Consider the following 104,708-nt stretch of genomic DNA (forward strand, 5'->3'; position numbering starts at 1 on the left):
CCAGCCAGGGCCGCTCCTCGTGCATGACGACGTCGTGCAGCACGAGGATGCCGGGGTGCTTCACCTGCGCGACCGAGCGCGCCTCGCGCAGCGTCCGCTCCCGCTGCCGCTCGGCGTCGAGCTGCGAGAGCCCGGCGTCGACGTTCAGCTCCTTGACGGCGACGTCCCGCCCGAGCAGCTCGTCCTGCGCCCGCCACACCGTGCCCATGCCGCCGCGCCCGAGCCGCGCCGCGATGCGGTAGCGGCCGGCTATCAGTTCCCCCGTGCTTGCCATGGCCGCATCATACGAACTCCCTTGTCCCGCGCCGAAGTTGGGCCGATCGAGGTCACGGGGGCCTGTCGGATCCGGGGGGAGTGTGAGGGGAGTGTGAACGGCGCGCGACCACGCGGCAGTTGCCTCCGCGCGCCGGTCACATGGAGTGCCTGATCCGCTACGTTGGGTCACTCCAGCGGGGTGTGACGGGACGGCCCGCGCGGTGGAGGGGAACACGCATGACGCGACGACGCATGACCAAGGCGACCAAGGCGCTCGGGGCGTTCGCGGCAGCCGCGGCACTGGCACTCTCCGTGCCCGGCTCGGCGTACGCGGCGGAGGGGGTCCTCGTCATCAACGGCCAGGCCCACGAGAACCCGAGCGGCTGCTATGCCGTCGACTGGTTCCCGAGCTCGGTGGGCAACCACACCGACGCCATCGCCGAGGTCCACGCGGGCCCGGACTGCTCGGGCCCGGTCGAATGGCTCGTCCACCCCGGCGAGACGTACTACACGGAGACCGCCCAGAGCGTCTTCATCCTCTGAGGTCGCCCTCGGTGCCGCGGGCGCAGGGGGCCCGCGGCACCGAGCGGTCACTCAGGGCCGCGGTGGGGACGCTCCGGGCGGGGGGCCGGGGAGCGACACCCGCTGCAGCAGCCCCCACGTGAACTCCGCGACGCAGCGCCGCCGTTCGCCGCCCGCGTCCGGGGCCTCGAACGTGAGGCCCCACCGCGTCGGCGCCGTCCCCTCCATGGGGCGGGCCGGGGCGAAGGCGCGCGCCGCCTCGTCCACCGTGCACGACCACGGAGCGAGGTCGTCGAGCGTGCGCAGCGCCGGCCCCGGCACCCCGGGCGCGCGCACCAGCCACTCATTCCAGACGGCGCCGTTCGGCGCGAGCAGCACCTCGAAGCGCAGATCGGGCCAGAGCGGCACGGGCCACAGCAGTGCCTCGCACTCCAGGTCGCCGATCGGGCGGCGCTCGCTCACCTCGGGGGTGCCGAGGACCGAGCGGTAGCGGGAGGCGGCGCCCCGGGACCGCGGCGCCCGGGTCATCGCCTGCCAGCGGCGGTTGGACTCGCGCATCTCGGCGGTGGACACGCCCAGTTCGTGCCGGGCGCTCTCCACCAGGTCGGGGTTGTGGTCGGCCATCCGGCGCAGCAGGACGAGCTGGAAGTCCAGCGCGGTGAACGGGCCGGGATCGCGGGAGGAACTAGCGGGCATGCACCCCATCGTCGCGCACCGCGAACGCTCCCGGGCGGCGCCCTTCGGGAAGGAAGAGCACCGAGTTCACGTACCGCGGACGTCTCGGCGTGAGGACCCGGCGCACCAGGCCCTGCGACACCACGTACGCCGTAGCGGCCTGGTGCGCCTCCAGGTCGAAGGCGTCCAGCGGCAGCCACGTGTCGTGCGGCAGGACCCAGCCCCGGTAGCCGTGGTGGCCGGTGAGGAGCTCCACGATCGGGGCGATCGGCTGGATGCGGGACTCCAGCTCGATGAAGATCGCCGGGCGGTCGCGGCCGATCAGCTCCTCGGCGCCGCGCAGCACCGGCAGTTCGTTGCCGTCCACGTCGATCTTGACGAAGTGGACGTCCCGCAGGCCGAGCCCGTCCAGGGTCAGACACGGCACGTCGACGGCCGTGTCGTGGATGTCCCTGCGGATCAGCGAGGAGACGCCCCGCTCGCCGCGGTCACCGGACGGCAGCCAGAGCCGCGCCGTGCCGGGCCGGTCCGTCGCCGCGGCCTGGATCACCCGTACGTTGCCCGGGGTGCTGGAGGCCAGCAGCCGCGCCAGGTGCGGCACCGGCTCGACGGTCACCACGCGGTGCGCGCGCGAGGCGAGGCGGCGCGACCACGGCCCGTACCAGCCGCCGACGTCCACGGCGGTGCCGCAGCCCGGCGGGCACAGGTCGCCGAGCCGCGCCAGCTCCGGCTCGAAGCGCGGATACACCAGGCGGGCCAGGGCGGCGATCAGACGGTCGGGGACGTAGGGCGCCACACGGGCGGCGAAAGTCATCCGCGCCCCCTCTCACGGGGAGATGCGCTTGAGGAGCTGCTCGTGCTCGTCCTCCGGGACCTGCTCGCCGGAGGAGGGCAGCAGCTGCGGGATGCCGTCGACGACCGGATAGCGGCGCCGCAGACGGGGGTTGTAGAGCGCCTCCTCCGGTACGAGGGGCTCCTCGGGGGCCAGCAGATGCAGCGGGCCCTTGTCCAGCGGGCAGGCGAGGATCTTCAGCAGCGGGTCGTCGGGGTTCATCCGCTCGTCAACTCCTTGGTGGGGGACGGTGTGTGGGGGGCGCTCGCGTCGTGCTTGGGCATGGCGAGCAGCACGGACACGGCGAGCAGCGTGCCCGCGATCCGCAGCGCCAGGCGGACCGGGTCGTGCGGCAGCGCCTCGCCGAACGCCAGCGTGCCGAGTACCGCCGTGAACAAGGAGGTAACCGTCGTGCACACCGGGACGATCAGGGACGCCCGGCAGCGCTGCAGGGCCGCCTGCGACATGATCAGGCCGAACACGCCCGTGAACAGCAGCAGATACGGATACGGCGAGCGCAGCAGGTCCACGAGCGCGCCGCCGAGGTCCTCGGTGGTCAGATGGCTGGAGACGCCCTTGATCGCCAGCGAGCTCACGCCGTACAGCAGGCCCACCGCGACGCCGTACTCCACGCCCGCCGTCGGCATCCGGTGCCGGTGGCGCGCGCGGCGCTCGGCGGAGCCGTACAGCCAGACACCGGCCGCCAGCGAAGGCAGGCAGACCACGAGGACCAGGGCCACGGGCGCGTGGCGGCTGACGGTGTCGTTCTGCTCGTTCAGCGAAAGGACCACCATGAGCAGCGCCAGCAGGATCGCGCCGACCGCGTACCGCTCGCGGCCCGAGGTCCGCTCGCCGAGCAGGACCGAGGACAGGAGCAGCAGGAGGACCAGGCCCGACACGAAGATGCCCTGCGCCGCGGCGATCGGCAGCGTGCGGTACACCGCGAGCTGCGCGGCGAAGCCCGCCGCGAGCGCCAGCGACCCGCCGATCCACAGCGGGCTGCCGAGCACCTGCCGCAGCAGCCGCGCGGGGCTGCGGACGCTGACCGACGGCATGGCCGTCAACGCCCGCTTCTCCAGGACGAATCCGGTGCTGTAGAGCAGGTTCGCGACCAGCGCCGCGGCCACACCCCACCACATGGGGCTCAAGACCTTCGGGCGTGCAGCAGGAGGATCGAGGCCGCGCCCGGCACGGCGCAGGCCAGCCGGTCCAGGGCGCGCAGCGGGCGTGGCACGCCGTGGAAGGGCGCGCCGGACAGGCGGACGACGTCGAAGCCGGAGGCGGCGACGAACTCCCGCAGGGCGCGGGCCGTGTAGAGGCGCAGATGGCCCACGACCTCCTTGCCGGGGCGGCCGTGGATGCCGCGCAGGCTCACCTCGGAGAAGACAGGCTGCACGCCGGCCAGGAGCAGGCCGCGGTTGTACCAGGCGGCGAGGTTGGGCGTGGAGAGCATCAGGTGCCCTCCTGGCCTGAGGACCCTTCTGAGTTCGTCGAGCGCGCTGTCCGGGTCGACGAGGTGCTCGATGACCTCGCTGAACAGGACGGCGTCGGCCGCGCCGTCCGCGAACGGCAGCCCGCCGTCGGTGAGTTCGCCCCGGACGACGTACGGAAGGCGGGCGTGGGCGCGCTTGAGGGCGTCCTGCGACCAGTCCACGCCGATCACGCGGTGGCCCGCGAGGAGCGGGGCCGCGGTCGCCGCCGCCGTGCCGTCGCCGCAGCCGATGTCCAGGACCGTGGCGGTGCGGGCGGTGGCGGGGCCGAGCGCGGCCGCGAGGATGCGGGCCTGGCGCAGGCTGCGGGCGTCGCCGGACGCGACGGGGACGGACGGGTCCTCGTAGAAGTCCCTGAGTCCCGCCGGACGCTTGGTCGTTGCGGTGGTCACTTGGGCCCCTCGTGGGTTTCGTGGGGTTCGGTGTGCTCCGTCGCATGCAGATAGTGCTCGAACAGGTCGCGCAGATGCGCCCCGTCGCCGTGGCTGAGCAGCGTCTTCGACCAGCGCAGGGCCAGGTGGAGGCGGCCCGCCGTGGACGCCGTGGTCACGGTCAGGCCGCGGGGCAGGCGGGCGGGCGCGGAGAACCACACCGCGTGCGCGCGGCCCGCGTCGCCGAAGTCCAGGGCGTACGGGACGCGGCCGATGTTGCTCAGGAGCGTCGTCGACGTCCAGGGCGCGGCGGCCCTGCGCAGCCCGCGGGTGACGGCCGCGCGGAGCGTGACCGGCAGCACGGGCGCGGTCAACAGCGTTGCCCCGTGGCCCAGTTGGGGCCTTGCCAGGGACTTCAGGGCGCGGGTGCGGTCGGAGGTGCGGCGAAGGAGGTCGCGGGTCGCCTCCGGAGTCCACTCCTCTCGCGTCAACTCCGCTGCCCCGAAAGGCACTTCGACCAGACGTGTGCCGTTGCCGATGGGCATGGTGGCGTCGCGGGGGCGGTCGTCGACGGGCATCGTGATGCGGAAGGGCCGCGGCCGCGCGCCGTGCTCGCGGTTCCAGTGCGCGATCATCAGCGCGGTGGCGACCATGAGCTGGTCGTTCACGGTGAACGGGGAGCCCTTGGGGCGGCGCGGCACGGGCAGCTCCGCCACCAGCATGCCGTTGCCCGGAATGGGGTCTCCCCTGCTCGAACGAAGTTGAGAGCTTGGGGAAGGCTCGGGGGTCCCCCTGGCGACCCGGGCCGGGGGCGACCAGCCGGACGGGGCGTCGGCCGGGGGCGGCTCCGGTGCGCCCTGGTCGGGCGTACGGGTCGGGGGCGCGGCGGGGGAGTTGTCCTTCCCGCCGTACAACTCGGCCGCCGTGGCAAGGACACGGAGACAGGCGGGCCCGTCGAGGGCGGTGTGGTTGATGGTGAGGAAGAGGACACTTCCGCCGCCGTCGCCACGATCCGCCGCCGCGGGCTCGGCCGCCACCACCTCAAGGCGGATCGGCGGCGACGACGTGAGCGGCGGCGCCTCGGCCAGGGCCCGTTCGCGGGCCCGCTTCAGGGCGTCCGGTTCCGGGGCGGGGAACGTCACCACCTCGACGTCCGGGGCCTCGGTCAGCTCCCACTCGTAGCGCCGCCGGTACCAGGGCCCCCGCGCCTCCCGCATCAGGATGCGCGGGTGGCGGCGCAGGGCCTCGCCGAACGCCGCCTTCAGACGCTCCCGGTCGGGGGTGCCCGGCAGGTGCACCTCGATGTGCACGGTCTCCGGTTCCTCCTCCTGGAGGCAGTGCCGGGAGACCTCGTCGACGACGGGGAACGGCACGCGCGCAGGCGGCCTTCCGGGGCCGTCCGCGCGCCGTGCCGGATGTTCCAGTGCGGTCATCGCTGGGTGCCTTCTCCTGTCGTGAACGTCCGCCTGCGGCGGAAGCGGACCGTGCTCCTGCCCGGTGGCGCGGGTTCCGGCTGGGCCGCGGCGGGGCCACGGGCCGAGACGGTCGGGCCCGCGTCGTGGCTCGCGCCGTGACCCGCCTGCGGCGCGGCGCCCGACGGACCGCTCTCACCGTTCTCACCGCGCTTGCGCCGCGGCAACGCAGGCGCCTGCCCGCCCAGGTCGCGGTCCGGGCCGAGCGACAGCGTCGCGGGGTCGGGGGCGGGCCGCGCCGGTGGGTACGGCGGCGGGTTGCCCGAGCCGTCGTCCAACGTAGCCCCGCTGTGCGGCCGTGTCTCCCGCACCGTCACGAGCGCCGCGAACAGGGCGATCAGGGCGAGGAGTTGTGCCGTGTGACCGAACGCCCCCTCGTCCGACCGGATGGACTCGCCGGCACCGGCCGCCGCCGCGATCCCCGCCCCCGCCATCGCCAGGAACGCGATCGGCACGAGGAGCGCGTGGCGGCGCCAGGCCAGCAGCGCGAGGGCCGGGACCAGCAGGGCGAACGGGCCCGCGACGACCGCCGCCACCAGCGTGAGCGCCACCGTGCCGAGGACCGGGCCCGGCGCGGGCGGCGCGGCCTGTACCGCGTCCGGGTTGGGCTCACGGCGCCTGACCAGGACCAGCGCGACCAGCGCGAGGACGCCGACCCCGGCCAGGATCAGCCCGATCTCGTAGATCTGCGACGGCTCGTAGCTCAGCTTGACCGTGCCGCCCTCGCCCTTGGGCACGAGCCAGCCCTGCTGCCAGCCGTCCAGCCGCAGCGGGGTCAGCTCCTTGCCGTTCAGCGTCGCCTTCCAGCCGTCGTTCACGTTCTCGTACGTCGTCAGGTACGAGGCCGCTCCCGAGCCGACCGTCACCTCGCGGCGGTCGCCCAGCCAGTCCTTGATCTCCAGCTCGCGCGAGGCGCTTTCGGGCGCGGCGGGGGTGCCGCGGGTGAGCGAGGCGTCCATGACGGCGAGCGGGCCCGCGTCACCGGTCTCCACGCTGTGCGCGCCCGCGTCGAGCCGCACCGCGGTGTCCTTCGAGCCCTCCTGGCAGAGCGTGATCTCGATCGGGCGCCGGTCGGTGAGGTCCTGGATCCTGCCCTTGGCGCTCGTCTCGTACAGCTCGCCGTCGATCGACATCGTCGGACCCTGGCCGCAGGGCAGCGAGAAGCGGTCCTCGGGATCGGGCTGCGGCGTGCGGTACTTGTCCAGCGCAGGGACGTAGACCTCGGTCAGGCCCACGGGGAGCCGGAGGTCGGCGTCCGCCACCGGGTTGTGGACGGTCAGCGGAGCGGTCTCCGTGATGGTGATGTCCATCTCGTCGGTGGTGATCGGGGCGAAGCGCGCGTTGCCGTTCTCGTCGACGCCCGCGGTCGCCGCGCCGTCCGGCGAGCTGATCTCGATCTTCACCGGGCGGGTGGACAGGCCGCCCGCCGCTGGCAGCACGATCTCGCCCACCGGCTGCTTGCCCGGCCACTTGAGGTGGATCACCGGGCGGTTGTCGGTGCCCGCGATCCAGCCCGTCGTCAGATCGCCGTCCGTGAGGTTGCGCGGCGACAGGCCGATGCCCAGCTTGGCCGTGGAGTCCGCGGTCGCGACGATCTGCTGCTTCTGCTCCGGCGCCACCTTGTAGAGCAGCTCGTCCAGCGCGGCGCCCGGCACGGCCACCGCGCTCGCCTTCACCTCGTACTCGCCGTCGCCCGTCGTCGTGAAGCGGCGGTGCAGCCCGGACTCGGCGTTCACCGGTGAGAGGGCGCTCGGGTCGGAGGAGCGGTGCAGGGAGTAGGTGGTCGCCTGGGCGTCCGTGGTCCTCTCGGCGTCCGTCGGCAGCTGGAGGAGCTTGGTGACGCGTACGTCGGGGATGCTGATCTCCGAGAAGCCCGCGCCCGTCAGGCCGGGCCTGGCCTCCTGGGTGTCCAGAATCGTGATCTTGACCCAACTCGTGGCGCCCGCACGGGCCTTGATCCGCTGCGTCATGCCGTTCGGCTGCAGATCGCTGGTGACGCTGCCCCGCTCCGTCTCCACGCGCACCTTCGTGGGCGCCGACCGCACGCCGTCCTGCGGCAGCGGCGTGACGCGGAAGGAGGCGGGCACCGTCACCTTCGAGTTGAACTCCGCCTTGATCCACTCGCCGTCCGCGGCACCGGCGTCGCCCTCGGCCCAGGCCGTCGCCGGGTCGCCGTCGAAGGCGTTCACCGGGTCGTACTGCGGCAGATGGAACAGCCAGTTGCCGTAGGAGGACGCCGACACCTTCTTGGCGCCGCGCAGCTCCGCCGTCGTCTGGTGCTCGACGCCCTTGGTCGGCAGGATCTGGTGCGGCTTCCTGCCGGGGTCCTGCAGCGCGTCCTCGGCGTTGCGCTCGTCGCGCCCGTACGTGTACGACGTATTGGAGTTGACCAGGCCGAAGCGGGTGTCCGCGCGGCGCAGACCGTCACCGACCGCCTCCAGAGCCGGAGTTCCGACCCCCGGATGGTTGTCGCCCGTCAGGACGGTGGGCCGGTCCCGCATCGCCGGGTCGGCGGAGAGCGGGAGCAGCGACTCGGGGCCGCCGCTGACGACCGCCGTGTTCGACACCGGCTTCAGGCCCGCCTGGCCGGGCCGCTCGGCGCCCTCGCCGGGGGCGTAGATCTCCACCGCGCGCTGGCGCGGATAGAGGCCCTCGACCTGGAGGGGCGTGTCGTTCGGGATCCTCCCGTCGGTCGTCGTCGGACCGAAGCCCGTCACGCGGCGGAAGCCGGACTCCTCCAGGGTGCGCTTCACGGTCGCCGAGGGCACGTGGCCCACCTGATCCGGATCCAGGTCATTGCGTACGACGACGTAGTAGAGCCCCGCACGCGTCAAGTAGTCCCGCAGGCCCCGCACTTCGCCGCCGGTCATCAGCGCCTGCTCCACCGCGTCCATCGCGCGGCGGTTGCCCGGCGTGCCGAACGGCACGTAATCGCGCTGCGCCCACCGCGAGTCGGCGAGCACGTCGAGCGGCTGGTCGATGGGGGAGCCCCAGGTGTAGATGCCGTGCGCGGTCGCGGGAACGACCAGCGCGCGCGAGTCGGGGGAGTACTTCTCCAGCCAGTCGGCCGTCGTCTGCCAGTACGTCGGCAGCTTCTGGAACGAACCCGGCTGCAGGATCGAGCCGTTGAGATACGGCCAGGCAAGGCCCGGAAGCACCAGGACCGCCGCGATCAGCGGCGCGTACCCGCGGCCGCGCACCGGCCGCGCGCCGCGCGCCTGCGCCGCCACGCCCACCAGGTGCATCAGGCCGAAGGCGAGCGCGAGAGCCAGACCCATCTGGAACTTGTAGATGTTGCGGAACGGCACGAGGCCGCCGTTCAGCCAGGACTGGACCGTCTCGTGGAAGGGCGCCCCGAACGCGCCGCCGTACCCGGCCAGCGTGATCAGCACGACCGACAGCACCGTGAGCACCAGCCAGCGCCGCTCCGGCAGATCACGCCGCGCGAGCCCCGCGAGACCGAGCGCCGCGGCCAGCGCGGAGCACACGATCGCCACGACGGCCGTCGCCACCGTCCAGCCCGCCGGCAGCCACGCCTCGCCGAAGTGCAGATACGCGACCCAGTTCCCGGCGCCGCGCAGCGTCTCGGTGGCCGACATCGTGCCGGTCGTGGTGGCCGAATTCTCCACGTACGGAAGGAAGTTCTCGCCGTAGAAGCCGAGCATCAGCAGCGGAATGACCCACCAGGCGGTCGCCAGGATCACGCCCGGCACCCACCAGGTGATCAGCTTCCGCTTGCGCGGGCCGTTCGGCCTGGACAGGAGGTACAGGCCGATCGGCAGCAGCGAGGCCAGCGTCGACGCCGCGTTCACCCCGCCCATGAACGGGATGATCAGCGCCGAACGGCAGGCGGCCAGCCGCGCGCTGATCCGCTCGTTCAGGAGCGGGAGCAGCACCCACGGCAGGACGGCGCCGGGCAGCGCCGCCGCCGACGTCGACCCGACGACCACGGTGAACGTCGGCCACAGCGCGTACACCACCGCGCCGAGCAGCCGGCTCGGACGGCTGCCGATGCCCAGGCGCTCGGCGAGGCGCAGCGCGCCCCAGAAGGCCGCCGCCACGATCAGCGACATCCACAGCCGCTCCGCCAGCCACACCGGCAACTGCACCAGCTTGGCCAGGCCGTAGAACGGCAGCATCGGGAACGCATAGCCGACGTACTGGTCCTGGATCCCGCCGAAGCCGCCCCTGTCGTGCCACAACTGGCCCAGGTCGGAGAGGAACTGCCAGGGGTCGACGGCGACACCGAGCTTGGTGTCGAACGTCATCCGCCCCGGTTTCACCGCGCAGAACAGCACGAACACCACGGCCCAGAACCCCAGCAGCCAGCGCCGCGAGCGCGGCCCCCGCGAGGGTTCAGGGGCATCGGTCGTGGGCCGTACGGCCGCCGGGGGTGGGGCCTGGACCGTGGTCATGGACACCGCCTGAGGATGAGGAGGAGATTCCAGGTCGCGAACTCGCGCACACCCGGCACCTTGGTGATCGCCCCGGCCCAAAACGGCCAGTAGCGCGAACGGGCCGACACGACGGACACGTCGTCGCGGGCCCGCACCTGGCGCAGGGTCGTCCCGACGTGGTGCGCGAAGAGGTTCTCGCCGAGCGTGTGCTTCGCGGCCTTTCCGGTACGTCGTTCATAGCGGGCGCGGCCGCGCTCGGCGCCCAGGTAGTGCCAGGGCGCCCACTCGTGACCGCCCCATGGGGAGAGCCAGTTGGTGAACGAGACGTATATCAGCCCGCCGGGCCTGGTGACCCGGACCATCTCGCTCAGGAACGTCTGGGGATCGTCCACGTGCTCCAGGACGTTCGAGGAGAACGTGACGTCGGCGACGCGGTCCGCCAAGGGCAGCAGATAGCCGTCGGCCACGACCGAGCCGTGCGGGGGCTTGGCCCCGAGCTCGGCCGGGTCGGGCTCGAAGAGGAAGCTCTGCGCCCCGCGCCGCCGGAACTCCTCGGTGAAGTAGCCGCCCCCGCCGCCGATGTCGACGACGATGCGGTCCTTCACCGGTACGTACGCCTCGACCTGGTCGGCGGCGTCCCTGGCGAGGAGGGTGTAGCAGCGCTCGGGCTCGTGCTGCTCGCGCAGGAAGGCCCGGAAGAGGGTGGCGGAACGGCGCAGCGACGGGTCCTTCACACAGACCCCTGGGATATCGGGTCCCCGAGGGGCGCGTGGTGCGCGGCGACCGCCTCCGCGGCCACCGCCTGGAACTGCCGTACGGTGTTGGTCCAGCGGAACTGCGCGGCCCGCTCACCGGCGGCCTTGCCGAGCGCCCTGCGGCGCTCGGCGCTCAGCGCCAGGGTGCACCAGGCGGCGGCGAAGGAGCTCTCGCCCCGCGCCAGAAGGCCGGTCGCGCCGTCCTCGATGGAGTCGCGGACCCCGGGGACGTCGAAGCCGATCGAGGGCGTCGAACGCGTCGCCGCCTCCGTGATGACGAGCCCCCAGCCCTCCACGGCCGACGGATGCAGCAGCATCCAGGCCTCGCAGAGCAGCCGGTGCTTCTCGGCTTCGGAGACATGACCCCTGAACTCGACCCCGGGACCGGCGAGTTGCTCAAGGCGGCTCCGCTCGGGCCCGTCACCCACGATCACGAGCCGGCCGCCCGTGACGGGTCTGACACGTTCCCACAGGCGCAGCAGCAGATCGATCCGCTTGTACTCGACGAGCCGGCCCATCGCGAGGAACAGGGGCTCGTCGGAGCGGGGGTGCAGCGGGCCCGGCTCCTCGACGCCGTTGTGCACGATCCGGATGCGCTCGCGCTCGACGCCGATCGCCCGCAGCGCCGTGGCCGTCGACGGCGAGACGGCCACGAGCAGATTGCCGCGCTGGGCGCCCGAGAGGGCCCAGTGCTCAAGTCTTCGGCCCAGCCGTGCCGCGGGGGCGAGCGCGCCCTGGAAGCGCATCCCCCACAGATCGGTGTGGACGTGGTTGACCAGGCACAGGGTGGGCCCGCGGTGCCACAGCGGCGCCAGGTACGGCATGCCGTTGCAGACCTCGACGAGCAGGTCGCAGTCGCCGACCTGACGCGTGAACGCGGAGCGCGCACGCAGGTAGTGGCCCAGGTCGCCGCCCGCGGACACCACGCGGTAGTCGCGGTACGCGGCAGGGCCTCCGCACAGCAGAGTGACCTGGTGGCCCAGCTTGCTGAGCCCGTCGGCGAGTCGGTCGACGAGGAGTTCGGAGCCGCCCGCGGCCGGATTGCCGAGGTCGCGGTGGGCGAGGAAAACGATCCGGCGCGGCTGTGGGGGAGGCGCAGGAAGCCGCTCCGCGCGCCGTGGGGCGGCCGCGCGCAGCGAGGACGGTACGTGCTGGGGCATGCGTGCTCCAACTCGTCTCAGGGTGCGGAACTGTGGGGGCTGGCTTTGCGGAGGTGCTGTACGGGGGCGGTGCGGGGGCGGTACGAGGACTGTGCTCGGGTGGGGTGGACAGTTTTCGCCGCCCGGAACCGCGCGGCTACTCACCGAAGTGACAATTTCCGGGCTTTCCAGAGCTGACGTCTCATCACATCGTGGTGGGCTGCAGGGCCGTCGGTGACGTATCAGGATTCGGACTGCCCGGCTCCGCCGATTCATCGCGCCGTCCCCGCCCGTTCGCCCCGTCGTCACGACGCCCTCGTACGACGAGCACGATTCCCGCCACCGCGAGTACCCCGCCAAGGACGCCCGCACCGACCGGAAGCGTCTCGCCGACCAGCTCCAGACGGCTGCTGTCGTCCTCGGCGAGCTTGACCTGGGCCTTCTGTGTGGCCGGGGTGAACGCGATCCGCTCGCTGTCGAGCAGCACCGTCGCGTCCTTGTCGGAGCCCGGCGCGCGCAGCGTCTTGCGGGGGCCGATCGCGGCGTAGATGATCCGGCCGGTGCGCTGGTCGGCGACCAGCTCGATGCCGTGGTTGGCGTAGTACTCGTCCGCGATCACCTGGCTCTTCTTCGGCTGCCCCACGAGCCTGCCGGGCACCTGGCGCGTGCCCGTCTTGGTCGCCTTCACGGTGCCGGTGAAGCGGAGTCCCTCGTACCCCTGGATCTTCTTCGTGCCCCGGTAGGTCAACGGCACGGTGGCGCCCAGCGTGCCGTCCCACCAGCGGTAGGACCGCTTCTCCACGTCGAAGGGAAACTTCAGATAGGCCTCGCCCTCGAAGTACGGCTCCTCGCCGCAGCAGTGCACGGGAGCGTTCGTCCGCCGGTCGGTGACCCAGCGCTCCATCGTCCACTGGAGCGAGTCGTGCGGGTCGGCCGCGGGCAGCGACTTGTCCGGGTCGACGGACGTGGACACGTCCCAGACCGCGCGCCCGCTCTCCTCGCTGTCGGCCACGTCGCCGCGCACCTGCCGCGTGATGGTGAGGTCCTGGTCGCGGACCGTCTTGATCTTCTCGGTGTCGAAATAACTCCCCTTGCCCTCGAAGACGGTGGTGGTGTCGATATCGATCGGCGTGCGTTTCGCGCGTGGCTCGACGTACCAGGCCAGCATCGGTGCGAGCACCAGAAGAAACACGCCAAGACCGAGAAGGACCAGCGAGAGCGGAGAAGCCGTGCGGCGCATGGGGGTCACTCCTGGGCTGAGGGCGGGAGAAGTGTTACCGAGCCGTATGGGCCGGGAACCGTAGGCGCACCCTTGACGAGGTGTCAATGCATTGCCGACACTGGGCACTCGCCGGACGGGGCCGGCGTGGACTGTGCGACCAGCGACTTCATGGCGAGAGCCGCTCGACCATGACCAGGGACTGCGTGACCGGGGTGGGGACGACCTCCGACAGAGAGGCTGACCCTCGCAATGCACCGACTGCTCGCCGCATCACTCACCGCCGCCGCCGCGGCGCTCCTCGCCGTGGGCGCGGCGCTCGGCATCGTCGCCCTGCTCAACGCCACGCCCGACCAGCCGAATACACCGCTGGTGCATTACGAGACGCCTGCGCGGGGGCAGTGAGCGATTGTGGCTGTTACTCGTATGCAGGCCTCCGACGCCTGGATGTCGGACGACCGCTTGTCTGAGGGCCAGTTGTCTGAGGACCGGTTGTCCAAGAGTCGCTTGTCTGAGGACCGCTTGTCTGAGGACCGGTTCTCTGAGGGCCAGTTGTCTGATGACTGCACCTCCGGCGACCGCACATCTGATGACCGCATGCCCGACGACCTGACGGCTGGTGACCGGGCGATGTCTGACGACCGGTTGTCCGACGACTGGACCTCCGACGACCGGTCCTCCGACAACCGGTCCTCCGACCACCGCTCCGCCTGGCGCGACGTCCCCCCGCACCAGGTACGCCAGTTCGCCGCCCTCGCCCTGGAGGAGGTCCCCGCGCTCGCGCAGGACATTCTGCGGGAGATCCGCGCCGAGTACCCCGGGCTGCCCGTTGTCCTCGACGACTCGGGCGAGCCGATGGCGTTGATCGGGATCCGCCGTGCCCTGGAGGGGTTCGTCCAGCAGCTGGCGTCGCAGGAGGGGCGGCCGCGCTATCACCTGGAGGTCTTCCAGGAGTTCGGCCGCGGCGAGGGCCTGCACGGCCGCAGCCTCGACTCGCTCCAGGCGATCTACCGCCTCGGGGTGCGCCTCGCCTGGCGCCGCCTCGCCGAGATCGGCCAGCAGATCGAGATCCCGCCACCGGCCATGTACGAACTCGCCGAGTCGGGCTTCGAGTACCTGGACGGGCTCGTCGACCAGTCCGTGCGCGGCTACGCGGAGGCCGCGGCCCGGGAGGCGGGCGAACGGCTTCGGTTGCAGCGGAAGTTGATGGAGCTGCTGCTCTCCGAGCGCCGCCCCGACTCGGGCAGCGGGGGCCCCGCGATGTCGGGGCCGGGATCGGGCTCCTCGTCAGGCTCCGGTTCCGGTTCCGGGTCCGGGGCCCTCGGCAACGGACTCGGCGAGCGCGCCGCCCGGGTCGGCTGGCAGCTGCCCGAACGCGTTGCCGTGGGCGTCCTGTTGCGCCCCGCGAGGGAGGCCGTCGCACCGGCCGTCGGGCAGGGCGTGCTGCTCGACATGGAGGCCGAGCAGCCCCGCATGGTCGTGCCCGACCCCGACGCGGCCGGGCGCCCGGAGCTCCTGCGCCGCGCCATGGCGGGCTGGTCGGGAGCCATCGGCCCGCCCGTGCCGCTCGCGGACGCCGCCAAGTCGCTGCGCTGGGCCGAGGCCGCGGTGCGCCTGATGGAGCGCGGCCTGCTGCCCTCCGGTGAGGTGCTCCACTGCACCGAGCACACCGAGGCGCTGGTGCTCCTGCAGCCCGAGGAGCTCATCGAGGACCTGTCCCGCCGCTGCCTCGCGCCCCTGGAGCACTGCGGCCCCGCCCACGGCCGCCGCCTCGCCGAGACCCTCCTGGCGTGGCTGGAGACCCGCGGCGGCGCCCCCGAGGTGGCCGCCCGCCTCGGGGTGCACCCCCAGACCGTGCGCTACCGCCTCCGTCAGATCAGGGAGCTCTGGGGCGACGAGATAGACGACCCCGACCGCCGCTTCGAGCTGGAACTGGTGCTCAGGGCGCGGCGGTTGAGGGGGCAGCTGGGCAGGGCGTAGCACGGCATCGGACGGTCGGTGTCGGACGGTCAGTAGCACTGCCAGGTGAACAGGGCGCGCTCGAAGCGGAGTTCGGCCAGGTCGGCCGGGCGTATCAGCCAGTACAGGCAGCCCGTGTCGCCCCACATCATGTCCGCCGTGTCGTCCGACTCGAACTGGGCCAGTTGTACCCACTGGCCCATCTCGTCCCCGAGCCGGGGGTCGTGCCAGTCCGTGCCGGGGCCGAGCGCCGCCCGCGCCACCTCCAGTTCGACGGGGCCCTGCACGGACTGCGGGGTGCCGCCGAGCTGGTGCCCCGCCGCGTCGTCGTAGTCCAGCAGGGCGTCGGTGAACTCCTTGGAGCACAGCGGGTGTTCGTACTCCTCAAGGAGTTCGGCCTCCGGCGCGACCACCCGCTGGATCTGCGGATGCGTGGGTTCCGCGACCGTCAGGATCGCGCGCGCGGCGAGCGGCACATGGGGGTAGGGGTCGAGGTCCTCCGGGGTGGTCCGCTCGGTGACGGGCACTCCCGCGGGCACGTGGACGACGCGGGCGCCGTCCCATGTCTCGGGGTCGCCGACGTCCACCAGGGCGTCACCGTCGTCCAGTTGGCCGTCGAAGTAGAAGAAGGCCAGCGTGCCGCTCGTGGGGAACGGCACGTCCAGCGCGTCCGCGGGCAGCGCGGCGCAGTCGACCGAGGCGACGAACGACAGCGGGCCGTACCCCTCCCACACCGGCCACTCCATGTCCGCGGGGAGTCGGGGCTCGCCGCCCAACTGCCCCACCACCGCGTCGTCCCCGCCGGCCCCGGTGAGCCGGATGCCGGGCCGCAGCAGCCCCAGCCACTGCTCGGCCGCGTCGGAGGGAAGGTGGGTGTGGGCAAGGGCGTGCAGCGCGCCCGAGAGGTTCTGCGTCATGCCCTGATCATGCCTCCCGCCACTGACAACGCCCGCCGCGCCGGAGCTTTTGGTTCCGCACACAACTTTCACAGCGGCGGCTTCCGCTGTTACCGGCGGTGCACCTAGCCTCCATGCCTCATGGACTACTGCCACCCGTGCCGCAGGCACCTCAACGGCGCCCTCGCCTGCCCGGGGTGCGGAACCCCGGCCGAAGCCTGCCGGGAGTACGCGCGGTCCGTCGCCGCGCGGGAGGAGCCCGACGGGTACGACGACGCGTACGAGGACGAGTCCCCGCGCACCGGTGGCCGCTCCCGCCGCAGGGAGCGCGGCCGCAGGGCGCACCGCCGCAAGCGCCGCAGGATTCTGCTCGTCACCGCGGGCCTCGCGCTCGCGGCGGGTGGCCTGAGCCTCGCCGAACTGGGTACGGAGGGCCCGTCGGAGGAGCCGACGGCCGCCGCCGCGCCGGACGGCGACGCGGCTCGGACTCCGTCCGCGAAGGCGGCGCAGGCCCCGGAGGACGGCACGGCGACCGCGGACCAGGCGGCCGCGTCGGCCTCCGCGACGCAGGCCAACGGCATGGACGAGGGCGGGAACGAGGACAGCAAGGACAGCAAGGACGGCAAGGACGGCAAGAAGAAGTCGCGCGAGGGTAAGGAGGCGCGGGGGAGCGAAGAGGCGGGCGGCGACGGGGAGTCGGAGGGCGACGGCCCCGACCCGTCGTTCCCCACCGAGTCGGCCCCGCAGGACGACACGCCGGGCCCCTCCCGCCCCACGACACCCCCGCCCGCCTCCGAGAGGCCGGACCCGACGCCGCCCCCGAAGCCGACCCCGACCGAGACGTGCGACCGCTTCCTGTGGTGGTGCACGTAGCACTTCCTGCGGCAGCGCGTACAACGGCGCGGCGCTTCCTGCGGCAGCGCGTACAACGCGCGGCCGGGCCCCGCCCCGAAGGCGTCCCTGCTCCACCCCGCCCCGAAGGCGTCCCTACTCCGCCTCGCCCAGCATTCTCCGCAACAGCCCCCGCAGGGACACCCGCTCCTGGTGCGACAGCTCGGCCAGCGGCTCGCGCGCGAAGTTCAGTGATTCCCGCAGGCTGCGGGCGACCCGGGCGCCCTCGGCCGTGGGCGCCGCCAGCTTCACGCGCCGGTCGGCGGGGTCGGGCCGCCGCTCGACGAGACCGCGCGCCTCCAGGCGGTCGACGATCCCCGTGATGTTCGACGGCTCGCACTTCAGCTTCCGCGCCACGCGCCGCATCGGCATCGGTTCGAGCGAGAGCAGCCCGAGGACACGGGCCTGCGCCCCGGTCAGCGCGTGCTCGGCGGCCGCCTCCTCGTACTCCTCGTGATAGCGCCCCACGACCGTGCCGATGAGCTCGACGACTTCGAGGGTCAGCGGATCGATGCGGCGGGCGGAGTCCGGGTCGGAGCTGCTGCTGGTCATGGCCACCAGGTTACCCATTTACTTGACATTGTTAAATATTGAGGAGCATGGTTGTTTCAGAACCTGAAGCATTTCTGAGGCCGTGCGCGGCACCCGCGCCGGCGAGCACCAGGAGGACGCCCCCTTATGTCCGTCACCCCCGAGCAGCTTCCCTCCGTCAGCCGTGAATGGCACCTCGTGCGGCGCCCGGAAGGCTGGCCGGTCCCGGAGGACTTCGCGCTGCGCGAGGTTCCCGTCACCGCCCCGGCCGAGCAGCACGTCCTGGTCCGCAACCTCCACTTCTCCGTGGACCCGTACATGCGAGGCCGGATGAACGACGTGAAGTCGTACATCCCGCCGTTCCAGCTGGACCACCCCATGGACGGCGGCGCGGTCGGCGAGGTCGTCGCGTCGAACGCCGAGGGCTTCGCGGTGGGCGACCACGTCCTGCACTTCGGCGGCTGGCGCGAGTACGCCACCGTTCCCGCCCGGCAGGCCACCAAGGTGGACCCGCAGGCCGCGCCCCTCTCCGCCTACCTCGGCGTGCTCGGCATGACGGGCCTGACGGCGTACGCGGGACTGCTGGAAGTGGCCTCCTTCAAGGAGGGCGACTCCGTCTTCGTCTCCGGCGCGGCCGGTGCCGTCGGCAGCCAGGTCGGCCAGATCGCGAAGCTGAAGGGCGCCTCGCGCGTCGTCGGCTCCGCGGGCTCGGACGACAAGGTGAAGCTGCTCGTCGAGGAGTACGGCTTCGACGCGGCCTTCAACTACAAGGACGCGAAGCCCGTCGTCGAGCAGCTCAAGGAGGCGGCGCCCGACGGCATCGACGTCTACTTCGACAACGTCGGCGGCGAGCACCTGGAGGCCGCCATCAGCCGCATGAACGTGCACGGCCGCGCCACCATCTGCGGCATGATCGCCGGCTACAACGACACCGAGCCGACCCCCGGCCCGACCAACCTCGCCATGGTCATCGGCAAGCGCCTGCGACTGCAGGGCATGCTCGTGGGCGACCACGAGGCGCTGCAGCCCGAGTTCGTGCGCGAGGTCGGCGCCTGGGTGCGCTCCGGTGAGCTCAAGTACCGCGAGACGGTCGTCGAGGGCGTCGAGAACGGCGTGGATGCCTTCCTCGGCATGCTCCGCGGCGAGAACACGGGAAAGATGATCGTCTCTCTCGGCTGATCGCCCCCATGGACGCACTTCCGGTATCCGATAACCTAATTCCACAAGCCGTGGTTGTGGGCGCGCACCACGTCACATCTCAGGAGGAATCGGCAGTTATGTCCATCCAGAAGATCGACGTCAAGTACACCGCCGTCGCCACCGCCGAGAACGGCCGCGACGGCCGTGTGGCCAGCGACGACGGCAAGCTCGACGTCGTCGTGAACCCCCCGAAGGAGATGGGCGGCAGCGGCGCGGGCACCAACCCGGAGCAGCTCTTCGCGGCCGGCTACAGCGCCTGCTTCCAGGGCGCCCTCGGTGTCGTCGCCCGCAAGGAGAACGCCGACATCTCCGGCTCGACCGTGACCGCCGAGGTCGGCATCGGCCAGAACGAGGCCGGCGGCTTCGGCCTGGAGGTCGCGATCACGGCCTCCATCCCGAACGTGGACGCGGCCACCGCGCAGTCCCTGATCGAGAAGGCCCATCAGGTGTGCCCCTACTCGAACGCCACGCGCGGCAACATCAAGGTCGAGCTCGCGGTCGCCTGACCGGCGGCGTACGCGCGTGAGGGCCGCACCCCGGCGGGGGTGCGGCCCTCCGTCATGTCCCGTGCCGGATCAGCCCGTCGCGAGCGCCGCCTCGTGCACCACCCGCGCGAGCCGCTCGTTCTCCGCCGCGGGTCCGCCGGGGAACGCGAACCGCCGCCGCGCGTACCCGTACGCGAGACCGCTGCGCGGATCGGCGAACGACTGCGAGCCGCCCGCGCCGCTGTGCCCGATGGCGCCCGCGCCGAGGAAGGGGTACCAGGCCTCGGCGGTGGCCTGGAAGCCGACCGCGAACACCTTGTGGACCCCCGCCACCAGGTCGTGCCCGATCGACTGGATCTGCCCGAACTCGGCGAGGGTGTCGGGCTTCAGGAGCGCCTCGCGCCCCTCGATCCCGGTGGTCGCGGCGGCGTACATCCCCGCGAGGCCGCGCGCCGAGGCCACACCGCCCACCGACGCGGGCCCCTTGGCGCGTACGAGGCGGGAGTTGGGCAGCGCCTCCAGGTCGGTGGGGAGCGCGGCGTTGCGGTTGAAGGCGATGGAGTTGAGGGTGTGGGGGCCGGTCGGCTGTGCCGCGAGGAGCGCCTGCTGCTCGGGCGTCGGGGCCATCGGCAGGACCGAGTGGAACCGTCCCTCGTGCTCCTCGGGCAGTCCGAGGAAGAAGTCGAGCCCGAACGGGGCGCGCACCCGCTCCTCGTACAGCTCCTGCAGGGTCCGCCCGGTGGCCCGGAAGACCACCTCGCCGGCGAGCGCCCCGATGGACAGGGCGTGGTAGCCGAAGGCGGCGCCGGGGCGCCAGTACGGGCGCTGCGCGGCCAGGCGCGCGGCGACCGCACGGTCGTCGGCGAGTTCCTCGGGGGAGAAGCCGAAGGCGGCGCCGGATACTCCCGCGCGGTGGGCGAGCAGCTCGCGCAGGGTCACCGCCCCCTTGCCTTCGGCGGCGAACTCCGGCCAGTAGTGGGCGACTTCGCGGTCCAGGTCGAGCACGCCGTCCTGGACGAGCAGGGCGACGACGAGGTGGGCCGCGCCCTTCGTGGACGAGTACACGCCGTACAGTGTGTCGGCGCCGGTGTCGGGCCCCACCCACAGGTCGACGACCTTGCGGCCCTTGACGTACGCGGCCAGCTGTCCCGCGTAGCGGGGCTCCTCGTCGGCGAGGACGGCGGTGAACTCCTCGCGCACCGCCTCGAATCCTTCGGCGACGGTGCCCTGCACCTTGATCTCACGGGTCATGAACGACTACTCCTCGGGGCGCGACGGAAGACGTGGTGGTCCGGTCAACCGCCGCGCCCCGCCCCGGCATTCCCTCCCGGGCGTCAGCCGACGCTCAGCAGCGCCCTTCCGACCTGCGGGAACACTCCCTTGGGGTGGTCGCGAAAGAGCGGCTCGGTGCCGAAGAGGACCACGTCCGTGCGCCCCGCGGTCCCGCTGATCACCGAGGCCCGGCCCGCGGCGGCCGCGGGCCCTCCGCCGCCGTCCTCCGCGGCCCGCCAGTGCCCGGACACCAGCGGGTCGCCCGTGCCGTACCTCTGCTCCACGCGCACCTTCGGACCGAGGCCGGTGAACCACATCGGCGCGTAGACGAAGCTGTGGTCCGGCGCGCCACCGGTGATCGGGCCGCCCGAACCGGTCACCCGCACCACGCCGTTGGCGTCGCCGTTGCCCTCCACGGGCTTGACCGCGAGCAGCTTCGCGTCGGCGTTCAGCGCGGCACCGGTCGCGCCCCGCCCGACCAGACCGCCGCCCCGGGCGAGGAACCGGTCGAGCCCGGCCTTCGCCGCCGCGTTCAGCTCGGCGCGGTCGAGCCCGGCCGACACGAAGAGGACGTCCGCCTTCCTCCAGTCGAAGCCCGCGTTCAGGACGCCGGTCGACACCGGCACCACGTCGAAGTTCATCTCCCGCAGCGCGAACAGCTCACCCGGCGTGACGGCGGCCGCGACCCGCGTGCGGTGCAGCGCGGCGCCGCCCTTGTTCTTCGTCGCGTCGAAGGACACGTCGTACGTCCTGGCCGCGGCGGTCGCGGCACGGCGCGCGGACGACGGCAGGACGGCGTTCCCGTCCCGGTCGCGGCGCGCCGGAACGTCCTGTGCCAGCAGGGAGTTGAGCGCGGCCACCTGGCGCGGGTCGTCGAGGCGCAGGCGCAGGTCGCCGCGCGGCGCCACGTATCCGACGTGCGCGGCCGCGTGCACCGGCCGTGTGCGCACGCCGTCCAGGTCACCGCCCTTGACCGCGTCCACGCTCGCGCCCCACAGACGTCCGAGGCTCCAGCCCGAGATGTCGTACATGGCCGACACCTTGTCGCTGATGTCGCGCCCGTCGGCCAGCATCACATTGGCCAGGCCCCGCTTGGGCTGGTGCATGTCGACGACGTACGAGCCCTTCGCGTACGTACGGCCGCCGAGCCGGAAGGGGTGCTTCGCGCGCTCCACGCGGACGTCGTTGGCGAGCAGATGGTCCACGAGGCGGGCGGCCGCCGTCGCCGACCGCTGACCGCGCCCGCCCTCGGCGCCGTCCGCCGGAATCACGTACGCGCGCGGGAACTCGGTCGTGTAGACGTCCTCGGGACCGATCCCGGGCACGCCCGGCACGGTCTCCTCCGACACCGGCACCTGCGTCGCGCCCGTCGCGCCGCGCCGGAAGACCTCGATCTGGTCGGCGATCACCGACCGGCGGTGCGTGTCGGTGTAGTCGATGCTGGCGCGCATGGCCGCGCCCGCGATGTCCACGTTGATGGCGGCCCTGCGGCGCAGCTCGGCCACCGGCTGGGTCTCGTACTCCTTGTTGTTCACCTGCATCGGGAACTCGATGGTGTGCGTGGCGACCGCGCCGTGGAAGGGCATGTACTGCGGGGTGAAGATCGGCGGCCAGTCGTCCCAGCCCTCCTCCTGGTCGCGGAAGGGGATCACGGCGGGCTTCACGCCGTCCTTCTCCTCGGTGTATCCGAGGCCGTTGACGGCGGCCTCCATGCCGAGGGCGTTGGCGTAGGAGTTCTTCAGGAAGAGGTCGTACTCGTAGTTCTCGCCGTGCGGGGGAGTGGTCGGCTCGATCAGCGTGCCGTTCACGTAGCCGTGCAGGTCGATCATGACCGCGGGCTGCTTGGCGATGGCGATTTCGCGGACCGCGCGGGCCTCGGGCTGTGAGGCGGTGATGAAGTCGCGGTTGAGGTCGAAGCCGTTCGCGTTGGCGCGGGTGCCCGCGATGCGGCCGTCGGGGTTGGTGGTGATGTTGAAGTAGAGGCGGTTGTGCGCGAGGAGGTCCCGGCTCTTCTTGTCCTTGGCCTCGGCGAGCTTCTCGATGAGCCTCAGGGCCGCGTCGGTGCCCTCCCACTCGTTGCCGTGGATGTTGTTGTTGACGAAGACGGGCGTCTTGTACGAGGACTTGATCGCCCCGTCCTTCGCGGCTCCGGCCGGGTCGTTCTCTATTCGCTCCCGCATCCGCGCCTGCCGGGCGGTCTCGCGCGCGGTCTCGGGGGCGGTGACGGTCACGAGGTAGAGCTGGTGCCCGCCGGCGGAGCGACCGGCGATCTCCACGCTCACGCGGTCGCCGACGCGCTGCAGGGCGTTCAGCTTCGGGGCTATGCCGTGGTACGGCGTGAGCCCCAGTTTCATCGACTTGTCGGCCGGATTCTCCGGGGGCGGGTCGAGCCGCTGTTCGCGCGGATATCCGCGGCCCTTGTCGTCGGCGAACTCCGGGGTCCGTGCGTCCGCGAGGGCGCGGTCCGCGGCGTCCCGAGGAGCCTTGGCGGCCCGGTCGGCGCCGAGCGGCGACCCCTCGCGGGTGACCGGGCGGGGCGTCGGGTCCGCGGTCGCGCTGCCCGGGGCGAGCGCGGTGAGGAGCAGCGCGCCCGCCGTGGCGGCAGCGGTGAGCAGAACGGGTCTGGATGGCCGGGACATTGGCCGTGATATGCCCATACGTACCTCCGGGAGATCGGTAAGCGAGGTCTTACCGGTTCAACTCCCGTACAACAAGAGGGCCTTGCGCCCCACCTGTGACAGTCCTGGCACACGACCTCGAACAAACCCCCGGCGACCTGCGGCTAAGGTGTGCCGCATGCGCGATCTCGGTGTGGGCTTCGGTTACTTGATGAAGGGCCAGCGCTGGGTCGCCCAGCACGGCAAGCAGTACGGATGGGGGCTGCTGCCCGGCCTCATCACGCTCGTCCTCTACGCGGCCGCGCTCGTCTCGCTCGCCCTGTGGGGCAGCGATCTCGTCGGCTGGGCCACGCCGTTCGCCGACGACTGGTCCTCGCCCTGGCTCGGCCTCTTCCGCGGCTTCCTGACCGCCCTGCTCTTCGCCCTCGCGCTGCTGCTGTCCGTCGTCACCTTCACCGCGGTGACGCTGCTCATCGGGGAGCCCTTCTACGAGTCGCTGTCCGAGCAGGTCGACATCTCCGAGTGCGGCCACGCCCCCGAGTCGGGCCTTCCGCTCTGGCGCGACCTGTGGATCTCCGCGCGGGACAGCCTGCGCATCGTGGTGCGCGCGGCGCTGTGGGGCGTCCTGCTCTTCGCGCTCGGCTTCATCCCGGTGGTCGGCCAGACCGTGATCCCGGTGGTCGGTTTCTGCGTGACCGGCTTCTTCCTCGTCGAGGAGCTCACCGCGGTCGCGATGCAGCGCCGCGGTGTCCAACTCCGCGAGCGCCTGGCCCTGCTGCGCGGCCGCAAGCGGCTCGCCTGGGGGTTCGGGACGCCGCTCGCCGTCGCCTTCCTGGTGCCGTTCGTCGCCGTGTTCCTGATGCCGGGCGCGGTCGCGGGCGCGACGCTGATGGCACGGGACCTGCTGGGCGAGAACGGCCCGGACGGCGACGGCTCACCTGCCGCCGCCGGAGGTCAGGACGACGAGGCGGCGACCCCGAGGATCCCCCGTACCTGAGCGACGATGTCGAGCCGGTTCCGCACGAACTCGGGATCGGTGACGGCACCCGTCGCCGGATCGGTGTTCCCCGCGCCGAACCGCAGGACGGGCGTGTGCACATGGCCGCCGGGCAGCCTCTCGTGCAGCCCGAGCCGGTCCCGCAGGAGCGTGGCGCGGTAGGCGATCTCGTTCGACAGGTAGTTGCCCCCGCCGCCCTCGCGCGCCGTCGACCCCTCGGTGGGCCCGCCGGGCCTGGCCACGGGCTCACTGCCGCCCGCCGGGATCTCGGTCACCGACGTGTTGTCGTACACGGGGAAGCGGCCGGTCCGCGCGGCCACGATGTCCTTGTACGGGAGGGTCGTCGACGTCCACTGGGGCTGTGTGGCGGGATCGCGCACCGGGACGGTCCCGGCGCGTGAGAGGTTGTCGTTGTCGGGGGAGCCGCCCCGCCAGGCGCCGTTGGTCCGCTCGATGTCGAACTTGCCCACGCGCCCCTGGCTGATGGTGGTGAACAGGTCGACGCGCGGCAGATGCGGCCGCAGCGCCCGCTCCACGGCCCCCTCGGTGAAGTCCTGCCAGCGCACGGGGAAGGTCACCGCCTCGACGCGGGCAGGCCCGTCGGCGGTCCGGATCGTCGTGCCGTCCAGGGCGAGCGCGGCGGCGCCCGACGGGTTGCTGATCCGGACGTCCCGGTCGAGCGTGAACGGGTCGAAGCCGGTCACGAGGATGCGCTTGACGTGCCCCTTGCCGCGCCCGCCGGGGTAGTGGACGGCGTCCTGCCCGCGCGAGGTCCGCTCCAACTCCCCTATGAGCCGCGCCCGCTGCCCGTCGTCGAGCCGGAAGCGGCCGGGCTCCCACTGCCGGAGCTCCCGCGTCATGCCGAGCCGCGCCCAGTACAGCGGCCGGTCGTCGTCCCGGCTGAGATCGCCACCGGCCGGGCCGCGCCCCTGAGCGCGGTCGACGGCCCGCCGCCACAGCGCCTTCCCTTCCCGTACGACGAGACGCCGCGCCTGGCCGTAGGAGTGCGCCCTGTCCAGCGCGCGGGCCAACTCCGGCGCGGCGGAGTCGAATCCGCTGCGCCGCAGGATCTCCTGCGGGGCGGCGCGGTCCAGCCGCAGCTCCTCGGTGGTGGGGGCGGTGCGGCCCGCCGGGGCGGCGGAGGCGGGCGCGGGGGCGGCGAGCCCGGCCAGCAGGGCGGCGACGCCGAGGGCGCCAAGTCGTGAGAGCACGCGAGTCCTTCCGTAACCGGTGGGGTGGCGGAAGTATCGCGGGACGGGAGGGGCGAGCGCTACGGGGTGCCGACCACGGGCCGGGGGCTACGACGCCCTGCGTGTCATCCGGACGCGGGCGGCGGCCGCGAGCAGCGCGCAGCCGACCACCCCGACGACCAGGTCCGTCCACGCGGGCGCGCCGGCCTCCCGCAGCAGGGCGGAGACGCCGAAGCTGGTGTCCCAGCCGGACTCCGTGACGGCGGAGCCGAAGCCCTGCGCGACCAGGATGAAACCGAAGAGCGCCAGCAGGCCCTCGGAGGACTTCTTGGTTTGCGTTGCCATCTGCGTATCTCCCCGAAAGCGGCGCCGTGCGTGGGGCGCCGCTCTTCCGTCGTGGCGCCGTGTGTGCGGCGCCGCCTGTTCCGATGCGGTCGCATCAGATCATGCACGCAGCCGGGTTACGATGCAACCGCATCGAAAACTTCACGCCCCGCCCGACGCTCCTGGAAGGAGCCACCTCACGTGCCCAGACAGGTCGACTACGAGGACCGCCGCAGCCGCATCGCCGAAGCGGTCTGCGCCCTGATCGCCCGCTCCGGGATGGAGTCCGTCAGCCTCCGCGACGTCGCCGCGGAGGCGAAGGTGTCGATGGGCGCCGTCCAGCGCTGCTTCCGCACGAAGGACGAGATGCTGCTCTTCGCCCTGGAGTCCATCTCGCGCCGGGTCGGCGAGCGTGCCAGGGCCCGCATCGAGACCTCGGACTCCCCGCAGTCGGCCGTGACCCTGCTCGACCGCACCCTGTCCGCGCTCGCGTTGGTGGAGGAGGAGGACCGGACGGAGGCACGGGTCTGGGGAGCCTTCGTGGCCCACGCGGCGGTCAGCGACGAACTCGCGGCGGTCCTGCGCGAGACGTACGGGAAGCTGCACGAACTCCTGGTCTGGCTGATCGGCTACGGCAAGGACACGGGCGAACTGCGCCCCGCCCTGGACCCCGCGGCGGAGGCCCACGCCCTGGTGTCCCTGACGGAGGGCCTCACCGCCCAGGTCCTGGTGGGCCACCACACCCCGGAGTCGGCGCGGGGGGTCGTCGAGCGGTACGCGGAGGGGTTGAGGGCGTAATTCGGCCACTGGGGGCGCCGGTCGCCGGGTACGGCCGCGCGAACGGACCACCGACGAGTGAATCGGTTGTTGGGTGTGTGATGTGGATCGGCTGTTGGGCGTGCGGTGCGGATCGGCCGTCGGGTGCGCGGCATGCAAGGGCCGTCGGGTGTGCCGCACCCACCAGCTGTTGCTCGCGTCGCACGGTCTGCCGCCGCTCGCGTCGCACGGTCTGCCGCCGCTCGCGCTGCGCGGTAGGCCGTCGACCGCGTGCCGCGTGCCCCGGCTGTCGGTCCCGCGTCGCGCACCCGCCGCGTGGACCGGCCATCGGCCTCGCGCCCCGTAATTCGGTTGCCGCCTCCGCCCCGCCCCGTGAAGCTCGGCCCATGACCACCATTCCGGCCGTCGCCGCCCTGCCGCTGATCGTGCTCGCCGCGTCTCCGGTGCGGGGCCGGCGACAGACCGGCCGCACGCGGAGGTCGAACGCCGCGCGCCCATGAGCGCGGTCCTGGTCGCGGGGCTTCTCGCCGGGTACGGCATCGCCATGCCCGTCGGCGGCGTGGCGACGTACCTGGTGGCGCTCACCGCGCGCACGTCCCTGCGGACCGGCGCCTGCGCGGCCCTCGGCGTCGCGACCGCCGACGGCCTCTACGCCCTGGTCGCCGCGGTCGGCGGCGCCTCGCTCGGTGGCGTCGTCGAACCGGCCGTCGTGCCGCTGCGCTGGGCCTCGGTCCTGGTGCTGCTCGCCCTCGCGGCGCGCGGGGCCACGGTGGCCGTACGCCAGTACCGCGGACGCGGCACGGCCGCGGGCAGGACCGGCACCCCGCCCGGCCCCGCCCGCGCCTACGCCGCCCTGCTCGGCATCACGCTCCTGAACCCCGCCACGGTGATCTACTTCGCCGCACTCGTCCTCGGCAGCCCCGCCACCGCGTCGCTGACGCACCTGGAGCAAGTGGCCTTCGCCCTGGCCGCGTTCACCGCGTCGGCGAGCTGGCAACTCCTCCTCGCGGGCGGCGGCGCCCTGCTCGGCCGCGCCCTGACGGGCCGAAGGGGCCGCCTGTTCACGGCACTGGCGTCGAGCGCGATCATCACGGGCCTCGCGGTCCATCTCCTCACGTCGGCCTCGTGAGCGGGTTCGGCGCTCCGGCTCGGGCGGCGCCTCGGCCGGTCGGCCTGCCGGCGACGCGTTACGGGGCGCGGGCCACGCCCCGTCACCCCGCCGGACAGGCCGCCCGCAGCGCCCGCAGGAAGGACGTCACCGAGGGCGGCACCGCGCGGCCCCGTGGCGTCGCCGCGTACACCGCGCGCGTCGGGGCGGAGTCGTCGCGCAGCGGGACCAGCGTGATGTCCGGGCGCACCGACTCGGCCGCCAGCGCCGGGACCAGGGCCACGCCGAGCCCCGCGGCGACGTACCCCTGTTTCGCCGTCCACTCCGCGACGACGTGCGCGACGCGCGGCCGGAAGCCGTGGTGGAGTGCCGGGTGCAGCAAGGTGCCCTCGACGCGCGCGCTCCCGGATATCCAGTCCTCGTCGGCGAGTTGGGGCAGCCCGAGGCGGTTCTCGGACGCCAGCGGGTGGGCCGAGGGCAGCGCGACGTACAGCGTCTCGTCGAGCAGGTGATGCAGCTCGTACGCGTCGTCGGGCAGCGCGCCTCCCGTCGTCGAGACCACCGCAAGGTCGAGTTCGCCCTCCGCGAGGCGGGACAGGAGTACGGGCGTGAGCCCCTCCTCCCGGGTGAGGACCACGCCGGGGTGGCGGGCGCGGAACTCCGCCAGCGCCCGCGGCACGAGCCCCGCGTCCGCCGTCGCGAACGCCCCGACCCGCAGCAGCCCTCCCGATCCGTCCCGCAGTGCCGCCAACTCCCGCTCCATGCGCCGCAGTCGGGCCAGCACCTCCTGCGCGTGCGGCACGAGGGCGCGGCCCTGAGCGGTCGGGCTCACCCCGCGCGGAAGGCGGTCGAAGAGCGGGGCTCCGCCGAGTGCCGCCTCCAGCGAGGAGATCTGCCGCGACACGGCGGACTGCGTCCAGCCCAGCTCCCGCGCGGCCACCGTGAACGACCCGTGCCGGGCCACTTCGAGGAAGGTCCGCAGCCAGACGGTCGAGAGGTCGGAGGGAGGGGCGTCCGCCGGGCGTGCGGTGGCTGCCGGTCGCGTGGCGTCCGCCGGACGTGCGGTGGCTGCCGGTCGCGTGGTGTCGGCCGGGTGTGCGGTATGCGGGTTCGGCATGGCTCGCATGCTAGAGACTCGCTTGTCGCATCTCCGGGCCGGGCCTAGCGTCGGGCGCATGGAAAAGATCGCATTCCTCGGCCTCGGCCACATGGGCGAGCCGATGGCCCGTCAACTCCTCGTCGCAGGCCACCCATTGACCGTCTGGAACCGCACCGCGGCGAAGGCCGACCCCCTCGTCGCGGCCGGGGCCGAGGCCGCGGCGAGCCCCGCCGAGGCCGTGCGGGACGCCGGCGTCGTCATCACGATGCTCGCGGGCCCCGACGCCGTACGCGAGGTCGCCGCCGCCCTCGTCCCCGCTCTGCGCCCCGGCGCCCACTGGGTGGAGATGTCGACCGTAGGGCCCGATGTCGTAAGGGAGTTGGGGGAGCGGGTCCCGGCGGGCGTCACCCTCGTCGACGCCCCCGTCATGGGCAGCACCGACAAGGCCGCGACCGGCCGCCTCGGCATCCTCGCGGGCGGCGACGCGTCCGGCGTCGAGCACGTCCTCGCCCGCTTCGGCCCCGTCACCCGCACCGGTGCCCTCGGCTCAGGAGCCGCGCTCAAGCTCGTCGTCAACACGGCGGTCATCGGCGGCGTCGCCCTCGTCGCCGAGGCCATGAAGCTCGCCGACGCCCTCGGCCTGGACGAGGCCACCGCCAGGGCCGCCCTCGCCGAGGGGCCGCTCGCCGGCGCGGTCGCCCGCGCCTTCGCCGCCGACGTGCACTTCGGCAGCGACCTCGCCGTCAAGGACGTCGGCCTGGCCGCAGGCGTGACCCGGCTGCCGGTCATGGAGGCGGTGTCGGGCCACTTCGAGGCGGCCGCCGCCGACCCGGACGTCGTCCACGAGGACATCGCCCGTGCCGTCACCCGCATCCGCGCCCGGCGCGACACCTGACCGGCCCACGAAAACGCGACACCTGACCGACCCGCGAAAAGGAGAGAGCGCCATGCAGGTCACCCTCGGCAACCCCGCCGCCGCCCCCAGGCCCCTCGGCCCCTACTCCCAGGTCGCCCGCGTCCAACTCGCGGACGGCGGAGCCCTGTTGTACCTCTCGGGCCAGATCGCCGAGGGCGGCGACGTCGCCACGCAGTCCCGGGGGATCTTCGAGACCCTCGACGTCCTCCTGAAGGCCCACGGCGCCACGCTCGCCGACGTGATCAACATCCGTACGTTCATGACGGACATCGGCACCCTCGCCGCATACGCCGCCGTACGCGGGGAGTTCCTCACCGGAACCCCGCCCACCAGCACCACCGTCGAGGTCCCGCGGCTCTTCCGCCCGGAGGCGCTAATCGAGGTCGACGTCGTGGCCGCCGTCGGAACCGCGGCCGGACCCCTCCCCGAGTAGCGAGAGGAAGTCCCTGAACGCCCCCGGCATGTCCACCGATTCGGGGTCGAGCAGCCACTGGTACTGCAACCCGTCCATCACGGCCGTCATCAGCGGGGCGGCCGCCTCCGGGGTGAGCCCGCCCGGCAGCCGGTCCCCGTACTCGGCGCGCAGCACCGCCGCGAAGTTCGCCCGCACCGCCTCGTACCGCCCCGTGAAGAAGTCCCGCGCCGGATGGCCGTCCGTGACGCTCTCGCCGAGCAGGGCCGAGAAGGTTTGCACGATGCCGGGGCGCATCGCGTTGTACTCGACCAGCGAGCCGAGCAGATCGAGCCGCCACTCGCCGCGCGGCACCGCGTCCCACTGGTCGCGCGCCTCCAGGACGGCGACCAGCAGGGCGTCCTTGGTGGGGAAGTAGTGCAGCAGGCCCTGCTGGGTGAGCCCGACCCGCTCGGCGACCGCCCCGAGGCTCGCGCCCCGGTATCCGCGCTCGGCGATGACCTCGAACGCCGCCCGGAGGATCTCCGCGCGCCGCTCCTCGCTCCTGGCCCTGGCCGCCATGGCCCGCCCCTTTCCTGAAGTCCCTGCTCGGAGGACCGTACGGCATCCAGGAGTAACGGAAAGGTAACAAAAACTACTGATCTACAGGTGTGAGATGCAGGATGGAGGCACGGTACGGACTCAACGAGGAGGCACCGCCATGGCGGGAACCCGGCCCACCGAGACCACGCGGGCGGACCAGGACCAGGGCGCGGACGGCGACCAGGGGCGGGGCCTGACCAGGGACCGGGACCGGGGCCGGTACCTGGACCGGGCCGGAGAGGCCGCCGTCGAGGCCGCCCTCGGCAAGCTCGATCTCGACGCCAAGGCCCGTCTGCTCGGCGGCCGGAACATGTGGGAGCTGCACGCCCTGCCGGAGATCGGCCTGAAGCCCCTCGTGATGTCCGACGGCCCGATCGGCGTGCGCGGCGTCCGCTGGACCGCCGACGACCCCTCCGTGGCCCTGCCCTCCCCGACCGCCCTCGCCGCCACCTGGGACCAGGACCTGGCCCGCCGCGCCGGCGCGCTGCTCGCGCAGGAGGCCCGCCGCAAGGGCGTGCACGTCCTCCTCGCCCCCACCGTCAACCTCCACCGCTCCCCGCTCGGCGGCCGTCACTTCGAGGCGTACAGCGAGGACCCGTACCTGACCGGTGTCATCGGCACCGGCTACGTCCAGGGCGTGCAGTCCGGCGGCGTCGGCACGACCGTCAAGCACTTCGTCGCCAACGACGCCGAGACCGACCGCTTCACCGTCGACAACAAGATCGGCGCGCGCGCCCTGCGCGAGCTGTACCTCGCGCCCTTCGAGGCGATCGTCGAGAACGCCCGCCCCTGGGGCATCATGACCGCGTACAACCAGGTCAACGGCGTGACCATGACCGAGCACCGCTACCTGGTCAACGACGTCCTGCGCGGCGAATGGGGCTTCGACGGCTGCAACGTCTCCGACTGGATGGCCGCCCGCTCCACCGTGGGCGGCATCGAGGGCGGCCTCGACGTCGCCATGCCGGGGCCCCGGACCGTGTACGGCGAGCCGCTGGCCGCCGCCGTCCGCGCGGGCGAGGTCACGGAGGAGACCCTCGACGGCGCCGTCCGCAACGTCCTGCGCCTCGCCGCCCGCGTCGGTGTCCTGGACGGCGCGGAGCCCGCCGTCACCGAACCGCCCGCCGATATCGACGGCGAGTCCCTGGCCCGCGAGATCGCCCGCCGCGCCTTCGTCCTCGTACGCAACGAGATACGCAACGAGATACGGAACGAGGTGCGGAACGAGGTGCGGAAAGAGGCGGGCAACGAGGTACGGAAAGAGGCGCGCAACGAGGCACGCGGCGAGGTACGCAACGAGGTACGCGGCGCCCGCCGCGCCCTGCCGCTGCCCCGCACCGGCACCGTCGCCCTCATCGGCGCGGCGGCCCGCGACGCCCGCGTCCTGGGCGGCGGCTCCGCCACCGTCTTCCCCGCCCGCGTCGTCTCCCCGCTCGACGGCCTGACCGAGGCCCTTCCCGAGGGCGCGCTCTCGTACGCCGTCGGAGCCGACCCCAGCGACGAACTCGCCCCGGCCGACAAGGGGTTCGTGCTCCGCGCGGTCTGCCGCGACGCCGACGGTGCCGTCCTCGGCGAGGGCAGCCTCCCCACCGGGCAGGTCCAGTGGATCGGCGACGACCTGCCCGCGGGCGTCACCCACGAGAGACTGGCGAGCATCGAGGTCGTCGGCACCTTCACACCGCGCGAGAGCGGCGAGCACGTCTTCGGCACGCGCGGCCTCGGCGCCTTCACGCTCGCCGTCGGCGGCCACGTCCTCTACGACGGCGTCCAGGAGACGGGCTCCGAGTCCGACCCCTTCGAGGCGTTCTTCGGCTCGCCCGTCGAGCGCGGCAGGGTGGCGCTCACCGCGGGCGAACCCGTCGAGATCTCCCTGCGGCACCCGCTCGGCAAGGCGCCCGCGGCCCCGCTGCCGGGTGTCATGTTCTCCCTGGTCCACCTCGGTCCGCGGCGCGGCGGCGACGAGCTGATCGCCGAGGCCGTCGAGGCCGCCCGCGGCGCCGACACCGCCGTCGTGGTCGTCGCCACCACCGAACGCGTCGAGTCCGAGGGCTTCGACCGCCGGGACCTCGCGCTCCCCGGCCGCCAGGACGACCTCGTGCGCGCGGTGGCCGCCGCCAACCCGAACACCGTGGTCGTCGTCAACTCCGGTTCCCCGGTGGAGCTTCCGTGGCGCGACGACGTCGCCGCGGTGCTGCTCGGCTGGTTCCCCGGCCAGGAGGGCGGCGCCGCCCTCGCCGACGTCCTGCTCGGCGTCGAGGAGCCCGGCGGCCGACTCCCCACCACCTGGGGCGACGTCGCGTCCGCGCCCGTCACGAAGGTCACCCCGACCACCGGTGAACTCGCCTACACCGAGGGCGTGTTCATCGGCTACCGCGCCTGGGAGAAGGCCGGCGCCACCCCGTCGTACGCCTTCGGCCACGGCCTCGGCTACACCGACTGGACGTACGAGTCGCTGACCGTCGAGGGCACGACGGCCACGGTCCGCGTCCGCAACTCCGGTGACCGCGCGGGCCGCGAGGTCGTCCAGATCTACCTGGCGCCCACGCAGCTCGATCCCGCCCGCCCTGTCCGCTGGCTGGCCGGCTTCGCGGGCGTGACGGCGGCGCCCGGCGAGAGCGTGGAGGTGACCGTCGAACTCCCTCGCCGGGCCTTCGAGATCTGGGACGAGAACGCCGGCGCATGGGCGTACCAGAGCGGTTCGTACCACGTGGAGGCGGCCCGCTCCGTGGCCGACCGCCGCCTGAGCAGATCCCTGAGGGTCTGAGCAACGCCTCAGGGGCGCGGGGCGTCAGCGCGACGAGAACGCGTACACGGTCTCCGACAGTTCACTGCGCATGATCGCGACCCGGCGCCGCGCCGCCGCCCGCTACGCCACGGGCTTGGGGGACGTCACCTGCCGATAGGCGATCTCGGCGAGCCGCGACTGGCCGTTCTTGCTGGGGTGGAACCAGTCCCAGTGGCTCAACTGGTCGCCGTCGAAGCGGTAGTCGAAGACCGCCCCGCCGTCGTACCGACAACGGCGGTCCTTCGCACACACGTCCTTGAGCACGTCGTTGTACGCGATCACGCGGTCCTGCACCGACTCGCGCCGCTGGGTCGCCTTGGTGTCCAGGTCGTCGGGGTCGGCCAGCATCGAGGAGCAGATGCCCAGCTTCCACACCTGCTTGCCCAGCGGATTGGTGCGCCCGGTCGACCAGAGCCGCTTCAGGTCCGGCACCGACGACACGTACACCTGCGTCTTCGGCAGCGCGCGCCGCAGCGTGCGCATCGCCTCCTCGAAGTCGGCGCGGAACTCGCCGACGGGCGTCATCGCGGCGGCCGAGGAGCGGCAGGCGTCATTGGCGCCCACCATCACGGTCATCAGCTCGGGCCGCTCGGCGGCGGCCTGTTCGATCTGCTCGGACAGGTCCGTCATCCGGGCGCCGGTCTTCGCGTGGTTCCAACTGTGCGAGACGGCACGCTCCTTTCCGAGCAGCCGTGTCGCGAGGCTCTTGATCTCGGGGTCCGAACCGGTCGCCCAGGACACCTCGGGGCAGTCGGAGAGCACCGAGCAGGCGTCGAAGCCCCGGGTGATGGAGTCCCCGACGGCGGCCATCGAGCGGGGCGAGGTGTCCCAGGTGGGGGTGGGTTTGGGGGAGGGCTTGTGGGCCGATGGACCGTTCGGGGCCGAGGAGTTGCCGCCCTGTGCGTCGCACGCCGTGAGTGTTCCGGTGCCGAGCAGGGCCGCCGTCGCGAGAGCGACGACGGCACGCGAGCGGTGCCTGTGGTTCCGCATCCCCTGGTCCCCTCTGTCGTCCAACGTGACGTCGTGCGCGTGCCCGGGGTTGCGCCCCGCCGGGTGAAAGGTCGGAGTTTCCTGGCCTCCGGACCGACGGTACGTCACACTCCTTGCGCCGCCGCACGGTAGCCTCGGCCCGTAGCTGCCGGGCCACTGCTGTCACGGCAGCGACAGGGCGGGTGATCCACCCGGTGGCGCCCCGCTGTTGTGGTTCCGCTAAATTACATCACGTCACATCTGTCCCCTTTTTCTAGTTTTCTCTAGTCTTTGGGAAAATCGCTAGTCTTTGGGAAAATCGCTCGGCACGGGCGCGAGGCCGCTGGGGAAGGCGAACCTCGACCCACACTGGAGGTCCCGGTGACGACACGTGGAGTTCTGTATGTGCACTCCGCTCCGCGCGCGCTGTGCCCACACGTCGAGTGGGCTGTCGCGGGCGTGCTCGGTGCGCGTGTGAGCCTCGACTGGATCAGGCAGCCCGCGGCGCCGGGCACCTGGAGATCCGAATTCTCCTGGCAGGGCTCGGTGGGCACCGCCTCCAAGCTCGCCTCCGCCCTGCGCGGCTGGGACCTGCTGCGCTTCGAGGTCACCGCGGAGCCCTGTGCCACGGCCGAGGGCGAGCGCTACAGCGCCACTCCCGAGCTCGGCATCTTCCACGCCGTCACCGGCATCCACGGCGACATCCTCATCCCCGAGGACCGGCTGCGCGCCGCGCTCGCCCGCTCGCAGCGCGGCGAGAGCGACCTGGAGGCCGAGCTCGCCAAGCTGCTCGGCAAGCCCTGGGACGACGAACTGGAGCCGTTCAGGTACGCGGGCGAGGGCGCGCCGGTGCGGTGGCTGCACCAAGTGGTGTGACGTGACGCGAAGGGGCCCCACCGAGCGGTGGGGCCCCTTCGCGTCACGTACAGCCGGGTCGGACGGCTACCGCCGGATCAGACGGTCCGGAACGCCAGGACGACGTTGTGGCCGCCGAAGCCGAACGAGTCGTTCAGCGCGGCGATCCTGCCCTCGGGCAGCGGACGCGCCTTGTCGCGGACGATGTCCGCGTCGACCTCGGGGTCGAGGTTGTCGATGTTGATGGTCGGCGGGGCCATGCGGTTCTTGAGCGCGAGGACCGTGGCCACGGTCTCCACGCCGCCCGCGCCACCCAGCAGGTGACCCGTCATCGACTTGGTGCTGGAGATGGCCATGTGGCCGACGTCGTCGCCGAAGGCCTTGCGCAGCGCCTTGATCTCGGCGACGTCGCCCTGCGGCGTCGAGGTCGCGTGCGCGTTCACGTGCATGATCTCGGCCGGCTTGAGGTCCGTCGTGTCGACCAGGTTCTGCAGCGCCGCCGCGATGCCGTTGCCGGAGGGCTCGGGCTGCGTGATGTGGTGCGCGTCGGCCGAGATGCCCTGGCCGACGGCCTCCGCGTAGATCTTCGCGCCGCGGGCCTTGGCGTGCTCCTCGGACTCGAGGACGATCACGCCGGCGCCCTCGCCGAGCACGAAGCCGTTGCGGTCGGCGTCGTAGGGACGCGAGGCGCCCTGCGGGTCGTCGTTGTTCTTGGACATCGCCATCATGTTGCCGAACGCGACGATGGGCAGCGGGTGGATCGCCGCCTCCGTGCCGCCCGCGACGACCACGTCGGCGCGGCCGGTGCGGATCATCTCGATCGCGTAGCCGATGGCCTCGGCGCCCGAGGCGCAGGCCGACACCGGGGTGTGGACGCCCGCGTGGGCGCCCAGCTCGATGCCGACGTTGGCCGCCGGGGAGTTGGGCATCAGCATCGGCACGGTGTGCGGGGAGACGCGGCGTACGCCCTTCTCCTTGAGCACGTCGTACTGGTCGAGGAGCGTGGTGACGCCGCCGATGCCGGAGGCGATGACCGCGCCCAGGCGGTTCGGGTCCACCGAAGTGTCCTCGCCGGCCTTGGCGGTGTAGCCCGCGTCGGCCCAGGCCTCCTTGGCCGCGATCAGCGCGAACTGCGCCGAGCGGTCCAGCTTGCGGGCCTGCGGGCGGGGGATGATCTCGCCGGGCTCCACGGCGATCTGACCGGCGATGCGGACCGGCAGCTCGGCCGCCCAGTCCTGTTCCAGCGTGCTGACGCCGGAGCGGCCCGCGAGCAGGCCCTCCCACGTCGACGCTGCGTCGCCACCCAGCGGTGTGGTTGCGCCGATACCGGTGACGACCACGGTGCGATTGGTCGAGTTCACAGGAAAATTCTCCACGGTGTTGAGGGGATCAGCGGCGCCACCGCCGGGTGGCGACAGAGCACGGCTGGATCAGCCCTGGTGCTCGAGGATGTACTTGGTCGCGTCGCCGACCGTCTTGAGGTTCTTGACGTCGTCGTCCGGGATCTTGACGTCGAAGCGCTCTTCGGCGGCGACGACGACCTCGACCATGGACAGCGAGTCGACGTCCAGGTCGTCGGTGAAGGACTTGTCCAGCTGGACGTCCTCGACCGGGATGCCGGCGATCTCGTTCACGATCTCCGCGAGACCGGCGACGATCTCTTCCTGAGTGGCGGCCATGTTGGCGCTCCTTCGTATGTATCCAGAGGGTGTGGCGCCCGCCGCGGCAGCGGCAGGTTGGTTGCAGCCGTACGGATCGGAAGATCCGGACGTGATGCCTAGGGGAGGGTAACGACCGTGGCGGCGTACACGAGACCCGCCCCGAAGCCGATGACGAGCGCGGTGTCGCCGCTCTTCGCCTCACCGGTCGCCAGAAGCCGCTCCATGGCGAGCGGAATCGAGGCGGCCGAGGTGTTTCCGGTGGTCTCCACGTCACGGGCGACCGTGACGTGCTCCGGCAGTTTCAAAGTCTTCACCATCGAGTCGATGATCCGCATGTTGGCCTGGTGCGGAATGAAGACGTCCAGGTCGTCCGCGGTGATTCCGGCCGCGTCCAGCGCCTGCTGGGCGACCTTCGCCATCTCGAACACGGCCCAGCGGAACACCGCCTGGCCCTCCTGCGTAATGGCAGGGAACTTGTCGGGGGCGCCGTTGCGGTACGCCTCCCAGGACTCGGTCTGCTTGATCGTCTCGGACTTGTCGCCCTCCGAGCCCCAGACCGTCGGGCCGATCCTCGGCTCCTTGGCGGGGCCGACGATCACGGCACCGGCGCCGTCACCGAACAGGAACGCCGTCGCGCGGTCGTGCAGGTCGGTGAGGTCGCTCAGCCGCTCCACGCCGATGACCAGGACGTACTCGGCGGAACCCTCGACGACCATGCCCTTGGCGAGGGTCAGGCCGTAGCCGAATCCGGCACAGCCCGCGGAGATGTCGAACGCGGCGGGCTTGCCCGCGCCGATCTTGTCCGCGATCTCGGTCGCGATGGCCGGGGTCTGCTTGAAGTGCGAGACGGTGGACACGATCACGCCACCGATCTGCTCGGGCGTGATGCCCGCGTCGGCGATCGCCTTGCCCGCCGCCTCGATGGACATCGCGGCCACGGTCTCCTCGTCGGAGGCCCAGTGGCGGGTGGCGATGCCGGAGCGGGAGCGGATCCACTCGTCGGACGAGTCGATCGTCTCGAGGATCACCTCGTTCGGCACGACGCGGGTGGGCCGGTAGCCGCCGACGCCCATGATCCGCGCGTACGGGGCGCCCTGGCTGGGCTTGATCTTCGACATGCGCTACGGCTCCTTGTCTGTCGTCGGCTCAGGAATGCTCGGCGACGAGCGCGCGGGCCGCTTCGAGGTCGTCGGGGGTCTTCACGGCGAGCGTCTTGACACCCTTGAGCGCGCGCTTGGCCAGACCGGTCAGGGTGCCGCCGGGGCACACCTCGATCAGCGCCGTGACACCGAGCTCCTGGAAGGTCTCCATGCACAGGTCCCAGCGCACCGGGTTGGCCACCTGGCCGACCAGGCGGGAGATCACGTCGGCGCCGGTGGCGACCGGCTTGCCGTCGCGGTTCGAGACGTAGGTGAACTTCGGGTCGGCGACGGCGAGACCCTGGGTGGCCTCCTCCAGCTGCGCCACCGCAGGAGCCATGTGGGCGGTGTGGAAGGCACCCGCGACCTTGAGGGTGACGACCTTGCGCACGCCCTCCGGCTTGTCGGCCTCCAGGGCCTCCAGCTGCTCCTTGGTGCCCGCGGCCACGACCTGGCCCGCGCCGTTCACGTTGGCAGGCGTCAGGCCGAGCTTCTCCAGGTGCGGGATGGTGACCTCGGGGTCGCCGCCGAGCAGCGCCGCCATGCCGGTCTCCGTGACGGCGGCGGCGTCGGCCATGGCGAGGCCGCGCTTGCGCACCAGACGCAGGGCGTCGTCGTCGGAGAGCACACCGGTGTACGCGGCGGCCGTGATCTCGCCGACGCTGTGTCCCGCGACGGCGCCCGGCGTGATGTCACCGAGTGCCGAGGCCGACAGGATGCCGGCGGCCACGAGCAGCGGCTGCGCCACGGCGGTGTCGCGGATCGCGTCCGCGTCTCCTTGCGTGCCGTAGTGGGCGAGGTCGAGCCCGATGGCGTCCGACCAGGCGGCGAGCCGGTCAGCGGCACCGGGGAGGTCGAGCCAGGGAGTCAGGAAGCCGGGCGTCTGAGCGCCTTGGCCGGGAGCGACGAGTACGAGCACTCTCACACTCTCTCTTGTGGACGGTGGGAGCCGCCCGTGGGGACAGGGACGAAGAACGGCTGGGGGAATTGTAGGGGCCCGACAAAATCCTACGATTGGGGATCCCCGTCGGCCAGACGCCCCAGGATCAGCGCGATCCGCAGCGTGAATGCGGAGCGCACATCGGAAGGTGACCAACCGGTGACGTCAGTCACACGTCGAAGCCGGTAGCGCACGGTATTCGGATGAACGAAGAGCATCCGTGCCGCCCCTTCGAGGCTGCTTGCCTGCTCCAGATAGACACTGAGGGTTTCCAGGAGCGCCGAGCCTGCTTCCTCCAGTGGTCTGTAGATCTCCTCCACCAGCTGTTCGCGGGCCGCCGGATCCCCGGCGATCGCGCGCTCCGGCAGCAGATCGTCCGCGAGGACGGGCCGCGGGGCGTCCTGCCAGGCGGCACACGCCTTGAGTCCGGCGGCGGCCGCCTGCGCGGAGCGGGTCGCGGCGAGCAGGTCGGGGACGATGGGCCCGGCCACGACGGGACCGGCGGCGTACGGCCCGATCAAGGACTTCGCCACATGCAGCGGATTGTCGTTGCCGCCCGCGATGACCACCAGCCGGTCACCGAGCACACCGGTCAGGACCTGCAGCTTCGCGTGCCGGGCGGCGCGGCGGATGGCCTCGACGGTCAGCTCGCTGTCACCGTCGGGAGCGGTGCCGAGCACCACGCAGACATGCTCCGGGGAGTTCCAGCCGAGGGCCGCGGCACGGCTGACGGCGCCCTCGTCGGCCTCCCCGGAGAGCACGGCGTTCACCACGAGTGACTCCAGGCGCGCGTCCCAGGCACCGCGTGCCTCGGCGGCCTGTGCGTAGACCTGCGCGGTGGCGAAGGCGATCTCGCGGGCGTAGACGAGCAGGGCCTCCCTGAGCACCGACTCGTCGCCGGGAGCCGCGACCTCGTCGATCGCGGACTCCATCACCTCGATCGTCGTACGCACCATCTCCACGGTCTGGCGCAGGGTGATCGCCCTGGTCAGCTCGCGGGGGGCGGTGCCGAAGACGTCGGTGGAGATCGCCTGGGGCGCGTCCGGGTGCCGGAACCACTCGGTGAACGCGGCGATACCGGCCTGGGCGACCAGGCCGATCCAGGAGCGGTTCTCCGGCGGCATCGCCCGGTACCAGGACAGCGTCTCGTCCATGCGCGCGATGGCCTGCGCCGCGAGGCTCCCGGACGACTTCTCCAGGCGCTTCAGGGTCGCGGCGTGCGCATGCGCGGTCCGACGGGCGTCCGGGCCGGATTCCCGGCGGGGCTCCTGATGGGCTTCGTTCGCTGAGGGTTCGGGCACGGGGACAAGACTGCCTTATCGGGGCGGGCACATGCGGTGCCGGGGCTAACGTGGGGGACGTGATTGATGTACGGCGCTCCGGCGACCGGTACCGCGGCGGGGAGCCGACGGCCGGCATCGAGTCGTTCCACGCGTTCTCCTTCGGGCCCCACTACGACCCGGACAACCTCCGCTTCGGCGCGATCCTGGCCTGCAACGAAGAGCGCCTCGCGCCCGGTGCGGGATTCGACGAACACCCGCACAGCCACACGGAGATCGTGACCTGGGTCGTCGAGGGTGAGCTCACCCACCGCGACTCGACGGGCCACGCTTCGGTGGTGCGCCGCGGCGACGTCCAGCACCTGTCCGCGGCGGGCGGCGTCCGCCATGTGGAACGCAACGACGGCGACGTCCCCCTCGTCTTCGTCCAGATGTGGCTGGCCCCGCTCTCCCCGGGCGGCGACCCGTCCTACGAAGTGGTCCGCGGCATCGCCGACTCGACGCCCTACGCGGTCCCGGAGGCCGGCGCGCTCCTGCACGTGCGCCGCCTCGCCGCGGGCGAGCGCACCTCGCTGCCGGACGCGCCCTTCGTGTACGTCCATGTGGTGCGCGGGGAAGTCGCCCTCGGGGAGGAGGAGTTGGGGCCGGGCGACTCGGCCCGGCTCACCGGGGAACCGGGCTCGGAAGGCATGGCTGCCGCAGGCGCCGCGGAGCTGCTCGTCTGGGAGATGACGAGCGCCCCATAGGGGTGCGGGTCCCTGCCCTGACATGTGCGACTCCGCCGCGGGGGCGCGACCGGCCCGCGAGGATGGTGGGGGAGGCGGGGACGATGGGGACGACGGAGGCGGCGGGGGCGACGGGTGGCGAGCAGCGAATCGCTTCCGGCCGCGGCGGTCGGTCGCTCAGCCGTGAACCGCCCAGCTGCGGCGATGGGCCGTTCACCCGTAAATCGCTCCCGGCCGCGGCGGTCGGCTACTCACCTGTGCGTCGCACCCAGTCGCGGCGATGGGCCGGTCACCTGCGAATCGCTCCCGGCCGCGGCAATGGGCCGCTCACCCGCGAAGTTCGGAGAGCACCGCGTCGGTGAACGGGGGCCACACCTCGACGGCCCACGGCCCGAAGGGGCGGTCGGTCAGTGCGACGCACGCGGCGCCCGCGTCGGGATCCACCCACAGGAACGTCCCGGCCTGCCCGAAGTGCCCGAACGTCCGCGGCGAGGACGAACTGCCCGTCCAGTGCGGCGACTTGGAGTCCCGGATCTCGAACCCGAGCCCCCAGTCGTTGGGGTTCTGATGCCCGTACCCCGGCAGGACGCCCTTCAGCCCCGGGTACGTCACCGTCATCGCCTCGGCCACGGTCCGCACGTCGAGCAACCGCGGCGCCTGTACCTCCGCGGCGAACCGCACCAGGTCGTCGACCGTGGAGACCCCGTCCTTCGCGGGCGACAGGCCCCCTTCGAGCGTCGTGGACGTCATCCCCAGCGGCTCGAGCACCGCCTGCCGCAGATACTCGCCGAAGGTGAAGTCCGTCGCCTTGGCGATGTGGTCCCCGAGCACCTCGAACCCGGCGTTCGAGTACAGCCGCCGCGTCCCCGGCGCGGAGGTCACCCGGTGCTCGTCGAACGCCAGCCCGCTGGTGTGCGCGAGCAGGTGCCGCACTGTCGACCCCTCGGGCCCGGCGGGCTCGTCGAGCTCGATCGCCCCTTCCTCGTAGGCGACCAGTGCCGCGTACGAGGCGAGCAGCTTCGTGACCGAGGCGAGTGCGAAACGCCGGTCCGTGGGGCCGTGCGTCCCGACGACCGTCCCGTCCGCACGGACGACGGCGGCGGCAGCGGTGGGGACCGGCCAGTTCTCGATCAACGCCAGGCTCTGCATGCCTACGAGCCTAAGCGCCCTACAGCCGCAGCCGCATCGAGGGGTCGGGCTTGCGCACGAAACCGAGCGAGGCGTACAGCGGCTCCGCCTGCGGCGACGCGTTGAGGTCCACGCTGCCCGCCCCGCGCTCACGGAACCAGTCGAGCAGCGCCTCCATGCACGCCCGGGCATGCCCCCGGCGCCGCTGGTCCGGGTCGGTGGCGACGCTGAACACGTAGCCGACCCGGCCGTGCGGATTGCCGGCCCGCCCGATCCGGTACTCCAGTGTCCCCGCCACCAGCGCCGCGAGCCCTCCCGGCCGGTCCGGACGGTCGACCACGAACGCCGCGAAGTCCCCCTGCCGTTCCTGAAGCCGACGCCGCACGGTCGTCGTCGACGCGGCATGCCAGCTGGTGTCCGACTCCACCGCGGAGCCGGCCGCGAAGACCGAATCGATCATCACCTGGCGCAGCCTGATCAGTTCCTCGGCATCCTCTGGCGTGGCCCGGCGCACAAGACTCATGCCGGGCACGGTAGTGACCACGGGATGAGACGTCTCCCGGATTTCCTCTCCTTTCCCTCGGATCCACTTGCTTGGAGCGCACTCCAAGGTCCTAGCGTGAGGGTCATGACGGTGATGGACACCACCCCCGCACCAGCCCACCCCGCACCCGGGTCCGAGGCCTGTGCCTCGGTGCCCGCCGGGCCCCCGCGCCCGGACGGCGAGGACAACTACACGATCAGCGAGGTCGCCGCCTTCACCGGTCTGAGCGCGTACACCCTGCGGTGGTACGAGCGGATCGGCCTGATGCCGCACGTCGACCGCTCCCACACGGGGCAGCGCCGCTACAGCAACCGTGACCTGCGCTGGCTCTCCCTCGTCGGCAAACTGCGCCTGACGGGGATGCCCGTGGCGGACATGGTCAGCTACGCCGAGCTGGTGCGCGCGGGGGAGCACACCTTCGCCGAGCGCCAGGAACTCCTGGAGGCGACCCGGCGCGACGTCCGCGCCCGCATCGCGGAGCTGCAGGACACCCTCGCCGTCCTGGACTACAAGATCGACACGTACGCGAGCGCCCGTCGGGCGTCGGAAAGGCCCTGAAGACCGATGACGGCTGAGAACACCAGCGGAAACACCCCTGCCCACACGTCCGAGGCCATCGCCAAGGTGCGGCTCGGCACCGGCGGGCCCGAGGTCGGCGTCCAGGGACTCGGCTGCATGGGCATGAGCTTCGCCTACGGCCCCACGGACGCCGACGAGGCCAGGGCCACCCTGGACCGCGCCCTCGAACTGGGCGTCACCCTCTACGACACCGCCGACGTCTACGGCATGGGTGACAACGAGAAATTCCTCTCTTCTTTTGTCAAGGAACACCGTGACGAGATCGTCCTCGCCACCAAGTTCGCCCTGGCCATCGACCCGGACGACCCGACGAAGCGGATCGTCGACAACACTCCCGCCTATATCCGCTCCAGCGTCGAAGCCAGCCTGCGCCGCCTGGGCACGGACGTCATCGACCTCTACTACGTGCACCGCCGCGACCCGGACGTGCCCATCGAGGAGACGGTCGGTGTGCTCGCCGAGCTCGTCGCCGCCGGCAAGGTCAAGCACCTCGGCCTGAGCGAGGTCACCGGCCCCGAACTGCGCGCCGCGCACGCCGTCCACCCCATCGCCGCCGTCCAGTCCGAGTGGTCGCTGTTCAGCCGCGACATCGAGCGGGGCGTGGTCCCCGCGGCGGCCGACCTGGGCGTCGCCCTCGTGCCCTACTCCCCGCTCGGCCGGGGCTTCCTCACCGGATCGTTCGTCAACGCCGACAAGGAACTCGGCGAGGACGACTTCCGCCGTCAGCAGCCCCGCTTCACCGGCACCAACGCCGCCGTGAACGCTGCCCTGCTGGCACCCGTCCGCGCCGTCGCCGACGCCCACGGCGCGAGCCTCGGACAGATCGCCCTGGCCTGGGTGCAGCAGCAGGCCACGGTCCACGGCCTGCCCGTCGTCCCGATCCCCGGCACCCGCAGGCGCACCCGCGTCGAGGAGAACACCGCGGCCACCCGCATCACCCTCTCCGACGACGAACTCGCCCTGCTCGCCCCGATCGCCGCCGATGTGGCGGGTGACCGCTACGCCGACATGACCTTCACCTCGGCGGGCCGCGAGTAACCCGCTCGCTCAGGCCAGCCCCAGGGCGAAGACCGCGAAGCCCGCCGCCAGGAGTCCGGCCAGCGCCCGCCGGGCGCGGGTGGCCCGCTTCCAGGGAGCCTCGAAGCCGCGGGCGTACCGGCCTATGAGCGCCAGCAGCCCCGCGACGACCGGAAGCCAGGCGATCCGCGCGGCTATCCACCCGAGGGTGTCGGGGCTCGTGGTCAGCCCCGGCACCGCGCCGAGGAACGAGCCGGGCACGGCCGCGGTGAGCAGCGCCGTCTGGTGCCAGCACAGGATGGTCATCGCCGAGAGGTTGATCACGACGACCGGTGCCCACAGGGCCGGCCTGCGCAGCAGCCTGCCGATGCGGTCCCGCAGCAGGATCGCCGCACCGCTCTGCGCGGCGGCCAGAGCGAGGACCAGCAGCGACGGTGGATGTGAGTTCGTGCGGGCCTCGCCCGGGACGCCGACCATCGACGCCGGGTAGTGGAAGGCGAGGAGCAGGGCGGCGAAGAGCGCCGTGCCGCCGACGAGCAGCAGCCACGCACCGCGCCTGCCCAGCTTCTTCTCGCCCCAGCTGACGCCCAGTTGATAGGCGAACATCCAGCCCGGCAGCAGATTCAGCAGGCTCAGCCAGGAGGGCATGGCGTCCGCGAACGGGCCGTACCGCAGGAAGTCGACGACGGCGACTGACCCGAGCAACGGCACCGCGGCCCAGGCCCCCATCCGCTCCGCCGCTCGTATGCACCAGGGGGTGAGCGCCGTGATCACCGTATAGACGCCGACGAACCACAGGGGTTGGATGACCAGTGTGGATCCGGTGCGCAGTGTCGTGCCCGGCACCCCCAGGGCGTACAGCACCGGGATCAGCGCGGCCCAGACGGCCGTCACTCCAAGGACCGGCCGACCGAGGCGGGCGAGGCGTCCGCGCAGCCAGCCGGCCGTCGACTCGCCGCGCGCCACCGCTCGGCGATACGAGTGCGTGGAGGCATAGCCGCCCACGAGGAAGAAGATCCCCAGCATCTGCAGCACCCAGCTGAGCGGTGCGAAGAAACCGAACGAGGCCAGCGGGCTGGCGTTGTGCAGGGCGTCGCCCGAGTCGAGGGTGAAGCCGCCCAGCAGCCAGTGCCCGATCGGTACGGCGAGCAGGGCCAGGGCACGCAGCCCGTCTATGGCCCGGTCGCGGTGGGTGGGGGTCTTGGCGTCGATGGCGGATGCCGTGCCGCGCAGCCGGCTCAGGGTCGGAAGGCTCATGTCCGTGCTCCGATGGGTCGGTTGACGCCGGGTGAGTGGTCGCCGTCGGCTATGCGGGCGAAGGCGCGCAGGGAGTCCGTGCCGGGCGCGAGGTAGCCGGTGTGGCCCTCGGCCTGCTCGGCCGGGACGCGGCGGGCCCCGAAGCCGGGGGAGGTGGGGTCCTCGCCGTGGCCGAGGCCGAACAGCTCGATGCTCGGCACCTTGTCGATCCAGTCGCTGTCGTCCTTGGCCGCCCAGACCCGGGCGGTGGTGTGCAGATCGGCCACGCTGTCCGCCCGCATCCCGGGGGAGCCGAACACCACCAGGTCGGAGGCGGGCAGCTGCGGAGCGGCCAGGCCGCACACCACCGAGCCGTAGCTGTGGCAGAACACGGCGGGGCGCGGGGTACCGGCTGCCGTCAGGCCCTGTGTGAAGCGCACGAGGCGGGGCGCACCTGCCTCGGCGAGCCGGCCCGTGGCGGCGTCGGGGCCGATGCCGACCGGGGTGGTGTACCCCACCCAGGCCACCACGGCGGTGCGGTCGCCCGTCGCCTTGCGCAGGGAGCGGCTCATGCCGGCCGGTGCGCCGTACTCGTCGTGGGTGCGGTCGAAGTTGCTCAGGTCGATGTCGGAGCCCGGCACGACGACGGACACGTGCTGGGCCTTCGCCAAGTCCCCGTACACCTCGGCGACCTGGCCGCGCCCCCGCGGGTCGAACGCCAGTATCTGCCGCCCGGGAGCGAGCAGTTCGTCGTAGCGCGCGACCAGGGAGCGGGCACGCTCGTGGTCCTGCAGGGTGAGGTCGGGGTCGGTCGACCGGGCCTTCTCACGGGCCCGCTCGGCGCGCAGGGAGCGGGTGTTGGCCTCGTACCGAAGGGCTGTGGGGGCGCCGTCCAGATTGCCGACGACCGAGGGGTGGCGCACCACCAGTTCGTGCCGCTGCGCGGGGCTCAGCGAGTCGAAGAACGCGGCGATCCGGGCGGGGGAGGCGGTCGCCGGATCCGGCAGCCGCACCCCCAGCGCATGGTCCGCGCGCCAGGAACTCGTGCCGGGCGGCGGGCCGGTGAGCGGCTGCTGCTCATTGCCGAGGGCCCAGCCCGCCGTGCCCGCCACGACCGTCGTCATGAGTGAGGCTGCGACCAGCGCCCTCTTGCTCCGTACTTTCCAGGACCGAAGTCGCATGGCCCGTCTTCCTCCCCGCTTCGTGGCGCCCTGTGGCCTGACGAAGCGAAAGGTAGGAAGACGGTGTGCGGCGGCACGTCACACCGCGGAGCCAACTCTCAGGTCATACCGGGGTATGCGGTGGTGATACCGCGGTAGGGGGTGGGCTACTGCTCGCCGGGCGTGACCAGGCCCGACTCATAGGCGAAGATCACGGCTTGGGCGCGGTCCCGCAGGTCCAACTTGTTGAGCACACGCCCGATGTGGGTCTTGACCGTCTGCTCGGCGAGCACCAGACGCTCGGCGATCTCCTGATTGGACAGGCCGCGGGCGATCAGCACCAGCACCTCGGTTTCACGCGGCGTCAGGCCGTTGAGCCGGAGCGACTGGTCCTTGCGCGGCGCGGTCCGCTGCTTGGCGAAGTCCGCGATCAGACGGCGGGTCACGGACGGGGCGAGCAGCGCCTCGCCGCCCGCCACCACGCGCACGGCGGAGATGAGGTCGGCGGGCGGCGCGTCCTTGAGCAGGAACCCGGAGGCTCCGGCGCGCAACGCCTCGTACACGTAGTCGTCCACGTCGAAGGTGGTGAGCATGAGCACCTTCGGCCGGTGCACGACGCCCGGTGGCGGGTCCAACAGGGCGCGGGCGGCGGCGAGTCCGTCCATCTCCGGCATGCGGACGTCCATCAGGACGACGTCGGGGTGGGTGCTGCGGCTGACCTCGACGCCCTGTTTGCCGTCCGGTGCCTCGCCCACGACGTCGATGTCGCTCTGCGCCGCGAGCAGCGCGGCGAATCCCGCCCGCACCATGGCCTGGTCGTCGACGATGATCACGCGGATGGTCATGCGGTGCCGGAGTCCTTTGGGAGAAGAGGGAGCCGGGCGGCCACGCGGAAGCCGCCGTCGGGCAGCGGCCCGACGTCGACGGTGCCGCCGACCAACCGTACGCGCTCGCGCATGCCGACGAGTCCATGGCCCGTGCCGCTGCCCTCCAGGGGAGCGGGTGGCTCCTTGGACGGGCCGTTGACCACGAGGACCAGCAGGAATTCGTCGTCCAGGCTGACCGTGATCTTGGTGGGCGCGCCCGGTGCGTGGCGCATCACGTTCGACAGGGCTTCCTGGACGATGCGGTAGGCGGACAGGTCCACGGCCGGGGTCACATCGGCCAGGTGCGTGAGGATCGCCAACTCCGGGCGGGAGAGGTCGATCGGTATGCCGGCCCGCACCGTGGCCTCGACCAGGTGCGGCAGCCGGTCGAGGCCCGGCTGGGGTGCCCGCTCGCCGTCCGCCCCTTCGCTGCGCAGCACCGCGAGCAGGCGCCGCATCTCGGTGAGGGACTCCCGGGCGCTCGCCGCTATGCTCCCGAACTCCTCGCGCGCCTCGTCGGGAAGTCCTTCGAGGCGGTAGGGCGCGGAGTCCGCCTGCACGGTGATGACGGACATGTGGTGGGCGACGACGTCGTGCAACTCGCGGGCGATGCGGGCCCGTTCCTCGAGGAGGGTGCGCTGGGCGCGCTCGGCCTCGCTGATGGTCTCCTGCTCGACGAGCCTGCGCTGGGCGTCGCCGCGCTCGCGCAGCAGCGCGCCGAGCAGCAGCACGGCCCCGCTCAGCACCATCAGCAGCACGCCGGTGTCCTGACTGCCCTCGCCGCGGAACGCGCCGAGCACGAGCCCGGCGGCCACGGTGACCAGCCAGACCATGAGGAGGGTGCGGCGGCTCTCCCGCAGCGACAGCGCGCAGCACAGGACCAGATACCCCACGATGATCATGGGGGTCCAGGGGGCGGGGCGCCCGGGGTCGGCGGCCAGCGTCGCTGTCGCCCCGAAGATGTCCGCGACGATCACGATCCACCAGGCCGGGAGCGGCCGGGTGATCGCGAGGAGCAGAGGGGCGGACTGGGCGACGGCGAGGGCACCTGCCAGGCCGCCGTCCACCCCGTAGTCATTCGTCAGGACCTGGACGGTGACCGGGATGAGGACGGCGACGAAGCCCACCGCGATCACCAGGGGCAGCATCCGTACCCAGCGTTTGGGCGCGTGCGCGAGAAGCGGCTCGGTCGGGCCCGCGGGTGTGGAGAGCGAGGTGCCCGCCGTCCGCAGGCCGTCGAGGATCGCGGCGGCGGCACGCCGGAGGGCGGCCGCGCGCCTGTCCGGCCGGGGCGAGGGACGGCGCGGCTCTTGGTCGTGAGGTGTCGATGTGCTGCTCATGGCCTGATCAGCGTAGGCGTGAAGCCCCAGTCATGACGTCATACCGGGGAGCCGGACCGCACCTCATACCCGGGTATCACCCGCGCCCCCACGAGCCGCACGCGTGATCGGCGCGGATCACAGCTCCGCCAGCAGTTCGGCCTTCTTCGTCGTGAACTCTTCGTCCGTGAGCAGGCCCGCCTGATGCAGCTCGCCCAGGTGTCTGATGCGGTCCGCGATGTCCGCGGGATCGCGTCGCACGGTCGTGGCCGCCGAGGAGCCGGCCCCCGCGCCGCCGGCGGTCAGGGCCGGGCCCGACGTCCGTACCGCGGCGAGGACCGAGGCGGCGAACGGCAGCGACTCGTGGACCGGGCCGTAACCGAGACCGAAGACGACGGCCGCCGGGTCCTGGTCGGCCTGGGCGGGCTGTGCCACGGGAGTCTCGCGGCGCAGCAGCCGCAGATGGCCTTCGAACAGTTCCGGGGAACGCCACTCGATGCCGCACAGGTCGGTCACCGGGAAGCTCTGGTCGCCGGCCTTCCACTTCGCCGACGAGGCGCCCGTCCAGAACCAGCGGAAGGACACCTGCTTGCCGTCGAAGGAGGCCTTCCCGTCGTACGCCTTGAACTGCAGGGGCGCTTCGGGCGCGGCCACCAGATAGCGGTCGGCAGGCTCGCTCTCGCCCGGGATCCGTGCCCGCAGCTCGTCCGCGTAGTACTCCGCGAGCGTCTCCCGCTCGGCAGGCAGAACCAGGCGGTACGGGTCGCAGCCGTCCTTGAGCTGGCCCGCCGCGGCCTCCATCAGAGGATCGGCGCCCGGTCTTGGAACGGCATGCAGAACCACGGTCCCGCGCTTTCCCGGGGAGAGTGTCACCGCCGCGATCGCCTCAAGGGGGATGCGCCGTTCACCGAGCGTCTGGAAGAGCTTCGGTGTGCGGATTCCCCGTTCGAAGCGGATGAGCACGGAGTCGGACTCGAACTCCCAGGCGGCATGAAATCCGGCCAGTACGTCACCCATGCGGCTCATCGTAGGCGGCACGCGCGCCTCCGTCCCTCCTGCGGCGGGCCGCTGTTTCATCGATTTCTACGCGCGTCAGGCCGCCGCCGCGCCGGAAAAACCCTTCCGGCAGGCGTCGCCCCCACTGGCGCACTGGATTCCGTCGTACGAACCGGTGCCGATTTCGGCGAAGTTGCGCAGGCTCTCCGTGCCCGGCTCGAAATAGCCCGTGTGCCCCACCGCACCCGCCGCCGACAGCACGCGCGCACCGAAGGCACCGGACACCGGGTCGGCACCGTGGCCGAGCCCGCCGACCTCCATGTACGGCACATCCTGAATCCAGTCGTCGCTGTCCCTGGTGGCCCAGATCCGGGCCCCCGACCCCAGCTGCGACGCGGTGTCGGCACGCATGCCGGGGCTGCCCGCGACCGCGATGTCGGTCACGCGTGCGGGCAGGCTCCGCGCGGCCACACCGCACACCACGGAGCCGTAGCTGTGGCAGTACAGCGCGACGGGGGTGCGCCCGGGGAGCCCGCGCACCATGGCGTCCAGGCGCACGGCCCCGTCCTCGGCGCGCATGGCCGTGGCCGCGTCGACGCCGATGCCGACGGGCGCGGTGTAGTCGGCCCAGGCGATCACGGCGGTACGCGTGCGTGGCTTCACCGAGCGTTCCGCCTGGTAGAGCGACTTCGCCATGCCCACCGGTGCGGAGTACTTGCGGAACGTCCGCTCGAAGGTCAGCACGTTCGTGTCGACACCGGGGACCACGACGGAGACCCGGTGGGCCTTGTCGAGGTCTCCGAAGACCTCGGCCATGCGTCCGGAGCCCATGGGGTCGAAGGCGAGGACCTGACGTCCGGGACGCATCATGACCCCGAACCGCTTCATCCTGCGCTCGGCCTCCTGCTGCCCCGCGGGGGAGAGGCGGTTGTCGTGCATGCGCTGGCGCTCGACCTTGCGGGCCTGCCCCAGGGCGATGTGGTTCGCGCGATAACGGAGCGTGGCGGGCGCGCCGTTCATGTTGCCGACCGCCAGGGGATAGCGGGCGGCGAGACGGTTGCGCTGCTTCGTGTCGAGCGAGGCGAAGAAGTGGGCGAGCCGGCCGGCGGGAGCGTCGGGGTCGGGCAGTGCGCGTCCGCCGATGCTTCCCCGCTCCCAGGCGGAGAGAGCGGCATCGAGCGGGGACGCGTCGCTCTTGTTGTGGCGCACCGCGGTCCAGCCCGTGGTCGCCAGCATGACGAACACGACGGCGAGCGCGAGCAGAGCGCGCCAGACGCTGAGTTGAGGGGATGAGTCGAAGGAAGTCACTGCGGAACACCCTAGGAGAACCGTGATGCCTACCGCGCATCGCGTGAGACAGATCACGTTTCTGGAGGGGTAATTGAGGCAAAGCGGGCGCATCTGGAGTGAGGTCATCACGCTCTGTGGGCGGCGCGTACGCGCGGCGCGAGAGGGGTGGGAGTCACTCAAGGTGCATGGGTTGTCGCTCAACGTGTGCGTGAATCGCGGGGGTTGGGCGATCTCGCCGCGTGGACTCGGCTAGCGCGCGTCGCTCCGGCGCGGTCCGTGCCCGTGCCAGTCGTCGGCCAACGCGGGCCCCAGGTGGTCGAGGTACTGCATGGTGATCGCGCGGATCGATTCCAGGCTGGTGTCCCCGCCCGCGCCCCACAGCCGCCCCGCGACCCGCATGACGCCGCTGAAGGCGGCCACCGCCACGCGCGGTCGAGGGTCGCCGGCATCCAGCCCCTCGCGCTCGGCGATCACTCCCGCGACGTCGTCCTCGGTCTCGATCGAGCGGCGCAGATGATCGGCGAGCAGGGCGGGCGTCGATTCGATCATCTGGTAGGTGCGCATGTGGAGTTCGACCGGGACGACCTTCTCGATGGACTCGCCCATCACTTCCCAGGCGTTGAGGACGGCGTTGCGCAGCGCGACCAGCGGGGGTTCGTGGGCGGGGCGTTCGCGCAGGGCCTCGACGAAGCGTGCCTCCACCATCACCTGGATCGCGAAGGCGGCTTCCTGCTTGTTGGCGAAGTAGCGGAAGAACGTGCGCTGGGAGACGTCGACGGCCTCGGTGATCTCGTCGACGGTCGTCTCCTCGTACCCCTTGGTCGTGAAGAGTTCGAGCGCCGCGCGCAGGAGGGCGTCCCGGGTGCGCTGCTTCTTGCGCTCGCGCAGTCCGGGCCTGGCGGGTTCGCCGGCGGGGGCGACCTCGACGGTCTCCCGCTGCACCTCCGCAGTCTCCGTCGCTCGCTGACTGGCCTTCACGCCATGGTCCTCTTTTCGCCGTCGGCCCAGCTCACCCTACCTGTGAGCTAGGTGACAGTTACCGACTTGTGAATTGGTTTGTCAACTGTCAGTCGCTGACACTAATCTCAAGGCATGACTAGTCAGACCACCGTCGACAAGGCGGACAAGGCGCCGGAGCCCTCGTCCGCTCCGGCCTCGGCCAAAGGGCTCCGTGGTCACCCCTGGCTGACGCTGTTCTCCGTCGCGATCGGCGTGATGATGGTGGCCCTGGACGGCACCATCGTGGCGATCGCCAACCCGGCCATCCAGAAGGACCTCGGCGCCACCTTCGCGGACGTCCAATGGATCACCAACGGCTACTTCCTCGCCCTCGCCGTCTCACTGATCACCGCGGGCAAGCTGGGTGACCGCTTCGGCCACCGGCAGACGTACCTCATCGGCGTGGTCGGCTTCGCCGCCGCCTCCGGGGCCATCGGACTGTCGGACACCATCAGCCTGGTGATCGCCTTCCGTGTTCTCCAGGGCCTGTTCGGCGCCCTGTTGATGCCCGCCGCGCTCGGTCTGCTCCGTGCGTCGTTCCCGGCCGAGAAGCTCAACATGGCCATCGGCATCTGGGGCATGGTCATCGGCGCGTCCACCGCAGGCGGCCCGATCCTCGGCGGCCTCCTCGTCGAGCACGTCAGCTGGCAGTCCGTCTTCTTCATCAACGTGCCGGTCGGTGCCCTCGCCCTCGGGCTCGGCCTGTTCATCCTCAAGGACCACCGGGCCGAGAACGCCCCCAGGTCCTTCGACATCCCCGGCATCGCGCTGCTGTCGGCCGCCATGTTCTGCCTGGTCTGGGCGCTCATCAAGGCTCCGGAGTGGGGCTGGGGCGACGGCATGACCTGGACGTTCATCGCCGTCTCCGTGCTGAGCTTCGTCCTCTTCGCGGTCTGGGAGTCGAAGGTCAAGGAACCGCTCATCCCGCTGGGCCTGTTCCGCTCCGTGGCGCTGTCCGCCGGTGTGGTCCTGATGGTGCTCATGGCCATCGCCTTCATGGGCGGCCTGTTCTTCGTCACCTTCTACCTGCAGAACGTGCACGGGATGAGCCCCGTCGACAGCGGTCTGCACCTGCTGCCGCTCACCGGCATGATGATCGTGGGCTCGCCGCTGGCGGGCGCGATGATCACCAAGGTGGGACCGCGCATCCCGCTGGCGGCCGGTATGGCGATCACCGCCATCGCCATGTACGGCATGTCCACGCTGGAGGCGGGCACGAGCAGCGGCCTCATGTCGGTCTGGTTCGCGCTCCTCGGCCTCGGCCTCGCCCCGGTGATGGTCGGCGCGACCGAGGTCATCGTGGGCAACGCGCCCATGGAGCTCTCCGGTGTCGCCGGTGGCCTTCAGCAGGCCGCGATGCAGGTCGGCGGCAGCCTCGGCACGGCAGTCCTCGGTGCCGTCATGGCGTCGAAGGTCGACAGCGACCTGCCCGGCAACTGGGCCGACGCGAAGCTTCCGCCGCTCAGCTCCGCCGATCTCGACAAGGCGGCCGAGGCCGTCCAGGTCGGCGTGGCGCCCGTGCCGCCGAAGGCTCCGCCGTCGGTCGCCGAGCAGATCACCTCGGTCGCGCACGACACGTTCATGTCCGGCATGGGCATGGCCTGCCTCGTCGCCACCGGCGTCGCGGTGGTCGCGGTCTTCATCGCCTTCCTGACCAAGCGGGGCGACAACGCCGAGGCCGCGGCGGGCGTGGGTCACATCTGAGGCACGAGTCGTCGGCCGGATCCGCGGCGCAATCCGCCGCGGACACCGGACGGACGGTGGCCATCAGGGAAAGCCCCTCAGGGACATCCTGGGGGGCTTTCGCCTATCCGGGTGACGCACATTCGTACCCCTTCCGATGGCCCGGTCGGAAGGTCCACAGTGCAGACAGGAGATCCGCACGACGCGGACAACTGATCCACACACCACGGGGGTTGAACCACATGCGCACGACCATGCCCACAACCGTCACAGCCGTCGCGCTCGCCGCGGTGATCCTCACACCCACGCACGCCGGGGCCGCCGCCCCGCCGACACTGCGCGGATGCGGGCCCGGTGAGCTCTGTCTCTGGGAGAAGGCGGAGTTCCAAGGCGCCCGACAGGCCTTCGAGTTGGCGGACATCGACATCGAGAGCTGCACCGCGCTGCCGGAGGGGGGCAGCGCGGAGGCGCTCGCGAACCGCACGGGCCGACCCGTCACCGTGTACCAGTCGGTGGAGTGCGCCGAGACCGGAGAGTTCGACACCTATCCGGGCAGCGGCACCTGGGCGCCCGAATCGCCTTATCGCGTACGGGCCTTCAAGGTCTGGGAAAGCTGAATGGGGGTACTCGCCGAGCCGAGCCCGAACCGGCTGACCCGAGGAGTGATGATGGCGGGCTTCGGACACACCACGCGCAAGCACCCCCGCTCACGCGGCCGCACGTGGTCGCGGAGCGGGCCGGACCGCGCGACATGGGGGATCGTCGGACTCGTCTGCGCGATCGCGGGCTTCTTCGTGCTGGGGATAGTCCTCGGCCCGCTGGCGATCGTCTGCGGCTGGCTCGGCATGGGGCGCAGCTGGACCGGTGCCCGTCCGGTACCGGCCCTGATCGCCCTCGTCCTGGGCGCGATCGACACCGTCCTCGCACTCATATGGATAGCCGGGGCGACCACGACGAGCGGCATGCTCTGAGCCCAGGGACGTCGGCGTCCCGTTCTCACCGGGGCGCCCGGCGCCCCGGCTCAGGGCGACCCTGCCCCGCCGAGAGCCTCCGCCCCCGCGCCACCGTTCTCGGGAGCCACGGGACGGGGCACCGCGCCGGACACCGGCACCGCGCCCGACATCCGCCCGCCCGCCGCCGACAGGGCCGTCACCTGCGCACGCAGCGCCTGTACCTCCGCCGTCAACGCCTCGATCGCGGCTGTCTGGCGCCGTTCCTCGGCATCGTCTTTCTCGAAGCGGGCGATGAACCACGCCGCGATGTTCGCGGTGACGACACCGAGAAGCGCGATGCCCGACAGCATCAGCCCGACCGCGAGCACCCTGCCGAGGCCTGTCGTCGGTGCGTGATCGCCGTAGCCGACGGTCGTCATCGTGGTGAAGGACCACCACACCGCATCGCCAAGTGTCTTGATGTTCCCGTCCGGTGAGTCCCGCTCCACGGAGAGCACCGCCAGGGAGCCGAACATCAACAGACCCACCACCGAGCCCGCGACATACGTCGTCAGTTTGATCTGCGACGCCATTCGGGCCCGCCGGCCGACGAGCATCAGCGTGGAGACCAGCCGCAGCAACCGCAGCGGCTGAAGCATCGGAAGGATCACGGCGCACAGGTCGAGCCAGTGCGTGCGGACGAACCGTCTGCGGTGATCGGTGAGGAGGAGACGCACCACGTAGTCGAGAGCGAACGCGCCCCAGACGATCCACTCCACCAGCGTGCAGGTCCTTATGACGGTCCTGCCGGCATCGGGCATCACGATCGGCACTGCGTAGGCGACGGCGAACGCCACCGCGAGCGCGAGAAGCGGGCGTTGGGTGCGCCGCTCCCAACGGATCTGTGCCGGTAGTTCCTTCATGGGCGCATCGTAGAAAACGCGGGAGGGCGGCGGGACCCTGGTCCCGCCGCCCTCCGCAAGAGGCACGGTCAACCTCCGTATGAGGCCCGCTCGCGCCGCGTGTCAGGCACGCCCTGTGACGTCACGGACGTCACCGTTACGCGTCGTCACCGTCACGCGTCGCCACCGGCCGCGCCCGGGTCGGCGGCCGTGACGTCGAGGAGCTGGTAGCGGTCGATCGCCTGCTTCAGTACGGAGCGGTCGACCTTGCCCTCACGGGCCAGCTCGGTCAGCACCGCGACCACGATCGACTGCGCGTCGATGTGGAAGTAGCGGCGGGCGGCGCCACGGGTGTCGGCGAAGCCGAAGCCGTCCGCGCCCAGCGACTGGTACGTGCCGGGCACCCAGCGGGAGATCTGGTCGGGGACGCTCCGCATCCAGTCGGAGACGGCCACGAACGGGCCCTCGGCGCCGGACAGCTTCTGCGTGACGTACGGGACGCGCTGCTCCTCCTCGGGGTGCAGGAGGTTGTGGCGCTCCACGTCCACGGCCTCGCGGCGCAGCTCGTTCCAGGAGGTGGCCGACCAGATGTCCGCCTTGACGTTCCACTCCGAGGCGAGGATCTGCTGGGCCTCGACCGCCCACGGCACCGCGACGCCGGACGCGATGATCTGGGCCGGAATGGCGCCCTGCTCACCGGACTTGAAGCGGTAGATGCCCTTGAGGATGCCGTCGACGTCCACGTCGGCAGGCTCGGCCGGGTGCTGGATCGGCTCGTTGTAGACGGTGAGGTAGTAGAAGACGTCCTCGCTGTCGGGGCCGTACATCCGGCGCAGGCCGTCCTTGACGATGTGCGCGATCTCGTAGCCGAAGGCCGGGTCGTAGGCGACGCAGCCCGGGTTGGTCGAGGCGAGCAGCTGCGAGTGGCCGTCCGCGTGCTGCAGGCCCTCGCCGGTCAGCGTCGTGCGGCCGGCGGTCGCGCCGAGGACGAAACCGCGCGCGAGCTGGTCGGCCATCTGCCAGAACTGGTCGCCGGTGCGCTGGAAACCAAACATCGAGTAGAAGACGTACACGGGGATGAGCGGCTCGCCGTGGGTCGCGTAGGCCGAACCGGCGGCGATGAGGGACGCCGTGCAGCCCGCCTCGGAGATGCCGTCGTGCAGCATCTGGCCCGTCGGCGACTCCTTGTACGCGAGGAGGAGTTCGCGGTCCACGGCCTCGTACTGCTGGCCGAGCGGGTTGTAGATCTTCGCGCTCGGGAAGAACGCGTCCATGCCGAAGGTGCGGTACTCGTCGGGGGCGATCAGCACGAAGCGCTTGCCGATCTCCTTGTCCCGCATGAGGTCCTTCAGGATGCGGACGAACGCCATGGTGGTGGCGATCGACTGCTGTCCCGATCCCTTCTTCGCGGTCGCGTACGTCTTGTCCTCGGGGAGCTGCAGCGGCTTCGCGCGCACGACGCGGGTCGGGACGTACCCGCCCAGGCCCTTGCGGCGGTCGTGCATGTACTGGATCTCTTCGGAGTCGCGGCCCGGGTGGTAGTACGGCGGGGCGCCGTCCTCCAGCTGCTTGTCCGTGATCGGGATGTGCAGGCGGTCGCGGAAGCCCTTGAGGTCGTCGACCGTCAGCTTCTTCATCTGGTGCGTGGCGTTGCGGCCCTCGAAGTTCGGGCCGAGGGTCCAGCCCTTGACCGTCTGGGCGAGGATCACCGTCGGCTGGCCCTTGTGGGCCTTGGCCGCCGAGAACGCGGCGAAGATCTTCTTGTGGTCGTGACCGCCGCGGCCCAGGTGGAGGATCTGGTCGTCGGTCATGTTCTCGACCATGGCGCGCAGCCGGTGGTCGTCGCCGAAGAAGTGGTCGCGGATGTAGGAACCGGTCTCGGTGGCGTACGTCTGGAACTGGCCGTCGGGCGTGGTGTTCAGCTTGTTGACCAGGATGCCGTCGCGGTCCTGCGCGAGCAGCGGGTCCCAACTGCGGTCCCAGACCAGCTTGATGACGTTCCAGCCGGCGCCGCGGAACTGTGACTCCAGCTCCTGGATGATCTTGCCGTTGCCGCGCACCGGGCCGTCGAGGCGCTGCAGGTTGCAGTTGACGACGAAGGTGAGGTTGTCCAGGCCCTCACGGGCGGCGATGGAGAGCTGGCCGAGCGACTCGGGCTCGTCCATCTCGCCGTCGCCGAGGAACGCCCAGACGTGCGACTTGGAGGTGTCGGCGATGCCGCGCGCCTCCATGTAGCGGTTCATGCGCGCCTGGAAGATCGCGCCGAGCGGGCCGAGGCCCATGGAGACCGTCGGGAACTCCCAGAAGTCCGGCATCAGGCGCGGGTGCGGATACGAGGAGAGGCCGTTGGGCGCCTTGGACTTCTCCTGGCGGAACGCGTCGAGCTGCTGCTCGGAGAGCCGGTCCAGGAGGAAGGCGCGGGCGTAGATACCGGGGGACGCGTGCCCCTGGAAGAAGATCTGGTCGCCGCCGTCGCCCTCGTCCTTGCCGCGGAAGAAGTGGTTGAAGCCCACGTCGTAGAGGGAGGCGGAGGAGGCGAAGGTGGCGATGTGGCCGCCGACGCCGATGCCGGGGCGCTGGGCGCGGGAGACCATGACCGCGGCGTTCCAGCGGGTCGCGTTGAGGACCTTGCGCTCGATCTCCTCGTTGCCGGGGAAGAACGGCTCGTCCTTGGTCGCGATCGTGTTGACGTAGTCCGTACTGCGCATTTCGGGCACGGCGACGCGCTTCTCTCGCGCGCGCTCGATCAGCCGGAGCATCAGGTAGCGGGCCCGCTCGCGGCCGCGTTCGTCGACCGCGGCATCGAGGGAGTCGAGCCACTCCTGGGTCTCTTCGGGATCGAAGTCCGGGACCTGACTCGGCAGGCCGCCAATGATGATCGGGTTGCGATCGGATCCGGAAGCCACGCTGTTCCTTCGCTGTTGGGGCTTTCGCCTGGGTAATGCCTGGCCGTGCACCGCTCCCCATCGTGTACCGCGTGGACGCAAACGTCATCTCTACCGATAGGTAACCGAGACGTTCATCGGTCGACCCTGGGGTAGGCTCGGCCCAAATCGCAACGATACGCCCATCCTGCCTAGCCGCTTCGCAGAGCCGTTCGGCCTCGTACGGATGTGGCGGCAGTTGCGGCGACACGGTCGGGAACGTCACCGTTTCGGCGGTCTCGGCGGCCGGGTACTTGCGCGATCCGTCCCGCCCGTGTGGACTACGGCCAACGCCCCGCGCACGCGCGTGGCTGACAGGCATTCCCAAAAACATGATCAGGAGGCAATCCGTGAGCGCGACCGCGGACCACGCGGAGACGAACCTGGCCGTAAGGCTTGGTTTCCAGCCCGACCAGGTGGTCCAGGAGATCGGCTACGACGACGACGTCGACCAGGAGCTCCGCGAGGCCATCGAGCAGGCCACAGGCACAGAGCTCGTCGACGAGGACTACGACGACGTGGCCGACGCCGTGGTGCTCTGGTTCCGTGAGGACGACGGGGACCTGACTGATGCGCTGGTGGACGCCATCGCGTACATGGAGGAGGGCGGCTCGATCCTGCTGCTGACTCCGAAGACCGGGCGCGACGGCTATGTCGAGCCGAGCGAGATCGGCGAGGCCGCCACCACCGCGGGTCTGTCGGCGACCAAGAGCGTCAACGCCGGCAAGGACTGGAGCGGCAGCCGCCTGATCACGCCGAAGGCGGCCGCCAAGAAGCGGTGACGCTCCGCTGAGGCGCGGGTTCCGCTGCGGGGCCGCCGTGGTTGATCGCGCAGTTCCCCGCGCCCCTTTGCAGGGCGTATCCGAGGCCCCTCGTCGACCTGTGTCGGCGAGGGGCCTCGCGCATGCGGACGTAGGGTGGAGTCACCCGAACAGCCCCACCGAGGGGCACCGTCGAAGGGATGCGTATCTCATGGCGCTCGCTGGAATCGCGACCGGCACCAAGGCCCCGGAATTCGAGCTCAAGGACAACCACGGCCGGACCGTGAAGCTCTCCGACTTCCGTGGCGAGAAGAACGTGGTGCTGCTCTTCTACCCGTTCGCGTTCACCGGCGTGTGCACCGGCGAGCTGTGCGCGCTCCGCGACGAGCTGCCGAAGTTCGTCAACGACGACACCCAGCTGCTCGCCGTCTCCAACGACTCCATCCACACCCTGCGGGTCTTCGCCGAGCAGGAGGGCCTGGAGTACCCGCTGGTCTCCGACTTCTGGCCGCACGGCGAGGTCTCGCGCGCGTACGGCGTCTTCGACGAGGACAAGGGCTGCGCGGTGCGCGGCACGTTCATCATCGACAAGGAGGGCGTGGTGCGCTGGAGCGTCGTCAACGGCCTGCCGGACGCCCGCGACCTGAACGAGTACGTCAAGGCCCTGGAGACCCTGTGATTCCTCAGGGGTGGCACCCTGTGATTCTTCAGGTGCAGAGCCTGTGGCGGCCGGGAACCGGTCACTAGGATCCAGTCGTTGATCCGATGGCAACGCAACGCTTGGGGCTCCCCGCCCCTGGACACCAATTGGGAGGACTCGTGGGAGTCAGCCTCAGCAAGGGCGGCAACGTATCGCTGAGCAAGGAGGCGCCGGGCCTGACCGCGGTTCTGGTCGGCCTGGGCTGGGACGTCCGCACCACCACCGGTACGGACTTCGACCTCGACGCCAGCGCGATCCTGACGAACGCGGAGGGCAAGGTCAGCAACGACCAGAACTTCGTGTTCTTCAACAACCTGAAGAGCCCCGACGGCTCCGTCGAGCACACCGGTGACAACACCACCGGTGAGGGCGAGGGCGACGACGAGGCGATCAAGGTCGACCTCGCCGCGGTGCCCGCCGACGTCGAGAAGATCGTCTTCCCGGTCTCGATCTACGACGCCGAGACGCGCCAGCAGTCGTTCGGCCAGGTCCGCAACGCGTTCATCCGCGTCGTGAACCAGGCGGGCGGCGCCGAGATCGCGCGGTACGACCTCTCCGAGGACGCCTCGACGGAGACCGCCATGGTCTTCGGCGAGCTGTACCGCCACGGCGCCGAGTGGAAGTTCCGCGCGGTCGGCCAGGGCTACGCCTCGGGCCTGCGCGGCATCGCGCAGGACTTCGGCGTCAACGTCTGAGCCGAGCACGCCCCTCCGCTTGTCGTCCGGCGCCGCACACGTACCAGTGCGGCGCCGGACGTGCTCATCACCTGCTGTTCCCGGCACCATGGGAACTTCTGCTCTCGTCACCTCGGGGAGGACCATCACCATGGGCGTCACGCTCGCCAAGGGAGGCAATGTCTCCCTCTCCAAGGCCGCACCCAATCTCACCCAGGTCCTCGTCGGGCTCGGCTGGGACGCGCGCTCCACCACCGGCGCCCCCTTCGACCTCGACGCCAGCGCGCTGCTGTGCAACGCGGGCAGGGTCCTCGGCGACGAGTGGTTCGTCTTCTACAACAACCTGAAGAGCCCCGACGGCTCCGTCGAGCACACCGGCGACAACCTCACCGGTGAGGGTGATGGCGACGACGAGTCGGTCCTGATCGACCTCTCCAAGGTGCCGGTCAACTGCGACAAGATCATCTTCCCCGTCTCGATCCACGAGGCGGACAACAGGGGACAGACCTTCGGCCAGGTCAGCAACGCCTTCATCCGCGTGGTGAACCAGGCGGACGGCCAGGAGCTCGCGCGCTACGACCTCAGCGAGGACGCCTCCACGGAGACCGCGATGATCTTCGGCGAGGTCTACCGGTACGGGGGCGAGTGGAAGTTCCGCGCGGTCGGACAGGGGTACGCGTCGGGCCTGCGCGGCATCGCTCTAGACTTCGGGGTCAACGTTTCGTAAAGGTCCACGCACGCAGCGTGGCCCGGCGACGAAGACGGAGAGCCACCTGCTGCGCCTGGAAACGAGGCAGATGACTCTCCGGGAGCTCGCCGCCCCAAAGGACGGGAGTCTGTTCATTATGCCCAAGGAACCTCAGTCGACGGCCTCGCGCTCGATGAGCCATGTCCTCATGTACTGTGCCGCGCTCGCTGCCGGCGTGGTGCTCGTCGTCACCGGTGGTGCCACTCCGGTCGAGGCGTCCGGCTTCATCGCCCCGTTCCTTCTGGTCTTCGAGGGGGCGAGGCTGCGCAGCTGACAGGGGTGCCCGGGAACCAGGGGCTCCGCGTCCGGAGAGGGTCTCCCTCCCCGGACGCGGAGCGGGACCTCTAGACTTCGGGGTCAACGTTTCTTAAAGCCGGGGACCGGCGCGGGGGAGACCGCTACACGGGAGCCCGTACACACACGATTGGGTAGCCAGTGCTTCTGAAAACCTTCGGCTGGTCGTTCGCGGTCACCGCGCTCGGCTTGGTCGCCGCGGTGTTCTACGGGGGGTGGACCGGGTTCGGCGTCGTGGCGATCCTGTCCGTCCTCGAGATCTCGGTGTCCTTCGACAACGCGGTGGTCAACGCCGGAATCCTGAAGAAGATGAATGCCTTCTGGCAGAAGATCTTCCTCACCATCGGCATCCTCATCGCCGTGTTCGGCATGCGGCTGGTCTTCCCCGTCGTCATCGTGGCCATCAGCGCCAAGATCGGGCCGATCGAGGCCGTCGACCTGGCGATGACCGACAAGGACCGTTACCAGCAACTGGTCACCGACGCCCACCCGTCGATCGCCGCCTTCGGTGGCATGTTCCTGCTGATGATCTTCCTCGACTTCATCTTCGAGGACCGTGACATCAAGTGGCTCGGCTGGATCGAGCGCCCGCTCGCCAAGCTCGGCAAGGTCGACATGCTGTCGGTCTGCATCGCGCTCATCGTCCTGATGGTCACCGCGATGACCTTCGCCACCAACGCCCACCAGCACGGCGGCACCCATGTGGACAAGGCGCAGACGGTCCTCATCGCCGGTATCGCGGGTCTGATCACCTATCTCGTGGTGGGCGGACTCTCCAGCTTCTTCGAGAACAAGCTCGAGGAAGAGGAGGAGCGCGAGCACGAGCAGGAGGAAGAGGCCAAGCGGAGCGGCAAGAAGGTTCCTGCCGTCGTGATGGCGGGCAAGGCCGCGTTCTTCATGTTCCTCTACCTCGAGGTCCTGGACGCGTCCTTCTCCTTCGACGGCGTCATCGGCGCCTTCGCGATCACCAACGACATCGTCCTGATGGCGCTCGGCCTCGGCATCGGCGCCATGTACGTCCGTTCGCTCACGGTCTACCTGGTCCGCCAGGGCACCCTCGACGACTACGTCTACCTGGAGCACGGCGCGCACTACGCGATCGGTGCCCTCGCCGTGATCCTCCTGGTGACCATCCAGTACGAGATCCACGAGGTCATCACCGGCTCCATCGGTGTCCTCCTGATCGCCTGGTCCTTCTTCTCGTCCGTGCGCCGCAACCGTGCGCTGGCGGCGGCCGAGGGAAAAGCGGGATCGGACGAGAAGTCTGAGGTCTCGTCCGGGGTCTGACGCTGACTGAATCCCTCGCCGAACTGTCCGATTCCGTATTCCGGAGTGTGACGGCGGCCAGGGTGAGGAACGCTCTGTGCGGGGCGGCCTTCGAGGAGATGTCCTCAGGGCCGCCCCGTCGGTATTCGTAGGTGGCACAAGGGCACTTGGGGGCGGCATGTCCTTCTGGGACGGTCTGTGGCGTGGCCGGTCGACGGAGTTCGCATCGGGCAGCGCGGCGACGAACTCCATCGAACTGACCAAACGGAACCCGACGGTCTCGCTCACCAAACAGGGCGCGGCCACCGGCAACCTGCGGGTCAACCTGTCGTGGCAGATGCGTACGTCCGACCTCATCGGCCAGCGCAAGAGCGGCAGCCTGCTGCGGCACCCCTTCAAGATGTTCCAGCCCGACGTGGTGCAGGCGCACACCCAGGGCGTGGTCAACGTCGACCTCGACATCGGCTGTCTGTACGAGCTGATGGACGGCACCAAGGGCGTTGTCCAGCCGCTCGGCAGCTTCTTCGGCAGCCTCAACGCGCCGCCGTACGTGAAGCTGAGCGGCGACGACCGGTTCGGCTCGCCGTCGGGCGAGACGATCTACGTGAACCTCGACCACCGCGAGTCCATCAAGCGGCTCCTGGTCTTCGCGTACATCTACGACCAGACGCCCGCCTTCGACCGCACGCACGCCAAGGTCACGCTCTACCCGAGCAACGGCCCGCGGGTCGAGATCGACCTGGACGAGCGCCAGCCGCAGGCCCGCTCGTGCGCGGTGGTCTCCATCGAGAACATCAAGGACGAGCTGATCGTGCGCCGCGAGGTGAAGTTCGTCTACGGCTTCCAGGCCGAGCTCGACCGGCTGTACGGCTGGGGCCTGCAGTGGGGCCGCGGCTACAAGACCAAGGTGGGCTGAGCGGGTGCCCCCGCCAGGCCGGCCCCGGCCCTCAGCGGGACAGGAACTGCGGGCCCTGCGGGGGCAGCCGGAAGTTCGGGTCGGGCATCGGGGCCACGGGCTGCGGATAGCCGTACGAAGGCTGGGCGACCGGGGCGGGATGCGCGATCGGGGTGGGCTGCGTGGGCGCCGCAGGCGGGTAGCCGTACGCGGGCTGGGGCGCCGGGTGGCGGGGCGGCTCGGGCGGATAGCCGTACGCCGGCTGGGGGGCCGACTGCGGGGCGGGCTGTGCGACGGACGGCTGGGCCACGGGCTGCTGCGGCACGGGCTGCTGGGGCGGCAGCGGGAAGGAGGTGGAGGCCGGCGGAGCGGGCTCGGGCGGCGCGGAGTCCGAGTCGTCCACCGAGATCCCGAAGTCGGAGGCGAGACCCTCCAGGCCGTTGGAGTAGCCCTCGCCGAGCGCGCGGAACTTCCAGCCCTCGCCGCGGCGGTAGAGCTCCCCGCAGATCAGCGCCGTCTCCTCGCCGGTCTGCGGAGTGATGTCGAAGTAGGCGAGCGGTGCGGCGTCGGCGAGCGCGGCGTCGTACAGCAGGATCCGCAGGGCGGGTACGTGCTCGAAGGAGACGCCCTCCGCCGAAGCGGCCAGGAGCACTCGGCTCACCGCCGGGTCCATGCCCGCCAGATCCGTCTGAATCGTGTCGGTCAGGCCCTCGGCGACCCGCTTCTTGCCGAGCCGCCAGACCTTGCCCGCGGGGTGGCGCGGCTGGTTGTAGAAGACGAAGTCCTCGTCGGAGCGGACGCGGCCGTCGCCGCCGAGGAGCAGCGCCGACGCGTCGACGTCGGGGACGCCCTGGCCCGGGGTCCAGCGCAGCACGGCGCGGACGGCCGAGGCTTCGAGAGGGACGTTCGACCCCTTCAACATCGCGTGCGTCATGCGGTCATCCTGCCTTCCCCCGTCAGGACGGGACAACGCGGGGGCCCCAAGGTCCCGACCGCGTCGGCAGGCGCCTGACCTGCGGGTGGTGCGAGCGTGCGACGGTTGTGTGGTGTGCGTGTACGACATGGCCGGGTTACCTGAAGTTCATGCCCGGAGGGAACCCCCGGCACCCGTCTCTACGTACTATTACCGGCCACATCCGAACGGCCCACGTCGACGAAACAGGCGATAGCAGGGGAATCTCATGCGTCATTTCGGGCACATCGCCCCAGAGGTGCGGCAGCGCCTCTTCCACAGGGAGCCGTGTGCCTTCACCGCGGACTCCCCGCCCCACCTGCTCGCGGCCGCCCTGGGAGCCACGCTCTACAGCCCGGCCACCCGCCCCCGCCTCGCCGACGACATCCTCAAGCAGGCCGGGCGCGGCGTCGTCTCCATGGTGCTCTGCCTGGAGGATTCCATCGACGACGCCGAGGTCACGGCCGCCGAGGAGAACCTGGTCCGGCAGTTCGCCGACCTGGCGCGGCGGGGCGTGGAGCCGCCCCTGCTCTTCATCCGGGTGCGCGCCGCCGAGCAGATACCCGACCTGGTCGGCAGGCTCGGCCCCGACGTCCGGCTGTTGTCCGGATTCGTACTGCCCAAGTTCACCGAGGAACGCGGTGTTCCGTTCCTGGAGGCGCTGACGGACGCGGAGGCCTCGGACCTGCCCGGCGGACGGCGACTGTTCGCCATGCCCGTCCTGGAGTCCCCCGAGCTGCTGCACCTGGAGAGCCGCGCCGAGACCCTCGCCGGGATCGCCCGCACCGTCGACAAGTACCGCGACCGAGTGCTCGCGCTGCGCCTCGGCGTCACCGACTTCTGCTCCGCGTACGGACTGCGCAGGCCGCCGGACATGACCGCGTACGACGTACAGATCGTCGCCTCCGTCATCGCCGACGTCGTGAACGTCCTCGGCAGGGCCGACGGCACGGGATTCACCGTGACCGGACCCGTGTGGGAGTACTTCCGCGTCCAGGAGCGGATGTTCAAGCCGCAGCTGCGCCGCAGCCCCTTCCTGGAGGTCAGGGCCGACGAGCTGCGCCAGGCCCTCATCGAGCACGACATGGACGGCCTGCTCCGCGAGATCGAGCTCGACCGTGCCAACGGCCTGCTCGGCAAGACCTGCATCCACCCCTCGCACGTCCTGCCCGTGCACGCCCTCTCCGTGGTCAGCCACGAGGAGTTCAGCGACGCCGAGGACATCCTGCGTCCCGAGCGGGGCGGCGGCGGGGTCCTGCGCTCCTCGTACACGAACAAGATGAACGAGGTGAAGCCGCACCGCGCCTGGGCCGAGCGGACCCTGCGGCGGGCCGAGGTCTTCGGCGTCGCCAGGGAGGACGTCGGCTTCGTGGAGCTGCTCACCGCCGGGATACCGGCCTGATGGAGATTCCCGGCCGATGAACAAGACGAACATGAGGAACATGACGTACGTGACCGAAGAAGCGGGGCCCGAGGCGGCGGTCTGGTCGGGGACCTGGGTCGCCGAGCGGCTCGGGGTCGGGCTCGACGGCGACGGCACGCTGCGCGGCCTGCTCGGGCTCGCGCTGCGCCGCAACCCCAAGCGGGCCCACCTCCTGGTGTCGAACGTGCTCGGCAAGCACGTGCCGCAGCGACCCTCGGTCGTGTACGCGGCCGGGCACGAGCTCGGCGTCCGGGTGCGGAACCTGCTCGGCGACGACGAGGCGGGGCGCGCCCTCGTCCTCGGCTACGCGGAGACCGCGACCGGCCTCGGTCACGCGGTCGCCGACGGACTCGCGAAGGCGCCCTATCTGCACTCCACCCGGCGCCCCGTCGAGGGCGTCGAGCGCGCGGGCGGCTTCGAGGAGTCCCACTCGCACGCCACCTCGCACCTGCTGCTGCCCGAGGATCCGCGGCTGCTCGCCGGGGAAGGGCCGCTCGTCCTCGTCGACGACGAGTTCTCCACCGGCAACACCGTCCTGAACACCGTCCGCGCCCTGCACGAGCGCTTCCCGCGCGAGCGGTACGTGATCGTGGCCCTGGTCGACATGCGCTCGCCCGAGGACCAGGGGCGGCTCGCCGACTTCGCCCGCGAGATCGGCGCGCGCGTCGACCTCGTCGCGACGGCGTCCGGGACGGTGCGGCTGCCCGACGGCGTCCTGGAGAAGGGGCAGGCGCTGGTCGCCGAGCACGAGAGCGGGGCCGAGAGCAGGCCCGGGAGCGGATCGGAGAGCGGACCCGAGGGAGAGTCCGGGAGCGCCGCCGTCCCTCGGCCCCGAGGCGAGCGCGGCCCGGTCGACCGCGTCGAGCTCGGCTGGCCCGCGGGCGTCCCCGACGGCGGGCGGCACGGCTTCACGCCAGCGCACCGAGCGGCCCTCGACGCCGCGCTGCCCGACATGGCGGACCGGATCGCGAAGGCGCTGCCCGACGGCGCGCGCCGCGTGCTCGTCCTCGGCTTCGAGGAGCTGATGTACGCGCCGCTCGCCCTCGGCGTGGAGCTGGAGCGGCGCACCGGCGCCGAGGTGCGGTTCTCCACCACGACCCGCTCACCCGTGCTCGCCGTGGACGACCCCGGCTACGCGATACGCACCCGCCTCGCCTTCCCCGCGCACGACGAGCCCGCCGACGGCCCCGGCACCCGGTACGCCTACAACGTGGCGGGCGCCGGCTTCGACGCGATCGTCGCCGTCGTCGACTCCGTCGCGGACACCCCTCAACTGCACGCCCCCGAAGGGCTGTTGGCGCAGCTCTCCGCGCACACCGGACACGTCCTGCTGGCCGTCGTCCCTTCGTACGTACCTGAGTGCGTACCCGACTGCGTACCTGAGTACGTTCCTGAAAGGTCCCGCATGCTCCCCGAGCCCCTCCGCGGCCCCGCCTTCTCCTCCTACGCGCCCGAAGACGTCGGCTGGCTGCTCCAGGACCTCTCGGACGTGACCCTCGAAGCGCCCACGGAGGAGCGCGAGGAGGCGATACAGAGCGGTGGCGCGCACTACGCCGAGTCGCTGCCCGTCGAGTACCAGCCGAGCGAGCGCTACCAGGAGCTGTTCCGCGCCGCCCTCGACACCTCCGCCACCCGCATCGCGCAGGCCGTCGGCACCGTCACCGAGACGGTGCTCGCCGAGCGGTCGCCGCGCCCGGTCCTGGTCTCCCTGGCCCGCGCGGGCACGCCCGTCGGCGTCCTGATGCGCCGCTGGGCCGCGCACCGGCACGGCCTCGACCTGCCGCACTACGCCGTGTCGATCGTGCGCGGCCGCGGCATCGACGCCAACGCGCTGCGCTGGCTCGCCGCCCACCACGACCCGGCCGACGTCGTCTTCGTCGACGGCTGGACCGGCAAGGGCGCGATCACCCGTGAACTGGCCGAGGCGGTGAGGGAGTTCGAGGCGGCGGGCGGCCCCACCGGGTTCAGCCCGGAGATCGCCGTGCTCGCCGACCCGGGCTCGTGCGTCCGCACCTACGGCACCCGCGAGGACTTCCTGATCCCCTCGGCCTGCCTCAACTCCACGGTCTCCGGCCTGATTTCGCGTACGGTGCTCCGGGCCGACCTGGTCGGACCCGACGACTTCCACGGCGCGAAGTTCTACCGCGAGCTCGCGGACGCCGATGCGTCGGGCGAGTTCGTCGACGCGGTCGTGAGCCGTTTCGGTGACGTCGCCGACGCGGTGGACGCCCGGGTCGAGGAGGTGCTCTCCGCCGACAGGGCACCGACCTGGGAGGGCTGGGCCGCCGTCGAGCGGATCAGCGAGGAGTACGGCATCCACGACGTGAACCTCGTCAAGCCGGGCGTCGGCGAGACGACCCGCGTGCTCCTGCGGCGCGTCCCCTGGAAGATCCTGGCCCGCGCGGGCGCGGGGGCCGACCTCGACCACGTACGGCTGCTCGCCGAGCAGCGCGGCGTGCCCGTCGAGGAGGTCGGTGAACTCCCTTACACCTGCGTGGGGTTGATCCACCCCCAGTACACGCGGGGCGCGACGGGGGCGGACGGCAAGGCGGTGGCTTCCCGGTGACCGGGATCGTCGCGAGCGACCTCGACCGCACCCTCATCTACTCCGCCGCCGCTCTCGGCCTGACCATGTCCGACGCCGAGGCGCCGCGCCTGCTCTGCGTCGAGGTGTACGAGGGCAAGCCGCTCTCGTACGTCACCGAGGCCGCCGCAGGGCTCCTCGACGAGCTGGCGCGCACCGCCGTCTTCGTGCCGACCACCACGCGCACGCGCGAGCAGTACGGACGCATCCATCTCCCGGGCCCCGCACCGGAGTTCGCGATCTGCGCCAACGGCGGGCACCTGCTCGTCGACGGCGTCTCCGACCCTGACTGGCAGGCGACCGTCGCGCGGCGCCTGGCCGCGGAGTGCGCCTCGCTCGACGAGGTCCGCGCGCACCTGGTGCGTACCGCCGATCCGGCCTGGCTGCTCAAGGAGCGTGTGGCCGAGGACCTCTTCGCCTATCTCGTCGTCGAGCGCGCGCTGTTGCCCGAGGAGTGGGTCAAGGAGCTCGCCGTCTGGGCCGAGGGGCGCGGGTGGACGGTGTCGCTGCAGGGGCGGAAGCTCTACGCCGTGCCGAAGCCGCTGACCAAGAGCGCGGCGGTGCGGGAGGTCGCGCGGCGTACCGGGGCCGGGGAGATCCTTGCCGCGGGCGACTCGTTGCTCGACGCGGATCTGCTGCTGGCCGCGGACCGTTCGTGGCGGCCGGGGCACGGTGAGCTCGCCGACACGGGGTTCGTGGCGCCGGGGCTCACGGTGTTGCCGGAGCGGGGGGTCGCCGCGGGGGAAGTGATCGCCGGGGCGTTCCTGGAGGCGGTGGGGCGAGGCTAGCCTGATGCCATGCCTCGATATGAATACCGGTGCCGGTCCTGTGGTGACACGTTCGAGTTGAGCCGGCCCATGGCCGAGTCCGGTGACCCGGCGGTGTGCCCTGCCGGGCACGGCGACACGGTGAAGTTGTTGTCCGCGGTGGCGGTCGGAGGGTCTTCCGGGTCTTCCGGGTCCGCCCCGGCTCCGCGTGGAGGCGGTGGCGGTGGCGGTGGTTGCTGTGGTGGGGGTTGTTGCGGCTGAGAGCGCCGTCGGGGGTTTGTTCGGGGGTGTCTGCGGGCCGGATATGGCTGATCGCGCAGTTCCCCGCGCCCCTTACGGGGCTTGTCGTGCCCGGCGGCGGAGACACGTAGGCCACGGGCCCGCGCTCCTCACGGGCCCGCGCTCCTCACGGGACGCCCCTCCCAGCCCGTATCAGCGCACCACCGTCCCCGGACCCGCCCCCAGCAGGCCCAGCTCCGCCCGCGTCGGCGCCCCCTCCCAGTCGCCCCGGGACGCCACCGCGAACGCGCCCGTCGTGACCGCTCGGTCCAGGCGGGTCGGTACGGGCTCGGCGTCCAGCAGGGCCGACAGGTAGCCGGCCACGAACGCGTCGCCCGCGCCCACCGCGTCCACCGCCCGCACCTCGCGCGCGGGGGCGTGGAGTTCGCCCTCGGCGGTGTGCGCCGTGGCGCCGGACGCGCCGAGTTTGACCACCACCTCGCGGACGCCCAGGCCGAGGAGGGTCTCCTCCGGGGCGGCCTCGGTGGACGCGAGGCACAGCGGCAGTTCGTCGTCCGAGGCGATGAGGACGTCCACGTACGGGATCCAGGACCGCAGTTCCGCCGCCGCCTCCTGCGAACTCCACAGGCGCGAGCGGAAGTTGACGTCCAGGCAGACCTGCGTGCCGTGCTCGCGGGCCAGGCGCAGGGCGCGGCGGCAGGCCTCGGCCGCGGACGGGCCGAGGGCCGGGGTGATGCCGGTCAGGTGCAGGACGCGCGGCGCGGGTGCCGCGGCGAAGGCGGCCTCCACCGCTTCCGGGGCGAGCCGCGAACCCGCCGAGCCCGCGCGGTAGTAGTGCACGCGGGTCACCTCCGGCAGCCGCGGCTCGAAGAGGATCAGGCCCGTCGGGGCGTGCGGGTCGCGCGTCGCCCCGGTGACGTCGACGCCCTCCGCGCGCAGCGTGCGCAGCACCAGTTCGCCGGCCTCGTCGGCGCCGACCGCCCCCGCCCAGCGGACGGTGTGGCCGAGACGGGACAGGCCGATGGCGACGTTGCTCTCGGCGCCCGCGACGGACACCTCCATGGAGCCGCCCAGTTTGAGCGGGCCGCTGCCGCGCAGGGCGACCATCGTCTCGCCGAGGGTGAGGACGTCGCAGGGCGCCTCGCCCGTCCTCACCAGGCCGCCCCTCGTCCTCACGAGGTCACCTTCACGAACTCCGCGGCCCGCGCCCGCAGCGCGGCCAGGTCGCCGCCGTCCGCCGCGTCGCCGATCAGCGGTGAGCCGACGCCCACCGCGACCGCGCCGAGCGCCAGATACGCCTCGGCGGCCGCCGCGTCCACGCCGCCGACCGGCACGAAGGGCGTACGGGGGAAGGGGCCCTGCAGGGCCTTGAGGTAGGCGGGGCCGCCCATCGCCGACGCGGGAAAGATCTTCAGCGCGGTCACGCCCGCCGCCTCGGCCGCGATGACGTCGGTGGGTGTGAGGACGCCGCCGAGCACCGGGAGCCCGAGCCGTACCGCCTCGTCGACGCCCGCGCCGAGGCCCGGTGTCACGACGAGGTTGGCGCCCGCGTCGGCGGCCGCGCGCGCGTCCTTCGCGGTGAGGACCGTGCCGGCGCCGAGCCAGGCGTCGGCGCCCAGTTCGGCGCGGGCCCTGCGCAGCACGCCCAGGGCGTCGGCGCCGCTGAGGGAGACCTCCACCAGCGGGATGCCGGACTCGGCGAGCGTCATGACCGTACGGAAGGAGGCCTCGGGGTCGGTGCCGCGCACGATGGCGACGAGGCGCCGCGCCCTCAGAGCCGCGGGGAAGTCGATGAGGTCGGGCATCTCCCCAGATTCGCACAGCGGTGTCAGCGCGCCCGATCCGGGTGGTGTGCCCTCCCTACCTGCGGAATCGGCTGTGCCTGATCGGGGTGGCGGGCCTTCCAGTAGGGGTTGTCGTGCGGCAGGCCGCCGCTGACCCGCCCGTACATCCCGAAGGTCATGAGCAGCACGCCGACCACGAAGCTGAACAGGACGTTCTGGATCCGGAACGCCAGGAAGTTGTAGCGGGAGTCCAGCAGGGCGAGATTGACGAAGCCGCTGAGGACGAACGCGGCGCCGAGGACCATGTTCAGCGTCGACGCGGTGTTGCCGCCGATCACCATGCCGGCGAAGAGCAGCAGCCCCACCGCGATCGACAGGACGCTGAGCGCGCCGTTGGTGTTGAGCCCGGCGACGGTGTCGCCGCGGGTGTCGAAGAAGCCGACCTTGTCGATGAGCCCGAGGATGCCGAACGCGAGCAGGACGAGCCCCATGAGACCGGCGCCCGCGCGGTAGACCTTGCTGAGCCGGTGGTCGACGGGCAGCTCCTCGTCGAGCCTGATGTGCCGTCCGCGGCCCTTCGTCCTCGGGTGGAGTGCGTGCGTGGCCATGTCCGCCTCCCTGGTCGTGCGGAGGCCCTGCGTCCGTACGTCGAGAGTCCGTACGTGACTCCAGGATCCGCCCGCGGGACGGCGACTGCCAAACGCTGGGCCCCCTCAGCCCCCTCTTCCGCTCCTCAGGCCCCCTGGCCCCGCTCCTCGCGGATCTGCGCGACCACGCGCGCCACGGTCGTGCGCACCGCCTCGGTCTCGGTCAGGAAGTGCCAGTAATCGGGGTGGCGGCCCTCCAGGGAGGCGACCGCGCGGTCCAGGCGGGCCACGGAGTCGTCCAGCGGGCGGGCGTGGCGCGGCTCGGGGGTCTGGCGGCCCGCCATCGCCAGGCGCTGCGCGTCCCGGATCGCGAAGCGGGTCCGCTCGATCTCCTGCTGCGGGTCCTTCGAGACGGCGTTCAGCCGCTGGAGCCGGTCGCCCGCCGCGGAGACCGCCTCGTCCGTCGAGTTCAGCAGCGCGCGGACCGTGGAGAGCAGGGAGGTGGCGTCGGGCCAGCGCTGTTCGTCGCGGGCCTGCTGGGCCTCCTTGAGCTTGGTCTCGGCCTGGCGCACGTTCTCCGCGGCCTGGTCGGGGACGCGCTGCAGGTCCTGCCAGCAGGCGGCGGAGAAGCGGCGCCGCAGCTCGCTGAGGACCGGGTCGACCTGGCCGCTGCGGGTGGTCAGGGCCTGGGCGCGGGTGCGCAGCGACACGAGGCGCCGGTCTATCTCGGCGGCGCGCTCGGGCAGCCGCTCGGCCTCGGCGCGCACGGCCTCGGCGTCGCGCAGGACGCGGTCGGCGCGCTGCAGCGTCTCCGGTACGCCGTGCCGGCCCGCGCCCTGGTTGAGCTTGGTCAGCTCGGGGCCGAGCGTGGCGAGGCGGGCGGCGAGGGCGTCGGCCTTGAGGCCCGCGGCGCGCACCGCGTCCAGGGCGTTGCTGGCGGCGAGCAGCGTCTGGCGGGCGCGCTCCACGGCGGGCGCGAGCCGGGCGAGCTGCGTCTCCGCCTTGTCGAGCAGCGGGCCGAGGCCCTGCTGGAAGCGCTCCAGCTCCTGCTTGGCCCTGCCCAGCTCGTCCTTGGCCTGGGTCAGTTCGGTCCGCGCGCGGGAGGCCACCGACGACTCCAGGTCGTCCCGGTCGAGGTCGTGGGCGTCCACCGCGCTGATGTACTGGTGGCTGACCTCGTCGATGCGCCGGCCGATCGCCTCGAAGTCGGCGACGGCGCGCTGGGCCGCGGGGGAGGAGTCCACGGCGACGATCGTCTCGATGGAGATCCGCAGCTCGCGCTGGGCGGTGTCCAGTTCGTAGAAGGCCGCGGCGGCGGCGTCCTTCGCGGCCTGCGCCTCGGCGCGCAGGCTCTCGCCGCGGCCACCGAACCACCGGCGGGTGCCGCCGCCGGCGAACGCGGCGGGGACGGTCACGGCGAGCAGCGGCAGGGAGAGGGTGACGGCGGTGACGAGGACGAGGGTGTCGCGCAGGGGGCCGAGGGCGTCATACCGGGGGCCGCCGCGGCGGGCGCCCGCGCGGGGCGAAGGCGTGGGGCCGTGCGGTGTGCGCACCGCGCCCGTCCCCTGCCCGCTCTTCCCCTGCCCCGTCGCTGTCGTCCCGGTCCCCGTCCCCGCTCTGTCGTGTGTGTACGGCTGCGAAGGTGTCGCCGTCACTGTGCCTCTCCCGTGCTGTCATCCGCCCTGCCCGGTGTCACATTCTCCCACCGGTTAAAGACGAATACACGGGCCGGTTAGTTCGCGCTGCGCACGGTGACTTTGCCGTCGTCGCTGCGGACGGACACGTGGTGGGGGCTGTTGTCGTCGCGCGGCACCGCCACGTCGACGGAGCCGTTGCGGGTGTCGGTCCGTACGTCGTACGCGACGGACTTGCCGCCCTTCTCGCCCTTCTCGCCCTTGCCGTCCTTCCCGCCCTTGGCGTCCTTGTCCGGAACGGCGATGTCGACGGAGCCGTTCTTGCTGCGGGCCTCGACGAGGTCGGGCACGGCGGCCAGTTCGAGCTTCACGGAGCCGTCCTCGGAGTCGACGGCCACCTTCCGCGACGTCACCCCGCTCGCGGTGACCGAGCCGTTGGAGCTGTGGAGGTCGAGCGGTCCCGCGGCGTTCTCGACGGTGACGGAGCCGTCCTTCGTACGCACCTTCAGCGTGTCCTCGAACCCGCTCGCGGTGACCCGGCCGTTCTTGTTCTCGACGGTCAGGGCGACACCGCGGGGCACCTCGACGCGGTGCCTGACGGAGCAGTTCGCGACGACGCCGGAGCACTCCATGCCGAGCGTGAGCCGGTCGCCCTTCATCTCCCACGTCACCTTCGGGTCGCTGCCGAGCACGGTCTCCCCGTCGAACCACCGGGTCACGCGCACGTCCTTGGCGTCGCCGCGGGCCGGGACCAGTTCGAGCTCGGAGTCGTCGGAGTCGACGGTCAGGGTCCTGCCGGGCAGCGCGAACGTCCGGTGCTCCGGGGCGGTGTCGTTCCCGGCGTCGGCACCGCAGGCCCCGACGAGCAGGGCGACGGCCACGGTCCCGCCGGCGGCGGCGAGTGCGCGGGGCGCGCGCGGGCGGCGGCTGCGGACGGTCATGACGGGTCCCCCTGAAGACGATCTTGTATTGCTCCGTCAGACTGTACGGACCCGTCCCAGTAGGGACGATCCGGGCCGCCACAGGGCCGGGGGTGGGGTTAACCCCCGGTCGGGACGCGATGCGGGTTTGCGGGGCACTGCCTGCGGCAAGGTAGGCTGTCCACTCGTTCCCGGGCGCGTAGCTCAGGGGTAGAGCGCCTCCCTTACAAGGAGGATGTCGGCGGTTCGAAACCGTCCGCGCCCACCGGGTCTGACCAGCAGTGGAGCCCCGTACCTTGATCGGTACGGGGCTCTTTTGTGATCGTTTAGGAGTTTTTTAGGAGATCAACTCTTCGGTGATCTCAACTCGCGGCCTGTAGCGCCACACGCTTCCCGCGCTCCCAGCGAGCCGCAAGACAGTGCAGCCGATGCCTGCGCATCTCCGGCGTCACATGCTCGTAAGTGCCCTCAATATCCTTCGGCACCCAGCCCATCGTCAAGTACCGCAGGGCCCGGTCCACGCCGTCGTCTTTCATCCACGTGCCATGCGTGTGACGCGCCCCGCGCATCGTGAATCCGGGCAGGATCGGCAGCCACTCACCCCGGCCGGCGTACCCGCGCTTGCGGGGGATTGCCTCACGCCCGTCGGCCGCGGGCCTCAGATGCCGGGACGTGAAGTTGCTGCGCAGCCACAGCGGCCCCTTCGGAGTGGAGAACGGGTAGGCGTGCGGCCACGCTTCGATGTGGTCCGAGATCCTGCGGACCAGGAACTCCGGCACGTCGACCTCGCGGGCGGAGTACTTGTTCTTCGGCGGCCCCAGGTAGGTCAGCAGGCGGCTCTTCGGTGGCTTGCGCCGGTTCGCCTTCCAGCCCTTGGCCACGCACTCCCGCAGTCGCGCGTCTTCTTCCGCGTGCCAGGCCTTCAGGCCTTCCTCGTCGAGCTCGACGGGATCCTCGTGCCACGCCCCGACCTTCGGGTCGATGCGGATCACATGCCGCACGAACTCCTTGCCGTCGATCCGATCCACCCGCTTCAGCAGACAGTTGTCGCGGTGCACACCGGCCAGCTCTCCCCATCGCGGCCCGAGGTAGCAGTCGGCGACCACCATCAGTCCGTGGACGCCGCCCATGCGCTGGTCGAGCTGGTACACCTCGTGCGGCTGCGCCCAGACCTCCTCTTCCTCTTCGTGATGGTCGCCGCCGATGAGAATCCGCCGCCCGTACAGATTGTTCGCGTGGATGTAACCGGCGTCCTCCGCTCCGGACAGGATCGTCGACAGCAAGCTGCGGGCCTGAGCCACAGTGCTCGGGTCGACGCTGCCCTGCGGCTTGGCGACGCGCTGCGCCCACGCCTTCACCGCGAACACGTTGTTCACCTCGGCGAGCGGCGAGTACTCCCACTCCGGCAGCAGCAGCTTGTCGAGCAGGTAGCCGCGGTTGGACTGCGTGCGCGTCCGCCGCTCATTCGCCGTCTTCCAGATCTTCACCCATTCACCGAACGGCGTGGCGAGCTTCTCCGGGTGAATCCAGGTGCCGGCGCGCATCGACGCCTCCTGCTGGTTGCCCCAGTCCTCGGCGAGCTTCTTCGTCGGGAACCCGGGTTCTGATCCCCAACTTCCGTCGGGCAGCTTGTATCGGGACCGCCACGTGAACTGCTTGGTCTGCTTGCCGTTTCTGACCTTGTAGACCTTCTCTGCGTAGGCCACCCTTCCTCCCGCTTCTCGTCAGCCGGCCTCGTCGAGGCTCTGAGGTTCGTCCGGACGCCGGTACCAGTGAGGGGACCGTTCGGTGAGGACCCGTCCGATCCCTGCGGCGCCGCGCTCGCTGATGAGGTCCGGGTCGGCCGTGTAGGTGATCTCCTCGGAGTCATCGTCGAGGAAGATGCCGCACTTCTTCGGCAGCGTCGGGTCGCGGATTATGCGGACCTGGATGACGGGGCCGAGCCCCATCTCGGGGGTGCGGATGGCCCATCGCTTCGCCTGGTATGTCATCGCGTTGACGAAGCAGTCGGCGCCTTTGCTGGTGATGTCCAGCTCGTGGAAGACCCACACACATCCGCGGTCGTCGTCCAGATCCACGACGTGTGGCTCGAAGTAATCCCCACCGATGACACGGTTTACATGCATGCTCAATGCCATGCCTACCCCACTCCGAGCAGTGCCCCCCCTCGGTGGTGTGTGGGCATGATGGCATGTTGCGGGACGTAGCACACCAGATATGGCCAAATGATCTTTACTGGTCGGGAGTTGCCTCTGCGTCAGACGTGAGGCTCTGAAGGTGCCTGCGTGCACGGTTCCACTGGCGCACGGCTTCCTCCATCTCCTCCTTGGTGGCGTTCTCGCCGCCCTTCACGATGACGACAACGCGGGCGTCGGATTCGTTCGGGCCGAGGTGGAGAACAGTGGAGTCGACGGTCTCGCCGGAGTGCAGCTCCATCTCCACGGCGGGGGACAGGCCAGGCAGGGCGGCCTTCCGAGGCGCCGAGTCTGTGGTTTCGATACTCGGGTTGCCTCCCGCGAGCACCTTTTCGATGGAGTCGTCGGTCCAGCCCATGAGTCGCGCGTAGCTGCGCATGTTCCCGTTGATCTTGGCGAACGGCTTGCCTTCGGAGTGACCGCGCTCGATGGCTTGGATGGGCCAGCGGCTGACGCCCAACTGTTCAGCAACTTCAACCTGCGTGAGGTGTGCTGCCCGCCGGGCCTGCCTGAATGCCCGGCCCAGTCGTTCCCAGTCTCGCTCCATGGCTCCTCATCATGCCCTACATCCATGCAATGCCCTAGCTAGGTTCCAGCCTTTTGACCTGCGCTTTGGCAAGGAATCCAGGCGTGGATGCTGCATGAGGCGCCGCTGGCGCACTGGTGTTCATGGGGTGTGCGCCCCAATTGACGCTAGGAAAGCGAGCATTGGCGTGGTGATGACCCTTGCGTAGCGTGCACTGGCGCGCTAGGTTTCCTTGCGTGAGACCGCACGCCAGCGCAATCCGCTACAGACGGGAGCTCATGAAGATGAGCCTTGCAGCCCTCTCGGCCAAGACCGGTATCGATGACGGCCACCTCTCCCGAGTGGAGTGGGGCAAGGCCGGCCTGAGTGACGCAAACATTCAGCGGCTCGCGGAAGCGCTTGGTGTCACCACCGACGACATCACCCACGAGGAGAAGCCGTGACCGCCCCCAGGGCCACGAAGTCAAAGCGCCCCGCGCCGAAGATCCGCGAGAACCTCCCCGCGCCGCAGACCCCTGAAGGTCAGCTCTTCCACTACACGCCCTACGAGGCGGCCCAGTGGACGCCGTTCAGCGGTCGCACCCTCGCCGACATCCTCGCCGCGAAGAAGACGGACTACGTCTTCAACGGCCGCGACAACTACATCACCGGCGCTCAGATCGTCGCGCTCGTCGAGGCGTACACGGTCCGCTCGTTCGAGAAGCCGACCGCGCGCCAGTCCGCCGCCTAGAGCGGCATGCGGCCCCGACGCCGGGGGCCTAAGCCCGGCAGCCGGGGCCTACGAGATCCACCTTCACCATCTCCAGAAGAGAAAGGCAGAAGCTCGATGCCTTCATCATCTCCCACCACTCCTTCCGGAACCATGACGGTCCGAGTGTGTGATCGCGGCACCGGTCGCGACTACGTCGGCGTCACGATCCGCACCGTGACCATCTCGGACCGCTGCCCGCAGTGCGACGGCCCCCGTGGTGTTGACACCATCCGCAACCACAACTTCCACGAGGACGGCGAATGGCTGTCAGTGGACCGCTGGTCGAACCCGTGCGGCCACGTCGACATGTACTCGGCCGTACTGGCGGAGGTCCGCAACACCGCCTCGGGCGGTGCGGCATGAGGACGCCCCCGAAGGCCCACGTCCCCAACGCTGTCGCCGCGTTCGCCGCCATGCACCGCCCGCCGGGCGTGTTCGACGCGATCGTGCAGATGGCTGATGCGGAGCGTGAGGTGGGCCGTCTGCGCCCGCTCGCCTCGGTTGAGGACCAGGCCGACCGCGAGACGGTTCTGGCCCTGCACCGCGTCGCCGACAAGGTCGTGTCCTCGCATGCCGAGCGTGTCGGCTCCCACTTGAGGAGCCTGTCATGAGCGCCCGCGAGGAGTTGGTTCGGGCCGCGACGGACCCGACCGCCGTCAACTGGGAGATCTTGCAGGCCATCAACGCCTTTCGCGCCGAGGTGTTGCGCGAGGCGGCGGACGATGTGGCTGCTCGTGTGCGTACTTGGTCCGGGATGTCGCAGACCGCTGAGGACCTCAATCGTGAGCGACAGGCGATCGCCGACAAGCTCCGTCGCATGGCCGATGACCTGATTGGCGGTGGGCCGGATGCCTGAGCCGATCCGTGACCTGGAGACTGCCCGCGCGGTGCTGGGTGCGCTGCCGATGCCGGTGGGCGACGACCTGCAGCCGCCGCCCGCCCGCCTGTCGCCGCAGCGCGAAGCCGAGATCCGCAACCGTCGGTTGGACGAGGTCACGCCTGGCCCGTGGTTGGTGAGTGAGGACCAGGACGGTCGAGCCCTTGTGTACATCGAGCGGCAGACGCCGGAGGGCCAGGTCTACGCACACGTCCTGATGGTCGCCGACTGGGCATCCGAGGCCGACGTGCAGTTCGTGTGTAGCGCTCGTCGTTCCGTCCCGGAGCTCCTTGCCGAGTTGGCTGCGGTCCGCGCCGAACGCGACGAGGCACAGAAGCAGCTGGCCACGGCCCGCTCCGAGGCCCTGCGCCAGGCAGCGAGTGGTGCGCACGTGATGGTCCACGCTTCAGCCGCCGAGGGCGTCTACCGCTGGCTGAGCAGGCTCGCCGACGACGCACAGTCCGAGGAGGCGACGTCATGACCGCCCGCCAGTACCCGATCCGGCCCGTGCCCGATGACGACGCCCGCTTCACGTTCGGCCTTGCCGTCGACGTCTTGAACGTCCTGAAGGAGCACGGCTATCCGGAGATCACCGGTGGCCTCGACTTCATCGACCTCCAGCAGGCGCTGTTCGCCTTCCTGTACGGCAACACCGGCAAGGAGGCAGGCCGATGACCGTCAACCCGATCGAGCGCCTGGACGTGCCGTTGACGGACCTGCAGAAGCTGATCGCCCGGCAGAGGGTGCAGGCCGCGGTGGAGCGCCTGCGCTACCTCCTCGCCCACCCCGACGAGTTCGCGAAGCCCGCCCCCGAGGGTGTGCTCGCCGAGTACAGCCACCTCCTCCACGACGCGGACCCGGACTCGACTGTCCCGCCGTTCGTCGACCTCACCAAAGGCACCCCCGGGAGGGCGTCATGACCGCACGCATCATCGGCGGGCTGACCGTCGACCTCGACACCGGTCCGGTCCGTACCCGATACGACCGCGACCTGGACGGTAAGCAGCGCGCCACGCTGATCCTCGGCGAGGGCAGCAATGCGATCGGCATCACCGTCACCAACACCGATTCGGATCTGCTGGACCTGCTCGTCGACCGGGTCGCTGAACTCCGCGACTGGGCCGTCCTCCAGGAGCGGATCAAGAGCCTCCCGGAGGTGGCGTGATGGCCACCGAGCCCGAACTCCGGCCCGAGGACGTCGAGGAGACGGACCTCGCTCGCGTCGACACGCTCGCACACGAAGCGTTCGGCCGCGACGAAAAGCGGTGGACGCCCGGCCAGTGCGACCACTACCTCGCCTCCATCGACACCGTCCACCGGGCGCACCACTGGGAGCAGGAGACCGCGTCATGACGACCGAGTTCCTTCCCGTCCGCCCGCGCCGCGCATCCGCCGGCACACGCCGGGCCCGCATCGCCCGCCTCCGATACGACATCACGCAGATCGCCCCCGAAGCGGCGACCGTGCTGCTCACCCCGACGACGTGGGCGGACGGGCCCGGTGGGCGGACGGTCCGCATCTACGTCGCCACCGCCCACCGCGCCAACGGGGATCCGGTTGGTCTGCCGGTCGGTGGATCCCAGCGCATCGCCGAACTCCTCCAGGCCGCCTACCCGGGCGCCTCCTGGGACCTGCCGCAGACGTGGCGGGCCGAGACCAACACGCTCGTCGGGTGGAAGGCCGCGCCCCGGCCCGGCATCCGCGACCTCGTACAGGGGGACTCATGACCACCACCGTCGAACCCACCGCCGTCGAGATCGCAGAGCTGTGTGAGGGCGCGATCGAAGCGATCACCACGAACGGGCACCACAAGCGGTACCTGTACGACGACCACCAGGCCGCCGGCGGAACGCCGCTCGCCCAGTGCAGGGTCGACCTGTTCGGCGCCCTCAACCTCGCCGACCACGGCACGCCGCTCTACGAGGGCACTGGCCGTACCGAGGCCGCCGAACGGGCCATCCAGGCCCACCTGGGTGTGCCATCGCTGCCCGCCTGGCACGACGCCCTGGAGACCAGCGTCGACGACGTCGTCCGCGCCCTGCGGGAGACCGCGGCCATCCTCCGAGAGGCGGCCGGGGCATGAGCTTCCTTCTCCCGCTCTCCGGCGGCAAGCGCGTGAAGGGCGACCCGAAGCACCGCGTCGACGACTACCTCAAGATGCTGAAGAACGGCTACGAGCGGCAACTCGCCGAGCTCCGCGAGGAGAACGTGGCCCTGCTCAACGCCAAGGCAGATGCGGATGACGGCGCTGTCATTCAGGAGCAGCTCATCGTCGACCTCCAGGCCGACAATGACCGCCTCACAGAGCAAGCGGACATCGACCGCAGGCACCTCGCCCAACAGGCCGGCATCATCCGCACCTTGCGTGAGGAACTCGCCGAGGCCAGGCAGCGCCGCACCGCGCTGGAGGACGTTGAGACTGCGGCCACCAAGACGCAGCCGATCCCCGTCCTGCAGCTGCAGCAGGCCCCGTTCGCTGTCACTGACCCAGGCGACACCACGCGCTGGGCCGTCACCGACACCCGACCGGACACAGCCGCCTAGACCGCCGGGCCGTCGGATGTGCCCTGTGCCCCGACGAGCCCGGCCACCAACCACAGCAGCTTTCGCTTGGAGGCGTCATGCCTGACCTGCCCGAAGAGATCGCCTGGACGCTCATCAACACCGAGGACTGGGGCGGCGGCCTTGAGCGCACGTACCGCGCCGGGAACGTCGAACACGCCAACTGCGGCGGCGACGTCCTCCTCGTCCACCTTCACGACGAAATGGGCGCCGTGACCGGAGCCCGGTCCTACTGCGCCAAGTGCAGCGACGACCTCACCGCCTGACCTGCACCACACCACACCAAAGACCCCGCCCGGGGTTAGCGGGCGGGGATCCCCACCAGCATCCCACGGAGGAACCCGTGACCGTCACGATCAACGCTCATCAACTCGGTCGACTCATCGACAAGACCACATCCCATATGGGGGCCGAGGGTAACGAGATGCTGCACGGCATCCGCCTCGACGTCGACACGCGCTACCTGTACACCGTCGCCTCCGACCGCTACAGCATGGCCGTCGCCCGCTACCGGCTGGCCGACGGCGAGCGCGACCAGGAGCCGTTCGCCCGCACCATCCCCGGCGACAAGCTGTCCGCGCTCCGCGCATGGATCGGCTCGATGAAGGGCGCCACCTACATCACCATCGGTCTCGCCGAGAACCACGATGACCGGCTCGTCTTCGACAGTCCTCTGTCCACGTTCACCATCGCCACTAGCCCCAGCCTGGAATTCGCCGACTGGCGAGGCATCCTGCGCGGCATCAGCGAACAGGCCGCCCACCGCGATCCATTCCCGGCCATCAACAGCCGCATGTTCGCCCGCTTCGGTGCCACCGAAGACATCCTCCGCGTCCGCATCACCACCGACGAAAAGGCCGCCCTCCTGTTCGGCGAGGACTTCATCGGCGCCCTGATGCCCGCCCGCTTCGCAGGCATCGGCGCGGTCAAGAACGAGACCCTCGCCGTCTGCCAGGACTCGTGGCTGTGGACGCTCGCCGCCGGGGGCAAGGGCGCCAGCGTGGAGGACCTGCCCGAGGCGGAACAGTGCAGGGACGAAGCACCCAAGGACGTGCGGCAGACAGGCGCCGAGCTCCTGCGCGGCGTCCTGCACTCCCTCGACAGCTCCATGGAAGCCGACTGGGACGAGGACCGCGAAGCCTGGTACGCGCACATCGGAGCCGGCGTCGCCGACTGGCGTGCCTACCGCTACCTCGATGCCCTCTACCAGGTCGACCCGCGGGCCGCGCAGGAAGTCGTCGCCGACACAGCCGAGGAGCTCGACTGCGGAGAGATCGGCGAGTGGGCGTGGGACACCGCCGAGGAAGCGGGCCACAAGCCGCAGGAGTGGAAGGACGCACGCGATCAGGCCGTCGCCAAGCAGATGGCGAAGGAGCCCGCGATGTGGGCACGACGCCTCGCCCGCGGCCTGAACCACGCCAGGGACGCCGGGATCGACTTCCGGATCGACGACAACCCGTTCGTCACCTACGACGCCGAGACGGACGAGTGGAAGGCCACCCTCCCGAAGCCCGCCGACACCGCCGCCTGACACCACCCATACCGCCGCGTCGAGCTAGCCGGTCAGCTCCGCGGCCAGGGCAGCCGCCCCCACCACCCCCCGGTTACGGGGCGGCTGCCCGCCCTTCGCACACCCTGAAACGGAGAACCATGAGCACCACAAGCCCCACCATCCCGGCGGAAACCGCCCGCCACGTCCTGTGGCGCTACGACCGCCGCGGCGGCGCCCAGCCCGGCCACTTCACCCAGCACCTCATGGCCGCCATCGAGCACGCCGACATCCAGGACCGGGCCATCCTCCGTGCCGCCTACCCGGAGCTCTCTCGGGCTTTGCACCTGGCCCGCTACGACGAGGAAGGCCTCACCAAGCTCCAGCGCATCGCTCGAGGGGAAGGGCCGCTCGGCTGCAAGTGCGGCGACAGCACCGGCCCGTTCGACCTCCAAGGACGCTGCGAGACCTGCACCGAGGCCGTCGCATGACCGCCGCCGTCGAGGCCCCGGAGGAGGTGCAGCCGGGCCTGTACGACATCCCCGCCGAGCTCTACCACCAGGACCCCATCCCCGGCGGCAGCCTCTCCTCCACAGGCGCCCGCAAGCTCGCCACCGAATGCCCCGCCAAGTTCAAGTACTGGGTCGACAACCCGGAGCCGCCGAAGCGCCACCTCGACCTCGGCACCGCCGCCCACAGCGTGGTCCTCGAAGAGGGCGACAGCATCGTCGTCACCGGGTTTGACGACTGGCGCACCAAAGCGGCCCGCGAGGAACGAGACGCCATCCGCGCCGACGGCGGCGTGCCGCTGCTGGTCCACGAAGGTGAGCAACTCGCCGCCATGGTCGCCGCGTTGCGCGCCCACCCCGAAGCCGCCGCTCTCCTGGAGCCCGGGTCCGGCGTCGCCGAGCAGTCCGCGTTCTGGGAGGAGCACGGCATCTGGCGCAGGGCCCGCTTCGACTGGCTGCGCCACGACGGCCAGCTCGTCGACTACAAGACGACGAAGTCGGCGAACCCCGTCGACCTGCCCAAGGTGATCCACGACTGGGGTTATCACCAGCAGCAGGAGTACTACCTCGACGCCGGTATCGCCCTCGACCTGGTCGACCCCGACAAGCCGTTCCAGTTCGTGCTGCAGGAGAAGGAACCGCCCTACCTCGTGGTGGTCACCACCTGCGATCCGGTGGCCCGCGGTATCGGCCGTCACCTCAACGACCGGGCGCTGAACACCTTCGCGCTGTGCCGCGAGTCCGGCCAGTGGCCGGGCTACCTCGAGAACCCGATGATCTCGCTCCCCGCCTGGGTCGAGCGCCAATACGCCTAGGAGCAACCCATGTCCCAACTCGGCCAGCCGGTCCGCGCCGGACGCCAGACCCAGCGGACCGAAGACTACGAAGTCGAGTTCGTCTTTCGGCCCGCCAGCAAGGACAAGGCCAAGGCCCGTGTCGCCGTTCAAGGCGTCTCCGGATCCGGCAAGACCTGGACCGGCCTGTCCATCTCCAGCGGTCTCTCCGACGGCCAGCGCTTCGCCGTCATTGACACCGAACGCGGCGCCGCCTCCCTGTACGTCGGCATCAACGGCATCCAGTTCGACGTCCTCCAGATGCACCGCTACGACCCCCGCGACCTCGTCAAAGCACTCGCCGCCGCAGCCCAGCACAACTATCCGGTCGTCATGGTCGATTCGCTGTCCCACTTCTGGAAGGGCACCGACGGAACCCTCGACCAAGTCGAGAAGGCCAAGGGCCGCTACGGCAACAACTCCTTCGCAGGCTGGAAGGAGGGCACCCCCATCCAGAACGACATGATCGACGCTTTGCTCGCCTACCCCGGCCACGTCGTCGTCACCATGCGCTCCCACACCGAATGGGTCCTCCAGGAGAACGACCGCGGCCGCAAGGAGCCCATTGCCATGGGCATGCGAGCCGAGCAACGCAAGGGCGTCGAGTACGAGTTCGGCCTCGTCTGCTCCATGGACATCGACAACACCCTGACCGTCCTCAAGTCCCGCTGCCCCGCCCTGCACCGAAAGGTCATCAGCGAGCCCAACGGGGCCATCGACATCAGCAAGCCACTCCTGGACTGGCTCAGCGACGGTGCCGAGCCCGTCGACCCGTCCGCCTGGATCGACGCCGCGACAGCCGCAGACGCAACCCCGGGAAGCCTGCTGGCCACCTACCGGGACGTCGAGGCCCACGGGGCCCTCGCCACGCCCCTGCTGCACCCGCAGACCGGCGAGCCGACCAGCCTCGGTGACTTCATCAAGGAACGCGGCACCGCCCTCAAGAACACCCAGCAGTAGCCCGCACACGCCTTGAGCCGCCCCGCGGGAATCGGGGCGGCTCGGAGCCCAGCACACCACACCCAGGAGACAACCGCCATGAGCCGTTGGTACGTCAGCCAGTCCACAAAGACCGGCGGCATCCACCCGCCCCGAACCTCGGTCAACCGGATCGGTGAGCACTCGTCGGCAATGCGCCGCCAGGAGCAGCGCGTCCACGACAAGCGCATCCTCGCCAACTACGTCCAGCTCAAGCCCGGCATCCTCGTCGTCTGGGACCGCCAGCCGCACCGCGTCGTCGAACTCGCCGAACGCCCCCTCGACCTCTGGGGCGAGAAGCACGAAATGCGGTATGCCACCGCCGTCGAACGCTGGGAGATTGGCGGCAAGCGCGGCCAGCGCCCCGAGAAGGAGACGTGGGACGGGCGCCCCTACGTGTTCGTCCTCCAACCCGATGGCAAGCCGCAGGAGAAGCCGCTCCACTTGATGGGGCCGGCGAACCACTCCTGGCGCGTCCTGCCCGAGCACTACTGGATCTGCTCTGCGTGCGGCGAGCTCCCACCCTGCCGCCACGAGGAAGCCGAGCGGGAAGCCGACCGGCAGGCCGCCGTCGCCGACGTCCTCATGGACATCCCGCCCGGCCACTGCCTCGGCTGCGGCGAGTTCGTCACCAGCCGCCAGCAGGCCGCCCGCTTCCCCGGCCCCAACCTGTGGCGCCCCGACCTCCCCGAGAACTCCGCGGTCTTCCACGCCCGCCGTGAGTGCTCCGACGAAGTCAACCGCTATCGGCAGCAGTGGGAAGCCCGCGGCAACACCTCCGAAGCCCAGCCCAGCCTGTTCAGCGGCGAGGAGAACGCGTCATGACCGCCCCCGTCCCCGTCGAGGGCCGCTGTGAGCGCTGCAAGCAGCCCCGCCCGCTGTTCCCCCGCAAGCCGGACCACGACTGCATCGACGTGATCGGCCGCGTCGACCTCATCGAAGCCGCCCGGCTGATCGCCGAGATCGAAGACCAGGGCGACCGCTGGTGCACCCGCCGCATCGAGGGCCTGCCGCCCATCCGCCTCTGCGTCCGCTGCCACGACGTCGATGCCGCCGAGGAAGCCGCACACGTGAAGGAGTACCAGCTGTGACGCACATCCAGCCTGCCTTCGACGGCGCCGAGTTCGCCGCCCCAGCCCCGGCCAAGTCCCGCCGGATCGTCGACGACTACGAAGCCTGGGTCGACGAGGTGACGCCCGCGTTCATCCAGGCCGCCGACACCGGAGCCCCGTTCACGATCTGCGGTGTCGCCGCGGAGAAGAACCTGCCCGACCCGCCCCGGCCCAAGAGCCAGTGGGGCAGCCTTCCCAGGCGCCTGCAGGACGCCGGGATCATCCGCCACCACGGCTACGGCACCTCCGAACGCGCCCACCAGTCCCTCGTCTACGTGTGGATCGGCGTCCCCGCCCGGATGCGGGAACTGGTCGCCGCACGACGGGCCGCCGAACGCGAAGAGCGCCGCATCGCCCGCCGTCAGCAGGGGAGGGCCGCCGCGTGACCGCCTGGATCTACCCCGCAGCTGTCGTGCTCGTCGCCGCCGTCGAAACGGTCCGCTGGGCCATCGGGAGGCGGACGTGATGCCCGACATCGACAAGATCGAAGCCGCCTACTGGGCCCACCAGGCAGTCACCACCTTCGGCCCCGGACTCGGCGTCGCCGCCGGCATCTGGCTTCTGTGCAAGGCCGTCGACCAACTCATCGACTACATCGTCGACCGCCGCTACGTCGCCGCCGAACGCCGCGAAATCGCCGCACTCCGAGCCGCCGAACACGCCCAGATCATCAAGCTCCGCGACGCCATCGAGGCCGCGCCCCTCATCCCCACCCAGCCCGGCCACGACCAGGCCGCACTCGACACCTGCGAAGCGATCTGGAACCGCAGCCGAGAGGAGGACCCCCAGCCATGACCACCGCACCCAAGCCCCTGCCGCCCCACGGGAGCGAAGCCCGCTACCGAGGCACCCGGACCGGACGCCCCGGCTGCCGCTGCCCCAAGTGCGTCCGCGGCCAGCGCCACGCCGGTATCAACCGCGAACGGCGCCTCCTCCGCGGTGAACGCAACATGATCCCTCGCGCCGAACTGCTGCCCCACATCCAAAAGCTCGTCGACAGCGGCATGAGCCGCACCCTCATCGCCCGCAACGCACACGTCGCCCAGAGCACCATCACCTACCTGATCAACGGCCGCAGCCAGTCATGCCGCCACGACGTCGCCGCTCGCATCCTCGCCGTGCAGCCCCGCCGCTTCGACACCATCTCCGAACGCCCCGCAGTGGGCACCACCCGCCGCATCCGGGCCCTCTACTACCTCGGCCACTCCCGGCACACCATCGCAGCCCTGACAGGGCTGAGCGTCGCCGGAATCAGCGGCTTCGCCGATGGCCGCTGGACCGTCATCGACGGACGGCGAGCCGCCGCAGTCGACACCGCCTACCGACAGCTCATCACCACCCGCGGCACCAACTGGAAGAACGAACGCCGCGCCGTCGCCGAGGGCTGGCACGGGCCCCTGGCCTGGGACGACATCGACGACCCCAACTGCCAGCCCGAGACCGGGCATCGGCACACCGCAGGCCCCGGACGGCCGCCACAGATCGACCCGGACGAAGTCGCCCGACTCACCCGCGCAGGCAAGTCCACCGCGCAGATCGCCCTCCAGCTCGGCTGCCACGTCCGCACCGTCACCCGCGCCCTCGCACGCGTCACGTGCAACGACCTGAAGGAAGCCGCCTGATGTACCGCAACGACGACACCGCGCTGACGGTTATGGACTGGTTCTGCGGCGCGGGCGGCTCCTCGCAGGGCATGCACTCCATCCCCGGTGTACGCATGGAGCGGGCGGCGAACCACTGGGAGCGGGCGATCGAGTCGCACGCCGCGAACTTCCCCACCGTCGACCACTACCGCGGCGACATCCGTGAAGCCCCGGTCGAGACGTGGCCCGTCACCGACATCTTCTGGGCCTCCCCGGAGTGCCCGCAGTGGTCCAACGCCCGCGGCAAGAAGCGCGACTTCGACGCCTCCCTGCAGGGCGACCTCTTCGACGGCTTCGGCCCCTCCGAGGAAGCCGAACGCTCCCGCGCCCTGATGGAGGAAGTCCCCATGTACCTGCGGGGAGTCCAGCAGCGCGGGGGACTGGTCAAGGCCGGAGTCGTCGAGAACGTCGTCGACGTCCGCGCCTGGGACCAGTGGGACCGCTGGATCGGCGAGATCAAGAAGCTCGGCTACGAGACCCGCGTCATCGCCCTCAACTCCATGCACGCCGACCCGCGCACCGTCCACAAGGCCCCGCAGTCCCGCGACCGTCTGTACGTCGCCTACTGGCACCGCTCGCTCGGCCGCGCCCCGGACTGGGACAAGTGGCTGCGCCCCCGGGCCTGGTGCACCGGCTGCGACACGTGGGTGCAGGCCGTGCAGCGGTTCAAGCAGCCCGGCCGCGACATGGGCCGCTACCGCCAGCAGTACGTCTACCGCTGCCCCAACACGAAGTGCCGCAGCCAGGTCGTGGAACCGGAGACCCTGCCCGCCGCCGTCGCGATCGACTGGAGCATCGCCGGACAGCGCATCGGCGACCGCACCAAGCCGCTCGCCGACAAGACCCTCGCCCGCATCCAGGCCGGCCTCGACAAGTTCGCACGCCCTCTCGTGGTCCCCGCGGGTGGCACCTGGCGCAACGACGCCACCCCGGCCACCGAGCCGATCCCCACCCGCACCACCCGCGAGAACGACGGCCTGGCGATACCGCCGCTCCTCATCCCCGTCGAAGGCCGCGACGGCAAGGAACCCGCCTCCGCCCACCACCCGCTGCGCACCCAGACCGCCCGCAACGAAACCGGCCTCGCCTGGCTCCCGTTCATGGTCACCATGCGCGGCGGCGGCGACCAGCTCCGCGGGCGCTCCATCGGCGAACCCGTCGGCACCGTCTCCGCCAACGGCAACCACCACGGCCTCGTCACCCCGAACCTGCCCGCGTTCGTGATGCGCAACAACGGCAGCCACGGAGACGGCGGCGAACACTGCACCCCGGCCGACCAGTACTTCCGCACCATGACCACGGCAGGACACCAGTCCCTCATCACCTGGGAACACCTCCTCGTCCCCTACTACGGCAACGGCACCGCCAAGACCGTCCGCGAACCCGTCGGGACCCTCTCCACCCGCGACCGGTACGCGCTCATCCAGGGCGACGTCGACATCAACGACGTGCTGTTCCGGATGCTCGAACCCCACGAGATCGGCCGCGCCATGAGCTTCGCCGGCACCTACATCGTCCTCGGCAACAAGCGGGAGAAAGTACGCCAACTTGGTAACGCAGTCACCCCGCCCGCCGCGGAGGTCATCGTCGCTGCCTTGGTCGAGGCCATCACAGGCGAGGAACTGGAACGCTACGCCGAGCAGGACCTGGCGGCGGCGGCATGAGGGGCGTCAAGGGCAGTACCCCTCTCTGCCGCGTGGTCACCTGCAACCGCCGAATTCGCCGTAACGGGCTCTGCGAGATGCACGACCAACGGCTGAAGCGCACCGGAACGACGGACGATCCGCCGAAGAAGACGCTCGCCGACAGGTTCTGGGAGAAGGTCGAACGCCGCGCCCCCGACGAGTGCTGGCTCTGGACAGCAGCCACGAACGAGCACGGCTACGGCGTCATGCACCCCGAAGGAAGGCGCCATGGCCCCACAGTCAAGGCGCACCGGGTCTCCCTGTCTCTGGCCGGCGTCAAGGTCGACGGACTGCTGATCCGGCACTCCTGTGACAACCCGCCGTGCGTGAACCCGGCTCACCTCTCCGTCGGCACCAACGCGGACAACTCGGCAGACATGGTCAGCCGCGACCGGCACGCCCGCGGCAGCCGCAGCGGAACCAGCAAGCTCACCGAGGCGCAGGTCGTCGAGATACGCCAGCGGGCGGTGGCAGGCGATCTGCACCGTGCCCTGGCTGCGGACTACGGGGTCAGCCGCCCAACGATCACCGACATCGTCAACGGCAAGACCTGGCGCCACATCACCGGCGACGACATCGACCGGCACACCGAGGAGACCTTCGAGGCCGCCGCGTGACCGGCCACCCCGCCCGCGCCGGGCCCTGACCCCGCACACCACCCGCCCACCGCCACCAGCACCAGCAGGAAGAAGAGAACCCATGGCCGTCTCCAAGCGCCTCAGGTACGAGGTACTTCGTCGGGACAATCACGCCTGCCGATACTGCGGCGCCACAGCGCCGAGCGTGAAGCTCAACGTCGACCACGTCATTCCGCAGGCGCTCGGTGGCGCCGACAAGCCCGACAACCTCGTCACGTCCTGCGCTGACTGCAACGCCGGCAAAACCAGCAGCATGCCGAACGCCATGCCCGTCGCCGACGTCGACCAGGAGACGTTCCGGCAGGCCGCGCAGCTCAAGGATGAAGCAGAGCAAAGGCGCATAGTGACCTTTGTGCATCTCGCCATGGTGTGGGCATGGGCATGGGAGAAGACCGGGCACCCGATCAGCAGGCATGACGAGGACTTCTTCACCGAGGAAACCCACAAGCTGCTCGACTGCGGCTGGTCCGCACGCACGGAACTCACCGAGGCGGCGTTCTGTGCAGGCTCACAGAACGCAGTCGACATCGCTTCGTACATCGGGCGCATCATGCGGGCCTCCCCGGTCCGACCATCCGTTGAAGACGAAAGGCTCGTGACCTGCGTCGAAGCCATCAACGCTTGGGAGTCCGCCTGGGACCTCGTGAGCGACGAGGGAACACCCGACGGATACACGGTCAGTCGATTCATCGACGAGGTCGGGGCAACCTTCGACGCCGGAGCGGACCCCGCGAAACTGGTACGTGCAGCCGAAGCTGCTGGCCGATCAATGAGTACGGATCTCACTCAGCACCTAGCCGAACTCAGCGTATCTGGCGGTGAGCTGTGATGGCTCGCGGACATGGACGCATCCTCGCCAGCATTTGGGACGACGCCGACTTCCTTGCCCTCACGGAGCGGGAGCAGCGCCTCTACCTGTTCCTGATCTCGCAGTCGAACCTGAACCACGCCGGCCTGCTGGACCTGACGCTGCGGCGGTGGTCCCGTAAAGCCCGCGGGCTGACATCCGCTGAACTGGAGAAGACACTCCAGGCCCTCGAGGCTGCCCGCTTCATCGTCATGGACGACGAGACGGAAGAGCTTCTCATCCGGTCGTTCATCCGCAACGACGGGGTGTGGAAGCAGCCGAAGGTGATGGGCGCAATGGTGGCGGGCGCACTGGAAATCTCGTCCCGGCGATTGCGCCGCGCACTTCTCGCCGAAGTGGACCGCATCCCGCTGAACGAACTGAGCGACGAGCCCGGGGCGCGAGGGCCCTCGATCCGCCGCCAGGTCGCCGATCACATCGAGACGCTCCGCAAGGCGTTTCGAGAGCCAGACCCGACCCCCGATTCAAGGGGTTCAGCAACCCCTTCCGGACCCCCTTCGGGAACCCCCTCCGATACCCCTCACCAAGCTCCTGCGGAAGGGGGTCCGAAAGGCTCTACGCGCGGGCGCGCGCCCGCATCACGCGCGCATTCCCCTGCCCCTGCCCCTACCCCTGCCCCTAACCCCAGCCCCGAGAGAGAGGGCGCGCGTGAGATCGAACCGACCGCCGCCGCGGCGGTTGATGCCTCGCGGCCTGACGGCCGCGACTCTCTCCACGAGTTGCCCGACGACTTCACTCTCACCGACGGCATGCGCGTCTGGGCGCAGCAGACCTACCCCCGCGTCGACGCCGACCACGAGACCGAGAAGTTCATCCTTCACTGGCGAGGCGAGGGAGCCCGGCGCCGCAACTGGTACGCCGCCTGGCAGAAGTGGATCACCGACGCGAACCAGTACCTGCTCAAGCACGGGCCCGCCAACTCGAACGTCATCGACCTCGCCTCCGGACAGCCGCTACCCGGCACCGACACCACGGTGTCCGGCTGGGCCGCTGTTGCCGCCTCTTTCGATTCGGAGGACTCAGCGTGACCCCGAAGGAAGCCGCCGAACTGCTGGGCCACTGCTCGGCGTTCGACAACCGCAAGCCGTCCCAGGCCGCCGCCATGGCATGGGCCGCCGCCCTGCACGACGTGCCGCTGGACGCGGATGCCAAGGCCGCCGTCGCGGCCTATTACACGACGCCGCCGAAGGATCCCGACGCGAAGCTGTGGATCCTGCCGCATCACGTCCGTTCGCTCCGCTCCAAAATCCGTTCCGATCGGCTGGAGAACTTCCAGTACGAGCCGCTGCCCGACGAGACCCCGGCCGAGTTCATAGCCCGCTACCGCGGCCAAGTGCAGGCCATCGCCTCCGGCCGAGTCGCCGGCCCGTCGGGCGCGCCGATGCTCGAAGGCGGCGCGCCCCGCGGGTTCACCGCCGAGCTCGAGGCCCGCGGCTGGAGCGTCGGCCGCGACGTGTCCGACTCCGACGACGCCCCGGTCGAAGCCGAACTGATCGATAGCGTGCGCCGGTCCGGCCCGCTCGGCATCGCATGCCCGGTCGAGCAGTGCCAGGCGGCGATAGGCAGGCCGTGCAAGGGCCCCGGCGGCTCCGAGAAGCAGCCGATGGGCAAGCCGCGCCTCAACCCGCACCGTGCCCGCGTCCGGGCCGCCAGCGGCGAGGCGGAGCTGGCCGCCGCGGAACGCCTCGAGCAGGAGCGCGCGATCAAAGCCCGGTCCGCGCAGCACCTGGCGCGCGAAGCCGAGGACATCCCCGACGCAGTGGTCGTCGACGAGGGGGCCGAGTCGTGACTGATGCCCGGATCCCTGAGGACGACGGCATCCAGCCCGCCGACATCGCGGCGGTCCGCGGTGAAGGCCGCGCCGAGTTGCGGGACTTGATGCGGGCGCAGATCGCGATCGGCCGTGCCCGCCGTGAGCCGCCGAAGAAGCCGCCCCCGGCTCGGCCTCCCGGTCACCGGCCGGGTGCGTGGCCGCCGGGCACGTCGCCGCCTGGTCCGCCGCCGGAGTGGAGCTTGCCGCCCGAAGCGTGGCGGGCCGCCGCCCGGCACCTCAGCAACGAGATCAACCGACCGAACGAACCCTGCGACTGCGGCAACTGCCCCGAGGAGAACCGATGAGTGCGCCCACGGAGACCACGTACCTGGCGTGGATCTGCCAGCAGTGCCGCATGGCCTGCAAGGTGCAGCCCGAGGTCGTCAAGCCCGGCTGCCGCTGCAAGAAGCCCGTGCCGAAGCTCCGGCCGACCGTCGAAACCCAGATGCATGCCCCGCCCCGTCGGCCCATGCACGCCCTGGACGAGGAGGAAGCCCGCCTGCGTGAGCTGATCCTCAGCCGTCAGCGACTGCGCATCACGTTCGAAGCCGACATTGCCCAGGCCTGGACGGTCGACGGCATGAACGGCACGAGGCAGATCCAACTCATCGTCACGACGCCGGACGGCCGTCGGCACGCAGTCGACCCGAGTCAGCCCGGAGTCCGCGTCGAAGCCGCCGACAACAGCCCTGAGGAGAACCGATGACGATCCATTCCGGCGCCCCGATGCCCGAGTCGCTGCGCCACCAGATGCGCGCCAAGGCTCACCCCGCCCGGTCGGTGCCCTGCCCGCACTGCGGAGCCGCCGCGCACAAGCCGTGCCGACTGCGCTCGTCCGGCCGACTGCTGACCGAGCCGCACCCGCAGCGGATCTCCGACTGGGCGCGCACCGTCGCCTGCTGCCCGCACTGCCAGGTCGAGCCCGGCACCGACTGCCACGACGGCGGCTGGGCCCGCCAGACCGTCCACGCCCGCCGCTACCAGGAAGCTGAGGAAACCGCGGCATGAACCCTGAACCCGTCGCCGACCGATGCGGCCGTTGCCACCAGCCCCGGCCGTGCTTCGACGCCAAGCCCGAGTGGGGGCGCGTACCCGCCCGACTCTGCCCGACCTGCTGGAGCAGGCACGCCGACGCCCGAGCCGCCCGCACGTACATCGACTTCAACGACGCCTTCGACAACGCCAGCGACGAGGAGCTGTCCGCATGGCTCAAGCAGGCACGGTGAACTCCTACGAGCGGCTGATGGCGGAAGCGCTGCCGACCGGCACCTTCGGCCATGCCGAAGGTGCCACGCCCCGCCGCAGCAGCGGGCCGCCGTACTGGACACCGGACGAGCAGGCCGCCCACGTTGCTGCCCTCGAGGCCGAGTTGGACCTCCTCGAAGGCCGCGGCACCGGAAAGCCCGAACTCCGCCTCGTCGAAGGCGAGGCTGCCTGATGGACGTCCTGTCCGCGGCGGGAGCCGCTTTCACCTTCATCGGCGTTGCAGCCCTGCTGACCCGCGCCCTGGAGTCGTACCGCTGCTACGGCCTCATGGCCATCGGCTACGTGCTGTACGGCATCCAGAACATCCTCGAGGACGACCGCCTGTGGACTGTCGTCGACGCCGCGGCCTGCGCCTGGTTCGCCTGGCAGTGGTGGATTGGCGGGGGCGGCGACGACACCCGGCGCCGGCTGCGGCGCTGGGCCCGCAAGTTCACCCCGGTCCGCCGCACTGCCCCGGTAGGTGCCTGATGTCGCACGTTGATGCCCGCCCCGGCCCGGTGCTGCACCTGATGCAGGGCTTGCCCGCGGCGGGGAAGACCACGCTGGCCCGCAAGCTGATCGCCAACTCGGACCGTCCGCTGCGGTATGTGGGTCTGGATGCGCTGCGGTGGATGCTGGATGCGCAGACTCCGACCGCCTGGTGGGACGAGGGCCTCGAGGAGCCCACCACCCGGGCGCAGGCGGCGCTCGTCGCCTCGCTGCTCCGCGACGGCTGTGATGTGCTCCTCGACGGCACGCACGTGGACGCCGTCCAGTGCGAGGCGCTGCGGGCCGCGCTCTGGGGACGGCGGGTCGATGTCGCCGTGCACTCGCTGGATACCCCGGCCGCCGTGTGCGTGGCCCGGGATGCCAAGCGCCTGCATCCGATCGGTGAGGTGTGCATCCGGGACCTGGACGCGCGGCGGGTGCGGGCGGTCGCCGGCGGCTGGGAGTTGACGGGGGAGTGGCTCGGCGGGTTCTCGGTATCGGGGCGGCAGGGCAAATCGCCGCGAACTATCACCAATCTCGGTGTCGGTGCACCGCTGGACGTTCCCTCTCCTGTGGCCAGCCCCCGAGGAGCCGCCACAACGCCCCTAGAAGCTCCTGAACCCGCCTCGATGGCACCAGGAGGCGACCGGGGGGTCCGTTAGGCCGCCAGGGGGCCGCACAGAGCCTCGAACCCGCCCGGGAGACCCCGAGTCATCCCCGACAACCCCGAGAAGGACCCGTGACCGAGACGCACCCGGACGACCACTGGGGCCCAACACGGCGCCCCAAAGGCCGCATCCGCAACCTCAGCCCCGACGAACTCGCCCTCGCCGACGACCTCCACACCCGAGCCCTCGCCCTCCGCGCAGCCTCCGACGGCGACCTGTCCATACGCGACGCCGTCCACCTCGCCGCCGTCCAACTCGGCCTCGAAGCACCCCGATCCGAAGGGGAAGACCAGTGACCACCCGAACCCGCACCAACACCCCCGACCGCAAGAACCCCGACGGTTCGACCACGATCCGCCTCAAGCGCGCCTGCAACGGCTGTGACCAGTACGTCGGAGACATCGCCGACTGGGATGTCGACGAGCACGGCAACCTGACCGACGTCCGCGGCGAGTGCGCCAACTGCAGGCCCGTCGTCGAACTGGAGGCCGCGGACTGCAAGACGTGGCAGCTCACACCACGGAACATCGCCCGCGTCGACCACGAGATCGACCGGTGCGGAACCTTCGTCAAGCAGCACACCGAGACCGACGACGACGGGCACGTGGTCACGATCGGGCTGCGGATCGGCGAGAAGCCGACCCACGTCGTTGCGCTCTTCGGTGACTGGATCATCCGGCATCCCGATGGCCGCTGGTCCGTGCACGTCGCGCCGACGGAGGTGCGGCGATGACCGTGCAGCTTCCGCCGCCGTCGACCGCCTTGACTGTCCATGAGGGTGCCGCCCGGATCCGAAGGGCCGCTGAACGTGCCGCGTTCGCCATGACCGTCAACTCGTACTGGGACAACGGCTGGGCGGCCGGGGTGACGAACGCGATCGGCGGCGACGAAGGCGAACTCGCCGCGGTGTTCACCCCGGAGCTGGCCGTGCAGATCGCGGACTGGCTCGACGAATGCGCCTCCGCCAACGCCCGTCGCAGCGAGCCGATCCCAGCCCTGGCTCTCGCCCTCGCCACCCACCCCGCCCCGTGATCCCCAACCCGACCCGAAGGAGCAGCACATGACCGAGCAACCGAACCTGCTGGAGGAGCTCTTCGCTCTGCCCGCCGCCGAGGTTCCGCCGCACACGCCAGCCGAGGAGCTGCACGCGGCATCGCTGATCGTCCACATCCGCGACGGCTACATGGCGTCGGCGCTGCTCTGGTGGCTGCGGGACACGGCCACGATCCACTCCCCGACCGCCGACGGCCTCAACTGCGAGCTGGACGGCGACAACTGGCCCTGCTCCGACATGCGCGCCGCACAGAAGGTCGCCGAGGCCATCAACTACGGCCTGTACGACCCCGCCCCGTGACCACGCGAGTGCAGCGCCCGGGTCGTAGCCGGGCGCTGCACCCCCGACCCTGCCAGACCCGACCGGAGATGACCATGACTGAACCCGACCCTCTGACCCGCAAGGTGTTCCTCGCCGAGACTGCCGCCGTCAACGAGCACCTCGGCCTCCCCGCCCCGTCTGTGCCCGCCGCTGTCCTCGCCGAGTGCGACGCGATCGAGGCCGACTACCGCGATCAGCAGGACGACGTCGCCGTTGGCGCCCGCGCCGCCATCCTCCGCATCCGCGCCCAGATCGCCGTCCCGTCTGCGCCCGCTGACGTCGGCCTCCGTGACCGGATCCGCCGCGCGATCTGCGAGGCCGACGGCTTCGCCTGGGACCCCGACATGCTGGAGCCCGACGAGTACGGGGAGCACGCCAACGCCGTCCTGGCCGTCCTCCCCGAGGCCCGCCGCCCGTTCGACGTGCAGGCCGGACTGCAACGCCTTGCCGACGACCTGAAGCGCGGGGAGGACGACTTGTCTGCTCCCGACGACGAGGCGCATTCCGCCGAGCACTCCTGGGCGGCCGAACTGCTCGACCCACTCGCCGAGGAGTGGGTCCCGGGAAGCCGATACCTCGCCCGTGAGCGTGCCGTCCGTGCTCTGGAACACGCGCGGCAGGTTGCTCCGACGTGGGAAGACGGCACGCCCACCCAGCGGCGTCTCGTGCGTGCGACCACGACGTACACCGTAGAGACCACCGACGAGGTGCGGCAGGCGCCAGAGCCGGAGGTGTTCGGCCCGGACGTCGTCGCCTACCGCCACCCCGCCCGGCCCCGCGCCTACCTGTGCCGCCGCCACGGCGACGGGCGCGGCCTGACGCCGCTGGATTCCGACGACCTGCCCGACGGGGGGATCTGCGACGAGTGCGGCGGCGACGTCCTCAACCCGCAGGCGAGGGAGGGGCGGTGAGCGCCGAGCAGATCGCTCTCGACATACCGCTGCCCACACCGGACCCACCTCCGCCGCCGATCTACTGGGAGTGCCGCGGCCCGCGCGACTGGCAGCCCGTCCTCGTCGTGATTCGGAACGGCAACTCCCGCGGCATGACCCAGCCGCACTTCCCGCTCGTCCATACGAAGCCACTCGCACCCCGCAACGTCACCATCGAACGCGCCGACGGACATCGCCGCGTCGTGCCCGTGCGCAGTCTTCGCCGGAAGAACCCCAACTAGCCGTCCCGGGGGCGGTGGTTCCGGCCGCCCCCCACCCCGAACCGACAGGAGCACGCACGTGATCCGCGTAACCGTCACCGTCAACGCCTACTTCGACGACGACATCAACGACACCGGCAAGCGCACCGAACGACTCCGGCAGGTCACCGGCCCCATCAGTGAGGCGATCAAGGAGAGCGGCGAGTATGTGCGCTGCCGCATCGAAAGCAGCTCCGACTACATCCGGGCGGTGGCGTCATGACCACCCCGCGCCCGGCCGCGACCGCGAAGCCCTCCCGCCGACCGCAGGCCCGCAAGTACGTCAACGCCGCAGCCGCCGAGCTCCTCGCCCGCTGCTTCCCCGGGATGGTCCCCGCCCTCGTCATCGAAGAAGCGCTCCGCGAGAAAGCCGTTCGTGAAGGACGCCTCACCGCCAAGCCGAGGAGCAAGCCGTGACCGAAACCTGGTCGGAGCCGTGCGGCCTCTCCGACACCGACCTGCTCACCGAACCGCCCACCGACGAACCGCCCGCCGACCTGCGCGGACAGGGTGTCACCGTCGACGAATGGGGCACCACCGTCACGGTCGAGCTCGCGGGGGAGTGGCTGTAGTGCGCGCACCCGCCCCGCCGAAACTGACCAGCCACGAACAAGAGATCCTCACCCTCGTCGCCCTCGGATACAGCCACCAAGAGATCGGCGAGCAGCTCTACATCACCCGAAGAGCCGCCACCGCCACCGTCAGCCGCGCCATGATGAAGCTCGGCGCGCTCAACGCCCCGCACGCCGTGCTCCTCGCCGTGCAGGCCGGCCTCATCGACGGACGGCCCAAGCGCCCGAAGGGGAGCCCCGGCCCGGCACGCATGCCGCTCACCCCCCGTCAGGCCGACGTCCTCACCGCGGCGGCCGACGGTGCGCCGCTCACCGAGATCGCGGCCCGGCTCGGCATCCCCCGCGGGCAGATAGCCGCACGTCTGTCCGCCGCCTACACCCGCCTCGGCGTCGCCAACCTGCCCCGCGACCAACGCCGTGCCGCCGCCATCCGCATCGCCCGCAAACGCGGGTTGATCCCCCACCCCAGCAAGGAGTCCACCGCATGAACATCCAGCCAGGCCAGACCTACCGGAGCTGTGACCCGCGCGGCGGCCCTCGCATCCGCATCGTGTCCTGCCGCCCCTGGGAAGCACGAGCTGACGTGGTCGACGCCGTCACCGGCAAGCGGCCCCGGCAAATCCTCGTAACCCAGCTCCACGGCTGCGCCACCACCCGTGACGGCAGGCCCCGCCGCACCGGATATGTCCTGGAGGACGGCGCATGACCAGCCATCTGCCCCGCCGTTTCCACCTCGTCCGCGACGTCGATGAGACCGGCACCTCTGGCATCGGCACCGTCGTCGAGGGCCTGGAGTTCACCGACGGAACCGTCGCCTTGCGCTGGCTGACCGCCACCACATCGACCGCCATCTACGCGTCGATAGCCGACGTCGAAACCATCCACGGCCACGGCGGCAAGACCCGCGTCGTCTGGATCGACCCCCACCCAGCCGACCTGCGAGAGCCCGCATGAGCACCTTCCTCCTCGACGTCCCGGAACTGCACCGCCGCCACGACCAGCAGCGCCGGGAGCACGGCCTGACGTGGCGCCAACTGGCCGACGAGGTCTGTATTTCCCCTTCGACCCTGTCCCGCCTCGCAGACGGGAAGCGACCGGACGCTGACGCGCTCGTCTCGCTGCTCGTCTGGCTCGACCTCGACACCGACATCGCACTCGTGATCAAACCCAAGGACGTCGCATGACCACCGCCTTCACCGTCCTCATCTGGCTGGCCTGCGCCTGGCTTCTCGTCATGCTCACGGCCGCCGGAGTCGCCCGCTACCGCATCCGCCGCGACCGGAAGGAGCAGCCGTGACCGACCTGATCAACACGCCGTGGACGTCCGAACAAGTCGACGCCCTCAACCGCTACCAACAGGCGGGATGGATGCACCCGTTCACGTGCGGAGCAGAGCATCGAGGCCAGCGCCCGGTCCTCGACGCCACGCATGCCGGATGGATCTGCCCCGACCCGAAGTGCAAGTACACGCAGGGCTGGGCGCACGCCTTCATGGCCGACCCCAGCAAGTGGCCCACGCGACTGCAGGCGGCCCCAGACGGCCTTCAGGGCGTCCCGCAGCCCCGCCACGGCGCCGGAGAGCAGCCGGAGGGCGCAGAGGCGCCACGGGAGCCCGTACAGGGCTTTGCCGCCGTCCAGGGCCGCTGCCCCGCCTGCCAAGGGGCCAGCCTGATGCTTGCCGCGGGCGGGCACATCACCTGCCGCCGCCTCAACTGCCCCGACCCCGAAGCCGCAGCACGGCTCCTGCACGGTGACCGGCTTGCCGCACCCGACCATGACGGCGAGGCTCCGTCCGGACTGTCCGTCGGCGCCTGGAGGGCGACCGCGGCCGTCGCCGCCGCCCTCCACCGCAGCGCCGAGCGCGACGTCACCCGCATCATCGGCCTCGCCGAACGCTGGACCGGCATCCCCGACCGGCAGGAGGCGCTCGCCGAACTCCGCGCCGCACTCCAACCCGCCCACGACGGGCCGACCATCGCCGAAGCAGCCGCCGACGACCGCGCGCACTGGGACGACAAGTACTCCCGTGACTGACCCACCCGCACGACAGGAGCATGCATTCCTGATCAACAACCTGCCGTGGGCGTGTGAGCGCTACGCAGAAATCGCCGACGACCTGCAGGCCGTCAACACCATCCACAGCACACTCAAAGCCCTGGAGACCGGCGAACGAGGGCACAAGAAGTTCACCGCCTACTGCAACACCGGCCAGTGCGACGGACAGATGCGCATCACCCTGTACACCGCCCGGGCCACCTGCCCCCACTGCAGCACCGAATACGACAAGACCAGCCTCGCCGGGCTGGCCACCGAGTACGACAGCCAAAGGAGCGCGGCATGACCCTCATCCTCTGCCTCACCGCCATCCCCACCGGCTACGCGGTGGGTGTACTCCTCGCCGAACTGCTCTGGCGCGCCACCCACAGGCCATGAGTGGCGACGACGAAGAGCCGGTCCGTCCGGTCACCAGCGGCATGCCGATCGTCACCGGCCGCGACGGGCGCGCCTACCTCGGCTGCGACGCCGTCGTGTCACTGCTCCGCGGCATCGCCAGCGCCTGCCGAGGCAACGTCCACGACGACGAAACCGCGACAGCCTTCGCCGACGCCGTCGACCAAGAGGCAGACAACCTCGACTGCCGGGCCATCGTTCAGACGAGGCGGTGAGTGCAGTCAGGGGGCGGGGTCGCCGGGGCGTTGGGGGAGTTCGGCGCCGGGCAGGGAGGCGTACCACGCCCACAGCTGCTCGGTGATCTTTGAGCGGTTGGAGCCTGCTGCTTTCGCCGCCGTGTCGAAGGCGGTCTTCACCTCCGGCGCGACGCGTACTGAGGCTCCGTCGCCGCTGCCGGTTGCGGGGCGTCCGCGGGGCCTGGACTCACTCTTTTCTGTCATGCAGAAAATCATGGCGCACCCTCTTGACGGGGGCAAGACTCCGCAGGATTCTTGTAATACAGAAAAGGCCCCCCGAGGAGAACGCGACCGGTTCGAATCCGGCGGAGGGCACGCAGACCGGGCGGAGAGTAGGCAAAACCCGCCAAGCGCGGTGAGTCTCCCGGTGCAGCAAAGCTCTCAAGTACGGCCCACGCGCCCTCAGCCAGGGCACGCGGGCACGGCGCTGACGGCCCACCCACCCCAGGCGGGGAAGCGGCGAGCCGCCAGGAACACCCGGAACCCCGAGGACTGATCACCCCCGGGGTCCCGCCCCACTCGCACCACCAGAACCGAGGCGGCCATGGACTTCATCCTCTTCGACACCATCCGCACCATGTGGGCCCACGCAGACATCATGATCGCCGCAGGCGTCGCAGCCGCAGCCCTCACCGCCCGCATCACCTTCAACTGACCGCCGAGACCCGCACGCCACAGCCCCCAGCCGGCAGGCCGGGGCTTCTCGCGTCAGCGCCGAGTCGCTGGCCCTACTCCCGCGACGGCACCCGGGCGGCGAGATTCGACAGCAGCCAGAACACCATCTGCTCATCCACCCCGCCGCCATCCACCACCGCACCCAACACCTCGACCATGTCCTGCGCCTCCGACAGGGTCAGTAGCGGCAGAAGCTCGTCGTCATCCATGACCAGGCAACGGCGGGGGAGCGGTGGCGGTCACGGGGCGAGGCAAGCTCCGATACGTCAAGCTCGCCTGACAACGACAGGCGCGCCTGCGATTTCCGCTACCTTGGATGGCCTAGGCCATCAAACTTCCACGGAGGCCCCGATGCCGCGCACCGTACTTGCACCCGAGGAAGCGGTCGCCCTCCGCGAATGGGCCGAACGTGAGCGCGACACATCCCCCAAACTGGCGGCCGTCCTCGAAGACCTTGCCGCCAACGGCCTCCCTGGCGAGGATGAGTGCGTGCCTTGGGAAACAGTCCGCGACGCCCAGTACCAGCGGCTAGGAATCGACCCCTCACGCTGGCATGTCGCCTAAGCACGGCCCCTGGCGGGCGGACGCCGACTTCATCGCCGCGGCCCGCGAGCAGATCAAGCGACTCGACACCCAAGAGACCATCGCCATCGACCGGGCAGTCGTCGCCATCCAAACCGATCCCCGCATCGGCGACCCCGCCCCCGGCGGATCCCGCGAGTACCGCGAACCGGGCACTAGCGTCCGCATCGTCTACTACGTCATCGAAGGCGGCGGCAAGATCCTCATCGTCTACGTCGAAGCCTGAGGCCGCCGTGACCAACTGGACGCCGCTCCCGCCCGGCGACACCTGCGAACAGCTCCCCGACCACGTGCTCGCGCTGATCGACGTGCCGCCGTACCTGTCCACCGCATGCGAAGCAGCGATGCTCCTCAAAACCGCGGGCAGGCAGCACCCCGAACAAGCCGCCGAGCTCACCGAATGGCGCGACCGCATGCACCAGCGCTGCCGCCGCCGCAACAAATTCACCGGCCAGCTCTGCGGCTGCAACTGCCACTGACCCCCATAGCGCCCCCGTCCTGGACCACCGGGCGGGGGCTCAGACGTGTGCGCGGCTACTCGCCGTCCCCTCCCGGCCAGTTGTGGGGGACATCGCGTCATTCTCCACATTGCGGGCCGGTGAGTGATCAACAGTTCGGTAGATCTTGTACGGATCCAGGGCCAACCCGGCCCATACCGAATCAAGGAGCACACCGTGACAAGACCATGGCTGGGCACGGCCTGCCGTGGCGCCCTGGCGGCACTGCTCGCCGCCACCGTCCTGCCCGCAGCAGCCCCCGCGGCCAACGCCGACGACAGCCCGGCACTCAGCGTGCAGACCTACGCACTCCCCATCGGCACACCGAAACCAACCCTCAAACAACTCCAGGAGAAAGGGGCGACGCAGCGGCTGAAGGCCCACACCCAGGAACAGGCGCCGTCTTCCATCACCGCCGCCGAGACCCTGGGCCCTGCGGCGACCTACGCGCAGCTCGACCAGAAGCTGTCGGCCACGCCGCCCCCGCCGCCTGCTCCCTCCCAGCCACGCCGCACAGCGTTGGCTGCAGGAGACGCCACCTACCCGGAACCGTCGCGCAAGATGACGCTCGACGAGTGCCGCAAAGGCCTGGGCAGCGACAAGAAGTTCTACGTCAAGTCCCGCTTCGCCGTGTGCACGGGCACCTCTTTCCTCCAGACCTGGCTCGCGAACGGCCGCCCTCAGGGTGAGAGCTGGTTCAACCTGCGGATCGTGGGAACCGTCGCCAAGAACAGCCGGAAGATCGAGTACACCTACCACTTCAGCGAAATGGGCAAGGCCGGAAACATCCCCGTCGACGCCTTGAAGATCTCCGTCAAGCCGGAGATCAAAACGAGCTGGCCCTCACGAGCCCGCTACACCTACAGCGGCACCATGCCCGGCACCAAGACGTTCGCCGAAGCCAAGACCAAGAAGTCCTTCACGCACACCGTCACCGCCAAGGCCGGCCAGAGCACCGCGGGCCTCGACACGATCTTCGCGGTCTACGAGCCGACCGTCAGCGTCACGCCCCCGGCCCCCTGGGCACTCAGCCCGCCGACCAGCACGAAGATGTTCCTGCTGGCCCCGCGCTGGGACGCAGCCAAGTACCTGGCCAACTCCACCGGAAGCGGCAACCCCGACAAGGCCGGCGCCGCCAGCTTCAGCTACACCGTCCCGATCATCTACCACACCAGGGCCGGGGCGGTGGAACAGGAAGTCGCCAAGCACATCAAGACGGCCTTCACCAAGCCCGAGGACACCAAGCCCTACATGTCCGCCAAGAAGGTGCCAGGCCAAGTACCCAGCGCCCCGCTGCACCGCACGCGGCACACGGACCGGATCGACGCCAACGGCAAGGCCGCCATCGCCCAGTGCAAGAGGTACTGGGGCCCCAACTACACGCAGGGCGGCACCCGCCAGTGCGACGAGTACCCCTTCGCCTCCACAATGGAAGGCGCCGGCCAGCCCCAGTTCGACCCGGACGCCAAGAAGTTCAACTTCTCCGTCAAGCCCCTCAACGCCACCCACAACCGTGACGCCGGGCTCCTGCTCAAGAGCTTCTACGCCAAGAACAGGATTCTCGCCGACACTGAAGACGACGGCCTCATCGTGAAAATCACGAACTGACGGAAAGAGGGGGGCGGCCGGACACGCGGGCTGCCCCCTGCCCGGGTCAGGCGGCGGGAAGGAACTGCACCAGATAGCGCTCCACCCCGACGACTGG

Annotated in this window: 132 protein-coding genes and 1 tRNA gene (2 of these 133 running past the window's edge); 85 read left to right on the plus strand and 48 right to left on the minus strand. The window is 71.0% G+C overall.

Going from position 1 to position 104,708, the window contains the following annotated elements:
- Positions 1 to 274 carry the start of a protein kinase domain-containing protein gene (locus ACZ4D5_RS03215; protein WP_467770587.1) on the minus strand. The gene continues 1,484 nt to the left of window position 1, outside the view, so 274 of the gene's 1,758 nt are visible here — the first part of the coding sequence; it begins with the start codon at positions 272 to 274; its stop codon lies off the left edge, out of view.
- 218 nt (positions 275 to 492) lie between these two features.
- On the opposite strand from ACZ4D5_RS03215, the gene ACZ4D5_RS03220 reads away from it, so the two are divergent.
- Positions 493 to 798, plus strand: coding sequence for a hypothetical protein (locus ACZ4D5_RS03220; protein WP_467770588.1), 306 nt, complete (start codon positions 493 to 495; stop codon positions 796 to 798).
- 51 nt (positions 799 to 849) lie between these two features.
- Here the strand turns inward: ACZ4D5_RS03220 and ACZ4D5_RS03225 are convergent, their stop codons facing one another.
- The 10 genes from ACZ4D5_RS03225 to pgfA all read right to left on the minus strand — a co-directional run bounded on the left by ACZ4D5_RS03225 (position 850) and on the right by pgfA (position 13,148).
- Positions 850 to 1,482: a hypothetical protein gene (locus tag ACZ4D5_RS03225; RefSeq protein ID WP_467770589.1), complete on the minus strand. Its 633-nt coding sequence runs from the start codon at positions 1,480 to 1,482 to the stop codon at positions 850 to 852.
- Positions 1,463 to 2,266, minus strand: coding sequence for an FkbM family methyltransferase (locus ACZ4D5_RS03230; protein ID WP_467770590.1), 804 nt, complete (start codon positions 2,264 to 2,266; stop codon positions 1,463 to 1,465). The genes ACZ4D5_RS03225 and ACZ4D5_RS03230 overlap by 20 nt, the downstream gene beginning before the upstream one ends.
- Before the next feature lie 12 nt (positions 2,267 to 2,278).
- The gene (locus tag ACZ4D5_RS03235; RefSeq protein ID WP_467770591.1) at positions 2,279 to 2,506 is read right to left on the minus strand and encodes a Trm112 family protein; all 228 of its coding nucleotides are present in this window, start codon (positions 2,504 to 2,506) and stop codon (positions 2,279 to 2,281) included.
- The gene (locus ACZ4D5_RS03240; RefSeq protein WP_467771477.1) at positions 2,503 to 3,411 is read right to left on the minus strand and encodes a DMT family protein; all 909 of its coding nucleotides are present in this window, start codon (positions 3,409 to 3,411) and stop codon (positions 2,503 to 2,505) included. Before ACZ4D5_RS03240 ends, ACZ4D5_RS03235 begins: the two co-directional genes overlap by 4 nt.
- Positions 3,412 to 3,428: 17 nt before the next feature.
- On the minus strand, positions 3,429 to 4,166 hold the full coding sequence (locus ACZ4D5_RS03245) for a class I SAM-dependent methyltransferase (RefSeq protein WP_467770592.1): 738 nt from the start codon (positions 4,164 to 4,166) through the stop codon (positions 3,429 to 3,431).
- A complete protein-coding gene (locus tag ACZ4D5_RS03250) occupies positions 4,163 to 5,578 on the minus strand; it encodes a condensation protein (RefSeq protein ID WP_467770593.1) in 1,416 nt (471 codons plus the stop codon). Before ACZ4D5_RS03250 ends, ACZ4D5_RS03245 begins: the two co-directional genes overlap by 4 nt.
- On the minus strand, positions 5,575 to 10,032 hold the full coding sequence (locus ACZ4D5_RS03255) for a DUF3367 domain-containing protein (RefSeq protein WP_467770594.1): 4,458 nt from the start codon (positions 10,030 to 10,032) through the stop codon (positions 5,575 to 5,577). The genes ACZ4D5_RS03250 and ACZ4D5_RS03255 overlap by 4 nt, the downstream gene beginning before the upstream one ends.
- Positions 10,029 to 10,748 carry a class I SAM-dependent methyltransferase gene (locus ACZ4D5_RS03260; protein WP_467770595.1) on the minus strand — a complete coding sequence of 240 codons (720 nt, stop codon included), beginning with the start codon at positions 10,746 to 10,748 and terminating at the stop codon, positions 10,029 to 10,031. The genes ACZ4D5_RS03255 and ACZ4D5_RS03260 overlap by 4 nt, the downstream gene beginning before the upstream one ends.
- Positions 10,745 to 11,929: a glycosyltransferase family 4 protein gene (locus tag ACZ4D5_RS03265; protein ID WP_467770596.1), complete on the minus strand. Its 1,185-nt coding sequence runs from the start codon at positions 11,927 to 11,929 to the stop codon at positions 10,745 to 10,747. The genes ACZ4D5_RS03260 and ACZ4D5_RS03265 overlap by 4 nt, the downstream gene beginning before the upstream one ends.
- 184 nt (positions 11,930 to 12,113) lie before the next feature.
- Positions 12,114 to 13,148: a cell envelope lipid trafficking protein PgfA gene (pgfA, locus tag ACZ4D5_RS03270; protein ID WP_467770597.1), complete on the minus strand. Its 1,035-nt coding sequence runs from the start codon at positions 13,146 to 13,148 to the stop codon at positions 12,114 to 12,116.
- A 231-nt stretch (positions 13,149 to 13,379) separates the two neighbouring features.
- Between pgfA and ACZ4D5_RS03275 the strand changes: the two genes are divergently transcribed.
- Positions 13,380 to 13,532 (plus strand): hypothetical protein, encoded by a 153-nt coding sequence (locus ACZ4D5_RS03275; RefSeq protein ID WP_467770598.1) that lies wholly within the window; start codon positions 13,380 to 13,382, stop codon positions 13,530 to 13,532.
- 192 nt (positions 13,533 to 13,724) lie between these two features.
- The gene (locus tag ACZ4D5_RS03280) at positions 13,725 to 15,107 is read left to right on the plus strand and encodes a PucR-like N-terminal domain-containing protein (protein ID WP_467770599.1); all 1,383 of its coding nucleotides are present in this window, start codon (positions 13,725 to 13,727) and stop codon (positions 15,105 to 15,107) included.
- Between the two features lie 29 nt (positions 15,108 to 15,136).
- Here ACZ4D5_RS03280 and ACZ4D5_RS03285 read toward each other — a convergent pair whose 3' ends face one another.
- The gene (locus tag ACZ4D5_RS03285; RefSeq protein WP_467770600.1) at positions 15,137 to 16,003 is read right to left on the minus strand and encodes a YwqG family protein; all 867 of its coding nucleotides are present in this window, start codon (positions 16,001 to 16,003) and stop codon (positions 15,137 to 15,139) included.
- A gap of 120 nt (positions 16,004 to 16,123) precedes the next feature.
- Between ACZ4D5_RS03285 and ACZ4D5_RS03290 the strand changes: the two genes are divergently transcribed.
- Complete coding sequence (locus ACZ4D5_RS03290) at positions 16,124 to 16,855, plus strand: SCO2400 family protein (RefSeq protein WP_467770601.1); 732 nt, start codon at positions 16,124 to 16,126, stop codon at positions 16,853 to 16,855.
- Between the two features lie 114 nt (positions 16,856 to 16,969).
- Here the strand turns inward: ACZ4D5_RS03290 and ACZ4D5_RS03295 are convergent, their stop codons facing one another.
- A complete protein-coding gene (locus ACZ4D5_RS03295; RefSeq protein WP_467770602.1) occupies positions 16,970 to 17,443 on the minus strand; it encodes a MarR family winged helix-turn-helix transcriptional regulator in 474 nt (157 codons plus the stop codon).
- Between the two features lie 108 nt (positions 17,444 to 17,551).
- Between ACZ4D5_RS03295 and ACZ4D5_RS03300 the strand changes: the two genes are divergently transcribed.
- Together ACZ4D5_RS03300 and ACZ4D5_RS03305 are read left to right on the plus strand one after the other, a co-directional pair.
- On the plus strand, positions 17,552 to 18,583 hold the full coding sequence (locus ACZ4D5_RS03300; protein WP_467770603.1) for an NADP-dependent oxidoreductase: 1,032 nt from the start codon (positions 17,552 to 17,554) through the stop codon (positions 18,581 to 18,583).
- A 98-nt stretch (positions 18,584 to 18,681) separates the two neighbouring features.
- Positions 18,682 to 19,110 carry an organic hydroperoxide resistance protein gene (locus ACZ4D5_RS03305; RefSeq protein ID WP_467770604.1) on the plus strand — a complete coding sequence of 143 codons (429 nt, stop codon included), beginning with the start codon at positions 18,682 to 18,684 and terminating at the stop codon, positions 19,108 to 19,110.
- 69 nt (positions 19,111 to 19,179) lie between these two features.
- Here the strand turns inward: ACZ4D5_RS03305 and ACZ4D5_RS03310 are convergent, their stop codons facing one another.
- Positions 19,180 to 20,340: a serine hydrolase domain-containing protein gene (locus ACZ4D5_RS03310; protein ID WP_467770605.1), complete on the minus strand. Its 1,161-nt coding sequence runs from the start codon at positions 20,338 to 20,340 to the stop codon at positions 19,180 to 19,182.
- Positions 20,341 to 20,423: 83 nt separating this feature from the next.
- Complete coding sequence (locus tag ACZ4D5_RS03315) at positions 20,424 to 23,000, minus strand: M14 family zinc carboxypeptidase (RefSeq protein ID WP_467770606.1); 2,577 nt, start codon at positions 22,998 to 23,000, stop codon at positions 20,424 to 20,426.
- A 157-nt stretch (positions 23,001 to 23,157) separates the two neighbouring features.
- On the opposite strand from ACZ4D5_RS03315, the gene ACZ4D5_RS03320 reads away from it, so the two are divergent.
- On the plus strand, positions 23,158 to 23,976 hold the full coding sequence (locus ACZ4D5_RS03320) for an EI24 domain-containing protein (protein WP_467770607.1): 819 nt from the start codon (positions 23,158 to 23,160) through the stop codon (positions 23,974 to 23,976).
- On the opposite strand, the gene ACZ4D5_RS03325 is transcribed toward ACZ4D5_RS03320, so the two are convergent.
- Positions 23,934 to 25,187, minus strand: coding sequence for a pyroglutamyl-peptidase I (locus ACZ4D5_RS03325; protein ID WP_467770608.1), 1,254 nt, complete (start codon positions 25,185 to 25,187; stop codon positions 23,934 to 23,936). The genes ACZ4D5_RS03320 and ACZ4D5_RS03325 overlap by 43 nt on opposite strands.
- Positions 25,188 to 25,274: 87 nt before the next feature.
- Positions 25,275 to 25,511 carry a hypothetical protein gene (locus ACZ4D5_RS03330; RefSeq protein ID WP_467770609.1) on the minus strand — a complete coding sequence of 79 codons (237 nt, stop codon included), beginning with the start codon at positions 25,509 to 25,511 and terminating at the stop codon, positions 25,275 to 25,277.
- Between the two features lie 180 nt (positions 25,512 to 25,691).
- Between ACZ4D5_RS03330 and ACZ4D5_RS03335 the strand changes: the two genes are divergently transcribed.
- Positions 25,692 to 26,288 carry a TetR/AcrR family transcriptional regulator gene (locus tag ACZ4D5_RS03335; RefSeq protein ID WP_467770610.1) on the plus strand — a complete coding sequence of 199 codons (597 nt, stop codon included), beginning with the start codon at positions 25,692 to 25,694 and terminating at the stop codon, positions 26,286 to 26,288.
- A gap of 475 nt (positions 26,289 to 26,763) precedes the next feature.
- Positions 26,764 to 27,396 carry a LysE family transporter gene (locus ACZ4D5_RS03340; RefSeq protein ID WP_467770611.1) on the plus strand — a complete coding sequence of 211 codons (633 nt, stop codon included), beginning with the start codon at positions 26,764 to 26,766 and terminating at the stop codon, positions 27,394 to 27,396.
- An 82-nt stretch (positions 27,397 to 27,478) separates the two neighbouring features.
- Here ACZ4D5_RS03340 and ACZ4D5_RS03345 read toward each other — a convergent pair whose 3' ends face one another.
- Complete coding sequence (locus tag ACZ4D5_RS03345; RefSeq protein WP_467770612.1) at positions 27,479 to 28,492, minus strand: LysR family transcriptional regulator; 1,014 nt, start codon at positions 28,490 to 28,492, stop codon at positions 27,479 to 27,481.
- A 58-nt stretch (positions 28,493 to 28,550) separates the two neighbouring features.
- On the opposite strand from ACZ4D5_RS03345, the gene ACZ4D5_RS03350 reads away from it, so the two are divergent.
- Both ACZ4D5_RS03350 and ACZ4D5_RS03355 read left to right on the plus strand, forming a co-directional pair.
- Complete coding sequence (locus tag ACZ4D5_RS03350; protein ID WP_467770613.1) at positions 28,551 to 29,369, plus strand: NAD(P)-dependent oxidoreductase; 819 nt, start codon at positions 28,551 to 28,553, stop codon at positions 29,367 to 29,369.
- Between the two features lie 52 nt (positions 29,370 to 29,421).
- Entirely contained in the window at positions 29,422 to 29,823 is a 402-nt protein-coding gene (locus ACZ4D5_RS03355; protein ID WP_467770614.1) for a RidA family protein, read from the plus strand.
- Here the strand turns inward: ACZ4D5_RS03355 and ACZ4D5_RS03360 are convergent.
- Positions 29,764 to 30,363, minus strand: a complete 600-nt coding sequence (locus ACZ4D5_RS03360) for a TetR/AcrR family transcriptional regulator (protein WP_467770615.1) — start codon at positions 30,361 to 30,363, stop codon at positions 29,764 to 29,766. The two genes, ACZ4D5_RS03355 and ACZ4D5_RS03360, sit on opposite strands and share 60 nt — an antisense overlap.
- Before the next feature lie 139 nt (positions 30,364 to 30,502).
- On the opposite strand from ACZ4D5_RS03360, the gene ACZ4D5_RS03365 reads away from it, so the two are divergent.
- A complete protein-coding gene (locus ACZ4D5_RS03365) occupies positions 30,503 to 33,148 on the plus strand; it encodes a beta-glucosidase (protein WP_467770616.1) in 2,646 nt (881 codons plus the stop codon).
- A gap of 102 nt (positions 33,149 to 33,250) precedes the next feature.
- Here ACZ4D5_RS03365 and ACZ4D5_RS03370 read toward each other — a convergent pair whose 3' ends face one another.
- Positions 33,251 to 34,159 (minus strand): SGNH/GDSL hydrolase family protein, encoded by a 909-nt coding sequence (locus tag ACZ4D5_RS03370; RefSeq protein ID WP_467770617.1) that lies wholly within the window; start codon positions 34,157 to 34,159, stop codon positions 33,251 to 33,253.
- A 360-nt stretch (positions 34,160 to 34,519) separates the two neighbouring features.
- Between ACZ4D5_RS03370 and ACZ4D5_RS03375 the strand changes: the two genes are divergently transcribed.
- On the plus strand, positions 34,520 to 35,014 hold the full coding sequence (locus ACZ4D5_RS03375; RefSeq protein ID WP_055700593.1) for a DUF3145 domain-containing protein: 495 nt from the start codon (positions 34,520 to 34,522) through the stop codon (positions 35,012 to 35,014).
- A 77-nt stretch (positions 35,015 to 35,091) separates the two neighbouring features.
- Here the strand turns inward: ACZ4D5_RS03375 and fabF are convergent, their stop codons facing one another.
- From fabF to ACZ4D5_RS03400, 5 genes are all read right to left on the minus strand, one after another.
- Complete coding sequence (fabF, locus tag ACZ4D5_RS03380) at positions 35,092 to 36,354, minus strand: beta-ketoacyl-ACP synthase II (RefSeq protein WP_467770618.1); 1,263 nt, start codon at positions 36,352 to 36,354, stop codon at positions 35,092 to 35,094.
- A 69-nt stretch (positions 36,355 to 36,423) separates the two neighbouring features.
- Positions 36,424 to 36,672, minus strand: coding sequence for an acyl carrier protein (locus tag ACZ4D5_RS03385; protein WP_016642582.1), 249 nt, complete (start codon positions 36,670 to 36,672; stop codon positions 36,424 to 36,426).
- 98 nt (positions 36,673 to 36,770) lie between these two features.
- Positions 36,771 to 37,772, minus strand: coding sequence for a beta-ketoacyl-ACP synthase 3 (locus tag ACZ4D5_RS03390; protein WP_467770619.1), 1,002 nt, complete (start codon positions 37,770 to 37,772; stop codon positions 36,771 to 36,773).
- Positions 37,773 to 37,800: 28 nt separating this feature from the next.
- A complete protein-coding gene (locus ACZ4D5_RS03395) occupies positions 37,801 to 38,712 on the minus strand; it encodes an ACP S-malonyltransferase (protein ID WP_467770620.1) in 912 nt (303 codons plus the stop codon).
- Between the two features lie 89 nt (positions 38,713 to 38,801).
- Positions 38,802 to 40,034, minus strand: a complete 1,233-nt coding sequence (locus tag ACZ4D5_RS03400) for a PucR family transcriptional regulator (RefSeq protein WP_467770621.1) — start codon at positions 40,032 to 40,034, stop codon at positions 38,802 to 38,804.
- A gap of 59 nt (positions 40,035 to 40,093) precedes the next feature.
- On the opposite strand from ACZ4D5_RS03400, the gene ACZ4D5_RS03405 reads away from it, so the two are divergent.
- On the plus strand, positions 40,094 to 40,759 hold the full coding sequence (locus ACZ4D5_RS03405) for a pirin family protein (RefSeq protein WP_467770622.1): 666 nt from the start codon (positions 40,094 to 40,096) through the stop codon (positions 40,757 to 40,759).
- Between the two features lie 306 nt (positions 40,760 to 41,065).
- Here ACZ4D5_RS03405 and ACZ4D5_RS03410 read toward each other — a convergent pair whose 3' ends face one another.
- Entirely contained in the window at positions 41,066 to 41,887 is an 822-nt protein-coding gene (locus ACZ4D5_RS03410; RefSeq protein ID WP_467770623.1) for a serine hydrolase domain-containing protein, read from the minus strand.
- A gap of 19 nt (positions 41,888 to 41,906) precedes the next feature.
- Positions 41,907 to 42,389 (minus strand): GNAT family N-acetyltransferase, encoded by a 483-nt coding sequence (locus ACZ4D5_RS03415; RefSeq protein ID WP_467770624.1) that lies wholly within the window; start codon positions 42,387 to 42,389, stop codon positions 41,907 to 41,909.
- A gap of 105 nt (positions 42,390 to 42,494) precedes the next feature.
- Here ACZ4D5_RS03415 and ACZ4D5_RS03420 point away from each other — a divergent pair, with 105 nt between their 5' ends.
- Positions 42,495 to 42,968, plus strand: a complete 474-nt coding sequence (locus tag ACZ4D5_RS03420; RefSeq protein WP_467770625.1) for a MerR family transcriptional regulator — start codon at positions 42,495 to 42,497, stop codon at positions 42,966 to 42,968.
- Between the two features lie 6 nt (positions 42,969 to 42,974).
- The gene (locus ACZ4D5_RS03425; protein WP_467770626.1) at positions 42,975 to 44,027 is read left to right on the plus strand and encodes an aldo/keto reductase; all 1,053 of its coding nucleotides are present in this window, start codon (positions 42,975 to 42,977) and stop codon (positions 44,025 to 44,027) included.
- Between the two features lie 9 nt (positions 44,028 to 44,036).
- On the opposite strand, the gene ACZ4D5_RS03430 is transcribed toward ACZ4D5_RS03425, so the two are convergent.
- From ACZ4D5_RS03430 to ACZ4D5_RS03460, 7 genes are all read right to left on the minus strand, one after another.
- Positions 44,037 to 45,263 (minus strand): acyltransferase family protein, encoded by a 1,227-nt coding sequence (locus ACZ4D5_RS03430; RefSeq protein WP_467770627.1) that lies wholly within the window; start codon positions 45,261 to 45,263, stop codon positions 44,037 to 44,039.
- Positions 45,260 to 46,366, minus strand: coding sequence for an alpha/beta hydrolase (locus ACZ4D5_RS03435; protein WP_467770628.1), 1,107 nt, complete (start codon positions 46,364 to 46,366; stop codon positions 45,260 to 45,262). The genes ACZ4D5_RS03430 and ACZ4D5_RS03435 overlap by 4 nt, the downstream gene beginning before the upstream one ends.
- 203 nt (positions 46,367 to 46,569) lie before the next feature.
- Positions 46,570 to 47,247 (minus strand): response regulator transcription factor, encoded by a 678-nt coding sequence (locus ACZ4D5_RS03440; protein ID WP_362330750.1) that lies wholly within the window; start codon positions 47,245 to 47,247, stop codon positions 46,570 to 46,572.
- Complete coding sequence (locus tag ACZ4D5_RS03445) at positions 47,244 to 48,608, minus strand: sensor histidine kinase (RefSeq protein WP_467770629.1); 1,365 nt, start codon at positions 48,606 to 48,608, stop codon at positions 47,244 to 47,246. Before ACZ4D5_RS03445 ends, ACZ4D5_RS03440 begins: the two co-directional genes overlap by 4 nt.
- A gap of 117 nt (positions 48,609 to 48,725) precedes the next feature.
- Positions 48,726 to 49,604: a DUF4429 domain-containing protein gene (locus tag ACZ4D5_RS03450; RefSeq protein ID WP_467770630.1), complete on the minus strand. Its 879-nt coding sequence runs from the start codon at positions 49,602 to 49,604 to the stop codon at positions 48,726 to 48,728.
- Positions 49,605 to 49,679: 75 nt separating this feature from the next.
- Positions 49,680 to 50,891 carry an alpha/beta hydrolase gene (locus ACZ4D5_RS03455; protein ID WP_467770631.1) on the minus strand — a complete coding sequence of 404 codons (1,212 nt, stop codon included), beginning with the start codon at positions 50,889 to 50,891 and terminating at the stop codon, positions 49,680 to 49,682.
- A gap of 231 nt (positions 50,892 to 51,122) precedes the next feature.
- Positions 51,123 to 51,815, minus strand: coding sequence for a TetR family transcriptional regulator (locus ACZ4D5_RS03460; RefSeq protein ID WP_467770632.1), 693 nt, complete (start codon positions 51,813 to 51,815; stop codon positions 51,123 to 51,125).
- Between the two features lie 150 nt (positions 51,816 to 51,965).
- On the opposite strand from ACZ4D5_RS03460, the gene ACZ4D5_RS03465 reads away from it, so the two are divergent.
- From ACZ4D5_RS03465 to ACZ4D5_RS03475, 3 genes are all read left to right on the plus strand, one after another.
- Positions 51,966 to 53,576 (plus strand): MFS transporter, encoded by a 1,611-nt coding sequence (locus ACZ4D5_RS03465; RefSeq protein WP_467770633.1) that lies wholly within the window; start codon positions 51,966 to 51,968, stop codon positions 53,574 to 53,576.
- Positions 53,577 to 53,809: 233 nt separating this feature from the next.
- Positions 53,810 to 54,172, plus strand: a complete 363-nt coding sequence (locus ACZ4D5_RS03470) for a peptidase inhibitor family I36 protein (RefSeq protein ID WP_467770634.1) — start codon at positions 53,810 to 53,812, stop codon at positions 54,170 to 54,172.
- 48 nt (positions 54,173 to 54,220) lie between these two features.
- Positions 54,221 to 54,526, plus strand: a complete 306-nt coding sequence (locus tag ACZ4D5_RS03475) for a small hydrophobic protein (RefSeq protein WP_467771478.1) — start codon at positions 54,221 to 54,223, stop codon at positions 54,524 to 54,526.
- Positions 54,527 to 54,576: 50 nt separating this feature from the next.
- On the opposite strand, the gene ACZ4D5_RS03480 is transcribed toward ACZ4D5_RS03475, so the two are convergent.
- Both ACZ4D5_RS03480 and aceE read right to left on the minus strand, forming a co-directional pair.
- Positions 54,577 to 55,410 (minus strand): potassium channel family protein, encoded by an 834-nt coding sequence (locus ACZ4D5_RS03480; protein WP_467770635.1) that lies wholly within the window; start codon positions 55,408 to 55,410, stop codon positions 54,577 to 54,579.
- Positions 55,411 to 55,562: 152 nt separating this feature from the next.
- Positions 55,563 to 58,295: a pyruvate dehydrogenase (acetyl-transferring), homodimeric type gene (aceE, locus tag ACZ4D5_RS03485; protein ID WP_467770636.1), complete on the minus strand. Its 2,733-nt coding sequence runs from the start codon at positions 58,293 to 58,295 to the stop codon at positions 55,563 to 55,565.
- A 368-nt stretch (positions 58,296 to 58,663) separates the two neighbouring features.
- Between aceE and ACZ4D5_RS03490 the strand changes: the two genes are divergently transcribed.
- The 7 genes from ACZ4D5_RS03490 to ACZ4D5_RS03520 all read left to right on the plus strand — a co-directional run bounded on the left by ACZ4D5_RS03490 (position 58,664) and on the right by ACZ4D5_RS03520 (position 63,672).
- A complete protein-coding gene (locus ACZ4D5_RS03490) occupies positions 58,664 to 59,095 on the plus strand; it encodes a DUF3052 domain-containing protein (RefSeq protein ID WP_467770637.1) in 432 nt (143 codons plus the stop codon).
- A 190-nt stretch (positions 59,096 to 59,285) separates the two neighbouring features.
- Positions 59,286 to 59,753, plus strand: coding sequence for a peroxiredoxin (locus ACZ4D5_RS03495; protein WP_467770638.1), 468 nt, complete (start codon positions 59,286 to 59,288; stop codon positions 59,751 to 59,753).
- Positions 59,754 to 59,893: 140 nt separating this feature from the next.
- Positions 59,894 to 60,469 (plus strand): TerD family protein, encoded by a 576-nt coding sequence (locus tag ACZ4D5_RS03500; protein WP_362330780.1) that lies wholly within the window; start codon positions 59,894 to 59,896, stop codon positions 60,467 to 60,469.
- 130 nt (positions 60,470 to 60,599) lie between these two features.
- Complete coding sequence (locus tag ACZ4D5_RS03505) at positions 60,600 to 61,175, plus strand: TerD family protein (protein ID WP_362331607.1); 576 nt, start codon at positions 60,600 to 60,602, stop codon at positions 61,173 to 61,175.
- Between the two features lie 118 nt (positions 61,176 to 61,293).
- Positions 61,294 to 61,470, plus strand: coding sequence for a hypothetical protein (locus ACZ4D5_RS03510; protein ID WP_467770639.1), 177 nt, complete (start codon positions 61,294 to 61,296; stop codon positions 61,468 to 61,470).
- 161 nt (positions 61,471 to 61,631) lie between these two features.
- Complete coding sequence (locus ACZ4D5_RS03515; protein ID WP_467770640.1) at positions 61,632 to 62,777, plus strand: DUF475 domain-containing protein; 1,146 nt, start codon at positions 61,632 to 61,634, stop codon at positions 62,775 to 62,777.
- 157 nt (positions 62,778 to 62,934) lie between these two features.
- Positions 62,935 to 63,672: a TerD family protein gene (locus ACZ4D5_RS03520; RefSeq protein ID WP_467770641.1), complete on the plus strand. Its 738-nt coding sequence runs from the start codon at positions 62,935 to 62,937 to the stop codon at positions 63,670 to 63,672.
- 31 nt (positions 63,673 to 63,703) lie between these two features.
- Here the strand turns inward: ACZ4D5_RS03520 and ACZ4D5_RS03525 are convergent, their stop codons facing one another.
- The gene (locus tag ACZ4D5_RS03525; RefSeq protein WP_467770642.1) at positions 63,704 to 64,585 is read right to left on the minus strand and encodes a TerD family protein; all 882 of its coding nucleotides are present in this window, start codon (positions 64,583 to 64,585) and stop codon (positions 63,704 to 63,706) included.
- Positions 64,586 to 64,832: 247 nt separating this feature from the next.
- Here ACZ4D5_RS03525 and ACZ4D5_RS03530 point away from each other — a divergent pair, with 247 nt between their 5' ends.
- Genes ACZ4D5_RS03530 through ACZ4D5_RS03545 form a run of 4 tightly spaced genes read left to right on the plus strand, consistent with a single transcriptional unit; the run spans position 64,833 to position 69,638 of the window.
- Positions 64,833 to 66,005: an HpcH/HpaI aldolase/citrate lyase family protein gene (locus ACZ4D5_RS03530; RefSeq protein WP_467770643.1), complete on the plus strand. Its 1,173-nt coding sequence runs from the start codon at positions 64,833 to 64,835 to the stop codon at positions 66,003 to 66,005.
- A 40-nt stretch (positions 66,006 to 66,045) separates the two neighbouring features.
- A complete protein-coding gene (locus ACZ4D5_RS03535) occupies positions 66,046 to 68,592 on the plus strand; it encodes a phosphoribosyltransferase (RefSeq protein ID WP_467771479.1) in 2,547 nt (848 codons plus the stop codon).
- Positions 68,589 to 69,398: an HAD family hydrolase gene (locus tag ACZ4D5_RS03540; RefSeq protein WP_467770644.1), complete on the plus strand. Its 810-nt coding sequence runs from the start codon at positions 68,589 to 68,591 to the stop codon at positions 69,396 to 69,398. The genes ACZ4D5_RS03535 and ACZ4D5_RS03540 overlap by 4 nt, the downstream gene beginning before the upstream one ends.
- Positions 69,399 to 69,407: 9 nt before the next feature.
- Positions 69,408 to 69,638 (plus strand): FmdB family zinc ribbon protein, encoded by a 231-nt coding sequence (locus tag ACZ4D5_RS03545; RefSeq protein ID WP_467770645.1) that lies wholly within the window; start codon positions 69,408 to 69,410, stop codon positions 69,636 to 69,638.
- 171 nt (positions 69,639 to 69,809) lie between these two features.
- Here ACZ4D5_RS03545 and ACZ4D5_RS03550 read toward each other — a convergent pair whose 3' ends face one another.
- The 5 genes from ACZ4D5_RS03550 to ACZ4D5_RS03570 all read right to left on the minus strand — a co-directional run bounded on the left by ACZ4D5_RS03550 (position 69,810) and on the right by ACZ4D5_RS03570 (position 74,563).
- Positions 69,810 to 70,793: a sugar kinase gene (locus tag ACZ4D5_RS03550; protein ID WP_467770646.1), complete on the minus strand. Its 984-nt coding sequence runs from the start codon at positions 70,791 to 70,793 to the stop codon at positions 69,810 to 69,812.
- Complete coding sequence (locus ACZ4D5_RS03555; protein WP_467771480.1) at positions 70,790 to 71,410, minus strand: bifunctional 4-hydroxy-2-oxoglutarate aldolase/2-dehydro-3-deoxy-phosphogluconate aldolase; 621 nt, start codon at positions 71,408 to 71,410, stop codon at positions 70,790 to 70,792. The genes ACZ4D5_RS03550 and ACZ4D5_RS03555 overlap by 4 nt, the downstream gene beginning before the upstream one ends.
- A gap of 35 nt (positions 71,411 to 71,445) precedes the next feature.
- Complete coding sequence (locus tag ACZ4D5_RS03560; protein WP_467770647.1) at positions 71,446 to 72,009, minus strand: DUF4383 domain-containing protein; 564 nt, start codon at positions 72,007 to 72,009, stop codon at positions 71,446 to 71,448.
- A gap of 125 nt (positions 72,010 to 72,134) precedes the next feature.
- Positions 72,135 to 73,643 (minus strand): hypothetical protein, encoded by a 1,509-nt coding sequence (locus tag ACZ4D5_RS03565; RefSeq protein WP_467770648.1) that lies wholly within the window; start codon positions 73,641 to 73,643, stop codon positions 72,135 to 72,137.
- Positions 73,644 to 73,720: 77 nt separating this feature from the next.
- Positions 73,721 to 74,563, minus strand: a complete 843-nt coding sequence (locus tag ACZ4D5_RS03570; protein WP_467770649.1) for a DUF4097 family beta strand repeat-containing protein — start codon at positions 74,561 to 74,563, stop codon at positions 73,721 to 73,723.
- Positions 74,564 to 74,735: 172 nt separating this feature from the next.
- Here ACZ4D5_RS03570 and ACZ4D5_RS03575 point away from each other — a divergent pair.
- Positions 74,736 to 74,807 (plus strand) — tRNA-Val (locus ACZ4D5_RS03575).
- 97 nt (positions 74,808 to 74,904) lie between these two features.
- Here the strand turns inward: ACZ4D5_RS03575 and ACZ4D5_RS03580 are convergent.
- The 3 genes from ACZ4D5_RS03580 to ACZ4D5_RS03590 all read right to left on the minus strand — a co-directional run bounded on the left by ACZ4D5_RS03580 (position 74,905) and on the right by ACZ4D5_RS03590 (position 77,284).
- Positions 74,905 to 76,086, minus strand: coding sequence for a hypothetical protein (locus tag ACZ4D5_RS03580; RefSeq protein ID WP_467770650.1), 1,182 nt, complete (start codon positions 76,084 to 76,086; stop codon positions 74,905 to 74,907).
- A 180-nt stretch (positions 76,087 to 76,266) separates the two neighbouring features.
- Positions 76,267 to 76,668 (minus strand): hypothetical protein, encoded by a 402-nt coding sequence (locus ACZ4D5_RS03585; RefSeq protein ID WP_467770651.1) that lies wholly within the window; start codon positions 76,666 to 76,668, stop codon positions 76,267 to 76,269.
- Positions 76,669 to 76,774: 106 nt separating this feature from the next.
- The gene (locus ACZ4D5_RS03590; protein ID WP_467770652.1) at positions 76,775 to 77,284 is read right to left on the minus strand and encodes a helix-turn-helix domain-containing protein; all 510 of its coding nucleotides are present in this window, start codon (positions 77,282 to 77,284) and stop codon (positions 76,775 to 76,777) included.
- Between the two features lie 215 nt (positions 77,285 to 77,499).
- Between ACZ4D5_RS03590 and ACZ4D5_RS03595 the strand changes: the two genes are divergently transcribed.
- From ACZ4D5_RS03595 to ACZ4D5_RS03845, 51 genes are all read left to right on the plus strand, one after another.
- Complete coding sequence (locus ACZ4D5_RS03595; RefSeq protein WP_467770653.1) at positions 77,500 to 77,706, plus strand: helix-turn-helix domain-containing protein; 207 nt, start codon at positions 77,500 to 77,502, stop codon at positions 77,704 to 77,706.
- The gene (locus ACZ4D5_RS03600; protein WP_467770654.1) at positions 77,703 to 77,993 is read left to right on the plus strand and encodes a hypothetical protein; all 291 of its coding nucleotides are present in this window, start codon (positions 77,703 to 77,705) and stop codon (positions 77,991 to 77,993) included. Before ACZ4D5_RS03595 ends, ACZ4D5_RS03600 begins: the two co-directional genes overlap by 4 nt.
- 195 nt (positions 77,994 to 78,188) lie before the next feature.
- The gene (locus ACZ4D5_RS03605) at positions 78,189 to 78,377 is read left to right on the plus strand and encodes a hypothetical protein (protein ID WP_467770655.1); all 189 of its coding nucleotides are present in this window, start codon (positions 78,189 to 78,191) and stop codon (positions 78,375 to 78,377) included.
- Positions 78,374 to 78,625: a hypothetical protein gene (locus ACZ4D5_RS03610; protein ID WP_467770656.1), complete on the plus strand. Its 252-nt coding sequence runs from the start codon at positions 78,374 to 78,376 to the stop codon at positions 78,623 to 78,625. Before ACZ4D5_RS03605 ends, ACZ4D5_RS03610 begins: the two co-directional genes overlap by 4 nt.
- Entirely contained in the window at positions 78,622 to 78,870 is a 249-nt protein-coding gene (locus ACZ4D5_RS03615; RefSeq protein WP_467770657.1) for a hypothetical protein, read from the plus strand. The genes ACZ4D5_RS03610 and ACZ4D5_RS03615 overlap by 4 nt, the downstream gene beginning before the upstream one ends.
- On the plus strand, positions 78,863 to 79,372 hold the full coding sequence (locus ACZ4D5_RS03620; RefSeq protein WP_467770658.1) for a hypothetical protein: 510 nt from the start codon (positions 78,863 to 78,865) through the stop codon (positions 79,370 to 79,372). The genes ACZ4D5_RS03615 and ACZ4D5_RS03620 overlap by 8 nt, the downstream gene beginning before the upstream one ends.
- Positions 79,369 to 79,566 (plus strand): hypothetical protein, encoded by a 198-nt coding sequence (locus ACZ4D5_RS03625; RefSeq protein ID WP_467770659.1) that lies wholly within the window; start codon positions 79,369 to 79,371, stop codon positions 79,564 to 79,566. Before ACZ4D5_RS03620 ends, ACZ4D5_RS03625 begins: the two co-directional genes overlap by 4 nt.
- A complete protein-coding gene (locus ACZ4D5_RS03630) occupies positions 79,563 to 79,811 on the plus strand; it encodes a hypothetical protein (protein WP_467770660.1) in 249 nt (82 codons plus the stop codon). The genes ACZ4D5_RS03625 and ACZ4D5_RS03630 overlap by 4 nt, the downstream gene beginning before the upstream one ends.
- Positions 79,808 to 80,056 carry a hypothetical protein gene (locus tag ACZ4D5_RS03635; protein ID WP_467770661.1) on the plus strand — a complete coding sequence of 83 codons (249 nt, stop codon included), beginning with the start codon at positions 79,808 to 79,810 and terminating at the stop codon, positions 80,054 to 80,056. Before ACZ4D5_RS03630 ends, ACZ4D5_RS03635 begins: the two co-directional genes overlap by 4 nt.
- Complete coding sequence (locus ACZ4D5_RS03640; protein WP_467770662.1) at positions 80,056 to 80,244, plus strand: hypothetical protein; 189 nt, start codon at positions 80,056 to 80,058, stop codon at positions 80,242 to 80,244. Before ACZ4D5_RS03635 ends, ACZ4D5_RS03640 begins: the two co-directional genes overlap by 1 nt.
- Positions 80,241 to 80,618 carry a hypothetical protein gene (locus tag ACZ4D5_RS03645; protein WP_467770663.1) on the plus strand — a complete coding sequence of 126 codons (378 nt, stop codon included), beginning with the start codon at positions 80,241 to 80,243 and terminating at the stop codon, positions 80,616 to 80,618. The genes ACZ4D5_RS03640 and ACZ4D5_RS03645 overlap by 4 nt, the downstream gene beginning before the upstream one ends.
- Positions 80,615 to 80,974, plus strand: a complete 360-nt coding sequence (locus tag ACZ4D5_RS03650) for a DUF6197 family protein (RefSeq protein WP_467770664.1) — start codon at positions 80,615 to 80,617, stop codon at positions 80,972 to 80,974. The genes ACZ4D5_RS03645 and ACZ4D5_RS03650 overlap by 4 nt, the downstream gene beginning before the upstream one ends.
- Positions 80,971 to 81,435 (plus strand): hypothetical protein, encoded by a 465-nt coding sequence (locus ACZ4D5_RS03655; RefSeq protein WP_467770665.1) that lies wholly within the window; start codon positions 80,971 to 80,973, stop codon positions 81,433 to 81,435. The genes ACZ4D5_RS03650 and ACZ4D5_RS03655 overlap by 4 nt, the downstream gene beginning before the upstream one ends.
- A 77-nt stretch (positions 81,436 to 81,512) precedes the next feature.
- Positions 81,513 to 81,719, plus strand: coding sequence for a hypothetical protein (locus ACZ4D5_RS03660; RefSeq protein ID WP_467770666.1), 207 nt, complete (start codon positions 81,513 to 81,515; stop codon positions 81,717 to 81,719).
- A 77-nt stretch (positions 81,720 to 81,796) separates the two neighbouring features.
- Positions 81,797 to 82,984 carry a hypothetical protein gene (locus ACZ4D5_RS03665; protein ID WP_467770667.1) on the plus strand — a complete coding sequence of 396 codons (1,188 nt, stop codon included), beginning with the start codon at positions 81,797 to 81,799 and terminating at the stop codon, positions 82,982 to 82,984.
- Positions 82,985 to 83,103: 119 nt separating this feature from the next.
- Positions 83,104 to 83,433: a hypothetical protein gene (locus tag ACZ4D5_RS03670; RefSeq protein WP_467770668.1), complete on the plus strand. Its 330-nt coding sequence runs from the start codon at positions 83,104 to 83,106 to the stop codon at positions 83,431 to 83,433.
- Positions 83,430 to 84,266 (plus strand): PD-(D/E)XK nuclease-like domain-containing protein, encoded by an 837-nt coding sequence (locus ACZ4D5_RS03675; RefSeq protein ID WP_467770669.1) that lies wholly within the window; start codon positions 83,430 to 83,432, stop codon positions 84,264 to 84,266. The genes ACZ4D5_RS03670 and ACZ4D5_RS03675 overlap by 4 nt, the downstream gene beginning before the upstream one ends.
- Before the next feature lie 9 nt (positions 84,267 to 84,275).
- The gene (locus tag ACZ4D5_RS03680) at positions 84,276 to 85,244 is read left to right on the plus strand and encodes an ATP-binding protein (protein WP_467770670.1); all 969 of its coding nucleotides are present in this window, start codon (positions 84,276 to 84,278) and stop codon (positions 85,242 to 85,244) included.
- Positions 85,245 to 85,322: 78 nt separating this feature from the next.
- Positions 85,323 to 86,087 (plus strand): hypothetical protein, encoded by a 765-nt coding sequence (locus tag ACZ4D5_RS03685; protein ID WP_467770671.1) that lies wholly within the window; start codon positions 85,323 to 85,325, stop codon positions 86,085 to 86,087.
- Entirely contained in the window at positions 86,084 to 86,353 is a 270-nt protein-coding gene (locus ACZ4D5_RS03690; RefSeq protein ID WP_467770672.1) for a hypothetical protein, read from the plus strand. The genes ACZ4D5_RS03685 and ACZ4D5_RS03690 overlap by 4 nt, the downstream gene beginning before the upstream one ends.
- A complete protein-coding gene (locus ACZ4D5_RS03695) occupies positions 86,350 to 86,760 on the plus strand; it encodes a hypothetical protein (RefSeq protein WP_467770673.1) in 411 nt (136 codons plus the stop codon). Before ACZ4D5_RS03690 ends, ACZ4D5_RS03695 begins: the two co-directional genes overlap by 4 nt.
- 79 nt (positions 86,761 to 86,839) lie before the next feature.
- Positions 86,840 to 87,169 carry a hypothetical protein gene (locus ACZ4D5_RS03700; RefSeq protein WP_467770674.1) on the plus strand — a complete coding sequence of 110 codons (330 nt, stop codon included), beginning with the start codon at positions 86,840 to 86,842 and terminating at the stop codon, positions 87,167 to 87,169.
- Positions 87,166 to 87,996 (plus strand): helix-turn-helix domain-containing protein, encoded by an 831-nt coding sequence (locus tag ACZ4D5_RS03705; protein ID WP_467770675.1) that lies wholly within the window; start codon positions 87,166 to 87,168, stop codon positions 87,994 to 87,996. The genes ACZ4D5_RS03700 and ACZ4D5_RS03705 overlap by 4 nt, the downstream gene beginning before the upstream one ends.
- A complete protein-coding gene (locus ACZ4D5_RS03710; protein WP_467770676.1) occupies positions 87,996 to 89,681 on the plus strand; it encodes a DNA cytosine methyltransferase in 1,686 nt (561 codons plus the stop codon). The genes ACZ4D5_RS03705 and ACZ4D5_RS03710 overlap by 1 nt, the downstream gene beginning before the upstream one ends.
- A 77-nt stretch (positions 89,682 to 89,758) precedes the next feature.
- Positions 89,759 to 90,319, plus strand: a complete 561-nt coding sequence (locus ACZ4D5_RS03715) for a hypothetical protein (RefSeq protein WP_467770677.1) — start codon at positions 89,759 to 89,761, stop codon at positions 90,317 to 90,319.
- Between the two features lie 82 nt (positions 90,320 to 90,401).
- The gene (locus tag ACZ4D5_RS03720; protein WP_467770678.1) at positions 90,402 to 91,169 is read left to right on the plus strand and encodes an HNH endonuclease; all 768 of its coding nucleotides are present in this window, start codon (positions 90,402 to 90,404) and stop codon (positions 91,167 to 91,169) included.
- Complete coding sequence (locus tag ACZ4D5_RS03725) at positions 91,169 to 92,236, plus strand: hypothetical protein (protein WP_467770679.1); 1,068 nt, start codon at positions 91,169 to 91,171, stop codon at positions 92,234 to 92,236. Before ACZ4D5_RS03720 ends, ACZ4D5_RS03725 begins: the two co-directional genes overlap by 1 nt.
- Complete coding sequence (locus ACZ4D5_RS03730) at positions 92,233 to 92,997, plus strand: zinc finger domain-containing protein (protein ID WP_467770680.1); 765 nt, start codon at positions 92,233 to 92,235, stop codon at positions 92,995 to 92,997. Before ACZ4D5_RS03725 ends, ACZ4D5_RS03730 begins: the two co-directional genes overlap by 4 nt.
- Positions 92,994 to 93,326, plus strand: coding sequence for a hypothetical protein (locus ACZ4D5_RS03735; RefSeq protein ID WP_467770681.1), 333 nt, complete (start codon positions 92,994 to 92,996; stop codon positions 93,324 to 93,326). Before ACZ4D5_RS03730 ends, ACZ4D5_RS03735 begins: the two co-directional genes overlap by 4 nt.
- Positions 93,323 to 93,727 carry a hypothetical protein gene (locus tag ACZ4D5_RS03740; protein WP_467770682.1) on the plus strand — a complete coding sequence of 135 codons (405 nt, stop codon included), beginning with the start codon at positions 93,323 to 93,325 and terminating at the stop codon, positions 93,725 to 93,727. The genes ACZ4D5_RS03735 and ACZ4D5_RS03740 overlap by 4 nt, the downstream gene beginning before the upstream one ends.
- Positions 93,724 to 94,029, plus strand: coding sequence for a zinc finger domain-containing protein (locus ACZ4D5_RS03745; RefSeq protein ID WP_467770683.1), 306 nt, complete (start codon positions 93,724 to 93,726; stop codon positions 94,027 to 94,029). The genes ACZ4D5_RS03740 and ACZ4D5_RS03745 overlap by 4 nt, the downstream gene beginning before the upstream one ends.
- On the plus strand, positions 94,026 to 94,247 hold the full coding sequence (locus ACZ4D5_RS03750) for a hypothetical protein (protein WP_467770684.1): 222 nt from the start codon (positions 94,026 to 94,028) through the stop codon (positions 94,245 to 94,247). Before ACZ4D5_RS03745 ends, ACZ4D5_RS03750 begins: the two co-directional genes overlap by 4 nt.
- The gene (locus ACZ4D5_RS03755; RefSeq protein ID WP_467770685.1) at positions 94,226 to 94,459 is read left to right on the plus strand and encodes a hypothetical protein; all 234 of its coding nucleotides are present in this window, start codon (positions 94,226 to 94,228) and stop codon (positions 94,457 to 94,459) included. The genes ACZ4D5_RS03750 and ACZ4D5_RS03755 overlap by 22 nt, the downstream gene beginning before the upstream one ends.
- On the plus strand, positions 94,459 to 94,755 hold the full coding sequence (locus ACZ4D5_RS03760; protein WP_467770686.1) for a hypothetical protein: 297 nt from the start codon (positions 94,459 to 94,461) through the stop codon (positions 94,753 to 94,755). Before ACZ4D5_RS03755 ends, ACZ4D5_RS03760 begins: the two co-directional genes overlap by 1 nt.
- Positions 94,755 to 95,417 carry an AAA family ATPase gene (locus tag ACZ4D5_RS03765; protein ID WP_467770687.1) on the plus strand — a complete coding sequence of 221 codons (663 nt, stop codon included), beginning with the start codon at positions 94,755 to 94,757 and terminating at the stop codon, positions 95,415 to 95,417. The genes ACZ4D5_RS03760 and ACZ4D5_RS03765 overlap by 1 nt, the downstream gene beginning before the upstream one ends.
- Positions 95,418 to 95,494: 77 nt before the next feature.
- The gene (locus ACZ4D5_RS03770) at positions 95,495 to 95,719 is read left to right on the plus strand and encodes a hypothetical protein (RefSeq protein WP_467770688.1); all 225 of its coding nucleotides are present in this window, start codon (positions 95,495 to 95,497) and stop codon (positions 95,717 to 95,719) included.
- Positions 95,716 to 96,156, plus strand: a complete 441-nt coding sequence (locus ACZ4D5_RS03775) for a hypothetical protein (RefSeq protein WP_467770689.1) — start codon at positions 95,716 to 95,718, stop codon at positions 96,154 to 96,156. Before ACZ4D5_RS03770 ends, ACZ4D5_RS03775 begins: the two co-directional genes overlap by 4 nt.
- An 89-nt stretch (positions 96,157 to 96,245) precedes the next feature.
- On the plus strand, positions 96,246 to 96,455 hold the full coding sequence (locus ACZ4D5_RS03780) for a hypothetical protein (protein WP_467770690.1): 210 nt from the start codon (positions 96,246 to 96,248) through the stop codon (positions 96,453 to 96,455).
- 28 nt (positions 96,456 to 96,483) lie between these two features.
- Complete coding sequence (locus tag ACZ4D5_RS03785; RefSeq protein WP_467770691.1) at positions 96,484 to 96,777, plus strand: hypothetical protein; 294 nt, start codon at positions 96,484 to 96,486, stop codon at positions 96,775 to 96,777.
- A 74-nt stretch (positions 96,778 to 96,851) separates the two neighbouring features.
- Positions 96,852 to 97,709, plus strand: a complete 858-nt coding sequence (locus tag ACZ4D5_RS03790) for a hypothetical protein (RefSeq protein ID WP_467770692.1) — start codon at positions 96,852 to 96,854, stop codon at positions 97,707 to 97,709.
- Positions 97,706 to 97,972, plus strand: coding sequence for a hypothetical protein (locus ACZ4D5_RS03795; RefSeq protein WP_467770693.1), 267 nt, complete (start codon positions 97,706 to 97,708; stop codon positions 97,970 to 97,972). Before ACZ4D5_RS03790 ends, ACZ4D5_RS03795 begins: the two co-directional genes overlap by 4 nt.
- Before the next feature lie 58 nt (positions 97,973 to 98,030).
- Entirely contained in the window at positions 98,031 to 98,213 is a 183-nt protein-coding gene (locus ACZ4D5_RS03800; protein WP_467770694.1) for a hypothetical protein, read from the plus strand.
- On the plus strand, positions 98,210 to 98,407 hold the full coding sequence (locus ACZ4D5_RS03805) for a hypothetical protein (protein ID WP_467770695.1): 198 nt from the start codon (positions 98,210 to 98,212) through the stop codon (positions 98,405 to 98,407). Before ACZ4D5_RS03800 ends, ACZ4D5_RS03805 begins: the two co-directional genes overlap by 4 nt.
- On the plus strand, positions 98,404 to 98,562 hold the full coding sequence (locus ACZ4D5_RS03810) for a hypothetical protein (protein WP_467770696.1): 159 nt from the start codon (positions 98,404 to 98,406) through the stop codon (positions 98,560 to 98,562). Before ACZ4D5_RS03805 ends, ACZ4D5_RS03810 begins: the two co-directional genes overlap by 4 nt.
- The gene (locus tag ACZ4D5_RS03815; RefSeq protein WP_467770697.1) at positions 98,562 to 99,050 is read left to right on the plus strand and encodes a LuxR C-terminal-related transcriptional regulator; all 489 of its coding nucleotides are present in this window, start codon (positions 98,562 to 98,564) and stop codon (positions 99,048 to 99,050) included. The genes ACZ4D5_RS03810 and ACZ4D5_RS03815 overlap by 1 nt, the downstream gene beginning before the upstream one ends.
- The gene (locus tag ACZ4D5_RS03820; protein ID WP_467770698.1) at positions 99,047 to 99,268 is read left to right on the plus strand and encodes a hypothetical protein; all 222 of its coding nucleotides are present in this window, start codon (positions 99,047 to 99,049) and stop codon (positions 99,266 to 99,268) included. The genes ACZ4D5_RS03815 and ACZ4D5_RS03820 overlap by 4 nt, the downstream gene beginning before the upstream one ends.
- Entirely contained in the window at positions 99,265 to 99,516 is a 252-nt protein-coding gene (locus tag ACZ4D5_RS03825; RefSeq protein WP_467770699.1) for a hypothetical protein, read from the plus strand. Before ACZ4D5_RS03820 ends, ACZ4D5_RS03825 begins: the two co-directional genes overlap by 4 nt.
- Positions 99,513 to 99,746, plus strand: a complete 234-nt coding sequence (locus tag ACZ4D5_RS03830) for a helix-turn-helix domain-containing protein (protein WP_467770700.1) — start codon at positions 99,513 to 99,515, stop codon at positions 99,744 to 99,746. The genes ACZ4D5_RS03825 and ACZ4D5_RS03830 overlap by 4 nt, the downstream gene beginning before the upstream one ends.
- 109 nt (positions 99,747 to 99,855) lie before the next feature.
- Positions 99,856 to 100,596, plus strand: a complete 741-nt coding sequence (locus ACZ4D5_RS03835; RefSeq protein ID WP_467770701.1) for a DUF6085 family protein — start codon at positions 99,856 to 99,858, stop codon at positions 100,594 to 100,596.
- Positions 100,589 to 100,903, plus strand: a complete 315-nt coding sequence (locus tag ACZ4D5_RS03840; RefSeq protein WP_467770702.1) for a hypothetical protein — start codon at positions 100,589 to 100,591, stop codon at positions 100,901 to 100,903. The genes ACZ4D5_RS03835 and ACZ4D5_RS03840 overlap by 8 nt, the downstream gene beginning before the upstream one ends.
- Before the next feature lie 88 nt (positions 100,904 to 100,991).
- Entirely contained in the window at positions 100,992 to 101,228 is a 237-nt protein-coding gene (locus ACZ4D5_RS03845; protein WP_467770703.1) for a hypothetical protein, read from the plus strand.
- Between the two features lie 6 nt (positions 101,229 to 101,234).
- Here ACZ4D5_RS03845 and ACZ4D5_RS03850 read toward each other — a convergent pair whose 3' ends face one another.
- Entirely contained in the window at positions 101,235 to 101,453 is a 219-nt protein-coding gene (locus ACZ4D5_RS03850; RefSeq protein ID WP_467770704.1) for a hypothetical protein, read from the minus strand.
- A 524-nt stretch (positions 101,454 to 101,977) separates the two neighbouring features.
- Positions 101,978 to 102,133, minus strand: coding sequence for a hypothetical protein (locus ACZ4D5_RS03855; RefSeq protein ID WP_467770705.1), 156 nt, complete (start codon positions 102,131 to 102,133; stop codon positions 101,978 to 101,980).
- Between the two features lie 344 nt (positions 102,134 to 102,477).
- Here ACZ4D5_RS03855 and ACZ4D5_RS03860 point away from each other — a divergent pair, with 344 nt between their 5' ends.
- The 3 genes from ACZ4D5_RS03860 (at position 102,478) to ACZ4D5_RS03870 (ending at position 104,611) form a co-directional block, all read left to right on the plus strand.
- Positions 102,478 to 102,732, plus strand: a complete 255-nt coding sequence (locus ACZ4D5_RS03860; RefSeq protein WP_467770706.1) for a type II toxin-antitoxin system RelE family toxin — start codon at positions 102,478 to 102,480, stop codon at positions 102,730 to 102,732.
- A gap of 7 nt (positions 102,733 to 102,739) precedes the next feature.
- Positions 102,740 to 102,985: a hypothetical protein gene (locus tag ACZ4D5_RS03865; RefSeq protein WP_467770707.1), complete on the plus strand. Its 246-nt coding sequence runs from the start codon at positions 102,740 to 102,742 to the stop codon at positions 102,983 to 102,985.
- Positions 102,986 to 103,180: 195 nt separating this feature from the next.
- A complete protein-coding gene (locus ACZ4D5_RS03870; protein WP_467770708.1) occupies positions 103,181 to 104,611 on the plus strand; it encodes a NucA/NucB deoxyribonuclease domain-containing protein in 1,431 nt (476 codons plus the stop codon).
- Positions 104,612 to 104,657: 46 nt separating this feature from the next.
- Here ACZ4D5_RS03870 and ACZ4D5_RS03875 read toward each other — a convergent pair whose 3' ends face one another.
- Positions 104,658 to 104,708 carry the 3' end of a hypothetical protein gene (locus ACZ4D5_RS03875; protein WP_467770709.1) on the minus strand. The gene runs 411 nt beyond the window's last position, so 51 of the gene's 462 nt are visible here — the last part of the coding sequence; its start codon lies off the right edge, out of view; the stop codon is at positions 104,658 to 104,660.

The organism is Streptomyces sp. NPDC025651, assembly GCF_055558735.1.

Excerpts from the sequence above, each read along its gene's own strand:
- ACZ4D5_RS03355 (WP_467770614.1), top strand. The coding sequence starts at position 29,422 with ATGCAGGTCACCCTCGGCAACCCCGCCGCCGCCCCCAGGCCCCTCGGC.
- ACZ4D5_RS03425 (WP_467770626.1), top strand. The coding sequence starts at position 42,975 with ATGACGGCTGAGAACACCAGCGGAAACACCCCTGCCCACACGTCCGAG.
- pgfA (WP_467770597.1), bottom strand. The coding sequence starts at position 13,148 with ATGCGCCGCACGGCTTCTCCGCTCTCGCTGGTCCTTCTCGGTCTTGGC.
- ACZ4D5_RS03690 (WP_467770672.1), top strand. The coding sequence starts at position 86,084 with ATGACCGCCCCCGTCCCCGTCGAGGGCCGCTGTGAGCGCTGCAAGCAG.
- ACZ4D5_RS03435 (WP_467770628.1), bottom strand. The coding sequence starts at position 46,366 with ATGACGACGGTCGTGGCGGGCACGGCGGGCTGGGCCCTCGGCAATGAG.
- ACZ4D5_RS03345 (WP_467770612.1), bottom strand. The coding sequence starts at position 28,492 with ATGCCGAACCCGCATACCGCACACCCGGCCGACACCACGCGACCGGCA.
- ACZ4D5_RS03825 (WP_467770699.1), top strand. The coding sequence starts at position 99,265 with ATGACCAGCCATCTGCCCCGCCGTTTCCACCTCGTCCGCGACGTCGAT.
- ACZ4D5_RS03745 (WP_467770683.1), top strand. The coding sequence starts at position 93,724 with ATGACGATCCATTCCGGCGCCCCGATGCCCGAGTCGCTGCGCCACCAG.
- ACZ4D5_RS03685 (WP_467770671.1), top strand. The coding sequence starts at position 85,323 with ATGAGCCGTTGGTACGTCAGCCAGTCCACAAAGACCGGCGGCATCCAC.
- ACZ4D5_RS03310 (WP_467770605.1), bottom strand. The coding sequence starts at position 20,340 with ATGACCCGTGAGATCAAGGTGCAGGGCACCGTCGCCGAAGGATTCGAG.
- ACZ4D5_RS03820 (WP_467770698.1), top strand. The coding sequence starts at position 99,047 with ATGAACATCCAGCCAGGCCAGACCTACCGGAGCTGTGACCCGCGCGGC.
- ACZ4D5_RS03715 (WP_467770677.1), top strand. The coding sequence starts at position 89,759 with ATGCACGACCAACGGCTGAAGCGCACCGGAACGACGGACGATCCGCCG.
- ACZ4D5_RS03785 (WP_467770691.1), top strand. The coding sequence starts at position 96,484 with ATGACCGAGCAACCGAACCTGCTGGAGGAGCTCTTCGCTCTGCCCGCC.
- ACZ4D5_RS03295 (WP_467770602.1), bottom strand. The coding sequence starts at position 17,443 with ATGGGTAACCTGGTGGCCATGACCAGCAGCAGCTCCGACCCGGACTCC.
- ACZ4D5_RS03230 (WP_467770590.1), bottom strand. The coding sequence starts at position 2,266 with ATGACTTTCGCCGCCCGTGTGGCGCCCTACGTCCCCGACCGTCTGATC.
- ACZ4D5_RS03620 (WP_467770658.1), top strand. The coding sequence starts at position 78,863 with ATGCCTGAGCCGATCCGTGACCTGGAGACTGCCCGCGCGGTGCTGGGT.
- ACZ4D5_RS03350 (WP_467770613.1), top strand. The coding sequence starts at position 28,551 with ATGGAAAAGATCGCATTCCTCGGCCTCGGCCACATGGGCGAGCCGATG.
- ACZ4D5_RS03390 (WP_467770619.1), bottom strand. The coding sequence starts at position 37,772 with ATGTCGAAGATCAAGCCCAGCCAGGGCGCCCCGTACGCGCGGATCATG.
- ACZ4D5_RS03805 (WP_467770695.1), top strand. The coding sequence starts at position 98,210 with ATGACCACCCCGCGCCCGGCCGCGACCGCGAAGCCCTCCCGCCGACCG.
- ACZ4D5_RS03410 (WP_467770623.1), bottom strand. The coding sequence starts at position 41,887 with ATGCAGAGCCTGGCGTTGATCGAGAACTGGCCGGTCCCCACCGCTGCC.
- ACZ4D5_RS03280 (WP_467770599.1), top strand. The coding sequence starts at position 13,725 with ATGCCCGACGACCTGACGGCTGGTGACCGGGCGATGTCTGACGACCGG.
- ACZ4D5_RS03220 (WP_467770588.1), top strand. The coding sequence starts at position 493 with ATGACGCGACGACGCATGACCAAGGCGACCAAGGCGCTCGGGGCGTTC.
- ACZ4D5_RS03675 (WP_467770669.1), top strand. The coding sequence starts at position 83,430 with ATGACCGCCGCCGTCGAGGCCCCGGAGGAGGTGCAGCCGGGCCTGTAC.
- ACZ4D5_RS03585 (WP_467770651.1), bottom strand. The coding sequence starts at position 76,668 with ATGCATGTAAACCGTGTCATCGGTGGGGATTACTTCGAGCCACACGTC.
- ACZ4D5_RS03765 (WP_467770687.1), top strand. The coding sequence starts at position 94,755 with ATGTCGCACGTTGATGCCCGCCCCGGCCCGGTGCTGCACCTGATGCAG.
- ACZ4D5_RS03635 (WP_467770661.1), top strand. The coding sequence starts at position 79,808 with ATGACCGCACGCATCATCGGCGGGCTGACCGTCGACCTCGACACCGGT.
- ACZ4D5_RS03860 (WP_467770706.1), top strand. The coding sequence starts at position 102,478 with ATGTCGCCTAAGCACGGCCCCTGGCGGGCGGACGCCGACTTCATCGCC.
- ACZ4D5_RS03520 (WP_467770641.1), top strand. The coding sequence starts at position 62,935 with ATGTCCTTCTGGGACGGTCTGTGGCGTGGCCGGTCGACGGAGTTCGCA.
- ACZ4D5_RS03725 (WP_467770679.1), top strand. The coding sequence starts at position 91,169 with ATGGCTCGCGGACATGGACGCATCCTCGCCAGCATTTGGGACGACGCC.
- ACZ4D5_RS03235 (WP_467770591.1), bottom strand. The coding sequence starts at position 2,506 with ATGAACCCCGACGACCCGCTGCTGAAGATCCTCGCCTGCCCGCTGGAC.
- ACZ4D5_RS03680 (WP_467770670.1), top strand. The coding sequence starts at position 84,276 with ATGTCCCAACTCGGCCAGCCGGTCCGCGCCGGACGCCAGACCCAGCGG.
- ACZ4D5_RS03320 (WP_467770607.1), top strand. The coding sequence starts at position 23,158 with ATGCGCGATCTCGGTGTGGGCTTCGGTTACTTGATGAAGGGCCAGCGC.
- ACZ4D5_RS03545 (WP_467770645.1), top strand. The coding sequence starts at position 69,408 with ATGCCTCGATATGAATACCGGTGCCGGTCCTGTGGTGACACGTTCGAG.
- ACZ4D5_RS03705 (WP_467770675.1), top strand. The coding sequence starts at position 87,166 with ATGACCACCGCACCCAAGCCCCTGCCGCCCCACGGGAGCGAAGCCCGC.
- ACZ4D5_RS03760 (WP_467770686.1), top strand. The coding sequence starts at position 94,459 with ATGGACGTCCTGTCCGCGGCGGGAGCCGCTTTCACCTTCATCGGCGTT.
- ACZ4D5_RS03510 (WP_467770639.1), top strand. The coding sequence starts at position 61,294 with ATGCCCAAGGAACCTCAGTCGACGGCCTCGCGCTCGATGAGCCATGTC.
- ACZ4D5_RS03720 (WP_467770678.1), top strand. The coding sequence starts at position 90,402 with ATGGCCGTCTCCAAGCGCCTCAGGTACGAGGTACTTCGTCGGGACAAT.
- ACZ4D5_RS03755 (WP_467770685.1), top strand. The coding sequence starts at position 94,226 with ATGGCTCAAGCAGGCACGGTGAACTCCTACGAGCGGCTGATGGCGGAA.
- ACZ4D5_RS03535 (WP_467771479.1), top strand. The coding sequence starts at position 66,046 with ATGACGTACGTGACCGAAGAAGCGGGGCCCGAGGCGGCGGTCTGGTCG.
- ACZ4D5_RS03420 (WP_467770625.1), top strand. The coding sequence starts at position 42,495 with ATGACGGTGATGGACACCACCCCCGCACCAGCCCACCCCGCACCCGGG.
- ACZ4D5_RS03625 (WP_467770659.1), top strand. The coding sequence starts at position 79,369 with ATGACCGCCCGCCAGTACCCGATCCGGCCCGTGCCCGATGACGACGCC.
- ACZ4D5_RS03250 (WP_467770593.1), bottom strand. The coding sequence starts at position 5,578 with ATGACCGCACTGGAACATCCGGCACGGCGCGCGGACGGCCCCGGAAGG.
- ACZ4D5_RS03560 (WP_467770647.1), bottom strand. The coding sequence starts at position 72,009 with ATGGCCACGCACGCACTCCACCCGAGGACGAAGGGCCGCGGACGGCAC.
- ACZ4D5_RS03255 (WP_467770594.1), bottom strand. The coding sequence starts at position 10,032 with ATGACCACGGTCCAGGCCCCACCCCCGGCGGCCGTACGGCCCACGACC.
- ACZ4D5_RS03590 (WP_467770652.1), bottom strand. The coding sequence starts at position 77,284 with ATGGAGCGAGACTGGGAACGACTGGGCCGGGCATTCAGGCAGGCCCGG.
- ACZ4D5_RS03290 (WP_467770601.1), top strand. The coding sequence starts at position 16,124 with ATGGACTACTGCCACCCGTGCCGCAGGCACCTCAACGGCGCCCTCGCC.
- ACZ4D5_RS03475 (WP_467771478.1), top strand. The coding sequence starts at position 54,221 with ATGATGGCGGGCTTCGGACACACCACGCGCAAGCACCCCCGCTCACGC.
- ACZ4D5_RS03640 (WP_467770662.1), top strand. The coding sequence starts at position 80,056 with ATGGCCACCGAGCCCGAACTCCGGCCCGAGGACGTCGAGGAGACGGAC.
- ACZ4D5_RS03740 (WP_467770682.1), top strand. The coding sequence starts at position 93,323 with ATGAGTGCGCCCACGGAGACCACGTACCTGGCGTGGATCTGCCAGCAG.
- ACZ4D5_RS03445 (WP_467770629.1), bottom strand. The coding sequence starts at position 48,608 with ATGAGCAGCACATCGACACCTCACGACCAAGAGCCGCGCCGTCCCTCG.
- ACZ4D5_RS03415 (WP_467770624.1), bottom strand. The coding sequence starts at position 42,389 with ATGAGTCTTGTGCGCCGGGCCACGCCAGAGGATGCCGAGGAACTGATC.
- ACZ4D5_RS03610 (WP_467770656.1), top strand. The coding sequence starts at position 78,374 with ATGAGGACGCCCCCGAAGGCCCACGTCCCCAACGCTGTCGCCGCGTTC.
- ACZ4D5_RS03780 (WP_467770690.1), top strand. The coding sequence starts at position 96,246 with ATGACCGTCAACTCGTACTGGGACAACGGCTGGGCGGCCGGGGTGACG.
- ACZ4D5_RS03465 (WP_467770633.1), top strand. The coding sequence starts at position 51,966 with ATGACTAGTCAGACCACCGTCGACAAGGCGGACAAGGCGCCGGAGCCC.
- ACZ4D5_RS03385 (WP_016642582.1), bottom strand. The coding sequence starts at position 36,672 with ATGGCCGCCACTCAGGAAGAGATCGTCGCCGGTCTCGCGGAGATCGTG.
- ACZ4D5_RS03615 (WP_467770657.1), top strand. The coding sequence starts at position 78,622 with ATGAGCGCCCGCGAGGAGTTGGTTCGGGCCGCGACGGACCCGACCGCC.
- ACZ4D5_RS03330 (WP_467770609.1), bottom strand. The coding sequence starts at position 25,511 with ATGGCAACGCAAACCAAGAAGTCCTCCGAGGGCCTGCTGGCGCTCTTC.
- ACZ4D5_RS03430 (WP_467770627.1), bottom strand. The coding sequence starts at position 45,263 with ATGAGCCTTCCGACCCTGAGCCGGCTGCGCGGCACGGCATCCGCCATC.
- ACZ4D5_RS03660 (WP_467770666.1), top strand. The coding sequence starts at position 81,513 with ATGCCTGACCTGCCCGAAGAGATCGCCTGGACGCTCATCAACACCGAG.
- ACZ4D5_RS03700 (WP_467770674.1), top strand. The coding sequence starts at position 86,840 with ATGCCCGACATCGACAAGATCGAAGCCGCCTACTGGGCCCACCAGGCA.
- ACZ4D5_RS03790 (WP_467770692.1), top strand. The coding sequence starts at position 96,852 with ATGACTGAACCCGACCCTCTGACCCGCAAGGTGTTCCTCGCCGAGACT.
- ACZ4D5_RS03480 (WP_467770635.1), bottom strand. The coding sequence starts at position 55,410 with ATGAAGGAACTACCGGCACAGATCCGTTGGGAGCGGCGCACCCAACGC.
- ACZ4D5_RS03340 (WP_467770611.1), top strand. The coding sequence starts at position 26,764 with ATGAGCGCGGTCCTGGTCGCGGGGCTTCTCGCCGGGTACGGCATCGCC.
- ACZ4D5_RS03670 (WP_467770668.1), top strand. The coding sequence starts at position 83,104 with ATGAGCACCACAAGCCCCACCATCCCGGCGGAAACCGCCCGCCACGTC.
- ACZ4D5_RS03440 (WP_362330750.1), bottom strand. The coding sequence starts at position 47,247 with ATGACCATCCGCGTGATCATCGTCGACGACCAGGCCATGGTGCGGGCG.
- ACZ4D5_RS03305 (WP_467770604.1), top strand. The coding sequence starts at position 18,682 with ATGTCCATCCAGAAGATCGACGTCAAGTACACCGCCGTCGCCACCGCC.
- ACZ4D5_RS03495 (WP_467770638.1), top strand. The coding sequence starts at position 59,286 with ATGGCGCTCGCTGGAATCGCGACCGGCACCAAGGCCCCGGAATTCGAG.
- ACZ4D5_RS03275 (WP_467770598.1), top strand. The coding sequence starts at position 13,380 with ATGCACCGACTGCTCGCCGCATCACTCACCGCCGCCGCCGCGGCGCTC.
- ACZ4D5_RS03285 (WP_467770600.1), bottom strand. The coding sequence starts at position 16,003 with ATGACGCAGAACCTCTCGGGCGCGCTGCACGCCCTTGCCCACACCCAC.
- ACZ4D5_RS03650 (WP_467770664.1), top strand. The coding sequence starts at position 80,615 with ATGACCACCACCGTCGAACCCACCGCCGTCGAGATCGCAGAGCTGTGT.
- ACZ4D5_RS03570 (WP_467770649.1), bottom strand. The coding sequence starts at position 74,563 with ATGACCGTCCGCAGCCGCCGCCCGCGCGCGCCCCGCGCACTCGCCGCC.
- ACZ4D5_RS03645 (WP_467770663.1), top strand. The coding sequence starts at position 80,241 with ATGACGACCGAGTTCCTTCCCGTCCGCCCGCGCCGCGCATCCGCCGGC.
- ACZ4D5_RS03265 (WP_467770596.1), bottom strand. The coding sequence starts at position 11,929 with ATGCCCCAGCACGTACCGTCCTCGCTGCGCGCGGCCGCCCCACGGCGC.
- ACZ4D5_RS03225 (WP_467770589.1), bottom strand. The coding sequence starts at position 1,482 with ATGGGGTGCATGCCCGCTAGTTCCTCCCGCGATCCCGGCCCGTTCACC.
- ACZ4D5_RS03370 (WP_467770617.1), bottom strand. The coding sequence starts at position 34,159 with ATGCGGAACCACAGGCACCGCTCGCGTGCCGTCGTCGCTCTCGCGACG.
- ACZ4D5_RS03360 (WP_467770615.1), bottom strand. The coding sequence starts at position 30,363 with ATGGCGGCCAGGGCCAGGAGCGAGGAGCGGCGCGCGGAGATCCTCCGG.
- ACZ4D5_RS03830 (WP_467770700.1), top strand. The coding sequence starts at position 99,513 with ATGAGCACCTTCCTCCTCGACGTCCCGGAACTGCACCGCCGCCACGAC.
- ACZ4D5_RS03845 (WP_467770703.1), top strand. The coding sequence starts at position 100,992 with ATGAGTGGCGACGACGAAGAGCCGGTCCGTCCGGTCACCAGCGGCATG.
- ACZ4D5_RS03530 (WP_467770643.1), top strand. The coding sequence starts at position 64,833 with ATGCGTCATTTCGGGCACATCGCCCCAGAGGTGCGGCAGCGCCTCTTC.
- ACZ4D5_RS03630 (WP_467770660.1), top strand. The coding sequence starts at position 79,563 with ATGACCGTCAACCCGATCGAGCGCCTGGACGTGCCGTTGACGGACCTG.
- ACZ4D5_RS03525 (WP_467770642.1), bottom strand. The coding sequence starts at position 64,585 with ATGACGCACGCGATGTTGAAGGGGTCGAACGTCCCTCTCGAAGCCTCG.
- ACZ4D5_RS03580 (WP_467770650.1), bottom strand. The coding sequence starts at position 76,086 with ATGCGCGCCGGCACCTGGATTCACCCGGAGAAGCTCGCCACGCCGTTC.
- ACZ4D5_RS03450 (WP_467770630.1), bottom strand. The coding sequence starts at position 49,604 with ATGGGTGACGTACTGGCCGGATTTCATGCCGCCTGGGAGTTCGAGTCC.
- ACZ4D5_RS03300 (WP_467770603.1), top strand. The coding sequence starts at position 17,552 with ATGTCCGTCACCCCCGAGCAGCTTCCCTCCGTCAGCCGTGAATGGCAC.
- ACZ4D5_RS03710 (WP_467770676.1), top strand. The coding sequence starts at position 87,996 with ATGTACCGCAACGACGACACCGCGCTGACGGTTATGGACTGGTTCTGC.
- ACZ4D5_RS03750 (WP_467770684.1), top strand. The coding sequence starts at position 94,026 with ATGAACCCTGAACCCGTCGCCGACCGATGCGGCCGTTGCCACCAGCCC.
- ACZ4D5_RS03850 (WP_467770704.1), bottom strand. The coding sequence starts at position 101,453 with ATGACAGAAAAGAGTGAGTCCAGGCCCCGCGGACGCCCCGCAACCGGC.
- ACZ4D5_RS03855 (WP_467770705.1), bottom strand. The coding sequence starts at position 102,133 with ATGGATGACGACGAGCTTCTGCCGCTACTGACCCTGTCGGAGGCGCAG.
- ACZ4D5_RS03365 (WP_467770616.1), top strand. The coding sequence starts at position 30,503 with ATGGCGGGAACCCGGCCCACCGAGACCACGCGGGCGGACCAGGACCAG.
- ACZ4D5_RS03315 (WP_467770606.1), bottom strand. The coding sequence starts at position 23,000 with ATGTCCCGGCCATCCAGACCCGTTCTGCTCACCGCTGCCGCCACGGCG.
- ACZ4D5_RS03505 (WP_362331607.1), top strand. The coding sequence starts at position 60,600 with ATGGGCGTCACGCTCGCCAAGGGAGGCAATGTCTCCCTCTCCAAGGCC.
- ACZ4D5_RS03470 (WP_467770634.1), top strand. The coding sequence starts at position 53,810 with ATGCCCACAACCGTCACAGCCGTCGCGCTCGCCGCGGTGATCCTCACA.
- ACZ4D5_RS03655 (WP_467770665.1), top strand. The coding sequence starts at position 80,971 with ATGAGCTTCCTTCTCCCGCTCTCCGGCGGCAAGCGCGTGAAGGGCGAC.